Source organism: Endozoicomonas sp. PH6C, from assembly GCF_059322965.1.
Genome location: NZ_CP185342.1, coordinates 2,775,416 through 2,890,758, shown reverse-complemented (window position 1 = coordinate 2,890,758; position 115,343 = coordinate 2,775,416). Strand labels below are relative to the sequence as shown.

At 46.6% G+C, this 115,343-nt stretch carries 91 protein-coding genes and 1 pseudogene (2 of these 92 running past the window's edge); 62 read left to right on the top strand and 30 right to left on the bottom strand.

The window, feature by feature from the left end; translation table 11 throughout:
* The 3 genes in view from ACOMG9_RS10865 to ACOMG9_RS10855 are tightly spaced (each overlapping or abutting the next) and all read left to right on the top strand, a layout consistent with a single transcriptional unit that may run on beyond the window.
* On the top strand, positions 1-1,483 hold the 3' portion of the coding sequence (locus tag ACOMG9_RS10865; RefSeq protein WP_448216907.1) for an ATP-binding protein. It extends 203 nt beyond the left edge of the window; only the last 1,483 of its 1,686 coding nucleotides appear in the window; its start codon lies off the left edge, out of view; the stop codon is at positions 1,481-1,483.
* Positions 1,476-2,072 (top strand): hypothetical protein, encoded by a 597-nt coding sequence (locus tag ACOMG9_RS10860; RefSeq protein WP_448216906.1) that lies wholly within the window; start codon positions 1,476-1,478, stop codon positions 2,070-2,072. Before ACOMG9_RS10865 ends, ACOMG9_RS10860 begins: the two co-directional genes overlap by 8 nt.
* Entirely contained in the window at positions 2,069-3,544 is a 1,476-nt protein-coding gene (locus ACOMG9_RS10855) for a protein kinase domain-containing protein (protein WP_448216905.1), read from the top strand. The genes ACOMG9_RS10860 and ACOMG9_RS10855 overlap by 4 nt, the downstream gene beginning before the upstream one ends.
* A gap of 606 nt (positions 3,545-4,150) precedes the next feature.
* Here the strand turns inward: ACOMG9_RS10855 and ACOMG9_RS10850 are convergent.
* The 4 genes from ACOMG9_RS10850 to ACOMG9_RS10835 form a co-directional block, all read right to left on the bottom strand.
* Positions 4,151-5,425, bottom strand: a complete 1,275-nt coding sequence (locus ACOMG9_RS10850) for a WD40 repeat domain-containing protein (protein WP_448216904.1) — start codon at positions 5,423-5,425, stop codon at positions 4,151-4,153.
* A 2-nt stretch (positions 5,426-5,427) separates the two neighbouring features.
* Positions 5,428-6,675, bottom strand: coding sequence for a WD40 repeat domain-containing protein (locus tag ACOMG9_RS10845; protein ID WP_448216903.1), 1,248 nt, complete (start codon positions 6,673-6,675; stop codon positions 5,428-5,430).
* A 97-nt stretch (positions 6,676-6,772) separates the two neighbouring features.
* Positions 6,773-7,546, bottom strand: a complete 774-nt coding sequence (locus ACOMG9_RS10840) for a hypothetical protein (protein WP_494530245.1) — start codon at positions 7,544-7,546, stop codon at positions 6,773-6,775.
* Complete coding sequence (locus tag ACOMG9_RS10835; protein WP_448216901.1) at positions 7,495-7,878, bottom strand: hypothetical protein; 384 nt, start codon at positions 7,876-7,878, stop codon at positions 7,495-7,497. The genes ACOMG9_RS10840 and ACOMG9_RS10835 overlap by 52 nt, the downstream gene beginning before the upstream one ends.
* 2,063 nt (positions 7,879-9,941) lie before the next feature.
* Here ACOMG9_RS10835 and ACOMG9_RS10830 point away from each other — a divergent pair.
* The 9 genes from ACOMG9_RS10830 (at position 9,942) to ACOMG9_RS10790 (ending at position 19,748) form a co-directional block, all read left to right on the top strand.
* Positions 9,942-11,063 carry a hypothetical protein gene (locus tag ACOMG9_RS10830; RefSeq protein ID WP_448216899.1) on the top strand — a complete coding sequence of 374 codons (1,122 nt, stop codon included), beginning with the start codon at positions 9,942-9,944 and terminating at the stop codon, positions 11,061-11,063.
* 213 nt (positions 11,064-11,276) lie between these two features.
* Positions 11,277-11,777 carry a hypothetical protein gene (locus tag ACOMG9_RS10825; RefSeq protein ID WP_448216898.1) on the top strand — a complete coding sequence of 167 codons (501 nt, stop codon included), beginning with the start codon at positions 11,277-11,279 and terminating at the stop codon, positions 11,775-11,777.
* A gap of 168 nt (positions 11,778-11,945) precedes the next feature.
* The gene (locus tag ACOMG9_RS10820) at positions 11,946-12,617 is read left to right on the top strand and encodes a hypothetical protein (protein WP_448216897.1); all 672 of its coding nucleotides are present in this window, start codon (positions 11,946-11,948) and stop codon (positions 12,615-12,617) included.
* Between the two features lie 243 nt (positions 12,618-12,860).
* Positions 12,861-13,964, top strand: a complete 1,104-nt coding sequence (locus ACOMG9_RS10815) for a hypothetical protein (RefSeq protein ID WP_448216896.1) — start codon at positions 12,861-12,863, stop codon at positions 13,962-13,964.
* Between the two features lie 581 nt (positions 13,965-14,545).
* Positions 14,546-15,514, top strand: coding sequence for a hypothetical protein (locus tag ACOMG9_RS10810; protein ID WP_448216895.1), 969 nt, complete (start codon positions 14,546-14,548; stop codon positions 15,512-15,514).
* A gap of 436 nt (positions 15,515-15,950) precedes the next feature.
* Complete coding sequence (locus tag ACOMG9_RS10805; protein WP_448216894.1) at positions 15,951-16,970, top strand: hypothetical protein; 1,020 nt, start codon at positions 15,951-15,953, stop codon at positions 16,968-16,970.
* A 188-nt stretch (positions 16,971-17,158) separates the two neighbouring features.
* Positions 17,159-17,371 carry a hypothetical protein gene (locus ACOMG9_RS10800; protein WP_448216893.1) on the top strand — a complete coding sequence of 71 codons (213 nt, stop codon included), beginning with the start codon at positions 17,159-17,161 and terminating at the stop codon, positions 17,369-17,371.
* Complete coding sequence (locus tag ACOMG9_RS10795) at positions 17,368-18,513, top strand: hypothetical protein (protein ID WP_448216892.1); 1,146 nt, start codon at positions 17,368-17,370, stop codon at positions 18,511-18,513. The genes ACOMG9_RS10800 and ACOMG9_RS10795 overlap by 4 nt, the downstream gene beginning before the upstream one ends.
* 134 nt (positions 18,514-18,647) lie before the next feature.
* The gene (locus tag ACOMG9_RS10790; protein ID WP_448216891.1) at positions 18,648-19,748 is read left to right on the top strand and encodes a hypothetical protein; all 1,101 of its coding nucleotides are present in this window, start codon (positions 18,648-18,650) and stop codon (positions 19,746-19,748) included.
* 42 nt (positions 19,749-19,790) lie between these two features.
* Here ACOMG9_RS10790 and ACOMG9_RS10785 read toward each other — a convergent pair whose 3' ends face one another.
* On the bottom strand, positions 19,791-20,612 hold the full coding sequence (locus ACOMG9_RS10785; RefSeq protein WP_448216890.1) for a hypothetical protein: 822 nt from the start codon (positions 20,610-20,612) through the stop codon (positions 19,791-19,793).
* Positions 20,613-20,809: 197 nt separating this feature from the next.
* Here ACOMG9_RS10785 and tnpA (ACOMG9_RS10780) point away from each other — a divergent pair, with 197 nt between their 5' ends.
* Genes tnpA (ACOMG9_RS10780) through tnpC (ACOMG9_RS10770) form a run of 3 tightly spaced genes read left to right on the top strand, consistent with a single transcriptional unit; the run spans position 20,810 to position 23,060 of the window.
* Complete coding sequence (gene tnpA / locus ACOMG9_RS10780; protein ID WP_448215511.1) at positions 20,810-21,118, top strand: IS66 family insertion sequence element accessory protein TnpA; 309 nt, start codon at positions 20,810-20,812, stop codon at positions 21,116-21,118.
* 2 nt (positions 21,119-21,120) lie between these two features.
* Positions 21,121-21,504 (top strand): IS66 family insertion sequence element accessory protein TnpB, encoded by a 384-nt coding sequence (gene tnpB / locus ACOMG9_RS10775; RefSeq protein WP_422452200.1) that lies wholly within the window; start codon positions 21,121-21,123, stop codon positions 21,502-21,504.
* A gap of 5 nt (positions 21,505-21,509) precedes the next feature.
* A complete protein-coding gene (gene tnpC / locus ACOMG9_RS10770; RefSeq protein WP_448215512.1) occupies positions 21,510-23,060 on the top strand; it encodes an IS66 family transposase in 1,551 nt (516 codons plus the stop codon).
* Positions 23,061-23,567: 507 nt separating this feature from the next.
* Here tnpC (ACOMG9_RS10770) and ACOMG9_RS10765 read toward each other — a convergent pair.
* Positions 23,568-26,456: a P-loop NTPase family protein gene (locus ACOMG9_RS10765; RefSeq protein ID WP_448216889.1), complete on the bottom strand. Its 2,889-nt coding sequence runs from the start codon at positions 26,454-26,456 to the stop codon at positions 23,568-23,570.
* Here ACOMG9_RS10765 and ACOMG9_RS10760 point away from each other — a divergent pair.
* From ACOMG9_RS10760 to traN, 3 genes are all read left to right on the top strand, one after another.
* Positions 26,433-27,722, top strand: a complete 1,290-nt coding sequence (locus ACOMG9_RS10760; protein WP_448216888.1) for a TraU family protein — start codon at positions 26,433-26,435, stop codon at positions 27,720-27,722. The genes ACOMG9_RS10765 and ACOMG9_RS10760 overlap by 24 nt on opposite strands.
* Positions 27,719-28,168: a hypothetical protein gene (locus ACOMG9_RS10755; protein ID WP_448216887.1), complete on the top strand. Its 450-nt coding sequence runs from the start codon at positions 27,719-27,721 to the stop codon at positions 28,166-28,168. The genes ACOMG9_RS10760 and ACOMG9_RS10755 overlap by 4 nt, the downstream gene beginning before the upstream one ends.
* Before the next feature lie 75 nt (positions 28,169-28,243).
* On the top strand, positions 28,244-30,556 hold the full coding sequence (traN, locus tag ACOMG9_RS10750) for a conjugal transfer protein TraN (RefSeq protein WP_448216886.1): 2,313 nt from the start codon (positions 28,244-28,246) through the stop codon (positions 30,554-30,556).
* Between the two features lie 71 nt (positions 30,557-30,627).
* Here the strand turns inward: traN and ACOMG9_RS10745 are convergent, their stop codons facing one another.
* A complete protein-coding gene (locus ACOMG9_RS10745) occupies positions 30,628-31,200 on the bottom strand; it encodes a VapC50 family PIN domain-containing toxin (RefSeq protein WP_422137535.1) in 573 nt (190 codons plus the stop codon).
* Positions 31,200-31,658 (bottom strand): helix-turn-helix domain-containing protein, encoded by a 459-nt coding sequence (locus ACOMG9_RS10740; RefSeq protein ID WP_257279627.1) that lies wholly within the window; start codon positions 31,656-31,658, stop codon positions 31,200-31,202. The genes ACOMG9_RS10745 and ACOMG9_RS10740 overlap by 1 nt, the downstream gene beginning before the upstream one ends.
* Positions 31,659-31,774: 116 nt before the next feature.
* Between ACOMG9_RS10740 and traL the strand changes: the two genes are divergently transcribed.
* The 14 genes from traL to ACOMG9_RS10670 all read left to right on the top strand — a co-directional run bounded on the left by traL (position 31,775) and on the right by ACOMG9_RS10670 (position 41,951).
* Positions 31,775-32,056, top strand: a complete 282-nt coding sequence (traL, locus tag ACOMG9_RS10735; RefSeq protein WP_252180164.1) for a type IV conjugative transfer system protein TraL — start codon at positions 31,775-31,777, stop codon at positions 32,054-32,056.
* Positions 32,057-32,106: 50 nt separating this feature from the next.
* Positions 32,107-32,607, top strand: a complete 501-nt coding sequence (locus ACOMG9_RS10730) for a TraE/TraK family type IV conjugative transfer system protein (protein WP_494530244.1) — start codon at positions 32,107-32,109, stop codon at positions 32,605-32,607.
* Between the two features lie 26 nt (positions 32,608-32,633).
* A complete protein-coding gene (locus tag ACOMG9_RS10725) occupies positions 32,634-33,401 on the top strand; it encodes a hypothetical protein (protein WP_448216884.1) in 768 nt (255 codons plus the stop codon).
* A 10-nt stretch (positions 33,402-33,411) separates the two neighbouring features.
* Entirely contained in the window at positions 33,412-33,813 is a 402-nt protein-coding gene (locus ACOMG9_RS10720) for a hypothetical protein (RefSeq protein ID WP_494530243.1), read from the top strand.
* 117 nt (positions 33,814-33,930) lie between these two features.
* Positions 33,931-34,572 carry a TraB/VirB10 family protein gene (locus ACOMG9_RS10715; protein ID WP_494530242.1) on the top strand — a complete coding sequence of 214 codons (642 nt, stop codon included), beginning with the start codon at positions 33,931-33,933 and terminating at the stop codon, positions 34,570-34,572.
* Positions 34,573-34,590: 18 nt separating this feature from the next.
* Complete coding sequence (locus tag ACOMG9_RS10710; RefSeq protein ID WP_448216882.1) at positions 34,591-34,986, top strand: TraV family lipoprotein; 396 nt, start codon at positions 34,591-34,593, stop codon at positions 34,984-34,986.
* A gap of 14 nt (positions 34,987-35,000) precedes the next feature.
* Positions 35,001-35,339: a TraA family conjugative transfer protein gene (gene traA, locus ACOMG9_RS10705; protein ID WP_448216881.1), complete on the top strand. Its 339-nt coding sequence runs from the start codon at positions 35,001-35,003 to the stop codon at positions 35,337-35,339.
* Positions 35,340-35,341: 2 nt separating this feature from the next.
* Positions 35,342-36,526, top strand: a complete 1,185-nt coding sequence (locus ACOMG9_RS10700) for a TraI domain-containing protein (RefSeq protein WP_494530241.1) — start codon at positions 35,342-35,344, stop codon at positions 36,524-36,526.
* A complete protein-coding gene (gene traD / locus ACOMG9_RS10695; protein ID WP_494530240.1) occupies positions 36,516-38,339 on the top strand; it encodes a conjugative transfer system coupling protein TraD in 1,824 nt (607 codons plus the stop codon). Before ACOMG9_RS10700 ends, traD begins: the two co-directional genes overlap by 11 nt.
* Before the next feature lie 114 nt (positions 38,340-38,453).
* Positions 38,454-38,981 (top strand): IncC plasmid conjugative DNA transfer DtrJ family protein, encoded by a 528-nt coding sequence (locus ACOMG9_RS10690; RefSeq protein WP_448216878.1) that lies wholly within the window; start codon positions 38,454-38,456, stop codon positions 38,979-38,981.
* Positions 38,939-39,829, top strand: coding sequence for a conjugal transfer protein TraF (gene traF, locus ACOMG9_RS10685; protein WP_494530239.1), 891 nt, complete (start codon positions 38,939-38,941; stop codon positions 39,827-39,829). Before ACOMG9_RS10690 ends, traF begins: the two co-directional genes overlap by 43 nt.
* Before the next feature lie 25 nt (positions 39,830-39,854).
* Positions 39,855-40,115 carry a pyocin activator PrtN family protein gene (locus ACOMG9_RS10680; protein WP_448216876.1) on the top strand — a complete coding sequence of 87 codons (261 nt, stop codon included), beginning with the start codon at positions 39,855-39,857 and terminating at the stop codon, positions 40,113-40,115.
* Between the two features lie 115 nt (positions 40,116-40,230).
* Entirely contained in the window at positions 40,231-41,007 is a 777-nt protein-coding gene (locus ACOMG9_RS10675) for a type IV toxin-antitoxin system AbiEi family antitoxin domain-containing protein (protein WP_448216875.1), read from the top strand.
* 17 nt (positions 41,008-41,024) lie between these two features.
* Positions 41,025-41,951 (top strand): nucleotidyl transferase AbiEii/AbiGii toxin family protein, encoded by a 927-nt coding sequence (locus tag ACOMG9_RS10670; protein ID WP_448216874.1) that lies wholly within the window; start codon positions 41,025-41,027, stop codon positions 41,949-41,951.
* A 40-nt stretch (positions 41,952-41,991) separates the two neighbouring features.
* On the opposite strand, the gene ACOMG9_RS10665 is transcribed toward ACOMG9_RS10670, so the two are convergent.
* Positions 41,992-43,173 (bottom strand): tyrosine-type recombinase/integrase, encoded by a 1,182-nt coding sequence (locus ACOMG9_RS10665; RefSeq protein WP_494530238.1) that lies wholly within the window; start codon positions 43,171-43,173, stop codon positions 41,992-41,994.
* 323 nt (positions 43,174-43,496) lie between these two features.
* Between ACOMG9_RS10665 and ACOMG9_RS10660 the strand changes: the two genes are divergently transcribed.
* Positions 43,497-43,832, top strand: a complete 336-nt coding sequence (locus ACOMG9_RS10660; RefSeq protein ID WP_494530237.1) for a hypothetical protein — start codon at positions 43,497-43,499, stop codon at positions 43,830-43,832.
* Between the two features lie 170 nt (positions 43,833-44,002).
* Here ACOMG9_RS10660 and ACOMG9_RS10655 read toward each other — a convergent pair whose 3' ends face one another.
* Positions 44,003-44,989 (bottom strand): transposase, encoded by a 987-nt coding sequence (locus tag ACOMG9_RS10655; protein WP_494530236.1) that lies wholly within the window; start codon positions 44,987-44,989, stop codon positions 44,003-44,005.
* Positions 44,990-45,183: 194 nt separating this feature from the next.
* Here ACOMG9_RS10655 and ACOMG9_RS10650 point away from each other — a divergent pair, with 194 nt between their 5' ends.
* Both ACOMG9_RS10650 and ACOMG9_RS10645 read left to right on the top strand, forming a co-directional pair.
* Complete coding sequence (locus ACOMG9_RS10650; RefSeq protein ID WP_422475034.1) at positions 45,184-45,543, top strand: hypothetical protein; 360 nt, start codon at positions 45,184-45,186, stop codon at positions 45,541-45,543.
* A gap of 995 nt (positions 45,544-46,538) precedes the next feature.
* Positions 46,539-47,255 carry a hypothetical protein gene (locus ACOMG9_RS10645; protein ID WP_494530235.1) on the top strand — a complete coding sequence of 239 codons (717 nt, stop codon included), beginning with the start codon at positions 46,539-46,541 and terminating at the stop codon, positions 47,253-47,255.
* Between the two features lie 207 nt (positions 47,256-47,462).
* Here ACOMG9_RS10645 and ACOMG9_RS10640 read toward each other — a convergent pair whose 3' ends face one another.
* Positions 47,463-48,698 (bottom strand): lytic polysaccharide monooxygenase, encoded by a 1,236-nt coding sequence (locus ACOMG9_RS10640; RefSeq protein WP_494530234.1) that lies wholly within the window; start codon positions 48,696-48,698, stop codon positions 47,463-47,465.
* A gap of 194 nt (positions 48,699-48,892) precedes the next feature.
* Between ACOMG9_RS10640 and ACOMG9_RS10635 the strand changes: the two genes are divergently transcribed.
* A protein-coding gene (locus tag ACOMG9_RS10635) for an IS3 family transposase (RefSeq protein ID WP_448215008.1) occupies positions 48,893-50,457 on the top strand; the annotation gives its coding sequence in 2 pieces (ribosomal slippage) (positions 48,893-49,346 and positions 49,346-50,457; 1,566 coding nt in all).
* A 105-nt stretch (positions 50,458-50,562) separates the two neighbouring features.
* Here ACOMG9_RS10635 and ACOMG9_RS10630 read toward each other — a convergent pair.
* A complete protein-coding gene (locus ACOMG9_RS10630; protein ID WP_448216867.1) occupies positions 50,563-51,831 on the bottom strand; it encodes a hypothetical protein in 1,269 nt (422 codons plus the stop codon).
* Positions 51,832-52,250: 419 nt separating this feature from the next.
* On the opposite strand from ACOMG9_RS10630, the gene ACOMG9_RS10625 reads away from it, so the two are divergent.
* Positions 52,251-53,732 carry a hypothetical protein gene (locus tag ACOMG9_RS10625; RefSeq protein ID WP_448216866.1) on the top strand — a complete coding sequence of 494 codons (1,482 nt, stop codon included), beginning with the start codon at positions 52,251-52,253 and terminating at the stop codon, positions 53,730-53,732.
* Between the two features lie 37 nt (positions 53,733-53,769).
* On the opposite strand, the gene ACOMG9_RS10620 is transcribed toward ACOMG9_RS10625, so the two are convergent.
* From ACOMG9_RS10620 to ACOMG9_RS10600, 5 genes are all read right to left on the bottom strand, one after another.
* Complete coding sequence (locus ACOMG9_RS10620; protein ID WP_494530233.1) at positions 53,770-54,762, bottom strand: hypothetical protein; 993 nt, start codon at positions 54,760-54,762, stop codon at positions 53,770-53,772.
* 468 nt (positions 54,763-55,230) lie between these two features.
* Positions 55,231-58,797 carry a PEP/pyruvate-binding domain-containing protein gene (locus ACOMG9_RS10615; protein WP_448216864.1) on the bottom strand — a complete coding sequence of 1,189 codons (3,567 nt, stop codon included), beginning with the start codon at positions 58,795-58,797 and terminating at the stop codon, positions 55,231-55,233.
* A 517-nt stretch (positions 58,798-59,314) separates the two neighbouring features.
* On the bottom strand, positions 59,315-59,704 hold the full coding sequence (locus tag ACOMG9_RS10610; protein ID WP_448216863.1) for a hypothetical protein: 390 nt from the start codon (positions 59,702-59,704) through the stop codon (positions 59,315-59,317).
* Between the two features lie 72 nt (positions 59,705-59,776).
* Positions 59,777-60,403 (bottom strand): hypothetical protein, encoded by a 627-nt coding sequence (locus tag ACOMG9_RS10605; protein ID WP_448216862.1) that lies wholly within the window; start codon positions 60,401-60,403, stop codon positions 59,777-59,779.
* Positions 60,404-60,792: 389 nt separating this feature from the next.
* Positions 60,793-61,197 (bottom strand): VOC family protein, encoded by a 405-nt coding sequence (locus ACOMG9_RS10600; RefSeq protein WP_422133587.1) that lies wholly within the window; start codon positions 61,195-61,197, stop codon positions 60,793-60,795.
* A 374-nt stretch (positions 61,198-61,571) separates the two neighbouring features.
* Here ACOMG9_RS10600 and ACOMG9_RS10595 point away from each other — a divergent pair, with 374 nt between their 5' ends.
* The 14 genes and pseudogenes from ACOMG9_RS10595 (at position 61,572) to ACOMG9_RS10530 (ending at position 75,264) form a co-directional block, all read left to right on the top strand.
* Positions 61,572-62,723, top strand: coding sequence for a hypothetical protein (locus tag ACOMG9_RS10595; protein ID WP_448216861.1), 1,152 nt, complete (start codon positions 61,572-61,574; stop codon positions 62,721-62,723).
* A 418-nt stretch (positions 62,724-63,141) separates the two neighbouring features.
* Positions 63,142-64,293, top strand: a complete 1,152-nt coding sequence (locus tag ACOMG9_RS10590; RefSeq protein WP_448216860.1) for a hypothetical protein — start codon at positions 63,142-63,144, stop codon at positions 64,291-64,293.
* Positions 64,294-64,728: 435 nt separating this feature from the next.
* On the top strand, positions 64,729-65,910 hold the full coding sequence (locus ACOMG9_RS10585) for a hypothetical protein (protein WP_448216859.1): 1,182 nt from the start codon (positions 64,729-64,731) through the stop codon (positions 65,908-65,910).
* Positions 65,911-65,991: 81 nt separating this feature from the next.
* Positions 65,992-67,095: a hypothetical protein gene (locus tag ACOMG9_RS10580; protein WP_448216858.1), complete on the top strand. Its 1,104-nt coding sequence runs from the start codon at positions 65,992-65,994 to the stop codon at positions 67,093-67,095.
* Between the two features lie 246 nt (positions 67,096-67,341).
* Entirely contained in the window at positions 67,342-67,842 is a 501-nt protein-coding gene (locus ACOMG9_RS10575; protein WP_448217515.1) for a transposase, read from the top strand.
* Positions 67,794-68,738, top strand: a complete 945-nt coding sequence (locus tag ACOMG9_RS10570) for an IS3 family transposase (RefSeq protein ID WP_494530388.1) — start codon at positions 67,794-67,796, stop codon at positions 68,736-68,738. The genes ACOMG9_RS10575 and ACOMG9_RS10570 overlap by 49 nt, the downstream gene beginning before the upstream one ends.
* 1 nt (position 68,739) lies before the next feature.
* Positions 68,740-69,048, top strand: coding sequence for an IS66 family insertion sequence element accessory protein TnpA (gene tnpA / locus ACOMG9_RS10565; RefSeq protein WP_494530229.1), 309 nt, complete (start codon positions 68,740-68,742; stop codon positions 69,046-69,048).
* Positions 69,049-69,050: 2 nt separating this feature from the next.
* Positions 69,051-69,434, top strand: coding sequence for an IS66 family insertion sequence element accessory protein TnpB (gene tnpB, locus ACOMG9_RS10560; protein ID WP_422452200.1), 384 nt, complete (start codon positions 69,051-69,053; stop codon positions 69,432-69,434).
* A 5-nt stretch (positions 69,435-69,439) separates the two neighbouring features.
* Positions 69,440-70,990 carry an IS66 family transposase gene (tnpC, locus tag ACOMG9_RS10555; RefSeq protein WP_494529597.1) on the top strand — a complete coding sequence of 517 codons (1,551 nt, stop codon included), beginning with the start codon at positions 69,440-69,442 and terminating at the stop codon, positions 70,988-70,990.
* 34 nt (positions 70,991-71,024) lie between these two features.
* A pseudogene (locus tag ACOMG9_RS10550) lies at positions 71,025-71,279 on the top strand (IS3 family transposase); the annotation flags it as partial.
* Positions 71,280-71,512: 233 nt separating this feature from the next.
* A complete protein-coding gene (locus tag ACOMG9_RS10545) occupies positions 71,513-72,631 on the top strand; it encodes a hypothetical protein (RefSeq protein WP_448216857.1) in 1,119 nt (372 codons plus the stop codon).
* A 388-nt stretch (positions 72,632-73,019) separates the two neighbouring features.
* Positions 73,020-73,547: a GNAT family N-acetyltransferase gene (locus ACOMG9_RS10540; RefSeq protein WP_448216856.1), complete on the top strand. Its 528-nt coding sequence runs from the start codon at positions 73,020-73,022 to the stop codon at positions 73,545-73,547.
* 102 nt (positions 73,548-73,649) lie between these two features.
* Complete coding sequence (locus ACOMG9_RS10535) at positions 73,650-74,105, top strand: GNAT family N-acetyltransferase (RefSeq protein WP_448216855.1); 456 nt, start codon at positions 73,650-73,652, stop codon at positions 74,103-74,105.
* 265 nt (positions 74,106-74,370) lie between these two features.
* Entirely contained in the window at positions 74,371-75,264 is an 894-nt protein-coding gene (locus tag ACOMG9_RS10530; RefSeq protein WP_448216854.1) for a hypothetical protein, read from the top strand.
* 16 nt (positions 75,265-75,280) lie between these two features.
* Here the strand turns inward: ACOMG9_RS10530 and cydC are convergent, their stop codons facing one another.
* Together cydC and cydD are read right to left on the bottom strand one after the other, a co-directional pair.
* Positions 75,281-76,972 carry a heme ABC transporter ATP-binding protein/permease CydC gene (gene cydC / locus ACOMG9_RS10525; protein WP_448216853.1) on the bottom strand — a complete coding sequence of 564 codons (1,692 nt, stop codon included), beginning with the start codon at positions 76,970-76,972 and terminating at the stop codon, positions 75,281-75,283.
* Positions 76,962-78,737 carry a heme ABC transporter permease/ATP-binding protein CydD gene (gene cydD / locus ACOMG9_RS10520; protein ID WP_448216852.1) on the bottom strand — a complete coding sequence of 592 codons (1,776 nt, stop codon included), beginning with the start codon at positions 78,735-78,737 and terminating at the stop codon, positions 76,962-76,964. The genes cydC and cydD overlap by 11 nt, the downstream gene beginning before the upstream one ends.
* Before the next feature lie 207 nt (positions 78,738-78,944).
* Here cydD and trmJ point away from each other — a divergent pair, with 207 nt between their 5' ends.
* On the top strand, positions 78,945-79,706 hold the full coding sequence (trmJ, locus tag ACOMG9_RS10515; RefSeq protein WP_448216851.1) for a tRNA (cytosine(32)/uridine(32)-2'-O)-methyltransferase TrmJ: 762 nt from the start codon (positions 78,945-78,947) through the stop codon (positions 79,704-79,706).
* An 11-nt stretch (positions 79,707-79,717) separates the two neighbouring features.
* On the opposite strand, the gene ACOMG9_RS10510 is transcribed toward trmJ, so the two are convergent.
* Positions 79,718-80,617 carry a hypothetical protein gene (locus ACOMG9_RS10510; protein WP_494530232.1) on the bottom strand — a complete coding sequence of 300 codons (900 nt, stop codon included), beginning with the start codon at positions 80,615-80,617 and terminating at the stop codon, positions 79,718-79,720.
* A gap of 195 nt (positions 80,618-80,812) precedes the next feature.
* Here ACOMG9_RS10510 and rarD point away from each other — a divergent pair, with 195 nt between their 5' ends.
* Positions 80,813-81,739 (top strand): EamA family transporter RarD, encoded by a 927-nt coding sequence (rarD, locus tag ACOMG9_RS10505; protein WP_448216849.1) that lies wholly within the window; start codon positions 80,813-80,815, stop codon positions 81,737-81,739.
* A 69-nt stretch (positions 81,740-81,808) separates the two neighbouring features.
* Here rarD and glpK read toward each other — a convergent pair whose 3' ends face one another.
* The 6 genes from glpK to cysM form a co-directional block, all read right to left on the bottom strand.
* A complete protein-coding gene (gene glpK / locus ACOMG9_RS10500; RefSeq protein WP_448216848.1) occupies positions 81,809-83,317 on the bottom strand; it encodes a glycerol kinase GlpK in 1,509 nt (502 codons plus the stop codon).
* Positions 83,318-83,443: 126 nt separating this feature from the next.
* Positions 83,444-84,259 (bottom strand): MIP/aquaporin family protein, encoded by an 816-nt coding sequence (locus ACOMG9_RS10495; RefSeq protein ID WP_422133569.1) that lies wholly within the window; start codon positions 84,257-84,259, stop codon positions 83,444-83,446.
* Positions 84,260-84,573: 314 nt separating this feature from the next.
* On the bottom strand, positions 84,574-85,395 hold the full coding sequence (gene mazG, locus ACOMG9_RS10490; RefSeq protein ID WP_448216847.1) for a nucleoside triphosphate pyrophosphohydrolase: 822 nt from the start codon (positions 85,393-85,395) through the stop codon (positions 84,574-84,576).
* Positions 85,392-87,638 (bottom strand): GTP diphosphokinase, encoded by a 2,247-nt coding sequence (gene relA, locus ACOMG9_RS10485; protein WP_422133567.1) that lies wholly within the window; start codon positions 87,636-87,638, stop codon positions 85,392-85,394. The genes mazG and relA overlap by 4 nt, the downstream gene beginning before the upstream one ends.
* A gap of 56 nt (positions 87,639-87,694) precedes the next feature.
* Positions 87,695-89,035 carry a 23S rRNA (uracil(1939)-C(5))-methyltransferase RlmD gene (gene rlmD / locus ACOMG9_RS10480; RefSeq protein WP_494530231.1) on the bottom strand — a complete coding sequence of 447 codons (1,341 nt, stop codon included), beginning with the start codon at positions 89,033-89,035 and terminating at the stop codon, positions 87,695-87,697.
* A gap of 243 nt (positions 89,036-89,278) precedes the next feature.
* A complete protein-coding gene (gene cysM, locus ACOMG9_RS10475; protein WP_448216845.1) occupies positions 89,279-90,169 on the bottom strand; it encodes a cysteine synthase CysM in 891 nt (296 codons plus the stop codon).
* 149 nt (positions 90,170-90,318) lie between these two features.
* On the opposite strand from cysM, the gene ACOMG9_RS10470 reads away from it, so the two are divergent.
* From ACOMG9_RS10470 to ACOMG9_RS10460, 3 genes are all read left to right on the top strand, one after another.
* A complete protein-coding gene (locus ACOMG9_RS10470; protein WP_448216844.1) occupies positions 90,319-93,021 on the top strand; it encodes a response regulator in 2,703 nt (900 codons plus the stop codon).
* 268 nt (positions 93,022-93,289) lie between these two features.
* Positions 93,290-93,688: a hypothetical protein gene (locus tag ACOMG9_RS10465; RefSeq protein ID WP_448216843.1), complete on the top strand. Its 399-nt coding sequence runs from the start codon at positions 93,290-93,292 to the stop codon at positions 93,686-93,688.
* 77 nt (positions 93,689-93,765) lie between these two features.
* Positions 93,766-97,479 carry a DUF4116 domain-containing protein gene (locus ACOMG9_RS10460; protein ID WP_494530230.1) on the top strand — a complete coding sequence of 1,238 codons (3,714 nt, stop codon included), beginning with the start codon at positions 93,766-93,768 and terminating at the stop codon, positions 97,477-97,479.
* A gap of 224 nt (positions 97,480-97,703) precedes the next feature.
* Here ACOMG9_RS10460 and tnpC (ACOMG9_RS10455) read toward each other — a convergent pair whose 3' ends face one another.
* From tnpC (ACOMG9_RS10455) to tnpA (ACOMG9_RS10445), 3 genes are read right to left on the bottom strand one after another with little or no spacing between them, the layout of a single operon-like run.
* Complete coding sequence (gene tnpC, locus ACOMG9_RS10455) at positions 97,704-99,254, bottom strand: IS66 family transposase (RefSeq protein WP_494529597.1); 1,551 nt, start codon at positions 99,252-99,254, stop codon at positions 97,704-97,706.
* 5 nt (positions 99,255-99,259) lie between these two features.
* Complete coding sequence (tnpB, locus tag ACOMG9_RS10450) at positions 99,260-99,643, bottom strand: IS66 family insertion sequence element accessory protein TnpB (protein ID WP_422452200.1); 384 nt, start codon at positions 99,641-99,643, stop codon at positions 99,260-99,262.
* Between the two features lie 2 nt (positions 99,644-99,645).
* On the bottom strand, positions 99,646-99,954 hold the full coding sequence (gene tnpA, locus ACOMG9_RS10445) for an IS66 family insertion sequence element accessory protein TnpA (RefSeq protein WP_494530229.1): 309 nt from the start codon (positions 99,952-99,954) through the stop codon (positions 99,646-99,648).
* Positions 99,955-100,026: 72 nt separating this feature from the next.
* On the opposite strand from tnpA (ACOMG9_RS10445), the gene ACOMG9_RS10440 reads away from it, so the two are divergent.
* From ACOMG9_RS10440 to ACOMG9_RS10415, 6 genes are all read left to right on the top strand, one after another.
* Positions 100,027-103,260 (top strand): PEP/pyruvate-binding domain-containing protein, encoded by a 3,234-nt coding sequence (locus ACOMG9_RS10440; RefSeq protein ID WP_494530228.1) that lies wholly within the window; start codon positions 100,027-100,029, stop codon positions 103,258-103,260.
* On the top strand, positions 103,248-103,625 hold the full coding sequence (locus ACOMG9_RS10435; RefSeq protein ID WP_448216841.1) for a hypothetical protein: 378 nt from the start codon (positions 103,248-103,250) through the stop codon (positions 103,623-103,625). Before ACOMG9_RS10440 ends, ACOMG9_RS10435 begins: the two co-directional genes overlap by 13 nt.
* 156 nt (positions 103,626-103,781) lie before the next feature.
* Entirely contained in the window at positions 103,782-107,174 is a 3,393-nt protein-coding gene (locus ACOMG9_RS10430; protein WP_448216840.1) for a PEP/pyruvate-binding domain-containing protein, read from the top strand.
* Positions 107,113-107,325 carry a DUF4116 domain-containing protein gene (locus tag ACOMG9_RS10425; protein ID WP_448216839.1) on the top strand — a complete coding sequence of 71 codons (213 nt, stop codon included), beginning with the start codon at positions 107,113-107,115 and terminating at the stop codon, positions 107,323-107,325. Before ACOMG9_RS10430 ends, ACOMG9_RS10425 begins: the two co-directional genes overlap by 62 nt.
* 54 nt (positions 107,326-107,379) lie before the next feature.
* Positions 107,380-111,171, top strand: a complete 3,792-nt coding sequence (locus ACOMG9_RS10420; RefSeq protein WP_494530227.1) for a DUF4116 domain-containing protein — start codon at positions 107,380-107,382, stop codon at positions 111,169-111,171.
* Positions 111,172-111,418: 247 nt separating this feature from the next.
* Positions 111,419-115,132 (top strand): DUF4116 domain-containing protein, encoded by a 3,714-nt coding sequence (locus tag ACOMG9_RS10415; RefSeq protein ID WP_448216837.1) that lies wholly within the window; start codon positions 111,419-111,421, stop codon positions 115,130-115,132.
* Between the two features lie 76 nt (positions 115,133-115,208).
* Here ACOMG9_RS10415 and ACOMG9_RS10410 read toward each other — a convergent pair whose 3' ends face one another.
* Positions 115,209-115,343: the final stretch of a hypothetical protein gene (locus ACOMG9_RS10410; RefSeq protein ID WP_448216836.1), read on the bottom strand. Its footprint extends 2,985 nt past the window's final position; the window shows 135 of its 3,120 coding nt (coding positions 2,986-3,120); the start codon falls outside the window, past its right edge — the gene reads right to left on this strand; the stop codon is at positions 115,209-115,211.

Sequence of the window (115,343 nt, the reverse complement as noted above, 5' to 3'; positions counted from 1 at the left end):
TGGCGATAGTGTCACTGAGCTTGAACTTCTGCCTGGTGCCAATATGACTGGCGAAAACCTTTATGCTCACCTTGAGCTGGTTGGATACCGGGACCCGGCTTCACGACAAATAAAGATTCCTCGTCGTCCACTTGACCCTGGCGCCAAAGTTGAAACCGTGGACTATCAGTTCTTGTGTGATTTTTATGAGTTTAATGAACACACCAGCCTTCACCTTGGCAATCTGGTTGGCTATGAGCGGGGGGAAAATACGGTTCCCGTTTTCCTGGATGTGAACAGGCTGGTCACCGAACATATGGCTGTTCTGGCTATGACAGGTTCAGGTAAATCATATACCGTGGGTCGTATTATTGAGCGACTGGTGGCACTGAACAACGGTACAGTGGTTGTTTTTGATCCTCATGGTGAATACGGCAAAGCACTTTCGAAAGGTAAACTGCATTTTTCTGAAGGCATTGAAGAGATCGAAGATGTCCGGGATCGTCAGGCTCTGCCTAAAATCAGGGAAATGATTGAAAAGCTTCAGAAGGCTGATGCCGGTATTGAGGTTTACACACCTCAGCACGAATCCTTCCGTCATAAATATGCCAACAAAAACCAGGCACTGGCATTGCAGTTTGATAGTTTTGAAATGGATGATGTTGCAGAAATTCTGCCCGGCCTGACGGAGCCGCAGCAACGTGTTCTTGATGTTGCTATTCGTTATTGGAGAAAGACCGATAAGTCACAGCCAAGAGATATTAACCGCCTGCGTTATTTCCTGGGTGATGGTATTGAAGAGCTCAGAGAGTGGGACGATTTATCTGAAGCGGAAGCCAAGGCGTTAAATGGAAGAAGTGCGGCGGTGGCGTCCATGAAATTAAGCCGGATTCTTAATGAAGCGCAAAGCTTTTACTCTGCCACGCTTGCTGAACCAACAGATATTTACAAAATGATTGGTCGACCTGCTAATCGCAAAGGTCGACTGGTAGTGGTTGACCTGCAAGGACTGAGTGATACCGCCAAACAGGTGGTGTGTGCCCTGCTTTCCAGTGAAATTCTGCGAGCAGCTGCCAGTAAAACTGACCCTCTGCGTCCGTCCTTCCTTATCTATGAAGAAGGTCATAATTTTGCACCTGCAGGCGGTAATGCCGTTAGCCACCGAATTATCAAAAAGATTGCCGGTGAAGGTCGTAAGTTTGGGGTTGGCTTTGGTATTGTCAGTCAGCGTCCCTCTAAACTGGACGCAGATGTCACTTCACAGTGCAATACTATGATCACCATGCGGCTTAAAAATCCTGATGATCAGAGATTCATCTCGAAAGCATCCGATATGGTAAGTAAGGCTGATCTGGATGAGTTGCCCAGCCTTTCAACAGGCGAAGCTCTTGTTTGTGGTCGTTCGATTCCTGCTCCTTTGCTGGTGAAAGTGGGTAACAAGACTCTCATTCACGGTGGTGAATCGCCTGAAGTGCTTAAGGTATGGGACAGCTTCAATGAATAACAAGACTTTGAGCATCAGGAAGAAGCTTAAAGATCCGGCTTTTCTAAATGCTGTAATGCCGTCATTGGCCCTTTGGGGCTTAAAAGATGAAGACGTGCTTGTGCACAGCATGGGCGTCAGTCTCTGGAATACCCTTGGACATGAGTTAAACCACATGGCAGTGGCTGAATGCCCTGCCCCGGTCGCGGCCGGAGATTCCATCCGCTCAGACTCAGCCTGGTTTAATAAAGAAACCCGACAGCCCTGTGTGCTGATTGAGTTTGAAAGGTATGATGGCAGTGAAGGTAGCAAGCAGAAGTTACTTGATAAGCTATCAAACTTAATGGAAGCGGCTGGACGCTGGCAGGCTTCGGCTCACAACTTATTTGAAAAGCCTCTGTTGATTCTGGCTGCATGGAATATTGATATTGTCTCTGCACCCAATGTAAAGAGCCTTGCATTGCAAGCCTACTCTGGGACAACCAATCGGCTAGGTGTTCCTGTTCCCAGCATTGATGCCAATAATTTTTTATTCTGCCGCTTCATGTTTGAATCCATGCCTGATGGAACAATAAGGCTTAATGATATTACCTTTCAGGAGGGGGCATGAATCTCAATCCAGCTTACCTTATTCCCGGCTCTAACAAGCCTCTGGGCAATAAATATACCCTTTTGGAACAGTTGGGTGACGGCTCACACGGTGTTGTCTGGCGAGCGGAGCGATGCTCGGATGGTGCTGTTGTCGCCGTTAAGATACCCAAGCAACCTACCAAGCCTGAATGGAAACTGGCAGAAGGAAAAGAACTTCTTAACACTCCCGGGCATCCCAATGTTATTGAGCTGTACGACATGGGCAAAGTACCTCCTGAAAAAGAGTGCTATGCCATCGAAATGGAATATTTCCCCAGTGAAAGTCTGGCCCAGAAGCTGGAAGAACGCTCACACCACTTTGGCAATACCTATCAGCGACTGTTCAAAATATATGATCAGGTTCTTCAGGCTGTAAAACATCTGGCTAATTTAGAGGTACCTGTTTCTCATGGTGATATAAAACCCCATAACATTCTGGTGGGTCAGGATGATCTGGTTAAACTGACAGACTTTGGCAGTTCAGCTCTACCCGAGGAAATTTACACCAGAACCCGGGAAAATGGTGGAACTGTACTTTATTCTTCACCAGAGTTCTCTGACTGTGTGAGTCGAAAAGGTTCGTTCGAAGAGCTGATAAAAGGTGATATTTACAGCCTTGGCGTGTTGCTCTACCAACTGACAACAGGAGCTTTGCCACACGATACTCAGTCAGCAGTACGAAGCCATGATCCTTTCAGTAAGCCCACAGAAATTAATAGTGGTATCTGTCTGGAGCTTGAGCAATTCATATTAAATTGCCTGGAAAAAGACCCCGGAAAGCGCCCTGAATCTATAGACCAGCTTATCGATCAGTTCGAGTCGGCAAAAGCTCGTCAGGTTAATTTTTCACGGACGTTTACCATTCCTAAATCAGGAGAAGCCTGTGATGACTGGTCTTCTGCTGTTGTTTATAATCTTGAACAGGGGGAATATCGCAAGGCAGCCAAACTGGCTGAAACAGAGTTTAAAAAGAATGGGAATGAAGCAGCCCTTCTACAACAGCTCAATGCTTTATACCGTGGCAACCGATTATTTGATTTTCTGGCGGTATTTGAAAAAGAGCCTCACCTTATAGAAAGTAACTCTGATGATGCGGCAACAATCCGCCTGCTTGCAATAAAAGTTTATTTAAAGAGAAGAAATTTTGATAAGGCAAGGCAGCTTATTAAAGTTGCCAAGAAAAACACTCCGGACTTATTTGAAGTTCAGATGTACGATGCCTCTGTCGAAGGGTTGTCGGCCAATTTCAAACTGGCTCGCCAAAAACTGGAATCTCTGAACAAGCAATATCCAATGAAACCAGCGATTCTGAAAAAGCTTCTGCATGTTTGTGAGCAGATGCGAGATTATGAGTCAGCAGCGAGTTATCTCAGAGTATTGATGCGACAGATTAAAGGAGATGAAGAGTTGGAAAAAAGGCGGGAGCAGTATATAGCTTTGGGGGCCTGGTGATTTGTAAGTGGTAATTTTCCTAAACCCATTTGATCAGGCGCCAGGAGCCTGACCGAGAATAGCGCCCGTAGCGAGGACGGCAGAAAATTGAGGATGAAAATTCGGTTTTGTGAGGAGAATAGCGAGCTATTTGACGAACAAAAGCGGATTTTCAGACCAATTTGCTGTCGCCGCAGTAGGGCAGACTATTCTCGGTCAGGCTCCTAGCTATGGAGTAAATCAGCAAGATATTAATACCGGAGAGCGTAGTGCATAGAAAGGTGCATGCTGCGTTCGGGGTCAGGCTGTTGGTTGCCGACCTGGAAATGGATGGCCGGACAAAAAGATCTCATCAGGATGAATAAATCGCCGTGATGAATGGCAGGTGGTGCGTAGCTTTTGCCTCTCGAAAGGAGCAGGAGAAAACATATCCTGCTGGGGTGGCTGGTGCACTTTGATTTTTTGTTTAGTTGTCATTGGTCATCATGGGCAAACAGATATCAAGACAATGATATCTGTTTGCCTTGGGTTTCGCGACACCCTCAGAGCGTGGGAACGAGTTGTAATTGATGCAGCTATTTTTCGGCATGCTACCTGAAGACTAAATCTGACTTAATGGCTGAAATACTAATCTGCATTGGAGAGTTCCGAGTCAGGCTGGAGTGCTACTATATCCCAAACTTCAGCGGCTTTATTATTGACAGTTAACAGCCAGATGCCTGCAGGGTCGAGTTCAATTTTATGGTAACCTCCATCGGTATGAAAGGTATTAAGCAACTTTGCTTTGCCATCGACCGGGATATGTTGAATATCCCAGAACCTAATATCACAGTCGTCCCGGGTGAACATTCGAGTGTTGTTGCGGGTAAAAATGGCTTGTCGAACTGTGCAGTCATGGTTCATCGTTGCAAGAAGCTTAGGACTATTCTTTTTAATCTGGGTTCCATCCCAGAGTTTGGCAGTGTGGTCCTCGGAAGTGGTGACAATATAACGACCTGTTGGGTCAAAAGCGATAGAATACACATTACTATTATGTTTCATGAATGCCAATGGAGCAGTATCTCCGCTGACAATACTATCCATACTCCACAACCCGCCGCAGTAGCATTCATAGCCCATAGAGATGCCAATTTGCTTGCCCTCATGATCGAAGGTAACAGTATATGGATTATATAGATAACCGAATGATTTAAGCCCAATACGACCGGGAGTTTCGCTTTTAATTTGGCTTAAATCCCAAAGTTCAGCAAGCGCCTCCCCCCCTTCATCCAGAATATAACGACCTGTAGGATCAAATTGAATAGACACTGCTCGGTCTTTGTTTTTTACTTTGGCCAGCAGCTTCGGTTTATCATCCTCAAGTTGATAGGTATCCCAAACACCAAGATAATTATCGCCATCTTCATTATACCAAGCCGCTACTTTGTCACTTTTGCGACTGAAAGCAAATGAATAAATACTGTTAAAGTCATTATCCAGTGTTGCCAGATAGGGCAAAGTGCCATTACTCACCCTGGCATACCATAACTTCAGGGAATTGCCTGCAATACCAACTAAACGACCAGTCGCATCAAGTTTTATTCCAAAATCCCGGGAATCCAATACCGGACCTTTTACTTTTACAAGCGCTGTTGCCAGAGTTCGATTAGTCCGTGTTATATCAAAAAGGCCAAGATGGGAGTAGGTATCACCGGCCTGATTTTTTCCATTGGCAGCAACGTATAATCGTTCCCCTGTCAAATCAAAGGTCGCGTCCACCAAGTTATCGCAGCAATCACAAACATTCCAAGGTTCGATTATAATTACGGGCTGTTTGTCCTGCCCAAATACCACTGGACTGGCCACCCAGAAGCTGAACCATACAAGGCGACAAATCATCCAGCTCAGAGCCTGCACTTTCATCTTTATTCTCCAAGGGAACTTTTTTTACCTGAGGGTCTCACCCGCCTGATACTTAATTGCCAGAGTTTTGCCGTGAAGTCATCGGAAGCGGTAAGAACCTGCAGGAACGAATTATGAAGCAGCCTACGAATTAACGGTGGCATAAAAATGTCTGGTTTTAAGGCAACTGGATTGAAGCAAGCTGAATTCACTGAATTCGGGTGATGCAGGGTGTACACCAGCAACGGCTTTCCCTGGCTGATAGCCGTCATATCCCAGACACCAGCCGTATAATCTTCTGAAGCGGAAATTGCCCAGTGACCTTTAGTGTCAAAGCTGACATCTCGTACCGGCGCTGCATGTTCAATGGTGGCGAGTAACTGGGCGCTATGCTTTGTTTCTGCCTTGGAGATGTCCAAGTATTTTGCAGTATGGTCAACCGAGTAAGTGAATAATTTTGAACCGGCGGGGTGCCAGGTAAGGCCAGTGACTGAACCATTATGCTTTATAGTGGTTAACAGTCTGGCTGCGCCGCTGGAGATTGCGCTGAAATCCCAGAGTTTTGCGGTATGATCGTCGGATGCCGTTGCAGCCAGAGTATCCGTAGCCGGGTCGAAAGCCCCCTGATAGACAGGGCCATAGTGCTTCAGTGTCGCTAATAATACAGGGGTTTTGTCTTTTATCCGGGTTATATCCCAAAGCCTGGCTGTCCAGTCCGCTGATACAGTCAACACCTGTTCTGCTTTGCTGCTGAAGACTGCCTGAAATACGGTAGCATTGTGCTCCATTGCTGCCAGCTGCGTTACCTTGCCTGATTTGACCAGGCTAAGATCCCAGAGCAGGGCTGCCCCTTCGGTGCTGGTTGTCAGTAGCAATTTGCCTGATGGTGAAAAGCTGGCATAAAGGACGTTGCCATTGTGATGAAGGATTGATATTAGTGTGGGGATATTCGTCTTGGGATGGCTAACCTCCCAGATTTTTGCCGAATTGTCGTTGGAGACGGTCACCAGCAAGAGGTTGTCAGGACTGAAAAATGCACCATTCACCTCGTTATCATGAGGCAGGTTTGCCAGCTTGTGAGCCACTTTTTCTATGGGGTGGCCGGTGCTGTAGAACTTTGCGTAATGATCCGCCGACGCCGTGGCAAACCATCGCCCATCGGAAGAGAAAACGGCCTTTTTTACGCTTCCGGCATGGAAGGCATTGGCGACCATTTCCGGCGCATCGTTCGGGGCAGCGTTTGTCAGGCAGACAAAGGCTGAGAATAACACTAAGAAAAAGAACCTGACTTTCCGGGGGTGCTGCCTATGAAGAACGTGAATCGTGATTTTCATAAAAAGCTTTAACTCAGTGGTTATGGAAGCCCCTTCAATTTGCTGGGGAAATCCTTTGATAGGTACTGCGTTTTGAGTGTCTGTAATAACAGGCCACCGGGGTCACTATTGCTACAGCCAGCAGAACGACACCGCCGGTGATACCCAAAGCCAGTGCAAGATCATTGGATTTTTTTTGGCTGCTATTGTCATCAATGCAACCCCGGGGATAGGTATTGGTTTTGCCATAAACTTGCCACTGGGCTGCACAGTCGCAAACATCCCCACAGTCTTCAGGGCACTGAACCTCTTCACAGCCCTGGTCATTGCTGCAAAGCACAGGATCATTGGGTGACTCCCTCCAGCCTCTTGGGTAGACAGTAATATCGCAGGTTTCTACCGTTTTGAAATTGCTGCAGGTGCCTGTGCCATAGCCTCCCTTGCAGCTGTCAAACTGCGCATCATCACAGGAAAAGTATTGCAGCTGGCAGGGTTTACTGGCTGTTGGCAGGCAGTTGCCTGGTGTTGTTTCCTGCCAGCCTTCGTGGCCATGGCCACGGCAGTCATTATCACATTTTAGCGATTCACAACCGGAAGCATGCTGGCAATGGGTGCGACCTCCCGAATCAGCAAAGCTGGATTGATGGGGTACAAAGTGAACCGTGCAACCCGTTTTCTGAGCCTCGTTATAACACCGGCCCAAACCATAGCCATTCTGGCAAAAGTCCAGCTTCAGTTGGGCGCATTTAAAGAAGCGTAACTGACAACTACCGTCGTTTAAGCCAGTGGCGCAGCCTTCAGGAACAATCGATGTACGATTGTTGACCATCCAAAGAGCTTTACACGACGGGCATGATAATTTTTCACAGCCATCCGGGTTATTACAGCTTTCGGTCTGGTGATTTGGCAACACTGTTGTCGTACAGCTTTCTCCAGACACAGGGTTTTGGCAATGCCCTCTTCCAAACCCCTCTCTACAAAATTTAAAAAGAGCGTTATCACAATGTAAAAACCTAAGCTCACAACTTTTCCCCCGGTTTGCTGCACAATTACCAGGAACAACTTCCGTTTTATGATTGAGCTGCCAGGAGCCTTGACAGCCATCGGTGCAAGCGATGCTTTCACACCCATTTTGGTGATCACATTTAAGATGATGCCCATTGACCGTTTTATTAAAAGGATCAGGGTAATAATTCACAGTACAGTTTCGGTTGGAATGCTCGACGTTCTGACATAAACCAGTGCCATAGCCCTGATAGCAAAAATTGAAATCGACCTGGTTGCACTTAAAAAACTGTTGTTTGCAGCTGTCGTCTGTTGAACCGGGAATACAAAAAGCAGGTACAAAATGAATGTCACCGTTAAGCCCCCACTTTGCAACACAGCTGCAAGGAATTGTCGGGTCATTGACACAGTCCTGGGGGCAACTTACCGCCTCACAACCATCAGCTTCGTCGCAAGTGACCGGTCGGCCTCTGTAGCTTCCGGAAAACCCCTTGGGAAAAGTGACCATTGAGCAGGTTTCGTTAGTTACAGTATTTGTGCACCGACCAGCCCCGAAACCACTGTTGCAGCTATTAAGAAAAGGGTTTGCGCATTGAATATGTTTAAGTTGACAGCTGTCGTCCGCATAGGCCGGTAACTGACTCAGCAGGAATACAAGCAACGCGATACCTGGGTTTGGCGTGAGGTATTCGGGAAATAGCATTTATGGCACCAGTGGGTTGCCAATAATCAAAAACCGATAGGAGTCTAGTAGAGCCTGTTCTTTTGTTCTATTTGATAGCCACACTTTTTTCGTTTAATACATTGAGGCTTGACTTCAGAGTATCTGAATTCAGGTTGATCTGATTATTTCAGTCCAGACCCAGCGCTACAGGCTATACTGCATCATCGCTTCTACCCTATCTCTCAGGTCTGCTAAAGCCTGCACTACGGCACCGCTACCTGCTGTAAATAAGCAGGCGGCGTAAGTGTTGATTCATCAGAGGTTATTTATTATGAAACTGCACAAATACCAAACATTTTTCTATTGTTTGTTATTGCTCATTTTATCTGCCCGAAGCTTTGCCGAATTGACAGACAACAACATACAGGAACATATCGTTACTTTTTCACCCGGTATCTATATAGGCGACGACTTTCAGCTCTGCTTGGGTGTCCGTCTAAGCGCAGAAATTTTGTTAACCAGCACCGAGTGCGCCCGATTGATCAGCAAGCAATATAATGCTGACATAACGGTCAATATCTTGAACAGACAAAAGCGGCCTCAAGGCAAAGTCAGGTTACTTGGCAGAACTGAAAGCAAAAAAGGTCTTCTGGGAATAGATGCTCAAAACGAAGGTCAAAAAATACATCGGACATATCCCGCGTTACATCATAGTCCCCTTGCCAGACTGACAGCTGTAGAGGGTTTTTATCTACAACCAGCGGATGCTGCAATACAGACCGTACCGTCGATAGTCAATCACCAAAGATCAGATACCCATCACTATTACACCTTGAATAGTCGTGATCCTTTACCAGCGGGTTCTCCAATTGTTCACGAAGGTAAAATTGTTTGTCTAGTCTCGGCTGACGGAACTTGCAGAGCACCTGTAATGGATGCAAAAACCTTAAGCAGAATAAAAGTAGATTGTCATTCTTACCTGCCTCATTTCTATTTTTATTCCGGGTGTGTTAACAGAACGATCACTCATTGCAGTTACGATCTGGGAAGTGTTGACGGAAAAGGAACCTGCATAAACTCACAGTCACAGGAAAACTGCCAATTCACCACGAGTGAAAGCTATTCAACCGAATCAATAGCGTATACTGACAGTATTACCTGCCCTTCATGCAGTGCAGACTTTTTTGGTGATACCGAAGAACCCTATCCCTCTGACGTCTGTACGCCTTCCATGTGCATAAAAGGTTGTATCTCACAAAGCCATTCGAACAATAATACAGAAAAGGTGAATACGCTGCGATTGCAAAATAACACCATGAGCTTAAAAGTCATGGAAAGTTGCACCCAGTGCATATCAGAGGAAAAGCAGATGTTTAACAGCTGTTCTCAAATTTGCCAGAGTGGTATGTCTTATAAAGCCTGCGAAGCTTGTTCACGAGCTGTTCAAGAGCAAGAGAAAGAGTGTCAGCAAATTTGCAGTGGCCACTAAAACAGCCACCTGACAGTGAAGCGTACTTGTGAGGGTGCGCTTTTGTCGGGGCAGGAGTGTATTTTGATGAAAACTGAACAATGCCCGTTAAAAAAACGAATAGGTAACGTTATTTTTTGTTTTTTCTTCATTATTCATTTTTCTAAACAGCCTGTTTTTGCGGAAGAAAATACTGAAGGCAATGCGTCGGCTAATCTTGTTTACTTTCAACCCCGGATTTATATTGCTGAAAAGGCTCAACCTTGTATGGGGGTGCGAATTTCAAAAAAGCAAATTTTTACCTCGCCATCCTGTGCTAAGGAAATACTCGCGTTATTTATGCAAGCTGTTGATATAAATGTACTGAGTCCCGGTGGCGTAAGGATTGGCCATATTCAAACTTCACATAAGCGGTCGGCCAAAGCAGGCCTGCTGTCTATAGATCTTTATGCTGATAACCTACCCTATCAACCGCCTTTGATAAGTTCCGTTAATACTACAAATGAGAATGAGTTATCGGCTTATTACATGCGTGGTAGCGATGAAGGGATGAATGTTACTTTTACCTTTGATAGCCAGCAAAATTCCCGAGTGCAAACAATGATCAAACTTCCATCGGATATCAGTATCCCTGATGGGGCACCGGTGAAACTAAGAAACAAGCTGTTCTGTGTAGTGGTAGGCGATACCTGCATCAGGTCATCCTACTTATTAAATGCCTTTGCAAAAGACAATGACCCCAGATGTCCAGATGCTAATAGGACTTACTATTTTCATTGTAGAGAAAGGGGGATATACGATTGTGTTGAAGCTGTATCACCAGAAGCGATAGCTATTGAGGTAAATGGGACATGCATTAACCCTGATTCAGAAGAGCAGTGTACATTCTACTCTTTGTACGTTTTTAATTCTGATGAAATGAATTATGAGGGAAAGGGTGATGTTATTGCATGCAAATCTTGTTCAGCCCAGTATGAGTGGTCTAATTCGCTGTCAAACCCCGGCAAATATGTGATTTGCAATCCTAAAGGCTGTATGCCTGGTTGTACAGGTAAGCCTGATCCAAAGCATTCTGGTAAAAAAACTGTTAACGCCATCGTAGAGTGGACAGTTGGAGGAGTGGCAGCTGTTGCTTTGATTAGTGCAGTTGCTTCAGTGGGCTACCTGGTATACAAACGCCGCCACAGGGCAACTTATCAGGGTTTGTAGTTCATATCCTCTGACAGAGAGTATTTCAAATGTTTAATCCGACTTAGCCACTCTGATATAACTGAATGGCTGAAACAGGATTAAATGAATATTAAAGTGAGTCTTCTGGAGGTAGCGGCCTTTAAGGTGGTCAGTGTTTTTCTGCAGACTCGTTATGTGGCTATACTCCGTCTGGAACTTTGTTTGGAGTTAGAATCAGGTTGATGTGTCGTCGTGAAGCTTGTTCATGCTTTATTTCTTATGTTTCCGTATTGGGGTTTTGGTGATTCGGCAGTAGCTGTTTTTGCTCCTAATCAAACTTGTTTATGTTATCAAGATGACTATCCTTATCGAGATGCAGAGATAGATTTTGAATTTGCCATTCAAAAAAAATTTCTATGGTATAATTGTTCTAATCCTGAATCCGATGACTTAAATTGTTCTGGAGTGATAGCTAATGACTCATCCTGTCATGTATCAATTTCTGGTAGAGGAATGTTTGGTGAAACCCTTTTTTCTATCAATTGCAATAATAATTCATGCGTAACAATTCTTACGCGTCTTGAAACTTATTATCAGTGCAAAACTCCCAAAGGTTGCTTTCCACTAGTGTGCCAAACTCCCAAAGGTTGCTTTCCACTAGTAAATGATGGCACATGCGTTTTACCAAAAGCGTTTAAGAAGGAGGATTATATAAACCTTTATTATGATTTTTATGACTGGAAAATAGATTAGCTTTACTGTAGTTCTGGCGAAGGCGAGGCATTTTTATACAATTCGAAAAAAAATGTAACAGCTGCATACCGAAAGGGTGGTGATTACTTTGGATGCCCTTTCGGCTGTTCTTATGACCAAATGAATACTTGTCAACCTTTTGATTTAATTCGCGACGGAAGTTGTGATGTGAAATATTATGTCTGTGATAATACCAGCTTTCTGGGTTGTAAAAATGGTGAAGCTATCGGCAATTGCACAAATCCAAGGTCGAATGAAATATGCAGAATTTCAAATCATGATAATAGCAATGGTGAATTAAACTGCCCAAGCTGTGAAGATAGTATTGGGTGGAGTTTAAGTCCAATAGGTTATCCTGTAGATAGCAATGATTTTAATCAATTTTCTGTTGATTCTTGCATTGAGCCCGTAAAAGATGGAAGCTGTCACCTTCCTGATTCGTTTAAATGCAAAGGTGTTTTATGGGATGTTTGTGTAAATGGTAATGGACAGGGCAAATGCACCAATGATATGGATAGTTGTGATGTTATCATGTCGTCTGATTGTCCAGTCACAAAATCCAAGACTTGCGGGGCAATTAAATGTGATGGTTGCGAAGCAGGCTGGAATCTACCAGATCAACCGGCTCTTTATGATTTCCCACTAGGTTGTATGAATAGACCTTCTCCTTTTAATCCTTTTTCTCCTGAAAATGAAAAATATATTATTCCTTTATCTGTGGCTGGAGGTGTTGTCTTTGTTGGAATAGTCGCTGCCATTGTCGGGGTATCAGTTTACTTTTGTAATCATCGTTATAACCGACAAGGGTATCAGCATATTGAAGGGATAGTCACAAACTGAGACAGTGCCGTGTAAATCGGGTAGCTGGTGGTGTCTAACCTACTGCCCGCACTCCGCTTCTGCATGAGGGTCTTCACCGTGCCCACTGTTTCAGGATATTTTCTGACTACAGTGAAATCTCAATATTCTCAGACATTCAAGTTTGACACTTAGCTATCCACCACCTAACCTGCAGGCAGCTGATAGACTGGGTCAGGCGCATACTCTGACCACTTTCTTCAATGTCATGCTGCAGCGGTCACTATGAATAATGCAATCTCAAACGCCGTACTTTGTAGTCTTTTTATTTTTGAAGCTTCACCTGTCTGGCCTGAACAGAGTCTCTCTTCATCTGTTTGTGATGGTATTTATTTCAGTGAATTTGATTGTGGTTATGGTCAGACATATTCATTTCCAGAGGCTGAATGTATAAAGGCCAATATTACTGTGGCGGGAACTAATAATTATTTATCAGCTACTAGCTCATGTTCGGAAGAAAGTGGTTGTACGTGGCGTTGCTACTCAGATGAGAACTGTTCGACTAAGCCTACTGTATATTCAGGTTTTTCGTGTGATTGTAAAAATTTAGATAATACAATTAATATTAATGGAAACGATATGTCTAGCTCTCAAGGCTATAAATTTGGAAGTGTTTGTTCTGATATGACATTCTACTTTGATGATTGCGTCGAAAGGGTCTTCACATATTGCTATGCATTTTCCCCTACCTCTATCTCTATGCAAGCTTCTGGTACCTGTATTAATTCTAATACTATGGAGCTTTGCAGATTCTCAGCATCAGAAGGTGACCCATATTTTTCCGAGACCATTAATTGTCCTTCATGTAACGCAACAGGTCATGGTTCTATTGGCGACCCTGGCGCAACGTGTACCGATAATGTTATCTGCTTTGATAAATGTCAATCCACTCAATGTCTTGAGCACATGAGTGATTCGCAACATTATTTTTATGGTTGTGAGGTAAAAAACTATAAAACGTGTGAATCAGATTTGTATTATCGCACAGTAAATGCAACAGGCACATGCTTGAACCCGAAGACAGGAAAACTCTGTGATTTCAGCCTTTATAATCTAATGAATCTAATAAACGATTACACGACTGTTTGTTCTTCATGCAGTGCTTATGTTACAGCATACCCAAGTACTCCAAGTATAAATAACATTACTGGGTGCTCGCCTATCGATTGCCTACCAGCCTGTCATGGAAATGATGATAATGAAAGCCACCGTAAAAATCTTATAATAATAGCCTCATCCGTCGGTGGAGGCGTGCTGCTGCTGACAGCTGCTGCAATTATTTATTATAAGTATGTTAAGAGAGCTGGATACCAAAGGATAAGTCATTAGTAAAATCTGTTGATATGTGTCGTGTTTTACCAGTTCAGTGCTTCTAGATATTTTAAAGAGGCAACGGTACGCCCAACGAATAAGGCTAGATTGCGCTCAGCCGTAATTTATCCTTATTGGTTAGCTGCACTCTCGCTCCGACCTTGTACCCAATTTATCTGGGTTTTCATTATTCATTACTATAAACATAACCCTATGGCCCGCCTCTGCATCTTTCACTGCCAAGACTACAGCCAAATGGGTTTTGCCCACGCCGGACCAAGCAACACAACATTCTCTGCACAAACCATAAAACCCAGACCAGAAAGCTCACGCATCACCTTGCGATCCACAATATGCTGCAAAAACTAATTAAACTGGACTAGTGTTTTAGCCAGGGCAGGCAATATCATCAAGTTTTCAGCCTTTTTCACTGGTTTGCTCTATCATGAGATAGTCCTCTTGGTTGATTATGGCTCTTAGGAGCTTGTAACACTAAGAAAGTCGGCCATAAACTGGTTAATCGAGAGGTCATTTCAAACCGGTGATTTTGGGTCATTGATTGCCGGAGTTTACAGTAATCGCATTATCAGGTTCTTATCATGATGCTCCCTGCTTTTTTTTATGTAAGAAACCTTATCTATCCTTCGATTGTTATTTTTTCACTATCCAGTGCTGCTTCTGAACCCACGTTAACCATAAATGAAAGTTTGGTTCGCTTTTCTTCCTCAACTTTTCCAGAGACCACAAAAGAGTGTCAGGGGGTGCGCGTGGCGAAGCACGTAATTGCAACAACGGCAAAGTGTGCGAAAATGATTAGTGTTCAAAACTCAAAAGCGGCAGTTGATGTATATGGTACCCATAATCAACTATACGGAAAAATCACCCGGTTTAGCTTTGGTACAGAAGAAGAAAAGCCAAGTCTGGGTGTTAGCATAGATGGCATTTCATTACTTCGCTTTGACAGCAGCCAAAATGACGAGTTTAACTTTTATACTACGGCTTATGATTCAGAGACTGAGTCACCAGTCTCAACTCAAGCTTATTTTATTGGTGAACAACAGTTAAATCAGAAGGTAGTAACTGTTTCAGCATTTACACCATCCGGTGATTTGGGTTACTTCAAACTTTCATCAAATACTCAGTTACCTGATGGAACGCCGATATTAGACCAAGACGGCAAGCTCGTCTGTTTGGCATCATCAGATAGTTACTGTTTTTTGCTACCGAAAGGGGAGTTTTTCCAAAAGCTTGACTATGATGATGACGATGATACTGATACCGACCTTATGACATATCTCATCGCTATTCCAATTGTAATCGTACTGCTGACAGGCGTGATGTTTGCTATTCTGGCATGCAAAGCCAAGCATAAAGGTATGCCTTGTGGTGTGCTCTGTAAAGGTATGCTGTGTACATACGACTACTGCCAGTATTTTAGTTGGTTCCGGTGTTTTATGTTTGGATGGTGCGCAGCAGTGGGCGAGGCAGGCTGGAAATGGATTGATACTTATGATCCTTCCAATGCTGCAGAGAGCAAACCAATTATAAACACACAACCACAAATATGAATCTGGGTTGTTCATTACAATTATATGGCCCTTTTGCAGGTTGGCTGATCATTTTGAGCCACCTGCCTAAGGGGCGTCATTATCTAACCGGCCTATCTAATTTTGTTTCATGATCAGGCCAGCCAGATCATGATTGCCGCTAACTCAAGCATCCCCATGTAGTTGCTTGACAGTCGTTCAGTAACTCCATTTACCTCTTCCTATTCGACTGTACCAAAGCGAATTTGCATAAAGCGATTCTTCTATCACGACTTTATCTGAATTTGGCAATTTCTATAGATTCCTGCAAGTCATCAATACGTCTGGGAGGATCATGTGGTAAGTCGTACCTGAGAAAACTATTGGAGAAGAATTGGAAGGGACAGTTTTTCGGTTCTATACTCACGCCTTCAACACCCATCACGCCTGTCACATCTGACATCTTGTCAAGGTTTTAATGATGATCATCGAACCACAAAAAATAATTGGCTTTAGCCTTCTATTTACGTCGCTTTCATGTTGTATGGCTGTGAATGCTAGCCCCCTTCCTGTTGCGGGAGCACTTATAGAATTTTTTCCTGAAACAGATTCTCCGCCTTGTCGCGGGGTGCTGGTATCGAAAGATTTAATGGCTACGTCGCCAGCATGCGGGCTAAAGGCAAAGGAACTCTCGAATGATGGACTGATTGAAACTTTAACATTATCAGGCGAGTCTGTAGGGTACATCACTGAACAGTCCGACAAGTCCCTTGAAAGCAGTATGCTAGTGAATATCAGCCTTGATAGTAAGACCTTCAGGCCGGGGAGTTATCCTGCCTTTAATGATGCTTTATTAGTTCCAGAGCAAGCATTTACGTACAATGTTAATGAAAAACGACAGCTGGTTCAGCAGCCAGTCACTCTTGCTCTTGATGAAACTCGAAATAAGTCGACATTTATTATTTCCTCAGAGTTCTCAATACCTCAGGGCTCACCAATCTTCGACCTCAAAAACCAGCTGGTTTGTCTGAGAGGTACGGACAACCAATGCTTCTCTGTCAGCGAACTGCCAATTGCAAGATTCAGAAGAGATCTAAAAGATTACCCGTATGATCCAGATGATGATTCAGATGACGAAATCTTTGCCTCACTTGATGCAAAATCATTAGGTATTGTTTTAGGAATCGCTGCTGCTATTGGTGTAGCAGCCACCGCATTTTTTTATCTCTCTACCTACCATAAAGCCCGTGCCATGGGTATGCCTGCCAGGGTTTACTGGGCTGGTATTCTGGGCCAGAAACACTGCGGTTACTGCGACTCAACTTCTGGATGTTATGCAATTGTTGGGATTTTCTTCTGCGCGCCCATCTTTTGGCCTCTATCTGCTTATCGTGCTGCGACAAACTGGATAGAAGAATATGGAGGCATACGCATAGATCGGGCCCCTATTATTACTAATCAGCCTCAACAGTCAGCACCACCGCTGTATTCCCAGTAGTATTAATCGGCAATCCCTCATCCGAGGTAGAGAGGTTTGCACATTGTATACGACAAAAATCAGGAGTAAGTCAGCGAGATCCACTGTCTTGATGTGTTTAAACTCAAAATACCTCACGATTATGGAACCCGCTGATCTACTCATTAAGCAAATTAGAACCTATCTGGAATAAGACGAGTGTCGACTGAATGTTCTTGCTTATCTTGTGCCTGGCTTGCTGGAAAAGCAGACAGGCCGTTCAGCAGGTCGCTGAATTATATGGCGTGTCAGAAGAAGCCGGTACTTACAGGGCTTTGCGTCATCATGGAAAGCCCAAGGCAACCCTTATTCAAGGGAAACTTTCCGCTCCCTGGCTGGACGAAATTGTGAATACAGTGAAAGGGCTGGGGGTTGTGTTATGAGCAACATTCAATTTCTGGAAGTTTTATCTATGCGAAATTTTAATGTTCTACTTGGCGTATTGAAGCAAGTCTATGCTTGGGTATTACTATTACTACTGCCTCTGGCTTCAGAAGCTATGGCAGACAATCACAAATATAAAGTATTTAAAACGCCAGCTGAGTCTTCTGTTAGCTTTCAGATAATTCAGGATAACGCCACTCATGTTATTTGCTTGGGAGCCCGTATCTCTCATGTTGAGCTAGTTACCAGTATTAGCTGTCTGAAAAGGCTGAAAACTCATGAAGGGGCAGGCGATGAAATTCATGCACTCTCAAGCAAAGGTGAGGATTATGGAGGCATACGATTTGTTTCTGAAGAAGTAATAACAGGTTCAGAGGCTGGAAAGTTAACAACAGTTCTCTTGAGCTCTCCCGGTAGGCCAAACAATCGTTGGCCTAAAATTGACAAGGAAGATTATGTTTCAGATATACCAATATCGGTACAAAGTTATTCCCCATATATAGGTAATGATGAACACAAACAACATAGGGTTAATCACTGGCTGCTTAGTGGATGCCAGAATGATCAATGCGCTTTACAAAACGATGACAACCCAAACTTGAGTGACGGTGAAGCTATTTTTCAGAACGGAAAATTGTTGTGTGTGAGTTCGTCAGGGCACTGCAACATGGCAAGATCAGTAAAGAGAATTAACGATGGTTCATGCGATTTGAAATGCTTCCAGTGTTTGGTCACTGATTCGGATTCTTGTATTGAGGGTTCGGGAAGTGGAACCTGTATCAACCAAAAAACACAGCAGGAATGTGATTATGAAGTTTTTTATAATAAAAAAGGTGATTATGACTGCCCATGGGGTTACTGCTCAAGTGTTGACTGCCCGACAGGTTGTAGTCCTCCAGACGCTCCGGATACGTGCAAATGTGAAACTTTCTTTGGTTTTCGGGATGATTCTCATAAAAACTGCGCCTCTTTGTACCCGAGCAATTGTATGGATACCACTAGCGATTGTGCTCAATGTCACGGCAATCACTTGGTAGCCATAATTGCCGGAAGCTCAGCTGCTCTCTGTGCGCTGGTTATAACCACTTATTGCTTATATAAAAATCGCCACCGTTTCGGGTATAAAAGATTAGGCAATTGAGGAGATTATAGTTTGCAATACGTTTTCTCAGTTAATGTAACGCTGATACTTAGACCTATGACAGCAGTAACATTTTCCTGAATAAAAAAGCACGATTAATAACGCGTGCTTTTATCAAAACAGAGAGCATTAGCATGATTAAAGCTAAGCCAAGTCATCAAAAAGACAGAATAAAAAACATCATTTTTTATTCTGTCTTGATTTGCAGTTATATCAATCACTCAGCTTTTGCAGAAACTGATACTGAAGATGGTGTTTTATCCAACCTTGTGTACTTCCAGCCCCAGATTTACATACCGGAGAAAGCTCAGCCTTGCCAAGGCATTCGTGTTTCAGATGACCGTGTATTAACCTCGAAAGCGTGTTACAAGAAAATATTTCATATGGCGAGACAGGCACTGACTATCGAAGCTCTGAACGTTGATAGCTTAACAATTGGTCGTATCAAAAAATTAAACAGTCAAGCGGCAGCAAGCGGGTTTCTGCCTATCAAAAGGAATGCAGATAATACGATCTTTAAGCCACTTCCATTGAGTTCTGGTAATGCTACCCGCAATACTGATGCGGTGGTCTATTATCTGGAAAACAATGACGGGTTAGTCGTTGCCAAGCAAGCAATATCTCTGGAGGAGTTACCTGTTGCAAATCAATTGACTATTCCATTACCTGTTAGCTATTTACCTGATGGGGCTTTAGTCAGTCAGCACCAAAGAGCCTTGTGCACTGTATCTGGTGATTCATGCGTAGTGATTAGTTCATTGCTGGGTGTTTTAAATCCCACTTTAACTTTGTCTGAAAAAACATGCATTCAGGAAGTTGTCAAAACATATCATTTTCATTGTGGAACAAGGACACTCAAATATTGCCAAGTTTTCCCTACATTAGAAGCAACGGGTACTTGTATAAATCCACTATCAGGTGAGAAGTGTGACTTTGATAGTTTGTATATAGAAGAGGAGCAATACCCTTATTATGTAGGGGGAGGGGATACTGTTAAATGCACTTCATGCTATGCGGAATACAATCATGAAGATGACCCTGACGACAGAAGCAAGAAAACGACGTGCAAACCCAAGGGTTGTATGCCCGGCTGCAAGGATAAACCTGACAATAATGGCAAAAATTTAATTGCGCCAATTGTTGGTGGTGTTGCGGGAGGTCTGGTTTTGATAGGCACAGTTGCAGGATGCCTGATCTACAAATACCGCCACCGGGCAAGTTATCAAAACCTTTAGCTCAAATCAAAGAGGCTGTTCTCTCAACTTGAACTACGGCTATCAATTTTCACTAATTTGCTGGTATCCGGCCCTGTGAGTGCATTTATAAATAATTATGGCTGCTGACGTGACGGCTAATAGCACTCCTACCCCCACAGACGTACCGACAATAATCCATTTGGTGCGGGCAGTGCCTTCACCCTTATGATGCTTGCCATGGTTGCAATCTGGCAGGCAGTCAACGGAAGAGCAGCCATTGCCAGAGACATCTCCTTCTGTAACCTGCTTGGCTGTAAACGTTGAGCAATTCACAGTGGTTGTCACTGGATTAAGGTAATAAAATTCCTTAGGGGAACAAGAACTGATTTCTCCAAAATCGCAGTCGATTTCAAACTGACAAGTTTCTGATTTTTGGGGATTTGTGCAGGTTCCACTCACATGACTTATTCCATAGCCTGCGTAGGTTTCTCGTGCCTCACACTCTTTTATCATTGGATTTTGGCAGCCAAAGAGATAAGGAGCAGGAAGATTGTTAATGCATGTATCAAACTTACAATGGTCAAAGCATTTGGCATTATCTGGTGAACAGAGGGCAAACGTACTGGGGTCAGAAGCACGACTGGCATTGCAAGAGGGGCACTTTATATCATCGAAGGGAACTGGAAATCTAATATCATCTAAGGCCTTGAATTTACAGACTTCCTTGGTATGAGCATTGGTGCATGTTCCTTCCGCAATGGCACCAAATTGATAATCAGTGCATTTGTCGATAACTCTATTAATGCAGTCACTGAAATAGTATTCAAACCCATCACACGCGCCTGGATCATAACCCTTCCAGCTGTATTCATCGTAACCATTGATTTGAACTGACCAAGACATACTGATATCTACACAATTACAGGAAAGGGACTTATAGCCGGTGGCACACTCAGCAGGCTCTGATGAACAGTGCTTATCTGTATAACATGTCCATGCACAACCATTTCCAGTAGGTAACCGCTCATTTGAGGACGTCTTCAAAAATCACAACCTGACTGCCAGCCTTTCCCCTGCAAACAACGCAGGAGATACCTAACGTGAAGCAACTGACAAAACCCTTTACCCGTCTCAACCCTGAGCAGTGGCAACAGATCATTGATCAGCAAATAGCCAGTGGCTTGAGCCAGAAAGCTTTTTGCCAAACTCAAAACATAAGCCTGGCAACATTCACAAACTGGAAACGCAAACTCAGGAATTACAACAACACTGACTCCTTTGATATCGCTCAGGCTTCTGCCCCGGAATGGGTTGAAGTCCCAAACGGGCTGACTGAGCCTCCAGCCAGCTTAAACTGGCAGTTGGAACTTGAGCTGCCCGGTGGTGTTATTCTTCGTATGCGTCGCTGATCATGTTTTTTCCAGAATCTCAGGTTCGGATCTGGCTCTACAACCGGCCCACCGACATGCGTAAATCCTACGACGGCCTGTCTGCCCTGGTGAGAAACAAACTTGAAGAAGACCCACTCAGCGGCCAGCTGTTTGTCTTCATCAACCGCAAACAAACCCAGTGCAAGGTGCTGTATTTTGATCGCAGTGGATACTGTATCTGGAGCAAACGACTGGAACAGGGTCAGTTTCATACTCATGCAGGCAAATCCATCAAGCAAACAATGGCGTGGACAGATCTGAAGCTCATCCTTGAAGGCATTGATACCCGCTGCGTTCAGCAATATAAACGCTACAAACATCAACCGTCCCGTTACACAAAAGGAGAGTCAAAGGTCTATCTTTAACCGCCATGAAATTACCTGTTTCGACCCCCGGCACCACTGACCAGGACCTGCTCCAGCAGATCCTGGTCTTGCTGTCGGAGCGTGATCAGGAAATAGCTTCTCTTAAACATCAGCTGGCCTGGTTTAAACAACAGCTATTTGGTGAAAAATCCGAAAAGCGCCTGATTGAGAATCCGGACCAGCTGGCGCTGGGAGAAATCCTTCAGGACAAGCCTGAAGAGCAGGAAACTCCCACAGAAACCATCACTTACGAACGGCGGAAAAAGAATCGCCCTGAAGACTGTGTGACCGATCAGGGACTGCGCTTTACTGAAGATGTACCGATTGAACTCATCCCGATGCCTGCTGCAGAAATGAAGGGTGAAGACGCAGACCAGTACGAAATCATTGACTACAAGTACACCTATCGGCTGGCGCAGCGCCCTGCCAGCTATGTCATCCTGAAATATCAGCGCGAAGTCGTTCGCCATAAGCCCAGCCAGACGCTAACAACGGTAGCCGCACCATCAGGATTATTTGATCGCAGCTTTGCCGATGTCAGCTTTATCGCAGGTCTGCTGGTAGAGAAGTACCGCTTTCACGCACCGCTTTACCGCCAGCATCAGAAACTTGAGTCCAGTGGTATTACCATCAGCCGTGGAACCCTGACACATCTTGAGCAGCGTGCCGGGCAGTTACTCAAACCCATCGCTGACGAAGTGCTCAACAGCTGTCTGGAAAGTCATGTCCTCACTCTGGATGAAACGCCCGGAAAAGCGGGCCGTAAAAGCAAGGGCAAGATGCAAAGAGGCTACTTCTGGTGTTTTTACGGAGACCAGAATGAGATAGCTTTTACCTTCTCCACCACTCGTTCTGGCAGGGTCGTAGAGCCTTATCTGAAAGAGTATAAGGGGGTCTTGCTGACCGATGGTTATTCGGAATACGACCGCCTGTGCATGAAATATCCCAAAATCATCCATGCCCAGTGCTGGACACATAGCAGGAGGTACTTCGTCAAGTCACAAGAGGTCGAGCCAGAAGCCGCAAAAGAGGCGCTGGACTGCATAGGTGCGATCTATCAAGTCGAAGACGAAATCCGCAAAGCTGGGCTGCAAGGCGAAGCAAAGCAGGAATACCGCCAACAGAATGCCAAGCCACTGGTTGATCAGTTCTTTAACTGGCATAAAGAACAACTTCGTCGCCTGAATCTGGTGAAAAGCAACCCATTGAGCAAGGCTCTTGGCTACGTGAACAAACGGGAAAAAGAGCTACGGCTTTATCTGGATAATCCGGATGTCGCCATTGATACGAATCACCTGGAGCGAAGTCTCAGGTGTATCCCGATGGGGAGAAAGAACTGGCTTTTTTGCTGGACAGAAGAAGGGGCAGTCAATGTAGCCGTGTTCCAGACGTTAATCGTCAGTTGTCTTCTTGCAGGCATTGATCCATACAAGTACTTCGTCGATGTGCTTCAGCGCATCAGTTACCATCCGGCTCGAGATATCCGGGAGCTAATCCCGCGAATCTGGAAAGAGAAATTCGGGGCCAATTCGTTAAAATCCGATCTCGATAAGTAGGGGGAGTCTATACCCTGCTTGAACGCTTACTCCAGTAGTACATGATGTCTTGGCTGAAGAATAGTTACCCTGGCCACCAGGGCCAGAAACGACTATATCTGCAGTGACACACTGGCCATGGGGGAAGGTCACATCTTCTTCATCACAGAAGTGATCATTGTTGAAAGTAAGCCCATCACAAGCAGCTCGAGCCGAGCCTTCAAAAATTAAAGCAAGATACCAGAAGAGTAAGAATTGAAATTTCATAGTAGAAACAGAACAACCATCGCTCAAGGACCGATGACTTCCACCTCTCTTAGTGAGCCGCCTAAAAATTAGACGGCAGATAGCTTAACGTCAAAATTGGACAGGTTTTCCTGGGTTACAGGGATATAACGAACGTTCAGAAAATCCCTCGTTAAAATGAACAGACCAGTCCATGAAAAAGTGGTTTCCAAGTTATGTTTTACAGGGCAAGGGGTGGTGTTTTTTGTCGCCAACGGATTCATCAAAAGCTTGGTGCACTGGTTATGGCTGGATTGGGTTAATTAGCCAGTCAGGAAGGCCGAGATTGTTGGTTAAAGGATTATGCATTGCTGCTGAATAATCCTTTTCCTCGCTTTCCCTGAACGCTTTCATGATGTGGTAGGGTGAATGTACTCCTTGTGGAGAAGCGCTATGTAGCCAAGTCTCTCGGTTCAGAGGTGTGGCATCAAGTGCTTGTAGGCTGAATGTCATACAATTGTTATCTTTCTTGTAGTTCCATTTTTCACCGAAAAGCTGTGAGTAAATTTCTCTCAACCTGCCCAGGTCCGCCTCCCTGCCATACAGGTCACTGAACCTATTCACCGAAAGAGCATCTTTTAATTGTTTTTTCTCTGCCCTTAAGTACTTAACTGTGGCCTCTTTATCCATAAACTCCGGGTAGTCGCGGCCCTGGAGGATATGAAAGCTGTTGAACTCTCCGTTTTTTGAATTACGGAACAGTAAAAAAGCATACCCGTCATCGGTGACACCATAACCACTCACTGCCACAACTACAGGCTCGGTCATATCACCAATGTGCTCATCAAATAAGTCACCATTTCTCAGGTGGATGCCATACAGGGGCTTTGCCCACTTTCCCATGCTGCCACCCCCATCGGCTGCCTTTTCTACAAGTCGTAAAAGAACTGCAGGCTGTGTGTCCTGTATTGATTGCAGCTCCGAAGTATGAGGTGCTTGCAACACCTCTGCATTTTGCTCAACGGTCATTTCCTCAGGTAATGGCTGATCGTTTTGCAATATATGGGCTGGTTTGGCGGGAGGTAAGGAAGTAGAAACAATGGCATCCGGTTGAACTTGCTGGATAGCCTGATTGGATACCGACTGGTTTGGAACCTCTTCGTATGTTTCTGGCAAGTCCAAACTAACAGTTACAGACTCGTAGGTGAGAGCATAAATTTCGTCAAAGTGTAGCTGATAATACGTAAGCACGTCTTCAACCAGACGCCTCAATATCTGTGTTGCATCTTTTATTATTTTACCAAGCTCATGAACCCATGGATCAAACTTCTCCATTATATGGCGGTATCTCTCTCTGATTTTCTTTATTTTATGATGCTCATGGTACTGAAGTACTCCTTTTATCATGACTTGCACTTTTTGAGGGGAAATCTTTGAAATTTCATTTTTCATTCTTTTGTCCAAAGCTTTCTGAACATCTTCCCTGCATTTTCTGTATTCAGTAAGATTAATGCGTAAATCATCCATGAACAAATAATTAACACTCATGGCTCCACCAATTCCAATCAGTCCTCCGAGTGTACCTCCAAGAGCGGCTCCAGCGAGAGACCCCCACGACCCACCAAATTGTGTGCCGACAGCTCCCCCTACAACAGCACCAGTAACCCCCGCAGTCTCTTTTGAATAACCCTTCTTGCTACTTTCATTACATACTTTTAGAAAAAATTCACAGTCTTCATCAGGTACTATATTTTTAAGTTTGTTTACAACTTTATTAAAATCAGCATTAAATTTTTTGAAATTGTCAGTAATAGTTTCTTCTGGGAATACTTTCGGTATTATGTAGGAAACAATAGTATCCGACACAATGCTGTTAATCTCTTTCAAGTCAGGTAATTTACCATCAGAATCTTGAACTTTCTTTTCGATCTTCTTTTTTATCAGTGTCATGAACCTATTATCTGGACGTATTCTCGATTTAATGAAATGTTCAAAAAGCTCTTTTTTTTGTTTATCTTCTTCCAGAACCGAAAGAATCACATCCTCTAATTTTTTGGTAGGCACAAGCTCATCTTGTTTTTCTGAAATGGAACATGCAAAAACCAGCTCTGGAGTTTTATGTAGTTTTAATTTTTTTAAATTTTCTTCAAACTTCTTTTTAAACAGCTCTTTCTCTTTTTCTTGATCAACGCATGTATCAATCTTGTTACAAACAAAAACAATCTTATTCCCATTTTTTGTTAAAGCGCTAATAGCTCCTTTATCAAACCCATTCAGATCATGATCAAATACAAAAACAACCAGATCGTCGGGGTGAATTTCTTGATCTTGAATAAATCGACCTTTAAAGTAATCAGCATCATGATCAAAATCCCCATACCCTTTTAAAGATCTTATTTCTAAATCGCCAAATCGATAAACAGGATCTGAATTTTCATTGAAAACTGGAATTACTTTAAAAGGTTTCCAGCCGACTAACCGATTGCCTAGTGATGATTTGCCAACATCTTGTTGCCCAACAAAGACTATTCTCAGTACGGGATGTTTTGATAAACTTAACGCTTCCATGTTACCTAATAGCTCTCGCTCTCTCCGTTCATCATTATCATCTTCTCTATCACTGGCTCCACCTGTGCTCCGCCCCCCCCTTTGCCCGTAACTTCCACTATTACCACTTCCTGTTGCTCCGGTTGAGGTAGATTTCTGGCTTCCCCAAAACTGGCTGTTCATAGCCTGATAAATGAGTCTATTGATATCCTCTCCTTCATAGATTGTCTCTGTATCGGGTTCATGACCCGCAGTCTTGTCTTTAACTCTACCTGAGTCAGTCAATGTTCTACCCAGCTGCTCCCACTCAAACTCCAGGTTAAACTCATGATCCGGCCACTCTGCCAGCGTATCGATTTGCTTTTCAATTTGCTGTCGGGAGCCTTCATCCTGTTCAGACAGTCCGGCGGTCATATCCATAAGAAAGTGAATAAATGCTTCTCTGCCGCTCAGTTTGGGAGCAAGCCATTGCAGTAGCTGTTGCGAACTTCCCATATATGCCTTTAGCTGGCGGAACTCTGCCTGGCTCAGTTGCATTACAGAAGGCGTTGAACCATTAAAGCGGATGTGTAACGTCACTCCTGAAACAGGATCGGGCTCGCCCATGACCCAGTGGTTGCCGTGAATATTAACGATCGTCAGCAATTGAAGGCTGTGATTCCATGGTTACAGCAATATCCTGATGCGCTGGTTTTGGTATCCAGTGGATCACTGCAACAGTTTCAAAAACTATCCAGTCTCTGGCATGAACATCCAATTTACATCATGCCCCCGGAGCTGATTCATCGCTTTCAACTGACTACCTTGCCCGCATTAATGACACCAGAAAACCTGAATCACTGGCGAGTGATAACAGCAGCAGTATCACAGTTTTCTGCCATTGATGTGGTGTCATGGGCAAGAGCTTTGATTTCCATGTCTGCACAATCTGCCTCTGCGCAGGAAACCACAGACAACCCATCAATAGCCCTGTGCCAGAACGTACCCATTCTGTCAGAGAAGTTGATTAATTCTGTACCCTGGAAAGAGCTGTTTCCCATTCGTATCGGACTGGCAAAAATGGGTTCGGGTAAAGAGCCTGATGACAGAGCTAACACCATTACGGGGTCATGTTTCTGCGAAGACAGCGCTGGCATGTTTCACCCTGGCGTGACTACCGGCTTCTGGCGACCTCAAAAGCTGATTGAACTTACCCGCAGTCCCGGCTGCCTGATGGCATTGGGTGGTCACAAGCTATCTATGGTTGACCAGCGTCGTTGGGGAACACTGGGTTCTGCCAATATTCCCAAAGGCTTAACCTATCTCCACGCTCATGTTTACAGCCTGCCACTGATTGAAATGCTGAATATGTATACCGGCATTGGGGGCTGTACCAGTGATCTGGTGGATTTTGATCTGCTGAATTTGTCAGAAGTAGACCCGTCGTGGAATCACCCGGAGCTGGCCGCCCTGCTCTCTCCCGACCTGGCTGCTTATGCCAATCCTGCGGCGATTAATGCTTGTACAACTGATGGCCTAGCCGCTTTGAACTCACAACCTATGGATAATCTACACTGGTGCGCTGGTAGCTGGGGTTCCCTTTATCCATTGTCCGGTTTTACCAGCACCTACGGTCACTTTGCCGATAACACCAGTCTGCTGGCAACACGAGCTCTAGCCAAAATTCACCGGATTGGTCTTGGCAGAAAAACCATAGGAGAAGAGGCCCAGTGCCAGAGCCGTATCACTCCCTGGCTCCCCAAAAGCCAGTACAAAATGAGCATGTTCTGGCCTGAGCCGGAGAAGCAGAATGCACACTGGATCGGGGCTTCAGCCGCAACATGGGGAATGCATCGTCACCCATTGGCTAAAGACGACGCTATGTATCTGCTTTGGCAATATCGGGATTGTTGCCAGACCGTCAGTCAATGACAATACGTGCCTGCTACAACCTACTGGCTCGGTTGTTAGCTTTCTGCTTTCACACGGCAATGGCAGAAACCACTCAGGAAGCCATTCGCACATTTGAGCAGCATACCCGCTCCACCTGGCTCCATCAGATTAACCAGCAATCTGAAGCTATTACAAGAAACCCTCAGCCTACTACCAACCAGGTACCAAACCTGATGATGGAAAAACCTTCAGACACTACTCAGCGTCGGAAGTTGGAAAGTTATTATCAAAATGAAGATTTCGATGGCTTACAATCTTTTGGTGAACAGCGGGCGCAACAACTGGAAACTGAACAATCCCCCGTAGGTGAAGCATGGCGCCTATTGAACCAGTCACCGGATCGATATTACCCCGATGCCAACGAACACACGATTCTCCACCCTGTAGAACAAAGTATTAAGGCCCTGCAGCACCCCAACACCTGATCTAAACAGAAGCACTGGCCTACAGATGCTAATGGCAATCCCATATACGACAACTCTTTAGATGGGCAGAGCGAAATGAGTGCCACGATCGCACGACTACGTCGACATTTCAGAGGCTGTGACTACCAAAGAACACTGGTACTGAAACAAGACCGTCAGGTACACAGCCCGGACATCAGGGAGTGCAGCCGGGTCCTAGTTAAAGATCACAGCCTGACGCTCAATCGCCATCTGACTGTCCAGCCTTTTTTGAAACATATACGAGGCAGCAGTATCTCCGGCCTAAGAGCCTGCGACAGTGGTTCAGACACAGAAGGTTGCCTGGAAATCCGGTTGGGCATCAGCCGCAGTGCTGACAACTACTACCGCTGCCGCTGCTGTATTAAGGAAGAGTCACTGACGGTGAAAATGCTGAAACCCGAAGCCCTCAATCAAGCCAAACTGGTCGATGCCCGCTGGGATGACCGCATTCAACTCTGGCTGAATGATCACAAGCTATGGCAAAGCAACCCAGATTTTCCGCCAGAATCCGGTGGCCGGTGTGACCGGGATAAAAACTATTACCTGAACCAGGAAGTCAGCCTTGCCAGGGAAGTCATTCAGTCCGGAGCACCCGATATATCCTTTCGGTTAAGAACCTCCGTCGGTGATAAAGGGGAAGGCTTTGCCTTGGTCCGTCTGTATTTTGATCTTAGCCAGCTGGTTTCATCAGACCATTGGGGGACCTTGGCACAACAAGAGCAGCTGGCCAATATGCAGCAGTGGCATAACGATGGTCTATGCAAGCTGTCGTTTCACTGCCTTGAACGACTGCCTGCGGCTGAATATACCGTACACGGCAAAACCGTCCCTCTGTTCTCTTCACTGTCTCCAGAATTACCTTCGGACTGTAAAATGGCCAAGGCTGAAGTCGACTGTTTCTTCTACAAAACGAGATCATCAAAATCTCCGCCGGATCACTGTGCTCACTATGCCAATAACCCTCACTGTGAGTTTCTGGACAGCCGTTGTTTAGGGGAAAAGTCCGGCATCTGTTATACCCGACAGGATCGTTATGACTGTGGCTACAAAGGCCACGTGAATCGCATCGGTATCGAGGAAAGTATTCACTGCGAAGGTCAACCCATGCAGTGCATGTTAGGCGAGTGTCAGGCCAATATTACCGATGCGGATAACACTGACTTTGCCAGTGCCGTCAGCCGTCTCCATGCTGCAAAACATATGGCGCACGATATGCAGTGCAATCAGGACGGGAGTGGATGCAAGATATTCAGCGGCAAGCCCTGCACCTGCAAACAAGGCATTTTAAATATGGTGGACTGCTGCAATCTACCTACCCATGTGAATTTTGCCAGCTATTTGAACCTGCTGCTGATGGGCTATCTATTTGATCAATCAGCAATCCATCTACAGGGGAATTTTCCCAATCAGCTGACTGGGTCTTATCAGAAAATGAGGGAACCACTGATGGAGGGCATCAACAAGCTCAGTCAGCCTGCAAAGAATCTATGGTCCGATTTAGGCAAAAGCTGGGACAAGCTCACAGAAAGGCTATGGCCGACACCGGCTGAAGTTCATACCCAGGCTGCCACTGCCAAGCCCATTGCCGGAGAACTGTCGCATGAAGCTCAGAAGTCTATGCTCGGCAATATGCAGCAACAACTGATGCGAAAGATGGCAGAAGTCGTTCATAAAATTCTGGGCGAGGATGCCACCAATCTGCTTTTTCGAACGGTTGGTAACAACCTGGCTTCTCAGGGCAATCAGCTGAGCCAACAAACCCTGATTATGAACCCGGCCATCACCTCAGCGATCAGCGTCGTCACCATGATCTATACGGCATACACCATGACCAAACTGATTATTCAGATCACCAACAAATGTGAAACCGAAGAATTTGAATTAGCCGCCAAACGGGAGATGAAAACCTGCCATAAAGTCGGCAGCTACAGGGAAAACAAGTTTTTGGGATTGAGCAGCATGGAGTACAACCGCTATTGCTGTTTCAGTTCACCCCTTTCCCGCATCATGCAAGTGCAGATCAGGAAGCAGCTGAACACTGGATGGGGCTCTGCCGAACATCCCGATTGCTCGGGTATAACGCCTGAAACTCTGCAAGCTGTGAACTGGAACCAGATTGACCTTAGCGAGTGGCTGGCATTGTTAAAACTGCAAAACAAACTGCCAGAGTTGAATGCCGATACTCTGAAACAGTTGAATCTGGAAACTCTGACGGGCAAAGGGTCAAGGTTGGATTTCGACCAGCAGCGGGAGGACAGTCGCAAGCGGCTGGAAGCGCGCTATCACGATATAACACCAAGCCATATCAACAGTTATCAAGCAACCAAATCTGAAGAGATACGCCATTCTTCACTTCACCGCCGATGAAAAAGTTTTATATCACCATGTTCAGGATGAGATTTCGACTTCTACCTTGTTTCGGTAAAAAGGCTTACCTCTTACAAAACGAGCTTCATTGACTCTAGCCAGGTGACCGTTTCCGGCAACCTTTGCTTTCTTAGCCTGCTCAGATATTCATCAACCGTCAATGATGGTTTTTTTAAAGCACCTCTCGCCGAGCGGATCACGCCAATGACTTCTGCCGGATGCAGATCAATCAGATCATGAATAAAGCTGTCAGGATGAATAGCCTGAAGTTCATATGGGGTTAGGGCTTCATCAGGAAAGTCTTTCAGGTTATAAGTCACTATGACATCGGCATTAGCGACAATTGCCGCTGCAACAACATGCCGGTCATCCTGATCTGGTAGTTGAACTGAATCAATCAAGTGCTCAAAGCCTTCAACCACTGCATCCCGGACATGAGCGTTCATCAGCTGTCGGGTTTTATTGAGGTAGTTCTCATCAATGTCTGGACGATTGGCTTTCAGATTGCGAGTCCACTCATCATGAATTTTGTCTGTCCACTTGGCGCGAAAAGTGTCTGTTATCGCCAACCTTAACAACACGTCTCTTAACACCGAAGGATAAAGAACACAGGCATCAAAAACAGCAGTAAATTGAGAAGCCATTAATACTCCGGATCGTTCATCTGGGAGAGGGATGACAACTCATCCAAAGCTGAGAGTCGTTTAGCATCTATAGCTGCTTTGTAATCCATTAAATCCTGATACCGGACTCTGCGATGCCGACCAACCTTGTGGTGAGGGATTTCCCCCTCATCCAGCATTCTGACCAGATAAGGCCGGGAAACATTGAGAATATCAGCGGCTTCCTGAGTGGTCAGTTCCGCATGGATCGGGATGATTTTTACCGCATTGCCCTGTCCAAGTTGCGCCAGAATATCAACCAGCAGGCTCAACGCTCTGGTTGGAATCGACAACGCATGCTTTTCCCCATCCTTAGAGCTGATATCAATTTGCTGAGATTTAGCACCCGTCTCAAGAAAGGCTGAAATTTCCCGGCTGCACTCTTGTGCAATCGCAATCTCTTCAGCAGTAGGCAGAGTCAGTTTGTCTTTTGTAGTCATAGGTATTCCCTGATCGAATATTTACTAAGTTTTTTCCTTAACTGCAGTTTAATCGAAATAAACGAAATAGCAATAAACGAAATATTCGAACAAACCCGAACTTTCTGAGAGACATCATGGAAATCCCCCGCACCATCAACGACCCCATCCAGTTCCTGTTCTGGTCTCTGGATGAAATCTACCCCGTAGCCGTCGGCCTGATCTGGGGTATCTGGTTTGACCAGCTGCTGCTGGGCATGTTTCTGGGCTGGATGGCGATTCGTGTCTATCGCCGGTTTCGGGATCGTCACCCCGACGGCCACCTGAGCCACCGGCTTTACTGGCTGGGCTTTTATTTTGTAAAAGCCAGAACCTTGCCCAACCCTTATGTTCGGGTCTTTTACCCTTCCCGAAAATGACCATTCAAGACTATCTGCGTCGTTTGAAGCAATGGCGTCAGCAGCTCTGCGTGGACAGACTGATGCTGCTGGTACTGGTGCTGACGAATGCACTGCTGCTGATCCACTGCCTGAGTCGCAAACCGGCTGTTGAGCTGACTTTGCCATTGATGGATGGGCAGATCGTCATTCACTCCGGTGAGGCTTCGCAGATCTATTACGAATGGTGGGGGCTGTCTCTGGCTGAATTGCTGGGCAATCTCAATCCACAGAATCTGTCGTTTGTTGAATCCAGGCTGCAAAGTCTGCTTTCACCTAATCTGCACCGGCAAGTCCATGAAACATTGAATCGGCAGTTCCACCAGTTACGGGAAGACAATGTTTCCCTGAGCTTTGAGCCATTGCAGCTTGACTTTGATGAAAACACTCATGAGGTCAGAGTGACGGGGAACAGTGCTCTCTCATCAGGCCATCAGCGCATGTCTGGGCAGAAAACCTTTACCTTTCAGTTCAGTCTGATCCGTTATCGCCCTGTGCTTGCTGTCATCCAGATTGAATCTGATCTCAAGTAACCCTTCCTTTATTCAGAGATTCCTCTATGAACAAAACGCTTTTTGTTGCTGTCTGTTTTTACTGTTCATTGACTCTGGCAGCTGCACCAGTCAAGTTGCAGGTATCACCGGGTCAACAGCAACCCATAACCCTGAGTCGTCTACACCTGAATCGAATTGTCACGCCTTTTGCCGCTCCCCAGATTCGAACTATTGATCAGGCTGATATTCGGATTGAAGGTTCAGTGATTTATCTCTCTTCGCAGCAAGAAAAACCTTTTGTCGTCTACATCACTCCTCATGATAATGAGTCTCATGCCCTTTCTTTGCTGGTAACACCACTGGATGTTCCTCCCAAAGAAATCCAACTGTCACTATCAAAACAATGGCAGCAAAAAATCAGCCATAACAAGGCATTAGCAAAACGATTCGAAGAAGCCTCGGACTATCAGCAGGCTATCACGGAAGTGCTTGCTGCGCTGGTGAAGGGACAAATACCGGAAGGTTATGAACTGAGCGTTTTGCATCAATCTGATATTCAGCATTGCGAGCAGGACGGCCTGATGTTTGATTTTTCCAAAGGCCAGCAGGTTCAGGGGCATCACTTCAGCATTCTGATAGGTACTGCCCGAAATAACACCGAAAAACCGCTTACATTCCATGAAAAAAACTGTCAGGGCAGCCACACTGCCGCTGTCGCAATGTGGCCAAATAACACCCTGCATCCTGGCCAGCGAAGAGAGGTGTTTATTCTTCTGAATACGCCTGATTATGAATCTGCTCCCATATTGCGCCCTTCCCTGCTGACCAAATAATCATCAAGCAATGAACACCATCAACCATTATTTAACACCAAGAATAAAGCGTTATGGCATTGTGCTGGGTACCGCAGTGGTTCTGGTCACCCTGATTTTTACAACCAGTAAACGGCAGGATTCAGACATTACTAAAACTCCGGAGCAAACCACCTCCTCTGTGGACTTTACCGGAGTGCCACCGAAAGAGTTAACTCTGAACCGTATCAGTGGTGATCTGGAACGCATCCATCAGCAACAAAAAGCTTTGCATGAAGCGTATCAGCAAGAAATGGAGAGGTTGCAACAGGAAATTAGCCAGCTGAAGAAGCCCGATCAACCCACACTCTCTGTTCCTGAACCTCCGCTACCAGAGTCTGTTCCGGATGTATTGCAGTGGAATCATTACAGTCAATCACCAACAACCCAATAAAACGAAACTGATTACTATGACACACCTCCTCAACCACCCAGACCTATCCGGGTATTAGGAACTACCAACCCTCAGGCAGTCACCCTAAATTCAAAACCAGAGGATAAACCAAAGCTTTTGCGCTTACCGGCCGGAAGTCTGCTATCCGGCCAGTTAATCACCGGGCTGGATGTTCCGACAGGGCAAGGCGCAAGACGTGAACCTTATCCTGTCCTTATCCGCATCAAAGCTTCTGCCATTTTGCCCAATCGCTATCGCACTAACGTCAGGGAGTGCTTTGTTCTGGCATCAGGCTATGGCGATCTGAGTTCCGAGCGGGCTTATCTTCGCAGTGAAACCCTGTCGTGCATCCTCAAATACAACGACAAGGAAGAAGTGATTGAACGACCTTTAGAAGGTTATATCGCCGGAGAAGATGGCAAAGCCGGATTACGTGGCAGGCTGGTCAGTAAACAGGGGCAGGTTATGGCCAAGGCGGCTATGGCAGGCTTTCTCAGCGGTATCAGTGAGGCCTTTGATACCAAACCCGTCCCAGTCTTGTCTGTAATCCCCAACCAGAACGGCCAGATTCAGTCTCCTTTTCAGTCTGGCTTAAAGGGCAGCCAAGCTCTGCAAAGCTCTTTGATTAAGGGCAGTAACAAAGCATTGGAAAAGCTGGCAGATTTTTACCTGCAGCTGGCTGACCAGATGGTGCCCGTCATTGAAATCAGCGCCGAACGTAAGGTGGACCTGATTCTCACCCATGGTCTTAAGAACTAATCTTTCGAGGCTTTTTCTATGTGTAAACACGATACCAGAGCATTGCTTCTGATGGTTTCGCTGGTACCTGTTATTCAGGGCTGCTCACTGTTTGGTGTTGGTGAAGCTGAGTATGCCTGCCCGGAACCCGGCAAAGGCGTATGTAAATCGGCAAGACAGGTCTATCAGGATACCGGTTCAACGTCTGCTGAAAACCTGTTTCCTTCAGCTCCCAAAAACTATTCAGAACCCGATCTTCGTTTTGTAACGCCCGAAGCGATACCCAACCGCACACCCGCTCAAATCCTGAAAATCTGGATTGCACCCTGGGTTGACAAGCGGGGCAACTGGCACAGCGGCGGAGTTGTGATGACCGATATCGCACCAAGAGACTGGCAGTCTGCCATTCCCGTCTATTCACCGTCTAATGATTAATGGAGTCACTGAAGATGTATGTACTGCCTGCTGATAGACCACAACTTGTTATGAAGCTGCAGAAACTGATGGTGTCCCTGGCACCACTGATCATGCTTTCTTTACTACCACAGGAGCTGCAGGCGGCCAATCCTGTCAATGTGACAGGTTCCACTGACTTTGCGGAAATTTATGGTCGTTTGGTGGGTTGGATCAAGGGAGACCTGGGGCGAACACTGTCTATCTCTTTTGTCCTGATCGGACTGGCCTACGGCATGGCTCGAAACTCATTAATCGGCTTTGCTACCGGAGTGGGGGCCGCTGTCGGATTGCAGGTCACTCCCACCATTATTAATTCCATTTTCGGGCTTTAACCATGTCCACCTCAAAGGCTTTAGCCATTATCAATCAATGGTTACACCCGCATCACGCTGATGAAAAAATCCTATTACCAATCAATCTTCCAGAAGCTGATCAGTCTATACAACCAGGTTCAGGTTGCGCTGGGTATCAGGTGAGCACAGGAACAATCCTGCATCAGCAACAAAAGCTTTTGGAACAGTTAAACGAGCAGCTGAATTTGCCAGCAGACCTGCAGCGCATGTTTGACCAAACACTGGATAATCTCACCAACTGGCTCCATCTCTTACCTACTCATCCTCAGCACCACTGTGAACCAGCAGGCGCGATCCGCCATGCTCTGGAAACGGCCTTCTGGTCCGTCACAGCCATGCAGCAGATTCACAGAGACCACGACTTGTATCCAGATCAACGCAGAGCGAGGGAACCGCTATGGCGGTTAATGGCAGGGATCGCCGGACTTTTATATGACAGTGGGAGAATGACCTCTTGTCTTGTTGTTCAAACATCATCCGCAGAGCAATGGCCAGCGTTCCAGCAACCTCTTGGAAGCTGGTTGCAACAACACCGCATTAGCCATTACTCACCCCATTGGAAACAGTGTGATACCGATCCCGGGAAACCATTAAGACCAGAATATACGGCCATCAATCTGTTACTTTTGCCGCTGCTGACTCCTCAGGCATTCCGCAATGCCCTGCAACCCGACAACAGTAATGGTGCTCTCTGGCAGACTTTTATCGGTGCGCTTACCGGACAAAAAAGCGGCCATGGCGTATCGCAAATCATCGATGCCGTTGAGCTGGCACGTCTGAAAAGCATCAAATTGCATTTCGAAAATGCGGAGGCGCTTAACCAGATCACAAAACCGTCCAAAACTGAGGATCAGCCAACAGAGGAAAAGGATAATGAACTCGGTTGGCTTGAGCTGGTTATAGGTAACCTCCACGCAGAGGATATCAAATGGGCGAAAGACAGCCTTCTGCTGCCTTGGCCTGATGCGGTCAAATCCAGGGAAACTCCAGAACCGGATATTCTGCTCAAACAATGGAACCAGAGAGGTTGGATCAGACCTGTTGGGAACCAGATTATTTTTCGACGTAATGGCCGACTGGTCATTGCTCTGCAACCTGTCATTTCCGAACAGTGCAAACAATGGTTGCCAACAAAAAACATCACGGGGACACAGCATGATCAGTGATCGCCCTTATTTGCAAAACTGGCGGCCTATTTATGAGTTGAGTTCCTCTGCCGTATGGTTTTCCGCCATGATTACAGCCTATACATTGTCGTTTTACAGTTTACTGCCGCAGATTGGTTTTGTTCTAACCTCTACTTTCTGCGGGGCCATGATGTTCATTCGGCTGAGACAGGCTTTGCCAAGATGGCAACAGCATCGGCGGCTTAAGGGGAAAAAGCTGGCTCTGTTAAAGCTAACGGGAAAAAAATGCCATTCATTGCAAACAAAGAATCAGAAGCAAGGAGTCTGGTTAGGCTGGGGCTTTGAATGGCAACGGCTCCATGGACAAAGAGCCTGGGACTTATTACGAAGTGATAACCTGCCAGCCAAATCAGAAAAAAACATGGGAGCAGGCTGGATTCACGGTATGGAAGAACATGAGGAGCCGTTATATCAGCCTCTTGAACAGGCTCAGATGCATACCATGGTGATCGGTGTCCCGGGCAGCGGTAAAACCCGACTCTTTGATTTGTTGGTGACACAAGCCGTATTACGCAATGAGCCCGTTATTATCGTCGACCCAAAAGGCGACCATGATCTTGCCAGCCATACCCTCAGAAGTTGCGAGCTGTCAGGCAATCAATACCGGTTTATGAAGTTCCATCCGGGCTTTCCTGCCAATTCCATTCGTATCAACCTGCTACAGAACTTCAACCGTTCCAGCGAGCTGGCCAGCCGGATTTCTGGATTGATGCCTTCCGGTGGTGATAATGCACCCTTTCAGGCTTTTGCCCAAAAAGCCGTTGATGCCGTAGTTCAGGGCTATCTGCTCTGTGGTCAGCGCCCTACCCTTGTCATGATTCGTCAGGGACTGGAAGGTGGCGTCACCAGACTGCTAATCAGAGCGCTCACTATTGTCTGTACACGACACCTGGCTCAGGCAGCAGATATCATTCGGGCGAAGGAAGTTAAGGGCAAAAATAAAGCCGAAGCCGAGGCACGACGCTGGATAGAGTTCTATCGGGATAAGGTCATGCCTGAAACGCCCTGCACCGACGTGGAAGGACTGATCTCACTGTTTGAACATGATCGAGCCCACTATGGAAAAATGATTGCAACCTTACTGCCTGCCCTGGGAATGCTGACAGGAGGCCCACTGACCCGACTGCTATCACCCGATCCCACCGATACAGACGACCTGCGCCCCTGTACCCATACCGCCAGCCTGATTGAGCAAAACAAGGTGATGTATTTTGGGCTCGATTCCCTGTCTGATCCCATGGTCGGCAAAGCTATCGGACAGTTGCTATTGGCAGACCTGGCAGCCGTGGCGGGGGATCGTTATAACTACGCAGATAGCAACGACAAACCCATCAACCTGTTTGTCGATGAAGCCGCAGAAGTGCTTTGCCCTCAACTTCTGTCCCTGCTTAACAAAGGCCGGGGGGCTCAATTCCGGTTATACGTCGCTACCCAGACGCTGGCTGACTTTGAAGCTCAGTTAGGCTCGAAAGCGGCTGCCCAACAGTTTATAGACAACTGCAATCACCTTGTCTGCCTGAGAACACAAAACCCCGACACCCAGAAATTTATCACCGATAAACTGCCACCGGTTCGTTACCGCTACTTTATCCGTAATCAGGGCATCAGCACCGACGCTAACCGCCCTATGGAATTCACCGGCAACCTCAGTGAACAGCAATTAGAAGAAACCGGAGACTTGTTTCCGCCGCAACTGCTTGGTGAGCTGCCCAATCTGGAATGCGTTGCACGATTGGGCGGAGGACGTTTATTGAAAGGAAGAATCCCGATTCTTTGCTCCCCAAAATCCTGAATCTTTGATTCCATCTTTCTTATGACAACTTCTCAAAAACAAACCAGCCCCGTTGCAATCTGGTGTTTTGGAATCGGTCTGATACTGCTTTGGTTGGTGTTTTCGGACCAAAACATGAACCAGTACCTGTACAAAGAGCAGCAACAATATGCTCAAAGGCTGGGGCAGGAGAACGCTGTATGGATTATACGAACAGGCGACCAATTATATGCAGCCACCATTATGAAATCGGGTATTCAGCGCTTTCTTTTGGAACATACGACTACAGATCGAAACTCGGGTGAAGGGTTGGCAAAGGCCATGGAGCTCATTCAGGGTGTGGTTAAGAGCTTGCTTAGTCTGATACGACAGCTGTTCTATCGAATCTCCGTATTGCTGGCTTGCCTGCCATTCTGGGGCGTAATGTTTATTGCAGCTATTCTCGACGGCCTTTTGATCCGAAAAATCCGTTATCACGATTTTCACTATACCAGTCCATTGCAAAACCTCTGGAGCCGACGGGCATCAAAATGGATTCCGGGTTTATTTCTTTATCTAATCATCATCCCTCTGCCGGTTCCAGTATTGCTGATTCCTGCCGCCGCCTGGCTGGCTGCACTATGTCTGGGATGGTGGACAGCCAACTGGCAGAAGAAAGTCTGATGCCCTTCGTTCTGCTATTAGTCGGAATATGTTCAGTGACTGCTTCAGCTGAACAACAATGGTTTAGTCGCCACTCCGAAGGCTGGTTCTGGTATGAGCAGATTGCCGAGCCAGAAACCGACGAGAATGTAGCCAACGATCAAACCAAAAGACACCAGCCACTCACAACCGCATGGATCAGAGATAATATCGGTCAATACCTGGACAAAGCCATCGACCTTCCCAGTAGAGAAAACGTGAGTAAATACCTCTATCTCGACAGGCTGATAAAAGAAAAAGCAGAACGGTTTGCCTATGTTGGTAAACAAATCATCGAAAGCGACCCCATGCTGGATGAAAATGTCCGTCGACCAATCTCTCCGGCAGCGGCAAAAATCAAAGATGATATGGCTCATAAGGCCAGGGAAATTATTTTGAGAAAAGTTGCCCGGATAGCCGGCCTGGTTTTCTACTACCGGGGCAGCTGCAGACTTTGCCATATTCAGGCCAGGACAGTGCAGCTCCTGAGCATGGAATACGACTTTGAACTGATCACCATCTCTACCGATGGACAGTTGATACCAGCATTCCCAAACAGTCGAATAGAAAGGTCGCCACCTGCATCTCTGAATATTGCCACATACCCTGCACTGTTTCTTATGCAGCCTCCTGACAACATCGTTCTTATACGACAAGGCTCCACATCTTTGACTGCCCTGACGGAACGTATTGTTGATGTTGCCTATCAACAAGGCTGGATCAATAAAGATGACTTCCAGAAAACCAGAATCACCAATGAAACCTGGGATAAAGGTTTGCTAACTGAAAAAATAAATCTATTTAGCAAGCCTCACTTTAACCCTCACTAATACCCAATGTCATAGTCTGAATATTATGAATACTGAACTGATGCTCTTTGCCAAGTACGAGAAACCTTACGTCCGCCTCGAAGAGGTATGTGACGAGTTTTTTGGTTTATGTGAGAAAAAAGCCAAAGCAGCGGCAGCTTCCCAACAACTACCTGTACCGGTAGTGCGACTGACTGAAAGTAGGAAGTCGCCGATGATGATTCGGTTGTCAGACTTGGCCAAATATCTTGATAATCGGCATCAAACCTATAGCAGTACTTGGGAAAAGGTTAGAGGAGTACGTTGATCAAAACAGCACAGTTTATGATATTTAATATATTGACACCTTAGGTATTAATATCTGCATTTAGACAAACCTGTCTGTTTGGCATAAGATATAAATTAACACCTTGGGTATTAATATGTCATCTAAAATAAACTGGCTGATAAACCATACCTCTCCGGGTTCTCTGGTGCTCCAACAATGGCTGACGGAGAACGGTATCCGTTATTCTCTAGCCCAGAAATATGCCAAAAGCGGCTGGTTGAAGAGACTCAGCTCTGGTGTCTACTATCGTCCGGAACCCAGTGGCAAGATCAAACCTGACTGGCCGGACGCATTGCAGGCTCTTACTCAACAGTTACAGTTGCCAATACACCTTGCAGGGCTTAGCAGTTTGACTCACCAGGGGCTTAGCCATTATCTGCAACTGAATTCAGAACAGGTCTGGGTTGGGACCAGAAGCAAGCAAATCCTGCCCAAATGGTTTCGGGAGTTTTCCGAACAGCCCTGGTTATATACTGGTAACCAAAAGCTTTGTGAACTAACTGACAAAGATTTCACTACAGTAACCGTAAAAGGAAAGGAACTCAGAGCCAGTCGCCCAGAACTCGCAGCTTATGAAGTGGTCGATGCTATCGGGAAAAATATTCGTTTTGAACACGTCGCCGAATTATTTCAGGGTTTAGTTAACTTGAGCCCAAGAAAAGTGCAGTCACTTCTTAATCGCAGTAGTGCTGTTCAGACCAACCGCATATTTCTCTTTCTGAGTGATTACTATGGCCATCAATGGTTTGGCCGTCTTGATGAATCTCAAATACAACTCGGTTCAGGTAAACGTCAAGTAGTGACTAACGGTCGATTCGACGAGCGTTACCAGATCACTGTTCCTCAATCTCTACACTATCCTGCATCGTAAAAGAAGATCAGACTAAAATGGACAAAAAATCCGTTTATTACCAACAGCTGTCCCTGTTGATCCAAATGCTGCCAGTTGTGGCAACCGAGCCTGTCTTCGCCCTGAAAGGCGGAACAGCCATCAATTTGTTTGTTCAGAATTTTCCTCGACTTTCTGTAGACATTGACCTTGCCTACCTTCCTCTCGAACCATGGGATGAAGCACTGAAAAATGTTCGCTCAGCACTCGAACGTATAGCTGAGCGGATTAATACGCAGCCTTCAACCAGTGCAGTGCTTCAGGACAACCGACAAGACGAATTAAGAATTATTGTTACTACAGAATCCGTAACCATCAAAATCGAAGTCTCTCCTGTTGCCCGGGGTACACTGCATGACCCAGAGTTGCTGCCTGTGGTTGAGTCAGTAGAGGATGGATTTGGCTATGCTGAAATACCTGTTGTCAGTCAGGCCGATTTATATGGAGGAAAGCTTTGTGCTGCTATGGATCGCCAGCACCCACGAGACTTGTATGATGTACAGCGAATACTAAATGCAGGTGGAATTTCCAGAGAGATATTTACTGGCTTTCTAACCTACACACTGAGCCATCCACGCCCAATACATGAAGTCATGTCACCACGCTGGAAAGAGTTGGAGCAAACGTTTTACGATGAGTTTGCCGGTATGACGAACGAACCAGTGGAATTGAACGAACTAATAGAAACCCGTTCTCGTATGGTGGCAGCCTTGCAAGCTCACTTCACCGAGAGAGACCAGGATTTTCTATTATCTTTCAAACGAGGCAAGCCAGACTGGACACTGTTTGACGAGCCTTCTGCTGCAGAACTTCCCGCTATCCGCTGGAAGCTAAAGAATATTCAGCGGTTGTCAAAAAACAAAGACAAGCATCAGCAGCAGCTTGAAAAACTGGAGAATACACTGAAGCAGTGGCTACAGGTTTAGAAAGTATGCACTGACCACAGCAGGCAGAACTTTAAGTTTCTTACTCCGTTCCCCATGAAAGCGACATCGAAACCTTGAGCAACTGCCTGTTCACCAGCTCATTTTCAGCCCAGTAATTATTTTCTATTCTCTTGCACTGCCCCCATAAATCCGGTGGCTCTTTGTGCAAGAGGTGAGTATAGCGCCGCAGATGCTCCCAGGTTTTATGACCACTACGAAGTGCCACTTCAGGAATCGACATATTTTGCTCAAACAGCCTTGATACACCTTCGTGCCGAAAGGAATGAAACCGGATATCTGGAAACCCAAGCTCTTTCGTCCAATAGGAAAAGCGCACAGCGATAGATTTTGCCTTATAAGGAAATATCCGGTCTTCCCCCTCGAACTTTGGCTGCCTCTCAATAATTTCAAGACACTCAACAGGTATGGGCACTTTTTGATGGTTCCCGAATTTATTGTTGGGGTCTTTCCTGTCTTCAATGATCACAAGCCCATGCTCCATATCGAGCTGACTGTACTTGATGCTACAAACCTCTCCCTCACGAAAGGTGCTGTATATGCTGAACATCATGATGTGATGGTGAGGTATGGTTCCAGTAGGTTTGTTATAACCAGCCAGTAGTACCTGATATAGCTGAAGTATCTGTTCCTCAGTAGGCCGTATGTCGTGCCGTCGGGATTTTCCCACCAATCCGAGCTTCCAAAGCTCCTTCATCACTTCATCATTAATAAAACTCTTGAAGTAAATTCCTACCCTCTTTTGCCAGCTGACGGCACGCCTCAGTACAGAGACATATAAATGATTGGTCGATGGAGTAACCGTCTCCAGTCGTTCATCGAGGATTTTGATTAAATCCTGCTCGGTAATTTCATTTGACCTCTTCTCTGCCAGCCAGCTTTTCTCCCAAAATTTGATCGCCTGCATATCCCGATAGCTGATCTGCTTTTCTTCTGGCATGGTACCCTGTTTTAGCCTGTAATGTTCAAGGTAAGATTTCAGGGTAATATCGCCGGTTCGAGACTGAGCCGCCTCGTACTTTGGTTCCTCTTTTTCCGCTTCTCTCAGCATTTCCTTTTCAACCTGTTTTGCCCAGGCACGTCCTGACGGCTTGTCCGGAAATGTCATCTGTTCTTTGGCTACGAAATGCTTTTTCATGACCTGAACGATGAACTTGTAAACAGTGCCTTTCTTCCGCTTTCGGGTGTCGCAATAGATACTCATCAGCATTACCTTTCAAGCAAGTTTTTGGGAGTAAATTTGGGAGTAAATGCTGATGAATTATAGGTGTTTCAAGGGGTTTTATAGTTCTCAACGGTAATCAGAATTGCAGTAAAACAAGAGGTTAGAGTGACAGGAAGGGGCGCTTAACGTGATGTGGTATGAGTTTCACACCAATCATTTTGATGAAGAGACCGGGGAGCCAATCAATAAGGATTGATGCTGGTCTTTGGGAGCGATTATTTACTCTCAAACTCAATCCTTGATTTCTGAACATGCTCAATAAGAAACTACAATTTCGAACCATCCACTGAAGTCTGATTCAGTTGCCAGGGAGAAAACGCCACTCTACTGCAAAAAGCAGTGAGTGGCGTTTTTGGAGAACCGAAAAACAAGAACCGGAAAAACAGGGAAACCAAGACAAGAAAAATAAACAGAGAAAAACAAGAAAAACAGAGAAAAACAGCAGAGAAACAGAGAAAAACAAGAGAAAAACAGAAAAGCAGCAGAAAAACACAGAAAAACAGAGAAAAACAGGACATCCATTAGCAGAAAAACAGGACAGAAAAACAGGACATCCATTAAAAAAAAAGAAAAAAAATAGGAAAAAAAATAGGACATCCATTAAAAGGAAAAAAATAGGATATCCGCATAAGATATAAATACAGTCCACAAACCGCGAGCCTAGCAGCCCATCAAACCCTGACAGCCACTCAAAATCATCGTTTGTCATAACAAACGACAAGCGAAACACTCAAAAGAGAAAAAAGTCAGAAATAGCAAGGCTCCCCATATGACAGGGGCAACAAACAACAACGGAAAAGTCGGGCAATCAGCTTACGCCATTAAATAAACGACTACAGGTAAACAATCCCTGTACCCATTGCTGCCCCATTTCCTGAGCAAAATTTTTCATGACTTCCAGCCTGCCCACTGCCCGATAGAAGCGGTTATTCAATCTCATGGTTTTGAGCCATTCATTTGAATCAATTTCCAGTCGGGTCAGAATGGGTGGGATATCTGAAGGGATTGAACCTTTCTTATCTGATCGAACTGCACGCCCACTCCAGTCAACCAGCTCAAGATAATCGTGAAGAATATAAGGCAATGCCTTAGCCGGATTTTGCCCCTGTGATCGGAAAGGCATAAGGGTGATTGGCTGCTTTCGGGTATTAGAACCTGCCACATTTTCTATTCGTTCCTGTATCGACGTGTAGTCTGATCCTTCTGGAGTTTCCGCCATTTCAGCACGGAGCGGATTCAGGTCAACATAGACCATGCAGGTCAACAACGCTGCCTCATCTAACAACGCCTGACTTTTAAACCGCCCTTCCCAGAAGCGACCTTTGCAGCCATCTTCCTGGTTAGCCTCACGGGCAAGATATTCGTTCAGACAACGCATGAACCAGCTGATATTCGTTAAACGATTTCGATACTCTTCAACAAATTCATCCAAACGAGCCAGCTCCGAATGACTCAACTGGTCAGCAGCAAGATATCTCTGAACCAGGAGCGGCCCTGTGAAAAGCCTTGTCCATCGACTCAAAATTTCATCTCGTGTCCACTCTCTGGCAGGCTTCTGATTGATATGCAAAACCACATGATAGTGATTCGACATAACCGCATAGGCGCAGACCTCTATAGAAAAGATTGAAACCAGTTCCCTGAGCTTATCTACAACCCACTGCCGACGGTGCTCGTAGTTTTTGCCCGTTAAATGATCCTCTCCGCACAAATATGCTCTGCGTACGCATCGAGCTATACAGTGATAATAAGGCGTGCAACCTGGGTCGATCAGAGAACTTCGCGCACGGGTCATAATCTCTCCTGCCAGAACTAAAAATCAGCGACAGGGAACAAAGTTAGACGAGCTGGCTTGTTTGTCAAATATAAGGATGTCTTATAATCAGTGTATAATCAGTGATAGTGGCACACCAGTAACTGGCTATCTTAGAAGGATGATCTATAAAGAAGGTGTTTATAGGTAGTTTTTCATTTTAGGAAGGCATTTTGATGCATATGTTTAAAGCTACTGGAGTACTGCTACTAATTTTAGTTATATCTGTTAAAGCCAAATCTGACCCTCTGGAAATATACTCACACTACGGCTATGAAATAAATCCAACTCTTGTGTATTTGGTTATAAGCTATCCTTTCATTCACGGTCTTCTTGAGCATCTGTACGCGCTGTCAGATAACTTTATCTTTGCACTAATGCAGCTGGTTTACAGAAGTTCATCAGATGCTGTCGATGAAAGAAACATGATTAATATGGAAAGAAGGTTAGCCACTACATTAGATCGTAATAAAACTGTCAATTACTTCAAAGAGCGCTTATACAAAAATAAGTGGTGGGCTAAAAAAAAACTATAGCCACCTGAATCAGGTAGCTGGATGTCTCTACTCTCCAGCCCCCAAGCACATCGACATTCGGGTCCGCACCGGGGTAGGTTCATCGAGGATGGTTAAAGCTGATCCATAAGCCCTCCAGAGAAACAAGCCCAAGGTTTGCAAGACAAGAAAAGTGTCGTTCAATGCCTCACTGTACAAGGTAGATGTCGCTTCGGCAATTCTACAGGCTATGGAAAATCTCAGAGAGCAATACAGCCGTGTTGTTGACGGTTAAGCTTATGAGACTCCTGCCAATCAGGTGCAGCCAAAAGTCATCATTGAAGACTTTTGGCTGCGGCCATTTTTTTTGAACCACCAAGGGTGTTCTTGTCTGTTGAATGGCGATCGCTGATGAGAGAGCTCCTGGTGGATGTGCCTGCAGATACGTCGATTTCAGCAAATACTCTGAGCTCTTTTATGCAGTTGGATTTAGCTAAGTAGAATTCTGAATATGAGCTAGTACATTGGATGTCCCACATATGCTTCCCACATATGCTTTTCCCACATATGCTTTTGAAGACTCTTGGCTGCGGCCATTTTTTTGAACCACCAGAATGTTCTTGTCTGTTGAATGACGATTGATGATGAGAGAGCTCCTGGTGGATGTGCTGACGGATACGTCGATTTCAGCGAATACTCTAACAGTTGGATTTAGCTCAGTAGAACTCTTAATATGAGCTAATATATTGGATGTCCTATATATGGGTAGCTCAGTAGAACTCTTAATATGAGCTAATATATTGGATGTCCTATATACTATAATATATGAGCTAATATATTGGATGTCATATATATGTAATATATGTAATGAATGGATGTCAGTCAGAATTCGCTGTGAATTTTCTGGGGTTTTCTGACAGGCACTATATATGCCCCTATATATGCCCATGAACAGAGCCACATCGTCATATAGCAATATGACAAAAATCAATTCTTGTATAATGTTCTATGTGATAAGTAATAGCGAGGATGAAATCATGAAATCAATCATCTCCTTTTTAATTTCTCTGCTGCTATTTTTTTCGTTTTCTTTGTTTGCTGATTCTTTTGTATTCGACAATCCGGATGAATACACTATAGAAGTATTTGATGGAGATTCACTCATATACGACCAGCATGATAGAAGCATTTATCTTGATCGAAATCCTAAAACCAATTACTTCATAGTAAGAGTAGACAAGTTCACAACTCCTATAAATCTGGTATTAAACACTTCTTTAAATGATCAGTTCTATACAGGAGGTTGTAATTATAGCTTTACACTAAGTAAAAAAAATGGATGGGCTTTTGAGGGCAGTGATTTTCCTTGCACAAAAAGCCAGGACCATTTAAAAGGTGATGCTCCTTTATTTATCATCCGAAATGATTCGAGTGACCTAAGTGATCCAACTAAAAAAGGAATCAATGTCTACCCAGCAATTGCCGCAACTAAAAACGGTTTTACCGCTGATAACCAACGAGGGTTTCTCTATCCAGGAGACACCAGACCTATTACTGAAGACAATATCATATTAATAAACTTAGGTATAAAACGTGGTTCAAATATACAATTAGGATTTTTTGATCCTGGCATTCCTGGCTATATAGGTTGTGGGGATGATGTAATTCCTTATACCGGTCGATATACATTCACACTGACAAAAGATAAAAAGTGTATCATTGCAAAAAATATTAACCAGGTAAAAGCTGACTGATTATTGGAATGTTTAAAAATGGGAGTCTCAGTAATTTAGCTGTCTTCCGGTTGCACACCATATACAGCTAAACATAGGCTCCCATCTTTTAATCTGTATATTCTGTTGACATCAATTGCCATTTTTGATGGCCACCGGGTTGATAGCTACAAGGTTTTCTCAAAACTGTCAACAGGTCAGGCAAAAGCCCGACCTGAATCAACGGACTTACTTTTTCATCCAGGCCTCGGACCAGTGCAAACCGGTTCCCGGAGCGTAATACAAAGCAGACTGATTACACCAACCAGAGTAAGGGAAAGGCTTGCACTGATAGATCTCGCCATCTGTGCCAAGGACAACTGAACCAGGCTGATAGCTACCTTTACCTTCCGGATACTTATATTCGTAATTCGGTGTCGGAGAGGGTGTGGGAACGTTATCTGCTTTTATGACGGAAGTGGATGCTGAGTGTTTAGTGTCAGGAGCCCAGATACGATTGCTGAACAGGTTGTCTTCATCATACATCAAATGATTCATCTCCTGATGCCAGATACCAATGAAGGCTTTACCCTGATTGCGATCATTCACCTTCAGTGCCAACTCTGTGGTCCAGAGGTTAAAGTCGGCATTGCTGCTGGTAATGGCAATCTGCTCATCCGCCACTTCTTTACCTGTGCCGTCAAAGAGTCGGAAGCGGACCCTGTCACCAGCTTCAGCAATATCGTGCCCGGTACTCACATAGGTTCCAACATTCACCAGCTCAGGTGAAGGATCCGGATCTGGAGAAGGTGTTGGAGCTGGTGTCACCCCATCACTGCTGAAAGCAATGTCAGAACAGTTATAGAAGCCTTCTCCTGCAGGGTCAGCGCGTTGCCACCGCACATAAAGAATACCGGTACCGCTTCTTCCTTCGGGAATATTGATATCCATCTCGAAATACCCGTTCACTACGGGCAGGTCATCATGGCTGTTGATCAATTCGAGATCGGACCAGTGCAACCTTTGTAGGGAAGAATCAAATCCGGGTCTGGTCAAATAAATTCGCCAATAGCTGGGGTTGTGAGGTGCAGTTGCCCTGAATCTCAGTGTGTGTGTACCGGCAGACAATTCAGTCTTCTGCCACTGCGAGGAAGGAATATCCATGCCCGCTTTGGCGGCAGAGCCAGCACTGCAAAGACTACCATCTGTCACAACCGACCTGACAGCTGCGTTGTTATTATAATCAATAACATTGGCTGCAAACTCATTCTTCTGAACAAAAGGGTATGTACCAGACTCCAGAAACGCAGCACGACAAGCTGCATTGGGAATCGTGGAGCCATCCTGATTACCCCAGTAACCCCCATCATCAGCACAGATTGTCTGCCTTGCTTTGGGAAATTCAGTCCAGCCATGACCAATAGCCATACTGGAAAACACTGCAGTGGCCAGCGATGCCAGCCCGACAAAAGAAGTTTTTATCATTTTTATTCTCATCTTTATTTTCTACCCAGACAAAAGCCATGGGATATAAATACGACTTTCAAATACTAATATTAAGACGATGACAATAAAACTTGCGAATAATACCTACTGAGAATTATCCCGCTGTGTCAGGATAGTTGTCCCGCTCACTGATTAACCAATAAAAGCTAGACAGTGGGCGATGGACGTTGAATATGCCTCGTTTTTCAGAGGAACGTAAATCAGCTGTTTTGAAAAAACTGTTACCACCACACAATCGCTCTGTGCCGGATGTTGCCAGAGAGGAAGGTATCAGCGAACAAACCCTGTATAATTGGCGTAAAAAACTACGGGACAAAGGATTACCTGTGCCAGGGAACGAACAAAAATCAGAACAATGGTCTGCTGAAAGCAAGTTTGCCGTGGTCGTCGAAACCGCTGCTTTGTCAGAAACAGAGTTAAGTGAATACTGCCGTAAAAAAGGGCTTTATCCTCAACAAGTCAAGGAGTGGAAGCACGCTTGTATTTCAGGTGCTGTTCAGGCTTCTCAGCGTGCAGACCAGGAAAGCAAGCAATTAAAACAAGAGCGTAAGCGCAATCAGAGCCTTGAAAAAGAGCTTCGCCGTAAAGACAAGGCGTTGGCAGAAGCTGCAGCCCTGCTGGTGCTATCAAAAAAGCTCGATGCCTTCTACGGGATAGACAGCGAGGACAACTGACACCTGTCGATAAGCGCCGCCAACTGCTGACATGGTTTGATGAGGCTATAGCAAACGGCGCTTCTCGCTGGAAGGCTGCTGAACAATTGGAAATATCCCTGAAAACACTGAATCGCTGGCGCGATGACAATGGTGCAGTGTTAACGGACAAACGCCCGGATGCCTTGCGCCCGGTACCCTCTAACAAACTGACTGAGGAAGAGGAGCAACGTATTCTGACTATCAGTAATGAAGATGAGTATGCGAGCCTGCCACCATCGCAGATCGTGCCAGCCCTTGCAGACAAGGGAGTATACGTTGCTTCTGAATCTAGCTTTTACCGTGTGTTGAAAAAGTATGGTCAGTTGCACCACCGCGGTCGTTCAAGAAAGCGATCGAAAAGCAACAAGCCGACAACCTATGTTGCTACTGGCCCTAACCAGGTCTGGTGTTGGGACATCAGTTACATACCTTCCAGGGTACGCGGCCAGTTCTGGTACCTCTACCTGATACTGGACGTTTACAGTCGTAAGATTGTTGGTTGGGAGATTCATAGCCGTGAGTCTGGTGAGTTAGCCAGTGAACTGATTAACCGGACAATGGTGGCTGAAAAATGCACTAAAACACCGCTTGTACTGCACTCAGACAATGGGGCTCCAATGACGTCGAGTACCTTTAAGGCCAAGCTTGAGGAATTGGGCATTATTCCCTCTCATAGTCGCCCAAGGGTGAGTAATGATAACGCATTTGCAGAATCGATCTTTAAAACGGTGAAGTACTGTCCTCAGTGGCCATCTCAAGGTTTTCTGACGTTAGAACACAGTCGACAGTGGATGCTGAAGTTTGAGCGCTTTTATAACAATGAACACCGCCATAGCTCAATCCGCTTTGTGACACCTGCGCAACGGCATGAGAAAAGAGATCAGGAAATCCTGAATCACCGGAAACAGGTGTATACCAAAGCGCGAGAAGCTAATCCAACGCGCTGGTCAGGAGTTATCAGAAACTGGGAGCCTGTAGGTGCGGTTGCACTGAATCCTGAGCGGTTGTCTGAAGCAAGAATTAACGAGAAAAAGGCAGCCTAAAATTCAGTTTTCGGGACAACTATCTTGAAAAACTCCGTTATTGTCAATACAGAATCCGCAACCATCAAAATAAAGTGATGCTGACCCTATTTTGGCCATGTCATTCTACCTCTCACTCTGAACCTCTCTCTCCAAAACAGACAGTTCACAGGTATCAGAATTATAGAGAAAAACATCCAGTTCAAGTCCTAACTTTTTTTTCACTAAGTTCCGGAACAACTTACAGTCTTCTGAAATATAATTAACAATGAGACTCGATAAACCTGCCTCAGTATTTTTTCCATATTTTTTTTCATATGATGATAAATTAACGACCATTCCAACAATGGATTTTTTCGAGTATGAAATAATAAGTTCGTTTTCTAGAGGGCATTTTTCCGAGTTATACTTTAGATCCAATGAATCTTGCAGTGCAGAAATGGACTCCTTTTTAAATTCATGACTCCCCGTTACCGTTCGGTAGTACCCTCCAAAACTGGTTTCCAGCTCAAAGTATTTTGCTTTTTTGGCTTGTTCATTTTTTAAAAAAAAGTTTAAGTCGAAGGCTTTCTCGGGTATTGAAACCCGAAGATCCTGACCTGTAAGCCTCGAGTAAATATTCTGTAGCGCAAAGTTAAAGTATGTGTTCAACATTAAAGAAACAGCTTCTGATCCGGCATACTCTTGATCTATTACCTTAAAGAGCTCATCTTTTACAAATTCATGCTTGTTTAAACTCCACTTACAAAATTCGCCTTGATTATCCAGTAATTGTGTATACACATCTTTCGAATATATAGCCTTTACTTCGCACTTATCACGCTCAAGAAGAAAACCAATATCTCTGAATAACTCAATTGGAACATTGGGGGACATATAGCTTACTGATGACACTTGAATGCATTTTCTATGTTTTAGCTCATCCACCTCTAAACGTACTCTGTCATAGCCTGAACGCAGACCACCTTTTCTGATGACGAATCGTTTGGGATTTTCAAGCATTTTGGCAATAAGTTTTCCTTCCTTGAAGGCCTTTATAACTTTACTTTGTTTGCAAGCATTACTGTTACCAGGCAGCTTATCAGGCTTATCCACAGACATTGCAGATGGCTGTAATAAGGCAGCTTGATCTTGAAACCATTCTGAATCAGGCTGTGTGGGTAAAATTTGATCAACTCTACTTTTATGCGAAGGAAAACTATGCTGCCTTGCAACAGAATATTCTTCTAATTTTCTTCTTGTCCTCAAGATTTCCGGTTTGAATTCATCATCATCTTTAAGGACAAGGTTTTTAGGAGAAGGATCGACTGTCACAGGAGAATATGCACTTCCATCTCTCGTTTGAGGCAGCGCCATAGTTGATGCAGTTAATACTGGGTTGATAGTTGAATCCATGATTAAGCCCTTTCTTGATAAAATGAATGTTTAGAGCCCTAGTCTTCAAGAAAAGTTCATAACAGCAACGACAGCACCCCTAACAAAATCCCTCAGAGACTGCCCGGTCACCTCGCTGGACCGCCAGAATCGAGCCTTTTTTGGCGTCTGACTGACAAATCTTTTGCACTGCATGTCACAATTCTGTGACCATGATTAAGTCATGACTGCCCAGAGCAGAGAGTATTTCGACAATTCTTTTACCAGGCCCCTTGACTGAAGCTGTGCGATAAACTCCGAATGGTAACTCCAGACTCCATGAACAAAAGCTTCTGGAGCAGAGATATGCTTTAACAGAGAGCAGAGATTAGAAATACTTACCAATGACGCCTATTGTTCACATTTATACTTAAGTAGTACTTCAGTAGGTTATTTTTATCATGACTTCAATTTTTTATTTACCTCAATTCCGGAGAATAAAAAGCAGAAAAATACTTCTCTGTGTCCTGCTGTCTTTTTTTTTGCCCGCCGCTTTTTCTGCCTGGGAGTTTAAATATTCTCATAGCCTTACGAAATACTGCAATGAAGCAGGCACCAAACTGAAGGAGGACAGTCCTTATCAGTATTTCCTGTGCATCTCAAAAAAAAAGAACAAAGCATCTACGGTTTCAAAAGCTGTGAGCCAGGTCATGCCTGTTCCGATGGTGGCTGTTCCAATGAGCCCACCGAGCGAACAACCAGGCTCTGATGACCCTGAAATTTATTCGGGCTATACCGAAATTGTTATAACCAATACACTTGCCGCAACACCAACTTCTTCGTCTTTAACTGTTTTAGGCGCCATTAGTCTCAATAAAAGTCATGTGGCCGTTAGTGAAAGCGAGTTACCCACACAGGCTCCCCCTATAGCAATAAAAAATGCCTTAGAAACTTTCAGGCAATCCACTGTCTTTAGCGCAAATCCTGATGGAACTCCAATCTACTTTACAACTTCGGCTGTTCAGATGAACGCTGAAAGAGCCAGAACTATTCATGAAGAGATAGGAAAAATAGTAAAACACCTGGATGATCTTGATGAACTAAACGAAGAAATTCCACATTGGATCAGGAGAGTCTGGTTAATGATCCGAAGTTACTATCCGACTTTCACTCGATTCAGCCCTGCAGGGGCATTATTTGTTTCAATATTTTCACCGCTCTACACAAAGCCACTGGAAAACACTTTTACTGACTATATAGAACAACCTTCTTATAACTTCACAGGCTGCCGTGTTTTTGTCATTATCAACACTGAAAGGTTAATAAGGGATATGTACCAACAGGGCGTATTAATTTTTGATCCTAAAAATGGTTTTCCGCTATTGACCAGCGCCAATACGGTGAGAGAATTTGCTTTATCAGCCAACAAATCTGTGCACTCATTTAAGACTAAAGGCGAGTTCATTAGCTTTTCAGACAACTCACTCCAGTGTCAGTGCCCCATTTGCAGCAAAACAGGAAGGCATGCGGCCAGTGCATTTGGAGGCTGTCTGGTTGATGGAATAGTATTACCCAATGTCCTTTTCGTTAATGTCATAGATGAAGTGCGTAATCGACTTGACTCACCTATCGGCAATATATCAGAGATTGAAATGTATGTTCATAACATCTCTGACCCCCGCTTATTAGACCGACCTCTAAAAACCAGGCTCTATAATTTTGTAAATTTCAGTTCTTTTGATGACACGAATGAAAAATTCTTTGGGCGGCACTCCCCGTGCCAATGTGAAAGCTGTCCGAATGTACCGACTAAAGAGTCGGAAGCCTCTGCAGTTTTAGTGACTTTTATTGTGAACGGATTAGTCTTTGTTGCTGCAACAGCAATGGCTATAGCCTTCAACAATGGCCTGAGACGTGTAATCATACATGCCAGAGAACGGTAATCTAGGTACTCAACCATACGAAATCATATTTTCTGACTCATTGTTCAGGAGAATCAATCCCAAAATGATCATCAGGCAGAAGCCACTGAAGCTGGTCATCCGATACGGGTGGTCCAGAGTTTAAATTGTCTGTATGACCCAAAGTGCTTTGCATTCCTTCCAACAGCAATCCGAGGTCACTCTCGTTGACTATCATCATGCCCATTCCATGATTAGTGAACAAAGTGACCGTTTGATCATCATTTAAAGCAAGCAAAATCCAGATGTCAGAGTGAGGTTCTGGTAATTGATAGGACGAGGTTCCATCTGATATATAAAAACGTCCCAGAAAGTTCCATCGTCCCTCTTGCAGGAATCTTAAAATCCAATCCTGCGGTTGCAGATACATCATAGTCCAACCCTGCGGATTGAGATATTGAGTAAGCCACTTCCATCTCCATGAACTTGTCATGTCAAGCACCGAGGATGGAACAACACAGGACTCAATATAAGAGCCAAATGTCATGTGCTCAGGAACAAAAAGATTGTCAATACTTTTCTCATCTCCCCTATCATAATCCAGTAAATAGCCATGCAATCGTTTGGCCAGACTATCATCCTCTTCCTGACCGGCCTGCTGTTGCCGCAGTATAATGTAATAGAGATAAACGAAAAAACGTTTTTCATTCCTCAGTTGCTTCCAGTCATAGCTCGTTAGTTCTGCTTTTATTCCGATGGACAGCCAGCCAATTCTGATAAAGAAGGTTTTCTCAAGCCGATCTAAATCAATATCGGTGATCCCACCTGCCTCCATAAGGGCGAAAAAAATTGTCAGATCTTCCGGACTAAACAAGCTGGCATAGCCTTCACTATCTCCCCCGGGAAGGTTTCGGTGAATATGTCGCTGCATCAATTCAGATCTTTCTCTGAATGCTTGTATTTCATTGCTCAACCTCTCATTCAGCATGACTGGCTGACCTGTTAAACAGTTATTCGCAACGCTCAGTATATTTGCGTTCATTATGCTATTGTCGTCTGTTTTATCATTCAATAGCTCTACCAGCAATTCGCAGAACCCTTGCAAACCCAGACTTGACGTGTCAGAACTTGTTTCTGAACATCTGGCGCAAACGCCACCCACTGCCCCGAGGCTTGACAAATGTTGGCAGTCAGGACAACTGGCGTTAACCTTTGGCACAGACAGCGATAAAGTTACTAATAGTAATGCAGTGAAAAGTCGCAGCATACAAAGATGCTTAAATAGTCCTGCAGTTTCTCTCCAGGGCCGATTGTTAATGTTCGATTCAGATTGCACTTTATTGTCTCTATTGACCGGTTGAATAAACGGAAGAGTTTTAAGATTCCTGCCACGCTGGTTTGCAGTAAGAACCAGGCAAGGCAGACATGATAAATAATAACAACGATTTCCAATGGTCGCTCAAAGTTATCAGCGCATTATAAAGCTCAGATGTGTTTTACGTGATGACAGCATAGTGAACTAGGACTTATGCGCCGCTTTCTAAATAAATTTACGAACTTTACTGTTTTTTTCAATTGCTGACCTGACAAAGACTGTATCATTTTTAAGCTCATCATCCGCATAAATGAAAGCACGAGGATGCTTTTTAATTAATTTCAGCAAATACTTGCGATCATTCAATATCTTTTTACTGGCATATGATAAGAAACTAATGTCGTCGGCAATGACTCTTTGAATAAGGTGCTTATCGCTTCGGATTCTTTCACTTGCATCATTCAGAGCCATTGGGGACTTTGCGATAGCGGTCATTACAACCTCATCATTGTCCCGAAGTTCCGGGCTGGCATATTCCAGGTCGCCCGGATGTTCTTTAATGGTGAGTAATACAAAATCTTTATCACTTCGAACCCGTTGGCTGGCATAGGTCAGCCCATATTCCAGCAGGATGTTCCTGACCTTTTCTTTGTGATCCTGAAGCGATTGACCCGGTGAAACAATAAACTCCAGATTGTAAGTATGAGGTGGCTTGATAACAAAGTATTCATTTCTCAGATGGCTATAAAAATGCTCAAATAATGGGGTAGCTTTTCGGGAACCAACGAGTAGGAGATGAAATAAAAATTTCTTGCAGTTGTCCTCACCGATCCCTTCATTTATTAACATTTCCTGAGGATTCTCCTTTGATTCTGCCAACCGTAGACTGTCATCCATAAACTGCTTGTGGTGGCTGCTTAATAACTGGCACCAATCGGGAGCGCTGTGGAAAAATCTGAAATAGAACATTGAAAAAAGGCAATGCTGGAAGGCAAATCTATCAGCTTCTGCAAAAGAATCGCTATTAAGGCGTTGTGCAAGAAAGTTAAAGTTCCACTGATCTCCACCAAAAATGGTCGTATTGTGCCTCAAGTGAACTTCCACCTCATCAAGAGCATCGTCTAACACTGCGATCAATTTCTCAAAGGCATCCTGCATAGTTTCAGTGGTTTTCATTCGGGGGCATTCGACGATAATTTCTCCCGCTACGGCATTGCTACTTAGCTTCATGCCATCAGCATTTTTATCCAGCTCGATCGCTTGTAATAACTGCACCAGAAACCACATACGCTTCAACCTGAAGGGTTGATCACTGCCATCAGGACTATAAAACTGGTCAGAGAATGTCAGCCGCAAGGTTCGTTTTTTTCCACCCTCTGCCTGTTCAAGTAACTCAATGATACCCACATGATTGCCAAAATTCAGGTTAACAATCACGGCATCAACCATATTGACGACAGTTGCATTAATCCGCATTTTTTCGATGGCTGCTTTGCAGGTCTGATTCAATAGCGCCGTTTTATCGCCCGGGGGTGTGCAATCAACATAGGTGACTTCCTGTTTAGTAGAGACTTTGCCCTGACCAGAAGCCAGAGAGACCATTGCCAACGCTTTTACAAAGCGCTGATGCAGGGCAAAAATCAGGTCATGGACACTCTGAACCTGTTCAGCCTCCAAGGGATGGAGTGCCTGGAGAGAAGATTGCAGATGATGGCAGGTGGCCATCCACTGACTAAACATGTCCGGACACAGTTTCAGTGCTTCACCCGCCTGCAGGGGAAGAATGATACGCTTTAACGCTGATCCGATGGTCTCTTTCAGCGTCCCGAAACGGTTAATCAGTTGTGGTAATTCATCGTGCAATGACTCGAGCTGGGGTGAAAGGTGCTCACCCGCCAGTAACAGGAATGCCCGGTAACCTCCCAACAGTGCTTCAGCTCCCTGAAGCAGCAAGGTTACGTCATCCTCTGTCTCTGACATTATCTTTAAGCGTTCTGGAGACATGCTTAGTTTTATTGGATCTGCAAGACAATCCAGTCCGCCGCCGGGGGCAAAGAATGCCAACAGGCGGGCATTTTGATTCACAAGCCATTGAAACCCGCTGGCAACTTCACGGAAGGTCCCTTCAGGGGGAGATAAATCATCCGCTGACTTGCCGGTTCTTACTGATGGCACATCAGAGAATCCAGAGGATTGGGTTCTGTGACTGACCAGTTTTCCAGTAAGGTCACCGTTAACAATAAACGCGTGGGGCATACCGTCAAAGCGGGCGCAGACCAGCGTGGTTTGTTGTTCATCCTGGCCCGTCAATGTCAGGCACTGGTCACCGGCCAGCATTAAAGGTATTTTTTTCTGTCTCAGGAGGATCGCAACATGATCATTGAATCCTCCAATAACAAAGACAAAACCCGCAATCCGCTTCAGGCAATCAGGCTCAAGCATCCAGTCTTCAGCGTGTCGTGCCACGACAATGGCGCCGTCTGGCATAGAGTCTGCCTTTTGTTTTTTGGCCAGCCAGAGTGGCCCGGTGCAATAGCCTTCGCTGATGCCCTCGCCACTGGCAAGGGTTTCTTCGGGTTCGGCCATGGCAAAATCCATGCCCCCGGAAAGTCGGGTAATTGGGCGCACCTGCAACAGGAACAGACGACCCTGTTGATCGATGCCAAACTCCACATCCACAGGACAGAGCAACAGGTCTTCAAGTATTGCCACTGCCTGCCTGAGTTCTGAAACCAGGTCATCACTGAGTCGTTCCCCAACACTGTCTGGTTTGCCAACGATATTATGAATCTCTGTTTCCGAATAGCCGTCGTTATCGCTATTCCTTTGCAAGATAAAGTGACTTGAGACCGTCCCGGGAAAGTAAGTCACCTGGTCAGCCCCTCCCCTTCGTTCAATATTGATGCGGTGGGGCATGTTAACGGACTTGCCAGCCACTGCGCCTCTGGGCTGACCGGATGAGTACTCAACCCTGATGGTATTATCCTGGAGTGATTGAAAGCTCATGGCTACACCGCCATATTGGCAGACAATACACTGTTGGATGATCAGTGCCATAGGTTCCGGTATACCCCCATGACAGACTCCAGGCCTGTAACCTGAAGCCATAACCTTAAGACAGGTGCGCAATACATCATCTTCTCCCTGAATTTCAGAAAGGTATTTGCCCGCCTGGACATCGCCGTAGTTGTCTTCATTGATACCAGAGCTGCGGACAATAACAGGCTGCGATAGGGATGGCCCGCCCAGTTCAAAGCGCAGATCCCTGATTTGTTGAGCCGTTTCTGAATCTTTTACCTGCTCGTAAAAGTCATGACTGGCAACAAATTTTGCCAGCCCTGTCAGCCAGTCAACCCATCTGGTAGGCTCTGAATCCAGCCAGCCAGTGAGGTGCTTCCTGATATCCACCAGGCTGGTTTCTGCCCCCAATTCAGCCACTATTTCAGGAAGGTACGGGGCTAAACGACGGTTATCCAGTGGCTGTTGTTCAAGAGCATTCGTCAAAGAGGCTGCAACACATCTGAAGGGTGGGACAGTCAGCCCTGCTTCCTGCATACGCTGTAAAAACATACCCTTGCCCCCGAGCTGTTGCCGGTCGGGGAGAGAATGGTCAGAAGAAACAGGAAAAGGTTTACGGCAGATGCGCTTGGCTAATGGTGTTGTCTCGGTCAGAGTGTCATGGGGATCAGTATCCTTTAAATATCTCTTGGATGGGCTTTTGGCCCCGTTATTTTGAGAGGGTTGAGTGGTCGGGCTTTGATAATCAGGACTGCCAAATTGAGGATTTAGCATCAAGATCTCCAATATAACGTCTAATGTTTGTCCATGACTTAAGTACCTGGCCAGTTGGTTTCGCATATTCTGGCGAGTGGATTTTTTCATCCTTCAAGGCGCAACGACGGGCGCGTAGCCATAGTTACGCAACCAGAGTTGGAACGCAGAAGGATGGAAAAAGCCGCCGTCCAGAATATGCGAAACCAACTGGTTAGGTACTTAATGGCTAATACCTGTGGTTTTCAGTGATCATGGTGCCAAAAAGTTGGAAAAGAAAATCATTCATCCCGGTTGGACAGTAATATTTCTATAAAGTTCACCCGTTACAATGAAGTAGTTAATTTGGTCATTATCATAAGTACCTGGCCATCACCGGAGCCAATTGATAAGCAACAAAAAGATTTACGTGAAGAGCATGAATACGGGTTAACAATTCATGTTGAGGAATATAAAGGGGGCTCAATACCGACAGACCATCCATGGTCTGAATCGCTCGCAGATAGTAACGGCCTGTTACAGTTTCTACAGGCTGTCATCAGGACCCGTTAGGGGAGACTTTTATACTAAACGGATTAGCTAACTGTTGATTACTGGTTTCGAGCAATCTTCTTAGCTGATCGGCATCCACGCAATCCGATACCTGGACATTAAACGTCAGTGTCTTGCTTTCAACCTGTCGTTCAAAGGCTCTTATATTATAGCCACCCGAGCACTTCAGTAACTGCGCTATTTGCTGCAAAGCGTCGATTTCCTGAGTGATGGTCAAGCCGTTACTACTGAATGTGAAGCTCACCTGAAACTGATTTGGAAACTGACCATGGCTAAAAAGAGAGATAAAGCCAAAAGTAGACACACTTTCTAATAATAACCATCCGAACTCCAGGCCAGGTATCCCTGAACCAAAGTTGCCAGCTGTGCCTGCCATTGTTGTGACAGACCTCAAAAAAATTGCAAACTTTCGACGCCACCCGCACAGGTTTGTGAGCGAATCACATGTTCAGCTGCCAGAGCTCACGGAAGGCTGATTGGCATAGATTAGGATCGGCTCCTCCATCAGATTGATAAGCGTCATAACATAATTACGCAGCTCGCTTTCAGGTATTTCATTAGCCGGTAAATTTTCTATTTCTGTTGCTGTTTCCATGTCTGTTGCTGTATTAAAACGTGTTAACCAAGCCAAAACAGTAGTACTTCCGGTTGTCAGGGAACGAGTCCAGTCATTAATATAATCGATTAATGTCGTTATAACTGGCAAAGCAGCTGTTCCAATTGCCGGGGAAGCCGGTAAGCCACCAACGGCTCCACACTCTTCCTGAGGGACTGATGCGCTATCAGTCCTGCCAGATTCCCGGGGAAACAAGTCATCAATGGTTCCGGATTCCCGATTTGCTCTGGATAACAACCCGGAGGATGGCTCTTGTGGCCCCTGCGCTTGCGATGATCCATCGGTTTCTGTATCGGGCTCGACTGATAGCAATAGTCCGACGTATGACTTGGTGCCTTTAAGGTGAAGCACGTAATATCCTGCTAATGAAGTCGTGGGCATCAGCAGGATTGCCAACACAGTGATAAAACTCCACAAGACTTTCAGGTTGAAATATTTTTTTATAACCTGCTTTTTCATAACCAGACCTGTTCATAACAAACCACTAAAAGTAGTTAAGCCACTGGATAACAGGTGGTCTTTACTTAGATTATTTTCGACTTAGAGAGGGTGCCCGCTCAACCCATAATGGTTTCGGCAATTTTTCGAAAAGACTTGGTCATATAGTTATAAAAATACAGCGAGCCTGACCAGATCACTGCGCCTGAATCTTTTCAGAATCGCTTATCACCGGTGACATACAACCACAGCCCCCCGCTGTCGTAGAGGATACTAATCCACGACAGGGGAACACTTTACACATACGCTCAGTCCGAGCGCTTCAGCAATAGAAGCCAGAGAACGGTTTGTTTTCCTGATTTTTTTCTCGTAGTTAGTCCAGCAAGGTTAAAAGACCAAGAAAAACTCATTCATCCTTTACCCGCTGGCTGATGGAACTCAATTACATTGCTATCAGGATCACGGATAAAAAGCAGTATTGAGCCATTGTTTGTAGTAACAGGACCTTCTGTGATAGTGATTCCAAACGCCTGCAGCTGCTTCTGAACCTCATGGATATCATCCACTTCAAGCGCCATATGGGTATAGCCCGGGTGCTTTTGGTCAATATCCATCAGGATATTCTCTTGCGGCTGAACCGTTGCGTTCAGGATGAAGTTCAGGTTGACGCCACAGGGGTGCTCCATAATGGCAACCGGCTCTGGCCCCACAGGCCCTGCCAGAAACTGGAAACCGAGCTGCTGATAAAAGCTCCTGGTCGTCTGCAAATCGCTTACCCGAATGCCCACATGGTTAATTCTGCTGACTCTTATCATCACTCACCTCCGTCAGACCCATAAGTACTCAACCGGTCTGACTGTTGTTTAACAGCTATTACTACAATTTATCAATTCCACCCAGTCATGTACAAACCGAACGCTAAACAAACCATACCCTGACTTTAGAATTAATAATACCTGAATTATTAAGTACAACTCTACCTGCCTTTATTCATATAAAAGTACAAAATACTGAAATCGTTAACGAAACCATGCAACCAAAACATTATAATCCGGCACAAAATTTTTCAAACATACCTGTATGTTTACCCATTATTAAAATCCTCAAAAAAATATCTCACCAATGACTTGAGCTATCCTTAACTGCCTACACCAGCAAGTTGATTTTAATGAAAAACAGGTGATTGACAATGAAAATGCACGTCAGATCAATTATTTTTTTCCTACTATTATTGCTACCATTTTATTCGCATTCAAAAGATTTACACCTCAATTGGAAGCTGGAACACCATAATAATTTGCTACTAAGTGGTAAAACAGTAACAACCAATCAGGTCAGTCATAGCAATTCTTTAACAGGTTGGAATGATCACCCATCAGAGCTGGACATTTCCACTCCACCTTCTGTTTCTTGTTCAGGGGACAGTTTTGCCATTTATTATGACGTAGTCTCTTTTACTACTGTGAATTTTGATCAAAATAATCCAGGTTATACTGTGCCAAAGCTTTTTAATACTTTATTAGGCAATGGCAATGATCGTCTTGACCATAGTTTCAATACTCAATACACACTAAGAGGTCACACAACAAAAGCAAGTAACCTTGCTGAACTCTTTTGTTGCGTGCTCTGTCATCCTTTTTATCTGGGATTCAAGAAATGCTCAGCCAAAGTCTCACATGGATCTGACAATGAGTTGGCCAGAATCAGAGCATTGGAAGCAGCAATAGCAGCCGATTTTCCAGAGCATGTCACTATTCATAAATGCGCTTTATATCATGGGGCTGTGGACAGTCATCATAAGATGCTTTCATCATCAAGCACAGAAGCTACAGACGCTAAGACTCATATATTTGATCTTTTCCTGAATACTCCGGAAACACAGCATTGGCTAATAGAGAATCTAAACCCAAAAACCAACCAGAGGTTAGAACTGATAATACCTGAGTTATTCAATACAGCAGCACCTGCTGCAATTCTTGTGCAAGAGAATAACGGGGAAACTAATGATGAAAGCCTGCAACCATCACATTTTTTATCATTAGATTTTACCAATGGAGTTAAAGTACAATATCACCTTAATCGAGTCTCCGACATAGAGATTGAGGTATTAGCAATTGTGGTAAGCGCTGAGGGCTATACCCTCACACTCGTAGTTAATAATTATGATATTACAGCTAACCAACCTCCCCCACATTATGCGGCATTACCAAAAACCTGTAACTGTAACGGCGCATGTAATTGTGACCATTCAAGGGCAAATGATACTGATAATTCAGATAATCGGATTCATAGAATTAACATTATGAATCCTCGTATATTTTTTCCTCATACTCGTTTGTGAGGCTGAAAATGAGCGTCTCCGTTGGGCAGTGGACGTTGGCAACAATCTGCTTCCCAGCCCCCTGAGAGTCATTCAGATGGTAAAATGACCTGGCCAACTGAACGAAATTAACAGCAACAGAGTCCCAGCAGTGGCTCTGTTATGATGCTTTTGTCGAATCGTGCCATCTTTGTGTCAATTCGCTTCAAAACTGCCCCACATCAGTGAATACTCGCCCTTATTTATACCAGGCTGTCGCTCAAGACAATACGTCAGTTTCTACCTGATCGCCACTAGCAGCTCGCCGAAGATTTACATTTATACAAAGACGTCTATTGGTCGCTAGAAGAACTCATAAAAAAAGTTATATCAAATGTTTAAGCTATTCTAAGCTTCAAATGTCTGGAAATTGATATTCGTAAAAAACAGGTAGTTAGTAATGAATATAGACGTCAGATTAATTATTGTATTCTTTCTCTACTCGCTATCATTTTATTCCAACTCAAAAGACTTACACTTTAACTGGAATCTGGAGCTGAACGACAGGTTGCTGCTAAGTGGTACAGCCACATCATCCCATCATTGTGGTCATAGAGAAGATTTAACAGAATGTAATTATGGAGACCTTACTCAATCGAAGACTGATTACTCAGGGTATGATTTTTGCGTTTATGAAGTAACTACTGTTACCTCTATAGAATTCAATCAGACTAAATCTTGTAATATTGTACCAATGTTCTTTTACAGTTTGTTAGGAGATGGCTTCAATAGCCTTAAACATAGTTCCCTGACTTGTTATACACTTAGAAGTCAATCGCCAAAGACGACATCTTCAATTGCTGAGCTGTTATATTCCACTTTCTGCACTCCCTGCTTCATGCCTGCTGAGCTGGTTTCTCAAGATTCGCAAATTCAGCAAGAAAGAGTGAAGGAGTTGAAAGCAGCAACACCAAACCATTTGCCAGATCATGTAACTATCCATAGCCGCTCAATATTATCTGAAACAGCTGTGTCAAATGATCGTCATACGTTTTTATTGTCAAATACAGAAGCAATAGACGATGATACCCATATATTTGATCTCTTCCTGAATAATCCGGAAACACAAAAATGGATAATAGCGCATCTAAATCTTAAAAACGGAATGATGTTACAACTGATAATACCCGGGCTATTCAATACAGCTTTACCCGCTATGATTTTTGTGCAGCATCAAACCAGTGAAGATAACAATGTAAGCCTGCAACCCTCACATTTTGTATCAATATATTTTCCTAACGAAGCCAGAGTGCAATACCACATTAAGAAATTATCCAATAATGATATTCAGGTATTAGCAATTGTAGTTAGCTCTCATCTTTACACCCTGACATTCGCTATTGATAACTATGATACTTCAGCCAACCAGTCGCCCCCGTATTGTAACCAGACAGAATTAGCACGACCAAACACCTGTCATTGCACAGGAGCCTGTAATTGTGCCAACCAAAGGAAAAATGATACAGATGAATCATACGGCACAGATGACTCATATTATCAGAGTGACACCACTAGTGATCATGTAATTTCAGGTCTGGAGCATTTGAAGTGAACATCAGATTAAACTACTTAATATCGTCTAAGTACTCAGCCATACGGAATCGAATATTTCTGGCTTATTGGGCAGGTGCTCTGCAAGGCGCAACGACGGGAACATAGCAAGCTATGTGACCAGAGTTGCAACGCAGTCAGAGTGCCTGAATAATAAGTCAGAAAATATGATTTCGTATGGTTGAGTACTTATATTTCTCAGGCATTATCATCTTGATAACCATCGAGAACAGGATTACCTGAAGCAAACTGTATTCACAAAGACGGGTAAAAAAACCACATATTACGTTGAAAAAAAATATATACGTTTTTTTAAGTTGTACATGGACGTCTAATAGCTGTTATAAGCTTCAAAAAATTGTTGTATGATTTTTTTGAGCTACTCTTCACCTCTGATTTCTAAAAATCGATATGAGTTAAAAACAGGTATTTAACAGTGAAAGAAAACATAAAATTAATGATTTTATTCTGCCTTATCGTGTTATCATCTTATTCAAACTCAGATGACTTGCACTTTAAATGGAAGTTGGAGCATTTGGGTCGATTAGTACTCAACGGCACAGCCACATCATCCACCCATTCTAGTCATAGCGGGCCTACAAGAGAATGTTATTGGGGTGATTCCACCAATGATTTTAGTGATCTATCCGGGGATTACATTCTCATTTATGAACTGCTTTCTTCGATCAATATAGAGTTCAATCAGCAGAACTCTGGAAATAATGTACCCGTTTTTTTTTATGAGTTGCTAGGAAATGGCCTTCATAACCTTCAACATAGCTTCCACACTCGTTACACACTAAGAGGTCAAATTGAAACCAGGAAATCCATGATTACTGAACTTATATGCTGTTTATTCTGTCCTTGTTGTTTTTCGGCTTTCATTTGGGATTATCAAGACTTGTTGGACGAAAAAGTAAGAGCGCTGGAAGCAGCCACACCAGAACATTTGCCAGAGCATGTAACTATTGATAGCCGCTCTCTATCTCATACAGCTGTGACCAATAATTATCAACCGTTTTTATCGTCAAACACAGAAGCCATAAATGATAACACCCGTATATTTGACCTTTTCCTGAATACTCCGGAAACTCAACGATGGATTATAGGGCATCTGGATTCAACGACCAACCATGTATTGGAATTGATAATTCCCGGATTAATCCGAACGGCTATACCAGCTACAGTTCTCGTGCAAGAGCAAGGCAGTGAAAACTTGCAAGCGTCACATTTTTTATCATTAAACTTTCTGACCGGTACTAGAGTGCAATATCACCTTAACAGGTTATCCAACAATCAAATTGAGGTACTGGCAATTGTTATTAGTTCTGCTGGTTACACTCTGACACTCGTTATTGATAATTATGATGTTATAGCAAACCAGCCTCCGCCACATTACACCGAGCTACCAATACAGTTACCATTACAACAAGCCTGTCACCATTATGGGGCATGTAATTGTGCAACTTCAAGAAATAATGATACCCATAATTCAAATTATCAGCGTGAAACCATAGGTGATAATGGCAAGGACATGCTCAATCATGCAGAAGTGATAGTGCCGCTGGGCACCCAGGAATCGCAAGATATGGATGGCAAACTCAATACGAAACTGTAATGAACATCAGGTTAAGCTATCTCCACCCGTTCACATTTCTCAAGCACAATCGTTTTACCTCTGAGCAACAGGTAGTTAACAATGAAAACAAACGTCAGTGTAATAATTGTATTCTTTCTCTACTTGCTATCGTCTTATTCAAATGCAGAAGACTTGCACTTTAGATGGAAGTTGGAGCATTTGGGTCAACTTGTACTCAATGGTAAAGTCACATCATCCACTCACTCCGGTCATAGCGAAGCCACAAGAGAAGGCTATTGGGATGCCCTCACTAACTATTTGAGTGGTATTTCCGGGGATCATTTTGTTATTTACGATCTGCTCTCTGACACCAATATAGAATTTTACCCGCATGATTCGACCATTAATGTGCCCGATTTTTTTCATGGCTTATTAGGAAATGGCAGCCATGACCTTCAACACAGCTTTCATACTCGTTACACACTAAGAGGTCAAACAACAACCAAAAAAGGATCTATTGCCCAATTATTATGTTGCATTTTCTGTCTTCCTTGTTTTTTGAGTAGCAAGATAATTAATCAAGACATTCTGGAGCAGGAAGCAAAACTGAGAGAGCTGGAAACAGCAACACCAGACCATTTGCCTGAACATGTCACGATCGATAGTCGCTCTATGGCTCATATAACTATGACCAGTCATTATGAAACGCTTTCGTCATCAAACACAGAAGTTATAGACGATGATATCCATATATTTGACCTTTTCCTGCGCAATCCGGAAACACAAAAATGGATAACAGGATATCTAAACTCGGAGACCTACCTGACGCATGAATTTATAATACCCGGGTTATTCAATACCGCCAGACCTGCTGAGGTTCTTGTGCAAGAGCGAGACAGTGAAAACGAGAGTGAAGATGATGACACCCTGAAACCAACAGATTTTGTATCATTATACTTTGACGACGGAACCGTCCTGCGATACCACCTCAAGAGATCACTCACCAATGACCTTCAGGTATTAGCGATTTCGGTTAGCTCTAATTATTATACCCTGTCGTTTGTTATTAATAATTATGATGCTTTAGCCAACCAACCTCCCCTGATTTTCTCTTGGGCGGAACTTAGATTCTTTGATCCCTGTGATTGTAGTGGAGCATGTAATTGTGCACTCCCAAGATATAATAATAGAGATGGCTCAGATTATGAGAGTGACACGCATTAGTGTTTATGTATTTTTTAGTGTGAAGCAGTCAAACTGACATCCGTTTAAGCTGCTTCCATCTGTTTATACTCCCACAAAGGCAGTTAAAAACACCTATACATTAAGTACCTAACCCGTTGGTTTCGCATATTCTGGGCTGCGGCTTTTTCCATCCTTCTGCGTTCCAACTCTCCCGCTGTGTCAGGATAGTTGTCCCGCTCACTGATTAACCAATAAAAGCTAGACAGTGGGCGATGGACGTTGAATATGCCTCGTTTTTCAGAGGAACGTAAATCAGCTGTTTTGAAAAAACTGTTACCACCACACAATCGCTCTGTGCCGGATGTTGCCAGAGAGGAAGGTATCAGCGAACAAACCCTGTATAATTGGCGTAAAAAACTACGGGACAAAGGATTACCTGTGCCAGGGAACGAACAAAAATCAGAACAATGGTCTGCTGAAAGCAAGTTTGCCGTGGTCGTCGAAACCGCTGCTTTGTCAGAAACAGAGTTAAGTGAATACTGCCGTAAAAAAGGGCTTTATCCTCAACAAGTCAAGGAGTGGAAGCACGCTTGTATTTCAGGTGCTGTTCAGGCTTCTCAGCGTGCAGACCAGGAAAGCAAGCAATTAAAACAAGAGCGTAAGCGCAATCAGAGCCTTGAAAAAGAGCTTCGCCGTAAAGACAAGGCGTTGGCAGAAGCTGCAGCCCTGCTGGTGCTATCAAAAAAGCTCGATGCCTTCTACGGGATAGACAGCGAGGACAACTGACACCTGTCGATAAGCGCCGCCAACTGCTGACATGGTTTGATGAGGCTATAGCAAACGGCGCTTCTCGCTGGAAGGCTGCTGAACAATTGGAAATATCCCTGAAAACACTGAATCGCTGGCGCGATGACAATGGTGCAGTGTTAACGGACAAACGCCCGGATGCCTTGCGCCCGGTACCCTCTAACAAACTGACTGAGGAAGAGGAGCAACGTATTCTGACTATCAGTAATGAAGATGAGTATGCGAGCCTGCCACCATCGCAGATCGTGCCAGCCCTTGCAGACAAGGGAGTATACGTTGCTTCTGAATCTAGCTTTTACCGTGTGTTGAAAAAGTATGGTCAGTTGCACCACCGCGGTCGTTCAAGAAAGCGATCGAAAAGCAACAAGCCGACAACCTATGTTGCTACTGGCCCTAACCAGGTCTGGTGTTGGGACATCAGTTACATACCTTCCAGGGTACGCGGCCAGTTCTGGTACCTCTACCTGATACTGGACGTTTACAGTCGTAAGATTGTTGGTTGGGAGATTCATAGCCGTGAGTCTGGTGAGTTAGCCAGTGAACTGATTAACCGGACAATGGTGGCTGAAAAATGCACTAAAACACCGCTTGTACTGCACTCAGACAATGGGGCTCCAATGACGTCGAGTACCTTTAAGGCCAAGCTTGAGGAATTGGGCATTATTCCCTCTCATAGTCGCCCAAGGGTGAGTAATGATAACGCATTTGCAGAATCGATCTTTAAAACGGTGAAGTACTGTCCTCAGTGGCCATCTCAAGGTTTTCTGACGTTAGAACACAGTCGACAGTGGAGTAACCGCTCATTTGAGGACGTCTTCAAAAATCACAACCTGACTGCCAGCCTTTCCCCTGCAAACAACGCAGGAGATACCTAACGTGAAGCAACTGACAAAACCCTTTACCCGTCTCAACCCTGAGCAGTGGCAACAGATCATTGATCAGCAAATAGGCAGTGGCTTGAGCCAGAAAGCTTTTTGCCAAACTCAAAACATAAGCCTGGCAACATTCACAAACTGGAAACGCAAACTCAGGAATTACAACAACACTGACTCCTTTGATATCGCTCAGGCTTCTGCCCCGGAATGGGTTGAAGTCCCAAACGGGCTGACTGAGCCTCCAGCCAGCTTAAACTGGCAGTTGGAACTTGAGCTGCCCGGTGGCGTTATTCTTCGTATGCGTCGCTGATCATGTTTTTTCCAGAATCTCAGGTTCGGATCTGGCTCTACAACCGGCCCACCGACATGCGTAAATCCTACGACGGCCTGTCTGCCCTGGTGAGAAACAAACTTGAAGAAGACCCACTCAGCGGCCAGCTGTTTGTCTTCATCAACCGCAAACAAACCCAGTGCAAGGTGCTGTATTTTGATCGCAGTGGATACTGTATCTGGAGCAAACGACTGGAACAGGGTCAGTTTCATACTCATGCAGGCAAATCCATCAAGCAAACAATGGCGTGGACAGATCTGAAGCTCATCCTTGAAGGCATTGATACCCGCTGCGTTCAGCAATATAAACGCTACAAACATCAACCGTCCCGTTACACAAAAGGAGAGTCAAAGGTCTATCTTTAACCGCCATGAAATTACCTGTTTCGACCCCCGGCACCACTGACCAGGACCTGCTCCAGCAGATCCTGGTCTTGCTGTCGGAGCGTGATCAGGAAATAGCTTCTCTTAAACATCAGCTGGCCTGGTTTAAACAACAGCTATTTGGTGAAAAATCCGAAAAGCGCCTGATTGAGAATCCGGACCAGCTGGCGCTGGGAGAAATCCTTCAGGACAAGCCTGAAGAGCAGGAAACTCCCACAGAAACCATCACTTACGAACGGCGGAAAAAGAATCGCCCTGAAGACTGTGTGACCGATCAGGGACTGCGCTTTACTGAAGATGTACCGATTGAACTCATCCCGATGCCTGCTGCAGAAATGAAGGGTGAAGACGCAGACCAGTACGAAATCATTGACTACAAGTACACCTATCGGCTGGCGCAGCGCCCTGCCAGCTATGTCATCCTGAAATATCAGCGCGAAGTCGTTCGCCATAAGCCCAGCCAGACGCTAACAACGGTAGCCGCACCATCAGGATTATTTGATCGCAGCTTTGCCGATGTCAGCTTTATCGCAGGTCTGCTGGTAGAGAAGTACCGCTTTCACGCACCGCTTTACCGCCAGCATCAGAAACTTGAGTCCAGTGGTATTACCATCAGCCGTGGAACCCTGACACATCTTGAGCAGCGTGCCGGGCAGTTACTCAAACCCATCGCTGACGAAGTGCTCAACAGCTGTCTGGAAAGTCATGTCCTCACTCTGGATGAAACGCCCGGAAAAGCGGGCCGTAAAAGCAAGGGCAAGATGCAAAGAGGCTACTTCTGGTGTTTTTACGGAGACCAGAATGAGATAGCTTTTACCTTCTCCACCACTCGTTCTGGCAGGGTCGTAGAGCCTTATCTGAAAGAGTATAAGGGGGTCTTGCTGACCGATGGTTATTCGGAATACGACCGCCTGTGCATGAAATATCCCAAAATCATCCATGCCCAGTGCTGGACACATAGCAGGAGGTACTTCGTCAAGTCACAAGAGGTCGAACCTGAAGCCGCAAAAGAGGCGCTGGACTGCATGGGTGCGATCTATCAAGTCGAAGACGAAATCCGCAAAGCTGGGCTGCAAGGCGAAGCAAAGCAGGAATACCGCCAACAGAATGCCAAGCCACTGGTTGATCAGTTCTTTAGCTGGCATAAAGAACAACTTCGTCGCCTGAATCTGGTGAAAAGCAACCCATTGAGCAAGGCTCTTGGCTACGTGAACAAACGGGAAAAAGAGCTACGGCTTTATCTGGATAATCCGGATGTCGCCATTGATACGAATCACCTGGAGCGAAGTCTCAGGTGTATCCCGATGGGGAGAAAGAACTGGCTTTTTTGCTGGACAGAAGAAGGGGCAGACAATGTTGCCGTGTTCCAGACGTTAATCGTCAGTTGTCTTCTTGCAGGCATTGATCCATACAAGTACTTCGTCGATGTGCTTCAGCGCATCAGTTACCATCCGGCTCGAGATATCCGGGAGCTAATCCCGCGAATCTGGAAAGAGAAATTCGGGGCCAATCCGTTAAAATCCGATCTCGATAAGTAGGGGGAGTCTATACCCTGCTTGAACGCTTACACAGTGGATGCTGAAGTTTGAGCGCTTTTATAACAATGAACACCGCCATAGCTCAATCCGCTTTGTGACACCTGCGCAACGGCATGAGAAAAGAGATCAGGAAATCCTGAATCACCGGAAACAGGTGTATACCAAAGCGCGAGAAGCTAATCCAACGCGCTGGTCAGGAGTTATCAGAAACTGGGAGCCTGTAGGTGCGGTTGCACTGAATCCTGAGCGGTTGTCTGAAGCAAGAATTAACGAGAAAAAGGCAGCCTAAAATTCAGTTTTCGGGACAACTATCTTGAAAAACTCCGCTCTGGTTGCGTAGCTATGGCTACGCGCCCGTCGTTGCGCCTTGAAGGATGAAAAAATCCACTCGCCAGAATATGCGAAACCAACTGGCCAGGTACTTATGCTTACAAAAAAAACTCAACCGTTTTTCTTTTTTTAAACTAGTTTGAATACTCCACAACTAATGATAAAACTGTACTATAAACTGTGAGGTTTTCGTTGAATAAAACATTTCCTTCTTTCTCAAAAACTTTAACTCCGTCTTTTCTTCTGGCTGTTTCGATATCTATGTCGACGAGCACCTATGGATTACCAAAAGAAACATTGTGTGAAGAGTATGGAGAGCGTTTCAATTTGGCTAACTCACCCTCCAGTCGTGGAGGAGCCTATGGCGAGTGGATTGATAATAAATGCAACATCACTGTTCTTCCATTAAGCGAGCTCAACAGGAAGGTTTCTCTTGTAGATGCCATACTCCCGATTGTTTTGAAACCATCTCCGGTTTCTGACTCGGGAGGCCCCATAGCCCGCGACCATCAAAATCACAAAGAAGTAGATGTGTCATTTATTTCATCCGACAAAATAGAACCCACCTCGCATACAGTCAAATATTATCCAATGTATTCTCCCAGTGCTGGCAATGATGGTTATTCTGATGGCTTAACACCGAAAGAACCTACCTTAATGGCAGCTCCGGGCTATGAAGAGGAAGTTCTTTTGGAACTGCCGGGCAATGTGATTATTGAAAATGGTTTCATCATCGATCGCTCTCAACTCAAACCCACCATCAGTGGCTGTTTCCATTCAGGTCTTGCCCTTTTTGGCGCATTGATTTCTGGCGACGTTTCAGGTGTTGGCTTTTCAGATATAGGTCTTCCCGCATGCACTGGCTTATATATGGGAGGACCTGACTTCACAGCCCCTGTCAGCAAAATCCGACAGGCAACTAAAAAAGGTAACTCAGGAAGCAGTAACGGAAAAGCTGGCGCCAAAAGCAAGAAAAATGGAAATGGCCAGAAAGGTGGTAGCCATGGACGCAATGGAAAAAGTAGCAAAAATGGTAAAAACTCGGGTGCCATTGGTGGTGCCGGTGGCGGCGAAGACCCCTTTCACAGCGGTAAAGGCCTTCACTATATGACGGAGCCACTTTATAAGACGGTTATAGATGCCATAAAAAACCTGGCCAGTAAGAGATTGGAGAAAGGCTTTGATCGAACTTCAGCCTCGTCAAGATCACTCATAGGACAAATCAAAAAAGGAATAAGGTCCTTGTCAGATGATCAGAGAACATTCATTCACAGTACTGAGCCCTATAGATCAATCAGTTATTTATTATAAGTACTCAGTCATACGGAATCGAATATTTCTGGCTTATTGGGCAGCTGCACTGCAAGGCGCAACGACGGGAACATAGCAAGCTATGTGACCAGAGTTGCAACGCAGCACGACTGCATGGATGCAGGAGCTAGAGCAACGCAGGAGCAGTTGCCGCGAGTGCCTGAACAATGAGTCAGAAAATATGATTTCGTACGGTTGAGTACTTAAAGTCCTTGTGATCCTGAAGCACTCTTCAATCGACGATATTGTTGAGTGCTCTTGATGAAAGTGTTGAAGGCCAAGCCATGTCAGTGACTTTAACATTATCTCAATAAGCCCCAAAACAGGGATTTTTGTTTAAATCCATGGCAGGATATCAAACAGGAAGAAACAACAAGAGTCTGACATTATGGAAAAAACAATTGCCACAGACCGGTTAATCCTCAGAGCCTTCACTCAGCAGGATGCTGACCAGGTACAGACACTGGCTGGAGAGGAGCGGGTAGCCAGACTGACCGAAAATATTCCCCACCCCTACCCGGACGGACTGGCAGAAAAATGGATTAAAGATCAAGAAAGCCTGAGAGAAACAAACAGCGCTTTTGTGTATGCCATCAAATTGAAATCATCAAGTACACTGATCGGAGCCATCGGATTGAATAACGCAACTCATACCGAGGCTAAATTAGGTTACTGGCTGGGTCTACCCTTCTGGGGGCAAGGGTACTGCTCAGAAGCCGGACAAGCACTGCTAAACCATGCCTTTGAACAGTTACCACTCAGTCAGATCCGGGCCAGGGCACTGACCAGGAACATAAAGTCCGAACAGGTTCTTTTAAGGCTCGGTTTTCGGTCCACTTCGGAAATTCTTGAAAAAGTAAAAGAGGACATGGATACGGTAAAGTATTATGTCCTGAACCGGAGTCATTCACGATGAGCCACCGAAACTAGTCAAGATCGTGATGCTCACCCGGCAGCCAGCGGATCACAGCATCAGCTTTGCAGATTAAATAACCATTCAGCAGTAAAAGAATAATTTATGGAAATAAAACTAGACGACCTAAAGGGTCAGGAAATTGCCCATCTGCTCCAGGACCACCTGGATGATATGTATAGTCACTCACCGGCAGAAAGCGTTCATGCCCTCGATATTGAGAGGTTGCGTTCGCAAGACATAACCTTCTGGTCCGCCTGGATAAACCGCAACCTGGCAGGTTGTGGTGCATTAAAAGCCCTCTCGCCCTCTGAAGGCGAAATCAAATCCATGAAAACCTCATCTGGCTTTCTCAGAAGAGGTGTAGCGTCCGCCCTCTTAAAAAATATCCTCAGTGAGGCAGAACGAAGACAATATAAGACCGTGTACCTGGAAACAGGCTCAATGAATCACTTCAAACCGGCCTGTGAGCTTTATGAACGCTTTGGTTTCGAGCCCTGTGCACCTTTTGGAGATTATCACGAAGACCCCAACAGCCTTTTCTTTTCAAAAAAACTGTGAACCCATAGCGCCCGGAATTCTGAGTGAATACCGGGTGGCTGGTTGCCTGAATCTTTATCATACCCTTGGAACAACACATCTCTTTTACAGTTCTCCCCACTGCGATAAAACTTTGAATAAATTGATCCGCCACAGGGTGACCCATGACTGATAAAATTGATCACTACCTGCATGACAAGCTGTCATAAGCCGTCATGGGTAGCCTTCTATACTGAGAGTGTCTTCTTTCAAAACACAATAAGGACAGCTCTACAGGGACTTAATCATGACCAGCAGCGTTGAAAACTGCCTCAATATACTTCGCCAGGACCTTCTTCAGGACATTCCCACAAGCCAGCAGACATCTGAGAATAAGCCTCTCTGGCTCGGAAGGCGTGTGGTCAGAAAAGTAAAGGGTTTCGGTCTTAAGCTGGCCGATATACTCAGGGGCCGGGGCTGGCTCAGTAATAAAAAGATCAATGAACGGGAAATTCGCGAATGCCGGTGGGCTCGAAGTGTTGCCGGGGCTGGACTGGTTGACCAGAATTTTTTTCCTGCCAACATTCCTCAGCAGGAGCTTGTTGAGCGCACCCGCCTCGCCCGGGAACTCTGGCAAAAAGACCCGTACAGTTTTGCTCTCTGGTGCATTGAAAACGATCAACCTTTCCCGGAACACTTTCTGGAGGCAGAGCTTATCCCCTGGCAGATGGAGCAATTTGCCAGCCTGGGCCTTAATCGCAATCATGCGGCCCGCATGTCCCTGCGTCTGAGCATTGCAGTTAAGCTGCTGCATCCCTCTGAAGCTGCTGGTCAAAGGGAAAACCTGTTAACCGTATTGCCCACAGATACCCCGGATGAGATTGAAAGAAAGGAGAAATATAACGAAAAACTTCTCAATCTCGATCATGATGAGGAATCAGCCGATATGTATCTGGACAGTTTTATTGGCAACTATACCCCCAGTGAACAGATCGAACTCCTCAAAGCCTGCCGGGATGAATTGGCGACCCACCCGGAAAGTCATCAGCTATCCGAGCAGAACCTGCTGAGAAAAGTGATCAGTGACCGTCAAAAGCAGGAGACCGCTCAATTTCTGAGCGAGCGACAAGGCAGTGATGACAACCTTGTCGACTTTGATACCGAACTGGACGAGAAAGGTCGTCCAAAAAAACCGTCATGACGATAACGTTTGTGGACTACACAATACGTCCGCCATCCATTCGGATCACTCGGTCCATGCGCTCCAGCATGGCCTTCTTATGAGTAATCATAATGACGGTTTTATCCCGGTATGCGTCCAGAATCAGATTCATCAAATGATCCTCACTGACCGGGTCCAGACCTTCACTGGCTTCATCCATAATCAACACTTCACCCTTTTTCAAGAGTGCCCGGGCTATTGCGAGCCTGCGCTGCTCACCACCGGAGAGAGCGATCCCAGCCTGTCCCAACCATAGATCCAGCAGGTTCTGTTCACCCTCAGCCGCCGCAAGACGATCCAGGCCTACCACTTTGACAGTTTCCAGTAGCTCACTGTCTTGCGCTTCGGGTCGGGCCATTTTCAGATTTTGCCTCAACGTTGTACTGAACACGTGGGTTTGCTGGGGAATCACCGTTAGTAATTGATAAAGTGAAGCCTCGGAATATTCATTAATAGCAATGCCACCCAGCTCGATACTGCCCTCAAAACCCGGTAGCTGCCGGGTCAGGATACGGATCAGTGTCGATTTACCACAGCCCGTTTTACCCAGTAACGCCAAGTGCTGACCCGCCGGAACATCAAGACTGATGCCATCCAGAATCATCGGCCCTGCTGTCGAAATTCCCGCAGCTACGGGGTATTGGAAACACAGATCCCGAAAAATGATATGACCCTTGAAGGCATCCGGAATGGTTTGATCACCAAACTCAATAGCTTCTTCTTCAAGGATCTCTGTCAGCCTCGCAGCGGCCAGTTGCGTGTTGCCGAGAAACTGGAAAGCACCCGGCAGAGGCATCAATGCCTCAAAGCCTGCCAGTACTGCAAAGACGGACATAACCATCACTGGTCCGGAAATAACGCCTTGCTGGTATTCCCCTGCAGCAAGATAGAGCATTATGACCGCTGAAATACCAGCCCCGGCCACCATCAACGCACCACCCAGCCCCTCCAGCCTTGACATTTTTCTCTGGATATAACTCAAATTTTGCCCGGTAACATCGATATGCTCCCTCATTCGGACTTCTGATCCATAAATTCTGGATTCGGCCATGCCCTGCAGATAATCCAGGGCTTTCTGTCTCAGCTCCCCCAGAAGTTTGCCCTGTGCCCGGCCACTCTTGAAACCCAGACGGTAGAACATCACCGGCAGAACGATCAACCAGACTCCCATCAGCAGCAGCGCCCCCTGAGCCAGAACAGGGCTAAAAAAGCTCAGCCCAAGAGAAAGCAGAATCACAACCAGCACCGCAGCAATAACCGGACTGAACAGTCTCAGATACAGCTGATCCAGGGCATCAACGTCCGCCACAAGGCGGTTCAGCAATTCAGCCTTACGATAACGTTTCAACTGAGTCAGAGAAAGTGGGAGCAGTTTTTCGAAAAACCAGCTTCTTAACCAGGCCAACAGTTTGAAGGTCGCATCGTGACTCACCAAACGTTCAAAGTAACGGGCAGCGGTACGACCGATTGAAAAACCTCTGACCCCGGCACCGGGAGAGAAGAAATCAAATCTCTGAGCGGTCACGACCGTCAGACCAGCCAAAGCTGTTGCCGTGATAAACCAACCTGACAGTGCCAGCAACCCAAGACTGAACAACAAGGTTGCCAGAGCCAAAAACATACCCACAGACAGTGCACTCCAGTGCCTGCGATAAAGCTTTAAATAAGGCAACAACTCACTCATCATCCAGACTCCCTGCTAAACCGGCCACAAAAGCTTGCACCACCGCAGACTGCTGCCTGAGGACACCGGGTTCACCATCAGCGACCAACTCCCCGTTTTCAAACATCAACACTCTGTCCATCGAATCTATCTGCTTGAGTCGGTGGGTGACAGTAATGACAGTGCATTGCGGATCGATGGCTTCCAGAGCATCCAGGACAAGACGCTCATTGTAGGCATCCAGGCTGGCCGTTGGCTCATCGAGAATTAACAGTTTTACCGGCTCGGCTATAGCTCTTGCCAAAGCTATCCGCTGTGCCTGCCCTACGGAAAGGTTGCCTCCCTGTTCTTGCAGCAGACTGTTCAGCCCTTCCGGTAGCTGTTCGACAATCTCCATAGCCTGAGCCTTTGCCAGAGCCCGATTGACCTGAGATTCATCCAGATCCCGACCAAATGAAACATTTTCATAGACCGAGCCATGAATAATCAGGGGCTGTTGGCCCAGCCAGGCAATTCTTTTGCGCCAGTCATCCATTGACAGGCTGGAGAGGTCTTCACCTGCGGCTCTGATTTTACCCTGGTAGTTCCAGAACCCCATGAGGGTATTTACCAGAGTCGACTTACCTGCCCCGCTGGGACCAATGATGGCCACTCGCTCGCCAGCTGCAATATCAAAAGAAACATCCCTGAGCAAAGCTCTGCCACCGGCACTGCCCTGAACCGTCAGACAATCAGCACTGAGTGAAACCGGCACGTCCATAGCCATTGAATTGCTGCCCTGATGCATCCCGGACTCTTTGCGCTCTAGCAGCTCAAGGATCAATTCTGCAGCACCCACCGCTTTTGACTTGGCGTGATAGTGCGTTCCCAGATCACGCAATGGCTGATAGAACTCAGGCGCCAGTAACAGTAGAAACAAGCCGGTATAGAGCGTGACCCCGGCACCATAACTGCCAAAATTCAGATAGCCCAGAAAGCTCATTCCCAGATAGACGGCGAGAATAGCAATGGAAACAGAAGCAAAAAACTCCAACACCGTAGAAGACAGAAAGGCCAGTCGCAGTACCTGCATGGTTTTGTGTCGAAAGTCCTCACTGGCCGATTTCAGCGACTGGTGCTCATGATGGGTCCGCTGAAATAACCTCAGCGTTTCCATGCCCTGCAAACGATCAAGGAAAAAACCACCCAGTCGGTCCAGGGCCCGGAAATTCCGTCGATTCGCTTCGGCAGCCTTCATCCCGACCAAGGCCATAAATACAGGAATCAAAGGGGCTGTTCCCAGGAAAATCAGACCGGCAGTCCAGTTCACTGGAAAGGCCACGATAAGTATGACCAGCGGAACCAGAACTGCCAGAGCCATTTGCGGAATGTAACGGGCAACAAAGTCCTGTAACTCTTCCACCTGCTCTACCACCATGGTCGACCAGCTACCAGCTGGCTGCTCTGCAATGACAAGAGGACCAAGAGCTTTCAGCTTATTGAGAATAGCTCCTCGAATAGTCTCCTTGACGATCAACCCGGCTCTGAACCCGGTGATCTCCCTGCCCCAATGGCAGAGTGCCCGAAGCAGGATAATCATAGCCGTCGTAATCAGGTCATGGATCAAAGACTCCCTGACTGCGCCTTCCATTACGATCTGATGAATAATTTTCGCCAGCAACCCAGCCTGAGCCAGAAACAACAGACCATTGATCAAGCCCAGTATGATGGCTACCAGCAACCAGTTCCGGGTAGGACTGAGCTGGCCAATCAACCATTTATAAGCCTGCTTCTCCGTAATACGACTCATAGCAGAGGACACAACCTGAGGGGGAAAAGAAGACTATTCTATCTGAACTCGGGTGGTTATACAGTCAGGCAACAGTAAATTACCGTCACTCTTCAGATGGAATGGCAATAATTCAATCCGGTTTCACCCAACCAGTCGTAAGTTAAAACGACTCAACGTATAATGACCTGCTTTTAACCCCTCTTCTCAGTGCTAATTCGGGTTACGATGCTGTCTAACATTCGCATTATTCTGATCAATACCTTTCATCCCGGAAACATTGGCTCCGCCGCCAGGGCCATGAAAACCATGGGACTCTCAAATCTTTGCCTGGTCTCCCCGCAACGATTCCCGGATCCGGATGCCGAATCCATGGCAGCAGGAGCCCAGAACGTTCTGGCAGCTGCCAGAGTATTTCAGACTCTGGATGAAGCGATTGCTGACTGCTCAATGGTAATAGGAACCAGTGCCCGCACCCGCAACCATACCTTTAACCGACCCATGCTGACGGCTGAAGTTTGTGCCGACAAGCTGGTTGCTGAAGCGGCCCGAAATCCGGTGGCACTGGTTTTTGGTCAGGAGACTATGGGGCTCACCAATCAGGAGCTGGAGAAATGTCATTATCATGTCTCCATTGATGCTAACCCTGAATACCCCGTGCTCAACGTGGCTTCTGCCATTCAGATTCTCTGCTACGACATTCGCAAGGCAGAATTGCGCGTGAGCCAGCCGGATTTCTCAGGCGACGAAGCAGAAGAATATCCACTGGCCCGTGAGCTTGAATATTTCTACGAGCACCTGGAAGAGACGCTCAACAACATCAACTTTATTATCAAACAGCACCCTGGTCTGGTAATGACCCGCCTTCGTCGTCTGTTTAACCGGGCCAGGCCTGAAGCCAAAGAACTGAATATGCTCAGAGGCATTCTTGCCGCTGTCCAAAAGTCAGTCAGCAGGGAAAATAGCCCCATCACAAAAGACAACGAATGACGTTTTGCAGGTCAGTGACAGGCTCTTAGCGGCAGGCTGTTAAACAATGCCGCCTTGAGAGCAGCAGGGGCGGCAAATGAAGAGCCTGTCAGCAATCGCCAGAATTTTTTAGGGTACTCAGTCATTTTTCGTGAATAGCCGGTCAGTCGATTTAAAGGAATATCTACACACTGGTCGCCATTGAGGTCATAACCAACGGGCTCACCTTCAGAATCATCAATACGGATGACTTCGTAGGCAGCCCGGGCGTAAGTATCAACAAAGGGATTATTAGCAACAAAGTGTTGCAATTCTGGTTCCACAGAGCCGACCGTGACTACATCATCCGCAAGAGAAAAAGTATTGATCATTCCTCTCCCGCCATTACCGGCTATGGTATAGACCTGTATACCCTGAGCAGTAAGTGCCTCCAGAGCCATTATAATCTGGTAAGTGGTTTTCCAGACTTCATCCGCCTGCCCCATCTCCCTGACTTTCTCCTTGTACTCTCCTGACCGCTGCAACTGAAGTGGCGCCTTGAATGTGCTGATCAACGTGGAAGACTCCCAGGAAAGAAGAACGGCATCAACGGGCTGTTTTTCGAAGCGAGCCAGAATATTCTGAAGGTTGACCAGGATTTCTGACATGGGCTTTTTCCCATCCAGAATCGGGTATTGGATAAACGTAATCTGAGGGTGAGACGCTATCATCCGAACCACATCACCATGATAAAAAGGCTCCCGACGTTCATCGTCGTCTAAGTCCATCATGCCATACAGCCAACCATGGAGAACCCGCTCTTCATCATTTTTAAAACCTTCGGCCGGAGGGAAAAAGCGATCAATGATCGCTACACGATAAACAGGTAACCGCACTTCGGCCTGAGTAAACAGACTCAACAGAACTATCGTAAAACCGGTAATCCATCGCATCGCAGCCTTTGCATCCTTTACTCATCCATCAGTAAAGTCATCGGCTTAAGGGCTTTTTTCTCAATGCGTGCTTATCAATAGAGAAGTGGGTTAACTCGAAACAAATGTTCAGGCACAATGTCCCTTCGTGAAAAACAGAACACCATGCTCGTCACCATAACTGCGTAATTAGAAGTAACCATTTAAGGAAAAAGAGTGTCCGAACAACGAGATTTCTCTGGCTTTGCATTGGGTATAATGGCCTTTACCATCTGGGGGCTGGTACCCATTTATTTCAAAGCTCTGGAACACGTACCTCCGCTGGAAGTATTGGGACACCGCGTATTCTGGTCAGCTTTATTGCTGCTGGCTCTACTGAAAATAACAGGTACGATTTCAGAGCTAAAGCAGATTTTCTCCAGTATCAAACTGTCGGGAACACTGACACTATCCGCTATTCTCGTTGGTGCAAACTGGTTGATCTTTATCTGGGGTGTGACCAATGACAGGATTCTTGAAACCAGTCTCGGTTATTACATCAACCCACTGTTTAATGTTCTTCTGGGCTATCTGTTTTTGAATGAAAAACTGTCACCGCTCAGACAGATTGCTATCCTGCTGGCTACTGTCGCTGTCATCTATCAGATACTGATGTTAGGTATTGTGCCCTGGGTTGCTTTTGCCCTGGCTATGTGTTTTGGCTTGTACGGACTGGTCAGGAAAAAGACTCAGGTGGAGGCTGTACCTGGCCTGGCTTTCGAAACTCTGATTCTGCTGCCAGTGACTCTGGGATATTTTTTCTGGCTCTACAAAAGTGGCAACCACAGTTTCCGTTTCTCGGACCCTCACACCAGTCTACTGTTGTCTCTGGCCGGATTGGTGACCACCGTCCCTCTGGTTTTGTTTATCACTGCGGCCAAAAAGCTGACATTAACCACTATCGGTATCCTGCAGTATCTTGGTCCATCCATTTCTTTTTTGGTTGGACTGTTCGTCTACAAAGAACAGGTGACTCAGGCTCAATTAATCACCTTTGGTCTGATCTGGCTGGCGCTCATTATTTTCACCTTTGATGGCTTGCGTAAAAAGTCATCTCCAATGAACCAGAAACCGAACCCAGTCAAGACTCAGAGCGCAGAGTAAATAACCCCCATTGCAATCGCGAGCCTGCCTGAGCAGGCTCATTTGCAATAGTATCAGGAAAAATTTACATCACTCCTGATTTTCCCATGACTGACTACGAACGACCGCTTTCTTCCAACCGTCGTAAAGTTTCAGACGATCTTCATCGGACATCGACGGAGCATAGACTCGATCAACGGAAACCTTATCCTTTAACTCATCAGTGCTTTTCCAGAAACCAACGGCCAGGCCCGCAAGATAGGCCGAACCTGCGGCAGTGGATTCTACAACTGTCGGGCGAACCACTTCAGTGTCGAGAATGTCAGACTGGAACTGCATCAAAAAGTTATTGGCTACCGCACCACCGTCGACGCGCAATTGTTTCATTTCAATTCCGGAATCCTGTTCCATTGCGTCAATCAGATCACGGGACTGATAAGCAATGGCTTCCAGTGTTGCACGAACTATGTGGTTACGGTTAGCTCCCCGGGTCAGGCCAAAGATCGCACCACGCGCGTAGGGATCCCAGTAAGGGGCACCCAGACCTACAAAAGCAGGCACTACATAAACACCGTTAGTGTCGTCGACTTTATTGGCGAAATATTCCGTGTCGGCAGCATCACGGATCAGTCCCAGTTCATCACGAAGCCACTGAACTGAAGCACCACCCATAAATACGGCACCTTCCAGAGCGTATTGCACTTTGCCATCAATACCGAAAGCTATGGTGGTCAGCAAACCGTTTTCTGATTTGACCGGCTCACTCCCCGTATTCATCAGCAGGAAGCATCCTGTGCCATAGGTATTCTTGGCCATACCTTTTTCATGACACATCTGGCCGAACAGAGCCGCCTGCTGATCCCCCGCAATACCGGCTACAGGAATGCGGGTACCGCCTTTTCCGCCAATGTTAGTCTGGCCATAAATTTCAGAGCTGGATTTCACTTCCGGTAACATAGAGGAAGGAATTCCCATAGCCTTCAGCAGGTTTTCGTCCCAGTCCAGTCTATTGATATCGTACAGCATGGTGCGCGAAGCATTGGAATAATCGGTGACATGGGCACGACCTTCGGTCAGCTTCCAGGTCAGCCAGGTATCGATAGTACCGAACAGCAGATCGCCGTTTTCAGCTTTTTCACGAGCACCTTCTACATTGTCCAGAATCCACTTGATTTTCGTTGCCGAAAAATAAGCATCCAGAACCAGACCGGTGGTTTCCCGGATATAGTTTTCCAGACCTTCTTTCTTCAGCTGTTCGCAGATTTCGGTTGTACGACGACACTGCCATACAATGGCGTTATAAACAGGGCGGCCAGTGTTCTTATCCCAAACGACAGTGGTTTCACGCTGATTGGTGATACCCAGAGCAGCGATTTCGTCAGAACGAATACCTGTTTTAGCCAGAACTTCCGTCAGCACAGAACTTTGGGTCGCCCAGATTTCCATTGGGTCGTGCTCAACCCAACCCGCCTGTGGGTAGTACTGGGTAAATTCACGCTGTGAAGTACCCACCATGTCACCGTCGTGATTAAAGATAATGGCTCGGGAGCTTGTAGTACCCTGGTCTAATGAAACAACGTATTTCTTCTCAGTCGTCATAATCAATCTTCTTTATCATTCAGCTCTGGGCTGATATCAGCAGTGCACCCAGTTAAGCCTGTTATACAAAACAGTGAAAAAGACCGCGCTTTCTATGTAACAGGGTGCGTAACGGGTTTTACCGTGTTATGTGGTTTTTATCTCTAATTGGCTCGATGTTGTCTCGGGCTCTAATTGTTTACCTAACAGGTTAATGTAAATCCATGCGCCAGCCATTGCGCCGCCGATCGGAGCCACTATTGGCACCCAAAAATAGGGATTGGCTCGAGCGCCGGTCAGAGCCACTTCACCCCAACCTGCCATATAGGTGAACAGCTTGGGACCAAAATCCCGGGCAGGGTTCATGGCAAAACCAGTCAGTGGGCCAAAAGCAGAACCAATGGTTGCAATCAGCAAACCGATCAGGAGGGCAGACAGCGCACCATTGGAGTCACCATTGTTGTTATCACCAATAGCCAGAATAACCCCCATCAGCACTGCAGTAATCACAAACTCCACAGCAAATGCCTGCATATTGCTCAGAGCACTGTGCGCATAGGTGGAAAAGATACCCGCTGTGGCCAGGCTCTCTTCGGAACCACGGACGATACCTTGAGACAGTTCAAAATCGGCAAACAGATTACTATAAAGAAAATAAACCAATGCAGCGGAACAGAAAGCACCCAAAATCTGGGCAAGGATGTAAGGCACAACCTTGTGCTTTTCGAAACCTTTAAACACAGTCAATGCTAAAGTGACTGCCGGGTTCAGATGAGCGCCGGAAACACCACCGGTTACGTATATCGCCATAGAGACGCCCAGCCCCCAGACAATAGAAATTTCCAGCTGACCAAAATCCGCGCCTGCCAGAACCAATGCGGCAACACAGCCAACACCGAAGAAAATCAGAAGGCCAACGCCAATAAACTCAGCCAGACATTCACCAAAGAAAGATTTTCGCATAAAAATGAGCTCCGCCCACGTAGGCATACATCCAAGATATTAATTGCGAGGCCTTATAAAAACTTGTTAATTTTTAGCAGCCCCGACAGCGGGCAGATTATTTCAAACAACAACAAAACTCATCAACGCCAAACCATTGATTTAAGTCAACCAATGTTCAAACATGTTCGTTTTTTTTCTAATCAGGTCCATCACTCCGCGCATAATGTAAAGAGTCAAGCATCTTGCTCTGCTATTTTTTCAATGTCGTGCCTTTCGTAGGGCCAGGGTGGAAAAATGTCAATGTTATTTCTGCAAAGGGTCAAAAAAGCCCACTAACGAACTTTTCCCAGCTGCCAGTACGCTTCCATTTCTTCCAGTGTTAACTGTTGAAACTCATGGCCTTCTTCAGCAGCCCTTAATTCCATGGTTCGAAAACGCTTCTCAAACTTGTCACTGGCTTTGCGCAATGACAAGTCCGCATCCACTGAAAGATGACGCGCAAGATTGACACAGGCAAACATCAGATCACCTATTTCTTCTGCAATCCGATCATTGCCCTGCTGTTCTCGCACAGCTTCACGAATTTCTTCCATTTCTTCCTGAATCTTGTCAAACACGGGTTCGACTTCTGGCCAGTCAAAACCGACCTTTGCAGCCGCTTTTTGCAGCTTGAACGCTCTTGTTAACGAGGGTAGAGCAGCCGGTAATTTTGACGGCATGACAGACTCTGAAGTCTTCTCCCCCCTTGCCAGTTTCTCTTTCTGCTTGATCGCCTGCCAACTTTCAACGACTTGATCGGAAGTGGTGTCATCATTCGGCGACATTCTGGATTCCAGGGTTCCGTCAGGGAAAACATGGGGATGACGACGCACCATTTTCTCCACCAGACCAGCAGCGACCTGATGAAAATCAAAGAGCCCGGCCTCTTCTGCCATTCTTGAATGAAACACTACCTGAAACAGCAAATCACCGAGTTCTTCACGAAGGTTTTCAAAATCCTCGCTGGCAATGGCCTCCAGAACTTCACAGGTCTCTTCCAGTGTATAGGGGGCTATAGTCGTAAAGTTCTGCTCCAGATCCCAGGGGCAACCAGCTTCGGGGTCCCGAAGCCTGCTCATAAGATACAGCATATCCTCCAGGCTACTCTGACTCATCTGCCTTCCTTGCGATAACGCGCAACTTCGACCACGTTGGGCAGCTGATTGACTTTAGCCAGGACTTTACTCAGTTGCTGCAGACTCTGAACTTCAACCGTCAACAACATATTGGCAATGTTGTCTTCCTTGCTGGTTCGCGTCTGTACTGAGAGAACATTGACACGCTCATTAGCCAGAACAATGGTAATATCGCGCAGCAGCCCTGAGCGGTCATAGGCGGTGATGATAATTTCCACCGGGTACATGTATTCCGGAGAATAGCCCCAGTTCACCTCTATCAGTCTTTCCGGTTCCAGCTCCTGAAGATTCAGGGCGTTATTGCAGTCCTGTCGGTGAATGGTGACACCACGGCCGATCGTGATATAGCCTATGATGGGATCACCGGGCACCGGTTGACAGCAGCCGGCCATCTGGGTCATCAGATTACCCACCCCGTCAATGGTGATAGTACTGTCTGACACTTTTTCCTGAGGTGCCCGGGTACGTATCTCAAACTCTTTTTCTGCTTCCGGCTCCAGCTCTCTTTGAGCCAGGGCTACGGCCTGGGTGACACGATAATCGCCAGCTCCGATGGCTGCGTACATATCATCCATTTCCTTAAAGGGCGTCTGAGGCAGGAGATCGTTGAAATCAACACCCGTCAGAGCCAGACGTTTAAGCTCAGCGTTGAGCTGACTACTGCCATCAACAATATTGGAGTCGCGATCCTGCTTTTTCAGCCAGTTGGTAATTTTGGCTCTTGCCCGATTGGTATTGACATAACCGAGATCCGGGTTGAGCCAGTCACGACTGGGTTGAACATTGGGTCCGGTCAGAATTTCTACCTGATCTCCGGTTTTAAGATTGTGATTCAGAGGCACAATGCGGCCTCCCACCTTAGCGCCGCGACACTTCAAACCCACTTCTGAATGAATTCTGAAAGCAAAATCAATGGGCGTAGCACCCAGAGACAGATCCACTACATGACCTGCTTTTGTGAACACATAAATACGATCCGGCTCGACATCAGAACGCCACTCTTCAGCGATGCCTCCCAGATCACCCAGCTCTTCATGCCACTCCATAACATTACGCAGCCAGTTGAGCTTTTCTTCATAACTGTCACTTTTGGTATTAACGTCGGTGCCCTTGTACTTCCAGTGGGCACAAACACCCAGCTCAGCTTCTTCATGCATCGCTTCGGTTCGAATCTGTACCTCAAGCGTTTTGCCTTCCGGTCCAAAGACCGCTGTGTGCAGGGAGCGATAACCATTTTCCTTGGGCGTTGCGATGTAATCATCGAATTCCTGAGGGATATGATTAAACAGAGAGTGCACAACACCCAGAGCCGCGTAGCAATCCCTGACTTCTCTGGTAATCACCCGAAAAGCACGAATGTCATAAAGGTCCCTGAAGTCCAGCCCCTTGCGTTTCATTTTTCGCCAGATGCTGTAGATGTGTTTCGCGCGACCATAAACATTGGCTTCTATCTGAGCTTCACCCAGCGCTTGCCTGAGTTGATCGACAACATGGTCAATATATTGCTGGCGATCGGTTCTTTTCTCATCCAGCAGGCGGGCAATACGTTTGTAATCCTGAGGATTCAGATAGCGGAAGGAAAGATCTTCCAGCTCCCACTTGATATAACCGATACCCAGGCGGTGAGCCAGGGGGGCATAGATTTCAAAAACCTCACGGGCCACCCGGCGGCGCTTGTCTTTATCAGCATCTCTCAAAGCTCTGATGGCACAGGTACGCTCTGCCAGCTTGAGCAGTGCTACCCGAACATCGTCAATAATAGAAACCAGCATCTTGCGGACTTTTTCCAGCTGGTCCTGACTCTGATCCAGCACCTGGGTTCTGGCCGGGTTCAGGAGTTCACTGATGGCGGCCATACCCTGAACATCTTTAATCAGACGAACGACGGTCTTGCCGAAGTCTTCTTCCACCTGTTTCATGGACAGTCTGTGTTCACGAACAGCCCGATAGAGAGCAGCAGCCACCAGCGTTTCAGTATCCAGCCTCAGCTCTGCAAGGATTTCAACCATCTCAAGGCCGGTACGAAAACAACCCAAACCTGTAGGCCAGACAGTATCTGCCTGCTGACGAGCCTCAAGCTCGGCCCAACGACTGAGTTCACAGGCAGCCCTGAGGCGATCCGTACCGGTCACACCAAAGCTTTCCTGCATACGCACCAGCCAGGCATCCAAATCGATGGAGCCATCAAAGCGAACGGGATGATCTTCTCTTACCTTTACCATGCAAGTTTTCCACTTATTTCTTCGGAGGCACTGCCTGAATGAAGGGATCTCCTGAATCAGGACTGTTTAAAAAGTGCCATGGATTCGACATGCCCGGTTTGCGGGAACATGTCCATCACGCCTAATCTGACCAGCTTGAACCCCTGTTGGGCGAGGGCTCCGGCATCTCTGGCCAGGGTTGCAGGGTTGCACGAGATATAAAGCAACCGATCGGGTATATGACCTTTCATGTGTTCAATAATTTCAATAGCACCGGTTCTGGGAGGGTCCAGCAACATGGCGTCGTAATGTTGATGCAACCAGCCCTCCCCTGACTTGTTCCCCTCAACCAGCGCAGCAAGGTTGGCCTGATAAAAGTGAGTGTTTTTCAGACCATTCAGACCGGCATTGAATACAGCTCTCTCAACAGCCCCCGCACTGCCCTCGACACCAACGACAGAAGTTGTCTTTCTGGCCATTGCCAGAGAAAAATTGCCAAGACCACAAAAAAGATCCAGCACCCGGTCTTGCGGTGTCAATTCCAGCCAATCCAGAGCCTGTGCCACCATTTGACGATTAACAGGCCAGTTGACCTGGGTAAAGTCTGTTGGCCTGAACTGAAACCTAAGATCCATCTCCGGTATCCGGTAGTACAGCCAGGGATCAGCCACCGGAGAGTAGAGGCAACGGGTAAGCTTCTCATCCCCCATCAGGTACAGGTGCAATTGCTGCTCCCGGGCCATTGCTTCCAGCCTGTTCAAATTCTCGGGCGGCAACCCTCTGGTGTGTCTGAGCAGAATGGCGCGGCCGGAATCAGCCAGCAACAGTTCAGCATGACTGATCGCTTCTCGCTGATTCAGTTCTGGTAAACATTCTCGCAGCAACGCCGGTAGTGACTGCAAGGGTTCTGCCAGGACCGGACACTCACGAACATCGACAATCTGTTTACTGCTTTTCTCCCTGAACCCGAGTGATAAGTGGCCCTTCTTCCAGAGGATCGACAAACGGGCACGATAACGATAACCATAGGGTTGAGAAGCCAGAGGTTCAGCTATTGCCATGGGCGTCAGCGACGAAAACCGCTGCAACTGATCCAGTACAATACTTTGTTTGCCCTGAAGCTGACCCTCATGGGACCAGTATTGCAGGCTGCAGCCACCACAGACTTTAAAATGTCGGCAGGGAGGAGAGACGCGCTCATCTGAAGCAGACTCTATATCAGTGGCCCGACCACTGCTGAAACGACGTCGATCTTCTGTCAGCAGGACCGAAACCTGCTCCCCGGGAAGCGCCCCTTCGACAAAAAGGGTTTTGCCTTTTAATCGGGCAAGACCCCGACCATCATGGGAAAGACCCTGTACAAGAACTTCTCCAACGACCCGACGTCTGGCGCCCGGAGAAGCCTTCTGAGATCGCATGAAACTGTATCCTTCAGATTCAGAAATACACACGCAGCCTGTCAACGAAACAACACACCCCCTCACAACAAGAAGCAGTGCCGGAGTGAATAACGCTGTATTTTCACGGGAGTAGCTGCGTAAAAATTAATACCGTTGAGAATTGTACCTACAGCTGTATAAAATTTCAGTACTGGAGAGCAATGACTGTGTAAATGTTTTTTGAACCCGCTTTTAGACGACACAGTCAATGCGTTGATTCCCCTATCGGTTAAAGACGTTGGTAGAAAGATAACGATCACCCCGGTCACAGATAATGCAGACGATGGTGGCATTTTCCACTTCTTCAGCCAGTCTTAATGCTCCCGCAACAGAGCCACCGGAAGATACACCGCAGAATATACCTTCTTTTTTGGCCAGGGTTTTCATGGTTTCTTCGGCTTCGGACTGATGGATATCCATCACTCTGTCTACACGACTGTCATCGAATATTTCCGGCAGGTATTCCGGTCGCCAGCGCCGAATACCGGGAATGCTGGCTCCATCAGCAGGTTGCAGACCTACAATCTGGATATCCGGGTTCTGTTCTTTCAGGAACCTTGAGGTACCCATGATGGTGCCGGTAGTACCCATGGAGCTGACAAAGTGGGTGATCTCACCACCAGTCTGCTGCCAGATTTCAGGGCCGGTGCCTTTGTAATGCGCCAGAGGATTATCCTGATTCGCGAACTGGTTGAGCACTTTGCCCAGACCTTGCTTTTCCAATTCCAGCGCCAGATCCCGGGCCCCTTCCATACCCTCTTCCCTGCTCACCATTTTAAGCTCTGCACCATAAGCAGTCATGGCACCCTTGCGTTCTTCGCTCATGTTATCGGGCATGATCAGAATCATTCGATAACCCTTGATAGCAGCAGCCATGGCCAGTGCTATACCGGTGTTGCCACTGGTCGCTTCGATCAGATTATCACCGGGCTTGATGACGCCCCTGGCTTGCGCCTCAGATATCATGGAGAGCGCAGGACGATCCTTGACCGATCCCGCAGGGTTATTCCCTTCCATCTTCAACAGAATAGTGTTCCCCCGCCCGGCAGAAAGTCTCTGCAGCCGAATAAGAGGAGTGTTGCCTACCAGCGACTCGATTGTGGGGTAATCCATACTCTCTAAACCAAAACTTCCTAAACCAAAACTTCCAAAACTGACACATAACTCTTATGATGCCCCCAGCATAAATGATAATAATCCAGTCTGTACAATTATTACTTATGAAAACATCTTTCCAGACTGTCCAGCGCAGGATTCTGGTTTTGGCACTGCTGCCAGGCACCCTCATCTCTGCCCTTATGTGCAGCCTTTACCTCTGGGCACATTTATCCGGACTTGACCAGCAGCTGATCACGAAAGCCACAGATATGACTCGCAAGCTGGCGACGCTTGTAGTTTATTCAATAGAAAGCGGTGGGATGCAGAACACCCGTGATCTGGCGGTCCGGATTCTGGATGATACTGATATCAGGGCAGTCAGCCTGCTCGATCGAAATGGCAGGGAATTACTCCATACCGGCCCCAACCTGCTCCCTATAGGCATGGATCAACCACTTCCCGACACTCTGACTCTTTTCACCACCCGGGATACTTTAAGAGCTATTACCCCTGTGGTTCGACTCGGTGGTGATTCGACTGAAACCCTTGGCTGGCTGCAGATTGAATACGCTTATTCGGAAACACGTATACAGAAACACAGAGCCACGCTTGTGGCCGTTATTCTGCTGGCTCTGGCTATTGGCACTGTCCTGTCTCTCTACATGAAGCTGTCCCGCTCCCTGATCAACCCCATGCGATCCATCGCCGATGCCATGGATAAAATCGATGCAGATGATCAGGGTAGCCGACTGGAAGCCTCTCCCGGGAGTCTCTATTTTACTCTGGAGCTGGCAATCAACAGACTGCTGGAGCGGCTCACTCACTCCCGGGAGGTATTGCAAAGAAGCGCTGACTTATCCACCAATGAATTACACGAAACCCTGGAAACCATAGAAATCCAGAATGTTGAGTTGGACCTGGCCCGAAAAGAAGCCCTTGAAGCCTATAAGAGTAAAAGTGAATTTCTGGCCAATATGAGCCATGAAATTCGGACACCTCTAAACGGTATTTCCGGCTACACTGCCCTGCTGCTTGAAACGGAACTTAAATCACAGCAAAGGGAGTATCTGTGCACTATTGAGAAATCTGCCCAGGGTCTGATGACCATGCTGAATGACATTCTCGATTTCTCCAGAATCGAGGCAGGCAAGCTCGAACTGGACAATCAGCAACTCAGTATCCGGGAAGTGATCGACGATGTCCTGGCTATTATGGCCCCTGCGGCACACCATAAATCGCTGGAACTGGTCAGTTTCATTTATGAAGATACTCCTGAAGATATCATTGGCGACAAGCTGCGGCTCTCCCAGATTCTGACCAACCTGGTAAGCAACGCCATCAAGTTCACCAATTACGGCAGTGTCGCCATTCGAGTCATGCTGGAGCAAGTGGATGACGCTGACATCCATACACTTAAGTTTACCGTCACAGATACTGGTTCAGGGCTGACGTCTGAACAGCACTCCCGCATTTTCAAATCTTTCTCTCAGGCTGACTCCAGCAGAACACGACAAGCCGGTGGTACTGGTTTGGGACTCGCCATCAGCAAAAGTCTTGTAGAACAGATGCAGGGGGAAATCGGACTCGATTCTGATCTGGGCAGAGGCTCTACTTTCTGGTTTACCATTCGAGTCCGCTCGATAAAAGATGAGAGCGTTCAGTTTAAGCCGGAGCCCTTACCCGGCTGTCGTCATTTATTATTATACGAGCCTCAGGAACTCTCCAGACTTTCCATTGGGCATCAGGCACAGAGCCTGGGATTAAAAGTCACTTCTTTTCAGTCTTTGTCAGAACTGCAGACTTACGTTGAAACTCATAACAACCATGACCTGCTTCTGCTGAGCCAGGGTGACGATCATCTGCAGCGCACCCTGAAAATCGCCGTAAACTATCTCCAGCAAAGCCCGGTTCTGATTCTTGCCGTGGCCGGTAGCAGCAACCTGCTGGATACGCTGCCCTCAGGGATTCACTGCCTCCTTAAACCCGTAGCCAGAAACAAGCTCTTGCGGGCGATTAAAGGGATGACTTCGAACCCCGCCCCCGGAGCCGATGTCATGCAGCCTGCCAAAGCAGTGTTTGAAAAAAAACTGGATATCCTGATCGTGGATGATAATGAGGTCAACCTTAAGCTATTGGAAACCATTCTGTTAAAAATGGATCAGTCTGTAGTCACTGCCAAAAATGGTTTTGAAGCCATTGAATGTTGCCATCAGAAAATCTTCGACCTGATACTGATGGATGTTCAGATGCCTGAGATTGATGGCTTGGAAACGACTCGTCGAATCAGAAATATCAACACTATTTACAACCGTATTCCTATTATTGCTGTGACTGCCCACGCACTGCCTGAAGAACGCAAGCAGATCCTGCAAAGCGGGATGGACGACTATATGACCAAGCCCGTCAACACCCGTCAGCTGGTCTCTACCATCAGTCACTGGACAGGCAATTCAGTGCAGGCACCGGATGACCCGACTGAAGAGAGCCTATCCGTTCAGCTAGAGCCTGACTCCTCACCAATAGACGTGGAGAAGAGCATACAACTGGCAGCCGGCAACCGGGAACTGGCCAGAGAAATGCTGGACATGCTGCTTGATGGTTTGCCAGAGGATTTGCAGACCATCGAAGAGAGCTTCCGAAACCATCTCCATGAGCCGTTACTGGATCGGGTTCACAGACTTCACGGAGCTTGCCGATATTGCGCGGCACCAAAACTTCTGAAAGCCTGTCTGGAGCTTGAAACCAGCCTCAAACAGAGTACCCACCTCAATTCAAGCCCTATTATTCATGGTGTTGAAGAAGTGATTAAAGCCATTAAAGAGCTTCTGGACTGGCAGCGGTCGAAGGAAGCAGTAGCTATTGCATGAGGGCTACCTGCTTCTGTTCCAGCCAGCCTTGTTGCGTCTTCGCTTAATTACGATCAGGCGGAACCTTCACGGGCACCAGCATTTTCTGCAGGTTTACCTTACCTTTCTCGTCATATCCCCTGAAGCGCTTCTCCTTAACCACCGGACCCGCAATACATGACTGCAGTTGTGATCAGGCTTCCATACCCCGGGAAATGTGTCACTGCCAAGGCATTGGATAACTCGCTCTGGCCCGGGGCGACGGTAGTAATGCTGTAGTATTCTAAGAATGGTCTCTTCGTTATCCATGGCATTAGGCAAAACCGGTGGTACTCTGAATGCGTCGACGAGAAATTGCAACGCTTCTGGTTGTGCCAGAGAGGCAGGTTGCACAGATCGACAGTGGCTGACCAGGGGACCTTTGCAGTTCAACTATTTGTTGCTGCCCTACTTTGACTTTTTTTGGCCATCGCCGGTAAAAGGGCTTTTGACCACGCCGTTTCCAAAGTGCTTTAACCCAGTGGATATAATCATCTGCACTCAGCGTTCCCAGGGATTTCTCAATGTATTCAGGGTGGATGTCTGCTATTTTGTGCTATTTTTGTACTCCAAAGGTCGCCCGGAAATTTCGCTACAACCTTCAAGAAACACCTCTCATTCTGGTCTCTCTGTGCAAGAGGAGGCCTGATGTTGATTTATTGAAACTTTTTTCAAAAATACAGGTCTTAATTAAAGGTAATCAACGAAATCAAGGAAATTAAGGCTATGGATAGCATTCAACCAACAAGATCGGGCCAGATTGAGGACAAATCTGCCCGGTTGTCGGGTGGTCAGGCAGCGTACATACTCACCCGAACTGTCACTCTTTACGATCATGAGAGAACTTCTCGCAATCAGATGCGGTTAATGAAAGTTGATCCTGGTGAAGCTTTCCCGTCTTTTACTCCGCTATCCGCTCGTGGTGTCGAACGTCCGAATACGAAAAATAGCAAGCCTGCCAGCCATGACTTGCCAGCTGACTTTTCAACTCTCATCAAAGACGAGCAAATCCGATCCTCAATAGGCGGCAAGGGATTGTTTCTGCACCGTATGCAACAGGCCGGAATCCCGGTTCCACCCTTCACGGTGGTTGACACAACCCTGATCGCCAGGCTCGAGCAACAGCCTTTCCCAGCAAAATGCCTGTTGCCCTTTTTGCCAGATATAGACACGCAGAGTCAGGAATCATTCAGCCTGGAACAATTGCGCAAGATCGTTACCGAACTCCCCCACCCGCAACAATCAGAATGGCTCAAGGGGTTATCCGGGTTTATTGCCAGTGAGGATTTCTATCAACAAGTAGAAAATATCAGTGCTGCCCGGGATATTCGCCATTGCTTCTTCAGGCTTCGGCAACAAGCCGGGGAAGCCTGCATCGTCCGCAGTTCCGGCGTCGATGAAGACCGCTTCGGCAACGCCCAGGCCGGTCGCTATGATTCCCGGGTTCATGGTGGCGGCGATATCCTGAAAACCTGCCTGCAAGTCCTGTCATCCGCCTATCGGCCTGAAGTCTGTCCAAACGGACAGGTAAAGCCCATGGCGCTGGTCCTGCAGCAGTGCATTCATTGCCTGCTGGGGGGCACAGTGATCAGCCACTCAACACTGCAAGACAATACCATTCTGGTGGAATTTGCACTGGGTCAACCCCGGGGGGCGGTCTCCGGAACCACAGGCATCCGCCCCCATCGCTATTCGATCAAGCGCAGTGATGACAAAAACAGTCAATCAGATCGGCAATTTACCCCGGGTGATATTACGACACAGTTTGTCCTGGAAAAAATCACCGATGAAGAGACCGGTGAAGCGGGTTACATCGAACGGAGCAACACGGCAACCACCGATGCAAAAGACATCATGCTCTCTGACGAGATATTGCAAGAACTGCAAAAAAACATAGAAAAGCTGGAAGATATGTTCTGTTGCCCGATCGATGCTGAGTTCGGCGTGGATGGCGATCTGCAACTCCACGTATTCCAGAGTCGACCAGTGACCCAGCTGCCGGGCAGTACCCGTTTCTCTGCACCTGTGCCAACCCTGCCACTGGCTAAAGGAACCATGGTCAGTGAAGGTTGTTGCAGTGGTGTCGCCCTGATGGTCAGCGAACCGGTCAATGCGGAACATATTCCACCCGGTGCCATTCTGTTTGCCAATCACGCCAGTGACTGGATGCTGGCACCTGATATTTTAAAACGTCTGGGCGGCTGCGTGTTCAAACAGGGAGGAACTAACGATCATGTTGCCATCACCTTGCGACAGGCGGGTGTAAGCTGTCTGTTGGCTGGTTCTCAGTATTCTGAAGCATTAAGACAGAGCAGCGGACAACAGGTAACACTGGTGGCAGGGAGTTTTGCCGACAGCCCCGGAGCCTGTTTGCTGACCGGCGACCAGTCTGCTCACTGGCAGGCCAATAGCAGGACTTCTGGTGAGGATATCATAAGCCGACCCTCAAGCTGTCTCACAGAACCGCCCAACTTCACCAGAGTCGACACAGGTTTTGACTGGCTGAACCGCCAGAATAATCGCTTGCTGGACTACTTTCATGCCGACAGACTACTAAACCACTGCCTTGCTCCGGGTCGAAGCAAGGCAATGAGTATGTCAGCAAACCGAACGAATCTATTACTGGAACTCGGTACGGAGACTCTTCTTCTGCAGAACGATTTGCAACAATTTCTAACCGGTTATGAGCGTTTTTTATATCTGGCCGCAGGCTCTGAATCGGGCGCCCTATCTTCCGGAGTCCAGCCCTTTGTCAATGAACTCACGGTCCTCAAAAAACAATGTAAATACCTGGAGGATGCCATTAATGATCTCTGCTCAAAAGTGCTCTTGCCGCTGGCTAAAGGAGGAGAATTGCCCACCCGGCGGACGAATTTAGGACAATGGCTGAAAGATTGCCAATCCTTGCTGGATAAACTGCAAAAACTGACCCAGCCCAGAGAAGTGTGCGATATCCATTCTGCTCATGACCTGATTTACTGGTTTCATCAGCGATTTGTCAGCGCTCTTGCCCCGGTGGCCGAAGCATCCGGCCAGGGAAAAATTACCAAAATTACAGAAAAGAGAATCCTGATTGATGTACTCCCCCGAGGCGTTTCCGGACTATTAAACGACAATTGCATCTCGGTACTGAGCAAACTTAACGTAGCCAGTCTTCGCATGCTTAATATGGTGGATGCCGCTTTGATTAGTGCAAAACTCGGAATACATGCCTGCACCATAACCATGCTGGAACAGGCCGAGGGTGGCAAGGGCCGAACACTCCGCCTCGACATCTCAGACAAGTTTTCCCAAAATCTGCATTTACAGGGCAAACTGAAGCGTTTCTGGTTTTTGGTCCAGACACTGCGCTGCGCATCAATTGATAGCAATTCACGGCCAATGGCACTCAGTTTCAATCAAAGTGCGGGAAAAATGACCGTAGAATACACTCAGGTTGATACAAAACCAGCATTGCAAGATGGCTTTGTGAAATTGGTGACCATTCTGTCAGGACTCACCAGCATGGATATATCAATCAACAAATTTAATCCCGGTGACACTTCTGAAAAGTGGTATTTTGAAACACTGGTTAAAAAGTGCCAAAACGGGCTGGACGAACCTGAAAACAACTGGATATACAAACATTGTCTGGTACTGGATGCAATCAATAACCGTGATACGACGGGTTCTTATAATTATGATTATACGTTCTTTGATTATCTGGAAAGCGAACACAGACTCTTCTTTAAAATGGCCAAAAAAGCTCGCCAGCAGCGTATGAGAACTAATACTGTGAATCGAAATACAGAACTTCGCGAGATCTTGACCGCAGAGACCAAGCACCTTAAGCCGGATGATGCCGCAAGAATAATAAAAGAACTGTTAGCTCACATGGCCATTGGAAGCATATCGACAGCCACTTTTATTGAACTCTTGCGTGAGGACTTTAATTTAGATGACGACAGGGCTCAGGTTAGATTCCTGGTTCGCCATAACCCAAGGGTATTTAAATATATTGCCGACCGATTTAAGAATGATATTGAAATAGCTGAATCTGCAATAGAACAGCAAGGAGATTTATTAGAGTATGCCAGCAATCACCTCAAAAATAATAAATCGCTAGTGATGATTGCCGTCAATAATTGTGGTAGAGCCATCGAATCTGCCAGTACAGATCTCAAAAATGACCCCGCCGTGGTTTTGTCAGCTACCAGAAACTATGTTTTTGCCTTTTACTATGCCGGACAGACAGTAAAAAACAATGAAGCCCTGTTGAGGAAAATCATTAAGGAAAAACCGGAAGCCATGTACTTTGCTACTGAATCTCTTAAAAATGACAAGGATTTTGTCCTGCCTCTGCTCTCTCGATATTCTCACGTTTACGAAAACCTTAGCGACAAACTGAAATCTGATCCGGACATTCAGGCTGCAGCGCAAAGGATGGAAGTCTCATACTGATCCAAATCTCTGCATCCCATGCACTACAGAGGCTGCCTGCTTCATAGCCAACTCAGTGGATGCGAGTCGCACACCTCAATTAAGCCCGGACTGATTAGTTGAAACTTTTTTCAAAAGCACTGGTCGAAATTAGCCAGGATCATAGAGATCACAGTCATGGAAAACACTCAGCTAACAACATCGGGCTTTACATCGTAAGCGTTCAAGCAGGGTATAGACTCCCCCTACTTATCGAGATCGGATTTTAACGGATTGGCCCCGAATTTCTCTTTCCAGATTCGCGGGATTAGCTCCCGGATATCTCGAGCCGGATGGTAACTGATGCGCTGAAGCACATCGACGAAGTACTTGTATGGATCAATGCCTGCAAGAAGACAACTGACGATTAACGTCTGGAACACGGCAACATTGTCTGCCCCTTCTTCTGTCCAGCAAAAAAGCCAGTTCTTTCTCCCCATCGGGATACACCTGAGACTTCGCTCCAGGTGATTCGTATCAATGGCGACATCCGGATTATCCAGATAAAGCCGTAGCTCTTTTTCCCGTTTGTTCACGTAGCCAAGAGCCTTGCTCAATGGGTTGCTTTTCACCAGATTCAGGCGACGAAGTTGTTCTTTATGCCAGCTAAAGAACTGATCAACCAGTGGCTTGGCATTCTGTTGGCGGTATTCCTGCTTTGCTTCGCCTTGCAGCCCAGCTTTGCGGATTTCGTCTTCGACTTGATAGATCGCACCCATGCAGTCCAGCGCCTCTTTTGCGGCTTCAGGTTCGACCTCTTGTGACTTGACGAAGTACCTCCTGCTATGTGTCCAGCACTGGGCATGGATGATTTTGGGATATTTCATGCACAGGCGGTCGTATTCCGAATAACCATCGGTCAGCAAGACCCCCTTATACTCTTTCAGATAAGGCTCTACGACCCTGCCAGAACGAGTGGTGGAGAAGGTAAAAGCTATCTCATTCTGGTCTCCGTAAAAACACCAGAAGTAGCCTCTTTGCATCTTGCCCTTGCTTTTACGGCCCGCTTTTCCGGGCGTTTCATCCAGAGTGAGGACATGACTTTCCAGACAGCTGTTGAGCACTTCGTCAGCGATGGGTTTGAGTAACTGCCCGGCACGCTGCTCAAGATGTGTCAGGGTTCCACGGCTGATGGTAATACCACTGGACTCAAGTTTCTGATGCTGGCGGTAAAGCGGTGCGTGAAAGCGGTACTTCTCTACCAGCAGACCTGCGATAAAGCTGACATCGGCAAAGCTGCGATCAAATAATCCTGATGGTGCGGCTACCGTTGTTAGCGTCTGGCTGGGCTTATGGCGAACGACTTCGCGCTGATATTTCAGGATGACATAGCTGGCAGGGCGCTGCGCCAGCCGATAGGTGTACTTGTAGTCAATGATTTCGTACTGGTCTGCGTCTTCACCCTTCATTTCTGCAGCAGGCATCGGGATGAGTTCAATCGGTACATCTTCAGTAAAGCGCAGTCCCTGATCGGTCACACAGTCTTCAGGGCGATTCTTTTTCCGCCGTTCGTAAGTGATGGTTTCTGTGGGAGTTTCCTGCTCTTCAGGCTTGTCCTGAAGGATTTCTCCCAGCGCCAGCTGGTCCGGATTCTCAATCAGGCGCTTTTCGGATTTTTCACCAAATAGCTGTTGTTTAAACCAGGCCAGCTGATGTTTAAGAGAAGCTATTTCCTGATCACGCTCCGACAGCAAGACCAGGATCTGCTGGAGCAGGTCCTGGTCAGTGGTGCCGGGGGTCGAAACAGGTAATTTCATGGCGGTTAAAGATAGACCTTTGACTCTCCTTTTGTGTAACGGGACGGTTGATGTTTGTAGCGTTTATATTGCTGAACGCAGCGGGTATCAATGCCTTCAAGGATGAGCTTCAGATCTGTCCACGCCATTGTTTGCTTGATGGATTTGCCTGCATGAGTATGAAACTGACCCTGTTCCAGTCGTTTGCTCCAGATACAGTATCCACTGCGATCAAAATACAGCACCTTGCACTGGGTTTGTTTGCGGTTGATGAAGACAAACAGCTGGCCGCTGAGTGGGTCTTCTTCAAGTTTGTTTCTCACCAGGGCAGACAGGCCGTCGTAGGATTTACGCATGTCGGTGGGCCGGTTGTAGAGCCAGATCCGAACCTGAGATTCTGGAAAAAACATGATCAGCGACGCATACGAAGAATAACGCCACCGGGCAGCTCAAGTTCCAACTGCCAGTTTAAGCTGGCTGGAGGCTCAGTCAGCCCGTTTGGGACTTCAACCCATTCCGGGGCAGAAGCCTGAGCGATATCAAAGGAGTCAGTGTTGTTGTAATTCCTGAGTTTGCGTTTCCAGTTTGTGAATGTTGCCAGGCTTATGTTTTGAGTTTGGCAAAAAGCTTTCTGGCTCAAGCCACTGCCTATTTGCTGATCAATGATCTGTTGCCACTGCTCAGGGTTGAGACGGGTAAAGGGTTTTGTCAGTTGCTTCACGTTAGGTATCTCCTGCGTTGTTTGCAGGGGAAAGGCTGGCAGTCAGGTTGTGATTTTTGAAGACGTCCTCAAATGAGCGGTTACTTTACATCACTCAAACCTGCCCGAAAGCCAAACTGCGACAGAGCATCTGCATTCGCTCGTTCTGTTATTTCTGCCAGACAAGACTCCTCTCCTTGCATGAAGGATAATTCAGACAAAACTCATCTCTCTTGTCCTGAACTAACTGCCCGTGATATCAAACTTCCGAATACGGATAACCGCAGGCCCGTCAGCTATGACTTGCAGCCTGCCACCTTGCCTGCCACCTTGCCTGCCAGCAATGACAGGCAAACCCGGGCCTTTATGGGCGGCAAGGGGCTGTTTCTGCAGCGTATGCAGCAGGCCAGAATCCCGGTTCCACCCTTTACTGTGGTTGACACAACCCTGATCGCCAGGCTGGAGCAACAGACTTTCCCCGCAAAATGCCTGTTGCCCTTTTTGCCAGATATTGACACCCGGAGCCAGGAATCATTCAGCCTGGAACAACTGCGCACGATCGTTACCGAACTCCCCCATCAGCAACAATCAGAATGGCTCAAGGGGTTATCCGAATTTATTGCCAGTGAGGATTTCTATCGACAGATCAAAAATATCAGTGTTGCCCAGGACATTCGCCATTGCTTCTTTATGCTCCGGCAACAAGCCAGCGAAGCCTGCATCGTTCGCAGTTCCGGCGTCGATGAAGACCGCTTCGGCAATGCCCAGGCCGGTCGCTATGATTCCCGGGTTCATGGCGGCGGCGATATCCTGCAAACCTGCCTGCAAGTCCTGTCGTCCGCCTACCGGCCTGAAGTCTGCCCGAACGGGCAGGTAAAACCCATGGCGCTGATCCTGCAACAGTGCATTCATTGTCAGCTGGGGGGGGTAGTGATCAGCCACTCAACCTTACAGGACGATACCATTCAGGTGGAATTTGCTCCGGGTCAACCCCGGGGGGTGGTCTCCGGGAATACAGGCATCCGCCCTCATCGCTACAGGATCAGGCGCAGTGATGACGAAAACAGTCAACCAGATCGGCAATTTACCGCTGGAGAAGTTACCACACAGTTTGTACTGGAAAAAATCCCCGGTGAAGCGGGTTATATCGAGCAGAGCACCTCGGCAACCTCGGATGCAAAAGACATGATGCTTTCTGACGAGATATTGCAACAGCTGCAGAAATACATAAAAAAGCTGGAAAATATGTTCTGTTGCCCGGTCGATATTGAGTTCGGCGTGGATGGCGATCAACAACTCCACGTGTTCCAGTGCCGACCAGTGACCCAGCTGCCGGGCAGTACCCGTTTCTCTGCACCAGCACCGGCCCTGCCAATGGCTGAAGGAATCATGGTGAGTGAAGGTTGCTGTAGTAGTGTGGCCATGGAAGTCACCGAACCGCTCAGCGCGGAACAGATTCCACCCGGAACCCTTCTGTTTGCCAATCACGCCAGTGACTGGATGCTGGCACCCGATATTTTAAAACGTCTGGGCGGCTGCGTGTTCAGACAAGGGGGGACCAACGATCATGTTGCCATCACCCTGCGCCAGGCGGGTATACCCTGTCTGTTGGCTGGTTCTCAGTATTCTGAGGCGTTAAGACAAAGCAGCGGACAACGGGTAACACTGGTGGCAGGCAGTTTTGCCGGCAGCCCAGGAGCCTTTTTGCTGAACGGCGACCAGTCTGCCTTCTGGCAGACCCATAGCACCAGTTCCAGACAGGATATCATCAGCTCACCCGCAACCGGTGCTGCTGAGCCACCGAACTTCAACCGAGTCGACGAAGGTTTTGACTGGCTGAATCGCCAAAATACCCGGTTGCTGGACTATTTTCACCCTGACCGGTTAGCAAGCTTCTGCCTTGGCCCAGGGCGAAGTAAGGCAGTCAGCATGTCAGCAAACCGATCGAAGCTATTAAAACAGCTTGGCATCGAGATTCAGCAGCTACAGGAGGATTTACAACGGTTTGTATCCGGTTATCAGAACTTTTTAACGCTGGCCACAGCGTCTGAATCGAATGCAATAGCAGCCGAAGTCCAACCCTTTATCGAGGAACTCCCATCCCTTGAAAAACAGAGCAATTGCCTGAAAGATGCCATTGCTAACCTGCGCTCAAAAGTGGTCATACCGCTGACCACCGACCAGGAAGTACCGGACCAGTCTGCGAATTTCAGACAGTGGCTGAGAGATTGCCAGGCCTTGCTGGATAAATTGCAAAAACTGACTCAGCCCAAAGAAGTGTCCGATATCCAATCTGCCCACGACCTGATTTACTGGCTTCATCAACGATTTGTTAGTGCTCTCGCCCCGGTAGCAGCAGCATCAGGGCAGGGAAACATTAGCGAAATGACAGAAGACAGAACGCTGATTAATATACTCCCCGGAGGAGTTTCCGGACTATTAAACGACAATTGCATCTCAGTACTGGACAAACTTATGGCAGCGAGTCTACGCGTGCTTAATATGGAAGGTGCCGCTTTTATTAATGCAACCCTCGGAGCACACGTCTGCACCATAACCATGCTGGAGCAGGCTGAGGGAGGCAAGGACCGCACACTCCGCCTCGACATCTCTGATGATTTTTCCCAAGACGAGGAAAACACACACTTACAGGGTAAATTGAAGCGTTTCTGGTTTTTGGTCCAGATACTCCGTTGCGCATCAATTGATAAAAGCTCTCGGCCAATGGCAATCAGCTTCAATCAAGGCGTGGGAAAAATGACTGTAGAGTATACCAAGGTTAATTCAACATCAGCGTTACAAGCGGGCTTTGTAGAATTGGTGACCATTCTGTCAGGGCTGAGCTCTATGGATGTATCAATCAACCAATTTAATCGCGGTAAAAATACTAACAAATGGTATTTTGAAACGCTGGTTAAAAGATGTCAAAACGGGCTTGACGACCCAGTAAATAACTGGACGTTCAAACATTGTCTGGTATTGGATGCAATCAACAATGAGAAAGCCGGGAATCATGAATATACGTTCCTCAGTTATCTGGATAGCGAATGCAGACTACTTTTTGAAATGGCCAATAAAGCTTATCACTGTATTGAGACAACGGAAGAACCGAACACAAATTCAGAACTTCGCCAAATGTTTACCGCTGCTACTAAACACCTTGAGCCGAATGATGCCGCAAGAGCAATAAAAGAACTATTATTACGCATGGCCATTGTAAGCGACTCGCCATTGCAGGACGCTTGCATTGAACTCCTGCGTGAGGACTTTGATTTAGATCATAACAGGGACCTGCTGCTTTCGCTGGTTCAGCAATGCCAGATATAGACACGCGGAGTCAGGAATCATTCAGCCTGGAACAATTGCGCAGGATCGTTACCGAACTCCCCCGCCCGCGACAATCAGAATGGCTCAAGGGGTTATCCGGGTTTATTGCCAGTGAGGATTTCTATCAACAGGTAGAAAATATCAGTGCTGCCCGGGATATTCGTCATCGCTACTTCAGGCTTCGGCAACAAGCCAGCGAAGCTTGCATCGTCCGCAGTTCCGGCGTCGATGAAGACCGCTTTGGCAACGCCCAGGCCGGTCGCTATGATTCCCGGGTTCATGGCGGCGGCGATATCCTGAAAACCTGCCTGAAATCTGATCCGGACATTCAGGCTGCAGCGCAAAGGATGGAAGTCTCATACTGATCCAAATCTCTGCATCCCATGCACTACAAAGGCTGCCTGCTTCATAGCCAGCTCAGTGGATGCGAGTCGCACACCTCAATTAAGCCCGGACTGACTAGTTGAAACTTTTTTCAAAAGCACTGGTCGAAATTAGCCAGGATCATAGAGATCACAGTCATGGAAAACACTCAGCTAACAACATCGGGCTTTACATCACTCAAACCTGCCCGAAAGCCAAACTGCGACAGAGCATCTGCATTCGCTCGTTCTGTTATTTCTGCCAGACAAGACTCCTCTCCTTGCATGAAGGATAATTCAGACAAAACTCATCTCTCTTGTCCTGAACTAACTGCCCGTGATATCAAACTTCCGAATACGGATAACCGCAGGCCCGTCAGCTATGACTTGCAGCCTGCCACCTTGCCTGTCACCTTGCCTGCCAGCAATGACAGGCAAACCCGGGCCTTTATGGGCGGCAAGGGGCTGTTTCTGCAGCGTATGCAGCAGGCCAGAATCCCGGTTCCACCCTTTACTGTGGTTGACACAACCCTGATCGCCAGGCTGGAGCAACAGACTTTCCCCGCAAAATGCCTGTTGCCCTTTTTGCCAGATATTGACACCCGGAGCCAGGAATCATTCAGCCTGGAACAACTGCGCACGATCGTTACCGAACTCCCCCATCAGCAACAATCAGAATGGCTCAAGGGGTTATCCGAATTTATTGCCAGTGAGGATTTCTATCGACAGATCAAAAATATCAGTGTTGCCCAGGACATTCGCCATTGCTTCTTTATGCTCCGGCAACAAGCCAGCGAAGCCTGCATCGTTCGCAGTTCCGGCGTCGATGAAGACCGCTTCGGCAATGCCCAGGCCGGTCGCTATGATTCCCGGGTTCATGGCGGCGGCGATATCCTGCAAACCTGCCTGCAAGTCTTGTCGTCCGCCTACCGGCCTGAAGTCTGCCCGAACGGGCAGGTAAAACCCATGGCGCTGATCCTGCAACAGTGCATTCATTGTCAGCTGGGGGGGGTAGTGATCAGCCACTCAACCTTACAGGACGATACCATTCAGGTGGAATTTGCTCCGGGTCAACCCCGGGGGGTGGTCTCCGGGAATACAGGCATCCGCCCTCATCGCTACAGGATCAGGCGCAGTGATAACGAAAACAGTCAACCAGATCGGCAATTTACCGCTGGAGAAGTTACCACACAGTTTGTACTGGAAAAAATCCCCGGTGAAGCGGGTTATATCGAGCAGAGCACCTCGGCAACCTCGGATGCAAAAGACATGATGCTTTCTGACGAGATATTGCAACAGCTGCAGAAATACATAAAAAAGCTGGAAAATATGTTCTGTTGCCCGGTCGATATTGAGTTCGGCGTGGATGGCGATCAACAACTCCACGTGTTCCAGTGCCGACCAGTGACCCAGCTGCCGGGCAGTACCCGTTTCTCTGCACCAGCACCGGCCCTGCCAATGGCTGAAGGAATCATGGTGAGTGAAGGTTGCTGTAGTAGTGTGGCCATGGAAGTCACCGAACCGCTCAGCGCGGAACAGATTCCACCCGGAACCCTTCTGTTTGCCAATCACGCCAGTGACTGGATGCTGGCACCCGATATTTTAAAACGTCTGGGCGGCTGCGTGTTCAAACAGGGGGGAACCAACGATCATGTTGCCATCACCCTGCGTCAGGCGGGTGTACCCTGTCTGTTGGCTGGTTGTCAGTATTCTGAGGCATTAAGACAGAGCAGCGGACAACAGGTAACACTGGTGGCAGGCAGTTTTGCCGGCAGCCCCGGAGCCTTTTTGCTGTCCGGCGACCAGTCTGCCTTCTGGCAGGCCAACAGCATCACTTCCGGCCAGGATATCATAGGCTTACCCGCAACCACTCCTGTAGAACCGCCCGACTTCACCAGAGTCGACGAAGGTTTTGCCTGGCTGAATCGCCAGAATAACCGGTTGCTGGACTACTTTCGCACTGATCGGTTACTAAGCCATTGCCTTGGACCAGGGCGAAGCAAGGCGATCAGTATGTCAGCAAACCGATCGGACCTGTTACTACAACTTGGCATGGAGATTCATTTTCTGCAGGACGATTTGCAACGATTTATAACCGGTTATAAGCGTTTTTTAGATCTGGCCATTGGGTCTACAGCGGGCTCGATAGTCAGTTACTTTATCGATGAACTCCCGTTCCTTAAAAAACAATGGCGCTACCTGAAGGATGCTATTGGTGACCTGTACACAGAAGTGGTCACGCCGCTGGCCAGCAGAGGAGAATTACCCACACGACGGACGAATTTCAGACAATGGCTGAGAGATTGCCAGACCTTGCTGGATAAATTGCAAAAACTGAACCAGCCCGGAAGATCGTGCGATATCCATTCTGCCCACGACCTGATCTATTGGCTTCATCGGCGATTTGTCAGTGCTCTTGCCCCGGTGGCTAAAGCATCCGGTCAGGGACAAATTACCGATATTACATTATATGGAACGCTGATTGATATACTCCCCCAGGGAGTTCCCGGACTATTAAACGACGATTGCATCTCAGTACTGAGCAAACTTTTTGTAGTAGAGCTAGACATGCTAAATATGGTGGATGCCGCTTTTGTTAATGCAACCCTCGGAGTGCACGTCTGCACCATAACCATGCTGGAAGAGGCTGAGGGAGGCAAGGGCCGAACACTCCGCCTTGACATCTCGGACAAATTTTCCCAAGACGAGAAAAACAAGCACTTACAAGGTAAATTGAAGCGTTTCTGGTTTTTGGTCCAGACGCTCCGTTGCGCATCGATTGATAGCAGTTCACGGCCAATGGCGATCAGTTTCAATCAAAGCGCGGGGAAAATGATCATAGAGTATACCCAGGTTAATTCCACACAAGCATTACAGAAAGCCTTTGTGAAATTGGTGAACATTCTGTCCGGGCTCACCTCCATGGATATATCAATCAACCAATCTAATTTCAGTAAAAATACTGACAAATGGTATTTTGAAACGCTGATTAAAAGGTGTCAAAACGGGCTGGACGAACCAGTAAATAACCGGACGTTCAAACATTGCCTGGTATTGGATGCAATTAATGACAGAGATGCTGCTTATTGGCATCATGAATATACTTTCCTCGATTATCTGGATAGCGAATACAAGCTGTTTTTTGATATGGCCAATAAAGCTTGTCATTGTATTGAGGCAACTGAAGATCCGAACACAAATTCAGAACTTCGCCAAATATTTAATGCTGATACCAAAGACCTTGAGCCGAATGATGCCGCAAGAATAATAAAAGAACTGTTACTTTCCATGGCTATTGCAAGCGGCTCGCCATTGCAGGACGCTTGCATTGAACTCCTGCGTGAGGACTTTGATTTAGATCATGACAAGGATCTGGTGCTTTTGCTGGTTCGGCAAAACCCTTGGATATTTAAAAATGTCGCCGACCTATTCAAGGATGATATTGACATAGCTAAAACGGCCATAGAACAGGAAACTGATTTATTAGCCTTTGCCAGCGAACGTCTCAGAAACAATACATCGCTGGTATCGCTTGCCGTCAATAATCATTGATTGTGCTCTCCACTCTGCCAGTAAAGATCTCAAAAATGACAATGATGTGATTCTGTCAGCTACCAGAAGAAATATTTATTCCTTTGACTATGCCAGGTCGTTAGCAAAAAACATTGAAGCCCTGTTGAGGATAAGACTGACGGATAGTTGAAACTTTTTTCAAAAACACCAGTCAAATATAGAAAGGATTATGGAGATCACAGTCATGGAAAACACTCAGCTAACAACATCGGGCTTAGCATTACCCACATCTGCCTGTTCGCCAAAATGCGAAAAAGCATCTGCATCTGCATTCGCTCGTTCTGTTATTTCTGCCAAGCAAGATTTCCCACCCTGCATGAAGGATAATTCAGACAAAACTGTCCTCTCTTGTCCTCAACTACCTGCTCGTGATATCAAACTTCCGAATACGGATAACCACAGGCCTGCCAGCCATGACTTGTCCAGCTTGCAACCCAACAATGACCGGGCCTTTGTGGGCGGCAAGGGTCTGTTTCTGAACCATATGCAGCAGGCCGGTATCCCGGTTCCACCCTTCACTGTGGTTGACACTGCTCTGGTCGCCAGGCTGGAACAACAACCTTTCCCCAGAGAATGCCTGTTGCCCTTTTTGCCAGATATAGACACGCAGAGCCAGGAATCATTCAGCCTGGAACAATTGCGCACGATCATTACCGAACTCCCTCATCAGCAACAATCAGAATGGCTCAAGGGTTTATCCGGATTTATTGCCAGTGAGGACTTCTATCAACAGGTCGAAAAAACCACTGCTGCCAGGGAGATTCACCATCGCTACACCCTACTCCGGCAACAAGCCAGCGAAGCCTGCATCGTCCGAAGTTCCGGCGTCGATGAAGACCGCTTCGGCAATGCCCAAGCCGGTCGCTATGATTCCCGGGTTCATGGTGGCGGCGATATCCTGAAAACCTGCTTGCAAGTCCTGTCATCCGCCTACCGGCCTGAGGTCTGCCCGAACGGGCAGGTAAAACCCATGGCGCTGGTCCTGCAGCAGTGCATCCATTGTCGGCTGGGGGGTGTAGTGATCAGCCACTCAACGTTGGAAGACGATGCCATGGAGCTGGAATTTGCACAGGGGCAACCACGGGGGGCCGTCTCCGGAAATGCAGGCATCCGCCCTCATCGCTATACGATCAGGCGCAGTGATGACGAAAACAGCCAACCGGATCGGCAATTTACCCCGGGAGACGTTAGCAGCCAGTTTGTTCTGAAAAAAATCACCGGTGGAGAGGGTTATGTTGAAGAGTGCATTGCGACAACCAGCGATGCAAAAGACATCAGGCTTACTGACAAGATATTGCAACAAGTCCAGAAACATATAGAACAGCTGGAAAATATGTTCTATTGCCCGGTGGATGTGGAGTTCGGTGTCGATCACCAGGGGAATGTCTTCGTCTTCCAGTGCCGACCAGTGACCCAGCTGCCGGGCAGTACCCGTTTCCGTGCAGCCGCTCCCTCCCTGCCCCTGGCTGAAGGAACCCTGGTCAGTGAAGGTTACTGCAGTGGCCTGGCCCTGGTGGTCAACGAGCCGGTCAGCGCGGAACAGATTCCGCCCGGTAGCATTCTGCTTGCCAATCACGGCTGTGACTGGATGCTGGCACCGGATATTTTAAAACGTCTGGGCGGCTGCGTGTTCAAACAGGGAGGAACCAACGATCATATTGCCATCACCCTGCGTCAGGCGGGTATACCCTGTCTGGTGGCTGGTTCTCAATATTCTGAGGCAGCCAGCGGGCAACAGGTCACACTGGTGGCAGGCAGTTTTTCCGGCAGCCCCGGAGCCTGTTTGCTGACAGGCGACCAGTCTGCCTTCTGGGAGGCCAATAGTACCCATTCCGGACAGGAGACCGTCAGCTCACCTGCAACAGGTGCTGCAGAACCCCCGGACTTCACCCGGGTCGACGAAGGTTTTGGCTGGCTGAATCGCCAAAATAACCGCTTGCTGGATTATTTTCTCCCTGACCGAATACTCAGTCACTGCCTTGGTCCGAGGCGGAGCAAGGCCGTGAGCATGTCAGCAAACCGATCGGATCTGTTGCAACAGCTTGGCATGGAGATTCAGCTGTTGCAGGATGATTTGCAACTGTTTGTATCCGGTTATACGCACTTTTTAGATCTGGCCAAAGTGTCTCAATCCGATAAAGCACACATTAAAGTGCGAACCTTTTGCAATGAAATCCAGCTCCTTGAAAAACAATGCAAGAGCCTGAAAGATGCCATTGATAACCTGTGTTCAAAAGTAGTCATACCGCTGACCACTGGCCTGAAAGTATCCAGCCAGCCTGCGAATTTCAGACAATGGCTGAAGGATTGCGAGACCTTGCGGGATAAATTGCAAACACTGACCCAGCCCAGGGAAGTGACAGCTATCCATTCTGCCCATGACCTTATTTACTGGCTTCATAAGCGATTTGTTAAAGCTCTTGCCCCGGTGGCTAAAGCATCAGGACAGGGAGAAATTACCAAATTTGCTAAAAAGAGATCGCTGATTGATATGCGCCCCCCAGGCGCTTACGGACTATTAAACCACCATTGCATCTCGTTACTGGAGGATATTCCCGGATTGAAGCTAAGTGTGCTTAACATGGCGGGTGCTGCTTTTGCCACTATATCCTTGGGAGTACACGTCTGCACCATAACCATGCTGGAACAGGCCGAGGGAGGCAAGGGCCGTACACTCCGCCTCGACATCTCGGACGATTTTTCCCAAGACCAGAGAAACATGCACCTACAGGGTAAATTGAAGCGTTTCTGGTTTTTGGTCCAGACACTCCGTTGTGCATCGATTGATGAAAGTTCACGGCCAATGGCGATCCGCTTCAATCAAAGCACGGGTAAAATAACCATAGAGTGCAATCAGGTTGATTCCACATCAGCATTACAGGAGGCCTCTGTGAAATTGTTGGTTATTCTGTCAGCACTGCGCGACATGGATATGTCACTCAGCAATTCTTATCAGGGTGCTACTGATCAGTGGGATTTTGAAACACTGGTTAAAAGGTGCCAAAACGGACTGGACGACCCCTTAAATAAGTCAACATACAAACAATGCCTGGTATTGGATGCAATCATAAGAAATAAGACGGATTTCAAAGAATACGTGCTATTGGATTCAATCTCAGGGGGCAGGGATGATGACTTCGAAGATCGTCTAGACCACTACGGACCTCGTGTTTCGCTCCTTGATTATCTGGAAAGTGAATACAGGCTCTTTTATGAAATGGCCAAAGAAGTCCAAGACTGGCTTCAGACAACTGAGGACTCGAATAACCATACGGAACTTCGCCAAATCATGACCACTGCTACCAGCCACCTTGAGCCGAAGGCTGCACCAGGAATTATAAAAGAACTGTTATTTTGTATGGCTAGTCTGGATGATTGGCGGCGCATAGATGATGTTGCTATTAAACTCTTGCGTGAGGACTTTGATTTGGATAAGGATAGAGGTCTGGTGCTTCTGCTGGTTAAGCAAAATCCAAAGATATTTGCATCTCTCGATGACAAATTGAAGGATGATGTTGACATCGCTAAAACTGCAATAGAACAAAATCCAGATTTTTTAAAATATGCCAGTGACCGTCTCAGAAATGATAGAATGCTGGTAAAGATTGCCGTCAATAAAGATGGTCATGCAATCAAGTATGCCAGCAGCGAGCTCAGGAATGACCACGAGGTGATTCTGTTGGCCGTGAAAAAGATTGCGTCTCCCCTTCTTGATGCCGGGGAGAAAGCAAGAAACGATAAAGCCTTGTTGAGAATTATCATTAAGGAGCAACCCTTAGCCTTCGCATGCATTGATGATTCCCTTAAAAATGACAAGGAATTTATTCTTCCACTGCTCTCACAACAGCCTTGCATCTATAAATATTTCAGCAAGAGTCTGAAATCTGATCCGGATATTCTGGCCGCAGCCAGTCAAAGGAATATAGTTGAACCTGAAACCACGAGCTCAGATCAGCCTGAAAAGCCGACAGACTAGGGCTCTTCGTGTGTAATCCTCTGACTCTGACTTTCACCTTCTGAGTGCGCTTTTGTGAACGGATGGGGTGCAGAAAAAGATGCCCGGTACCCGATGTTGTCCCGAAGATTTCGCTACACCCCTCAAGAAACACCTCTCATTCTGTTAGCTCTGTGCAAGAAGAGGTCTGGTGTTCATTTATTGAAACTTTTTTCAAAAGTAAGGGTCTTATTTCAAAGAAATCAAGGAAATCCAGGAAATCAAGGCTATGGAGAGTATTCAACCCACAAAATCAGGTCCGGCTGAGGACAAATCGGCCCGGTTATCGGGTGATCAGGCAGCGTACGCACTCAACCGTTCTGTCACTCCTTACGATCAAGAGAGCCGTTCTCGCAAGCAGCTGCAGTTAATGAAGGTTTATCCAGGTAAAGCTTTCCCGTCTTTTACTCCGCTACCCGCTCGTGGTGTCGAACATCCGGTTACGAAAAATAGCAAGCCTGCCAGCCATGACTTGCCACCTGACATTTCTACTCTCATCACAGACGAGCAAATCCGATCCTCTTTAGGCGGCAAAGGATTGTTTCTGCAGCGTATGCAGCAGGCCAGGATCCCGGTTCCACCCTTCACTGTGGTTGAAACAACCCTGATCACCAGGCTCGAGCAACAGTCTTTCCCCGCAAAATGCCTGTTGCCCTTTTTGCCAGATATTGACTCGCGGGGCCAGGAATCATTCAGTCTGGAACAATTGCGCACGATCGTTACCGAACTCCCCCATCCGCAACAATCAGAATGGCTCAAGGGGTTATCCGAATTTATTGCCAGTGAGGGTTTCTATCAACAGGTCGAAAATATAAGTGCTGCCCAGGATATTCGCCATTGCTTCTTCAGGCTCCGGCAACAAGCCGGGGAAGCCTGTATCGTCCGTAGTTCCGGCGTCGATGAAGACCGCTTCGGCAACGCCCAGGCCGGTCGCTATGATTCCCGGGTTCATGGTGGCGGCGATATCCTGAAAACCTGCCTGCAAGTCCTGTCCTCCGCCTACCGACCTGAAGTCTGTCCAAACGGACAGGTAAAACCCATGGCGCTGGTCATGCAGGAGTGCATTCATTGCCAGCTGGGGGGCGTAGTGATAAGCCACTCAACGTTGCAGGACGATACCATTCAGGTGGAATTTGCACCGGGTCAACCCCGGGGGGCGGTCTCCGGAAATACAGGTATCCACCCTCATCGCTATACGATCAGGCGCAGTCATGACGAAAACAGTCAACCGGATCGGCAATTTACCGCTGGAGACGTTACCACACAGTTCGTTCTGGAAAAAATCACCAGTGAAGAGACCGGCGAAGCAGGTTATATCGAACAAAGCACGACGGCATCCCCGGATGCAAAAGACATCATGCTCTCTGACGAGATATTGCAAAAACTGCAGCAATACACAGAACAGCTGGAAGATATGTTCTGTTGCCCGGTCGATATTGAGTTCGGCGTGGATGGCGATCAGCAACTCTATGTGTTCCAGTGCCGACCAGTGACCCAGCTGCCAGGCAGTACCCGTTTCTCTGCACCTGTGCCAACCCTGCCACTGGCTGAAGGAATCATGGTCAGCGAAGGTTGCTGCAGTGGTGTAGCCATGGCGGTCACCGAACCGGTCAAGGCAGAACAGATTCCGCCCGGAACCCTTCTGTTTGCCAATCACGCCAGTGACTGGATGCTGGCACCCGATATTTTAAAACGTCTGGGCGGCTGCGTCTTCAAACAGGGGGGAACCAACGATCATGTTGCGATCACCCTGCGCCAGGCGGGTATACCCTGTCTGTTGGCTGGTTCTCAGTATTCTGAGGCGTTAAGACAGAGCAGCGGACAACAGGTAACACTGGTGGCAGGGAGTTTTGCCGGCAGCCCCGGAGCCTGTTTGCTAAACGGCGACCAGTCTGCCTTCTGGCAGGCCCATAGCACCAGTTCCAGACAGGATATCATCAGCTCACCCGCAACTGGTGCTGCTGAGCCACCGAACTTCAACCGAGTCGACGAAGGTTTTGACTGGCTGAATCGCCAAAATACCCGGTTACTGGACTATTTTCACCCTGACCGGTTAGCAGGCTTCTGCCTTGGCCCGGGGCGAAGTAAGGCCGTCAGCATGTCAGCAAACCGATCGAAACTATTAAAACAGCTTGGCATCGAGATTCAGCAGCTACAAGAGGATTTACAACGGTTTGTATCCGGTTATCAAAACTTTTTAACGCTGGCCACAGCGTCTGAATCGAATGCAATAGCAGCCGAAGTCCAACCCTTTACCGAGGAACTCCCATCCCTTGAAACACAAAGCAATTGTCTGAAAGATGCCATTGCTAACCTGCGCTCAAAAGTGGTCATACCGCTGACCACCGACCAGGAAGTACCGGACCAGTCTGCGAATTTCAGACAGTGGCTGAGAGATTGCCAGGCCTTGCTGGATAAATTGCAAAAACTGAACCAGCCCAAAGAAGTGACCGATATCCAATCTGCCCACGACCTGATTTACTGGCTTCATCAGCGATTTGTTAGCGCTCTCGCCCCGGTGGCAGCAGCATCAGGGCAGGGACAAATCACCAAAATCACAGAAAATAGAACACTGATTGACGTACTCCCCCAAGGAGTTCCCGGACTATTAAACGACAATTGCCTTTTTGTACTGAGAAAACTTGGCGTAGTAAAGCTACGCATGCTTAATATGGTAGATGCCGCTTTTATTAATGCAACCCTCGGAGTGCACATCTGCACCATAGCAATGCTGGAACAGGCTGAGGGAGGTAAGGGCCGTACACTTCGGCTCGACATCTCTGATCGTTTTTCCCAAGACGAGGAAAAAAAACACCTACAGGGCAAATTGAAACGTTTCTGGCTTTTGGTCCAGACACTACGTTGTGCATCAATTGATAAAAGTTCACGACCAATGGCGATCAGTTTCAATCAAAACGCGGGGAAAATGATCATAGAATACACCCAGGTTGATACCACCTTAGCGTTACAGAATGGCTTTGTGAAATTGATCACTGTCCTGAGAGGACTGCCCTCAATGGATATATCAATCAACAATTTTAATCGCGGAGATAATACTGATAAGTGGTGTTTTGAAACACTGGTTAAAAAGTGCCAAAACGGGTTGAACGACGACCTGAATAGCTGGATATTCAAACATTGCCTGGTATTGGATGTCATCAAAAGCCGGAATATACCCTCATATTACTATGACTTTGCGTTCCTTGATTTTCTAGACGGCGAATACAGGTTCTTCCATGAAATGGTCCAACAAGTTGATGATTTTCTCAACACAACTCAAGGCCCGGATAGAAGTTCAGATCTTCGTCAAATCCTGACCGCTGCTACCGAACACCTTCAGCCGAATTACGCTGCAAGAATAACAAAAGAACTGCTAGCTCACATGGCCATTGAAACCCACTTTCCAAAGATTTTTATTTTACTCTTGCGTGAGAACTTTGATATAGATCACGACAGGAATCTGGTGCTTTTCCTGGTGCAACAAAACCCGGATATATTCAGATATATCTCCGACAAATTCAAGGATGATATTGAAATAGCCAAATCTGCAATAGGACAGCAAGGGCTGTCATTAAAATATGCCAGCGCTCGTTTCAAAAAGGATAGAGCGCTGGTAATGCTTGCCATTAAAAGTGATGGCTGTGCACTAAAGTATGCCGGTAAGGATCTCAAAAATGACCCTGATGTGGTTATGGCGGCTACCAGAAGGCATTTTGATGCCTTTCACTATGCCGGGCAGACAGTAAAAAACAATAAAACCCTCTTGAGAATACTCATTGAAGAAAACCCCAAGGTCATGGACTTTGCTCCTGAGTCCCTTAAAAACGACAAGGACTTTGTTCTGCCACTGCTCTCAAGGGATGTCCGCATTTACGAATACCTTGGCGAGAGACTGAAATCTGATCCGGATATTCAGGCTGCAGCCCGGAACCAGGACGCTTGATTCAGGCAATAGAGCAATAGGCACAACTTATGAGGCTGGCTGTGCCTATTCCAGCCAGCCTTGTTGCGTCTTCGCTTCATTCCTTATACGGCAAAACACTAACATCACGATCAGGAACAACCTTCACGGGCACCAGCATTTCCTGCAGCTTTACCTTACCTTTCTTGTCATATCCCCTGAAACGTTTCTCATTAACCACCGCAAATCCTCT

What these genes read in the sequence shown, in the direction of transcription:
- ACOMG9_RS10860 (WP_448216906.1), top strand. Translation starts at nt 1,476, where the DNA reads ATGAATAACAAGACTTTGAGCATCAGGAAGAAGCTTAAAGATCCGGCT.
- ACOMG9_RS10855 (WP_448216905.1), top strand. Translation starts at nt 2,069, where the DNA reads ATGAATCTCAATCCAGCTTACCTTATTCCCGGCTCTAACAAGCCTCTG.
- ACOMG9_RS10850 (WP_448216904.1), bottom strand. Translation starts at nt 5,425, where the DNA reads ATGAAAGTGCAGGCTCTGAGCTGGATGATTTGTCGCCTTGTATGGTTC.
- ACOMG9_RS10840 (WP_494530245.1), bottom strand. Translation starts at nt 7,546, where the DNA reads ATGGTCAACAATCGTACATCGATTGTTCCTGAAGGCTGCGCCACTGGC.
- ACOMG9_RS10835 (WP_448216901.1), bottom strand. Translation starts at nt 7,878, where the DNA reads ATGGGCATCATCTTAAATGTGATCACCAAAATGGGTGTGAAAGCATCG.
- ACOMG9_RS10830 (WP_448216899.1), top strand. Translation starts at nt 9,942, where the DNA reads ATGAAAACTGAACAATGCCCGTTAAAAAAACGAATAGGTAACGTTATT.
- ACOMG9_RS10815 (WP_448216896.1), top strand. Translation starts at nt 12,861, where the DNA reads ATGAATAATGCAATCTCAAACGCCGTACTTTGTAGTCTTTTTATTTTT.
- ACOMG9_RS10810 (WP_448216895.1), top strand. Translation starts at nt 14,546, where the DNA reads ATGATGCTCCCTGCTTTTTTTTATGTAAGAAACCTTATCTATCCTTCG.
- ACOMG9_RS10805 (WP_448216894.1), top strand. Translation starts at nt 15,951, where the DNA reads ATGATGATCATCGAACCACAAAAAATAATTGGCTTTAGCCTTCTATTT.
- ACOMG9_RS10800 (WP_448216893.1), top strand. Translation starts at nt 17,159, where the DNA reads ATGTTCTTGCTTATCTTGTGCCTGGCTTGCTGGAAAAGCAGACAGGCC.
- ACOMG9_RS10795 (WP_448216892.1), top strand. Translation starts at nt 17,368, where the DNA reads ATGAGCAACATTCAATTTCTGGAAGTTTTATCTATGCGAAATTTTAAT.
- ACOMG9_RS10790 (WP_448216891.1), top strand. Translation starts at nt 18,648, where the DNA reads ATGATTAAAGCTAAGCCAAGTCATCAAAAAGACAGAATAAAAAACATC.
- ACOMG9_RS10785 (WP_448216890.1), bottom strand. Translation starts at nt 20,612, where the DNA reads ATGTCTTGGTCAGTTCAAATCAATGGTTACGATGAATACAGCTGGAAG.
- tnpB (WP_422452200.1), top strand. Translation starts at nt 21,121, where the DNA reads ATGTTTTTTCCAGAATCTCAGGTTCGGATCTGGCTCTACAACCGGCCC.
- tnpC (WP_448215512.1), top strand. Translation starts at nt 21,510, where the DNA reads ATGAAATTACCTGTTTCGACCCCCGGCACCACTGACCAGGACCTGCTC.
- ACOMG9_RS10755 (WP_448216887.1), top strand. Translation starts at nt 27,719, where the DNA reads ATGACAATACGTGCCTGCTACAACCTACTGGCTCGGTTGTTAGCTTTC.
- traN (WP_448216886.1), top strand. Translation starts at nt 28,244, where the DNA reads ATGAGTGCCACGATCGCACGACTACGTCGACATTTCAGAGGCTGTGAC.
- ACOMG9_RS10745 (WP_422137535.1), bottom strand. Translation starts at nt 31,200, where the DNA reads ATGGCTTCTCAATTTACTGCTGTTTTTGATGCCTGTGTTCTTTATCCT.
- ACOMG9_RS10740 (WP_257279627.1), bottom strand. Translation starts at nt 31,658, where the DNA reads ATGACTACAAAAGACAAACTGACTCTGCCTACTGCTGAAGAGATTGCG.
- traL (WP_252180164.1), top strand. Translation starts at nt 31,775, where the DNA reads ATGGAAATCCCCCGCACCATCAACGACCCCATCCAGTTCCTGTTCTGG.
- ACOMG9_RS10725 (WP_448216884.1), top strand. Translation starts at nt 32,634, where the DNA reads ATGAACAAAACGCTTTTTGTTGCTGTCTGTTTTTACTGTTCATTGACT.
- ACOMG9_RS10720 (WP_494530243.1), top strand. Translation starts at nt 33,412, where the DNA reads ATGAACACCATCAACCATTATTTAACACCAAGAATAAAGCGTTATGGC.
- ACOMG9_RS10710 (WP_448216882.1), top strand. Translation starts at nt 34,591, where the DNA reads ATGTGTAAACACGATACCAGAGCATTGCTTCTGATGGTTTCGCTGGTA.
- traA (WP_448216881.1), top strand. Translation starts at nt 35,001, where the DNA reads ATGTATGTACTGCCTGCTGATAGACCACAACTTGTTATGAAGCTGCAG.
- ACOMG9_RS10700 (WP_494530241.1), top strand. Translation starts at nt 35,342, where the DNA reads ATGTCCACCTCAAAGGCTTTAGCCATTATCAATCAATGGTTACACCCG.
- traD (WP_494530240.1), top strand. Translation starts at nt 36,516, where the DNA reads ATGATCAGTGATCGCCCTTATTTGCAAAACTGGCGGCCTATTTATGAG.
- ACOMG9_RS10690 (WP_448216878.1), top strand. Translation starts at nt 38,454, where the DNA reads ATGAACCAGTACCTGTACAAAGAGCAGCAACAATATGCTCAAAGGCTG.
- traF (WP_494530239.1), top strand. Translation starts at nt 38,939, where the DNA reads ATGTCTGGGATGGTGGACAGCCAACTGGCAGAAGAAAGTCTGATGCCC.
- ACOMG9_RS10680 (WP_448216876.1), top strand. Translation starts at nt 39,855, where the DNA reads ATGAATACTGAACTGATGCTCTTTGCCAAGTACGAGAAACCTTACGTC.
- ACOMG9_RS10675 (WP_448216875.1), top strand. Translation starts at nt 40,231, where the DNA reads ATGTCATCTAAAATAAACTGGCTGATAAACCATACCTCTCCGGGTTCT.
- ACOMG9_RS10670 (WP_448216874.1), top strand. Translation starts at nt 41,025, where the DNA reads ATGGACAAAAAATCCGTTTATTACCAACAGCTGTCCCTGTTGATCCAA.
- ACOMG9_RS10665 (WP_494530238.1), bottom strand. Translation starts at nt 43,173, where the DNA reads ATGAGTATCTATTGCGACACCCGAAAGCGGAAGAAAGGCACTGTTTAC.
- ACOMG9_RS10655 (WP_494530236.1), bottom strand. Translation starts at nt 44,989, where the DNA reads ATGACCCGTGCGCGAAGTTCTCTGATCGACCCAGGTTGCACGCCTTAT.
- ACOMG9_RS10650 (WP_422475034.1), top strand. Translation starts at nt 45,184, where the DNA reads ATGCATATGTTTAAAGCTACTGGAGTACTGCTACTAATTTTAGTTATA.
- ACOMG9_RS10645 (WP_494530235.1), top strand. Translation starts at nt 46,539, where the DNA reads ATGAAATCAATCATCTCCTTTTTAATTTCTCTGCTGCTATTTTTTTCG.
- ACOMG9_RS10640 (WP_494530234.1), bottom strand. Translation starts at nt 48,698, where the DNA reads ATGATAAAAACTTCTTTTGTCGGGCTGGCATCGCTGGCCACTGCAGTG.
- ACOMG9_RS10630 (WP_448216867.1), bottom strand. Translation starts at nt 51,831, where the DNA reads ATGGATTCAACTATCAACCCAGTATTAACTGCATCAACTATGGCGCTG.
- ACOMG9_RS10625 (WP_448216866.1), top strand. Translation starts at nt 52,251, where the DNA reads ATGACTTCAATTTTTTATTTACCTCAATTCCGGAGAATAAAAAGCAGA.
- ACOMG9_RS10615 (WP_448216864.1), bottom strand. Translation starts at nt 58,797, where the DNA reads ATGCTAAATCCTCAATTTGGCAGTCCTGATTATCAAAGCCCGACCACT.
- ACOMG9_RS10610 (WP_448216863.1), bottom strand. Translation starts at nt 59,704, where the DNA reads ATGGCAGGCACAGCTGGCAACTTTGGTTCAGGGATACCTGGCCTGGAG.
- ACOMG9_RS10605 (WP_448216862.1), bottom strand. Translation starts at nt 60,403, where the DNA reads ATGAAAAAGCAGGTTATAAAAAAATATTTCAACCTGAAAGTCTTGTGG.
- ACOMG9_RS10600 (WP_422133587.1), bottom strand. Translation starts at nt 61,197, where the DNA reads ATGATAAGAGTCAGCAGAATTAACCATGTGGGCATTCGGGTAAGCGAT.
- ACOMG9_RS10595 (WP_448216861.1), top strand. Translation starts at nt 61,572, where the DNA reads ATGAAAATGCACGTCAGATCAATTATTTTTTTCCTACTATTATTGCTA.
- ACOMG9_RS10590 (WP_448216860.1), top strand. Translation starts at nt 63,142, where the DNA reads ATGAATATAGACGTCAGATTAATTATTGTATTCTTTCTCTACTCGCTA.
- ACOMG9_RS10580 (WP_448216858.1), top strand. Translation starts at nt 65,992, where the DNA reads ATGAAAACAAACGTCAGTGTAATAATTGTATTCTTTCTCTACTTGCTA.
- ACOMG9_RS10575 (WP_448217515.1), top strand. Translation starts at nt 67,342, where the DNA reads ATGCCTCGTTTTTCAGAGGAACGTAAATCAGCTGTTTTGAAAAAACTG.
- tnpB (WP_422452200.1), top strand. Translation starts at nt 69,051, where the DNA reads ATGTTTTTTCCAGAATCTCAGGTTCGGATCTGGCTCTACAACCGGCCC.
- tnpC (WP_494529597.1), top strand. Translation starts at nt 69,440, where the DNA reads ATGAAATTACCTGTTTCGACCCCCGGCACCACTGACCAGGACCTGCTC.
- ACOMG9_RS10540 (WP_448216856.1), top strand. Translation starts at nt 73,020, where the DNA reads ATGGAAAAAACAATTGCCACAGACCGGTTAATCCTCAGAGCCTTCACT.
- ACOMG9_RS10535 (WP_448216855.1), top strand. Translation starts at nt 73,650, where the DNA reads ATGGAAATAAAACTAGACGACCTAAAGGGTCAGGAAATTGCCCATCTG.
- ACOMG9_RS10530 (WP_448216854.1), top strand. Translation starts at nt 74,371, where the DNA reads ATGACCAGCAGCGTTGAAAACTGCCTCAATATACTTCGCCAGGACCTT.
- cydC (WP_448216853.1), bottom strand. Translation starts at nt 76,972, where the DNA reads ATGATGAGTGAGTTGTTGCCTTATTTAAAGCTTTATCGCAGGCACTGG.
- cydD (WP_448216852.1), bottom strand. Translation starts at nt 78,737, where the DNA reads ATGAGTCGTATTACGGAGAAGCAGGCTTATAAATGGTTGATTGGCCAG.
- trmJ (WP_448216851.1), top strand. Translation starts at nt 78,945, where the DNA reads ATGCTGTCTAACATTCGCATTATTCTGATCAATACCTTTCATCCCGGA.
- ACOMG9_RS10510 (WP_494530232.1), bottom strand. Translation starts at nt 80,617, where the DNA reads ATGCGATGGATTACCGGTTTTACGATAGTTCTGTTGAGTCTGTTTACT.
- glpK (WP_448216848.1), bottom strand. Translation starts at nt 83,317, where the DNA reads ATGACGACTGAGAAGAAATACGTTGTTTCATTAGACCAGGGTACTACA.
- ACOMG9_RS10495 (WP_422133569.1), bottom strand. Translation starts at nt 84,259, where the DNA reads ATGCGAAAATCTTTCTTTGGTGAATGTCTGGCTGAGTTTATTGGCGTT.
- mazG (WP_448216847.1), bottom strand. Translation starts at nt 85,395, where the DNA reads ATGAGTCAGAGTAGCCTGGAGGATATGCTGTATCTTATGAGCAGGCTT.
- relA (WP_422133567.1), bottom strand. Translation starts at nt 87,638, where the DNA reads ATGGTAAAGGTAAGAGAAGATCATCCCGTTCGCTTTGATGGCTCCATC.
- rlmD (WP_494530231.1), bottom strand. Translation starts at nt 89,035, where the DNA reads ATGCGATCTCAGAAGGCTTCTCCGGGCGCCAGACGTCGGGTCGTTGGA.
- cysM (WP_448216845.1), bottom strand. Translation starts at nt 90,169, where the DNA reads ATGGATTACCCCACAATCGAGTCGCTGGTAGGCAACACTCCTCTTATT.
- ACOMG9_RS10465 (WP_448216843.1), top strand. Translation starts at nt 93,290, where the DNA reads ATGGTCTCTTCGTTATCCATGGCATTAGGCAAAACCGGTGGTACTCTG.
- ACOMG9_RS10460 (WP_494530230.1), top strand. Translation starts at nt 93,766, where the DNA reads ATGGATAGCATTCAACCAACAAGATCGGGCCAGATTGAGGACAAATCT.
- tnpC (WP_494529597.1), bottom strand. Translation starts at nt 99,254, where the DNA reads ATGAAATTACCTGTTTCGACCCCCGGCACCACTGACCAGGACCTGCTC.
- tnpB (WP_422452200.1), bottom strand. Translation starts at nt 99,643, where the DNA reads ATGTTTTTTCCAGAATCTCAGGTTCGGATCTGGCTCTACAACCGGCCC.
- ACOMG9_RS10440 (WP_494530228.1), top strand. Translation starts at nt 100,027, where the DNA reads ATGAGCGGTTACTTTACATCACTCAAACCTGCCCGAAAGCCAAACTGC.
- ACOMG9_RS10435 (WP_448216841.1), top strand. Translation starts at nt 103,248, where the DNA reads ATGCCAGATATAGACACGCGGAGTCAGGAATCATTCAGCCTGGAACAA.
- ACOMG9_RS10430 (WP_448216840.1), top strand. Translation starts at nt 103,782, where the DNA reads ATGGAAAACACTCAGCTAACAACATCGGGCTTTACATCACTCAAACCT.
- ACOMG9_RS10420 (WP_494530227.1), top strand. Translation starts at nt 107,380, where the DNA reads ATGGAAAACACTCAGCTAACAACATCGGGCTTAGCATTACCCACATCT.
- ACOMG9_RS10415 (WP_448216837.1), top strand. Translation starts at nt 111,419, where the DNA reads ATGGAGAGTATTCAACCCACAAAATCAGGTCCGGCTGAGGACAAATCG.